The sequence below is a fragment of the Bacillus sp. AP8 genome (genome assembly GCF_000321185.1).
Lineage (GTDB): Bacteria > Bacillota > Bacilli > Bacillales > DSM-1321 > Bacillus_AD > Bacillus_AD massilioanorexius.
Genome location: NZ_CAPG01000003.1, coordinates 1 through 115,343, shown reverse-complemented (window position 1 = coordinate 115,343; position 115,343 = coordinate 1). Strand labels below are relative to the sequence as shown.

Here is a 115,343-nt window from a genome sequence, read left to right as displayed (position 1 = left end):
CTATATGCATTCTATAAATGCTTACACTTCTGAACTTTCACTAGGACATATGTTCAGTTTTTTCTCTATCTGAAAAGGTCCATTCCAAATATACAAGGACGATGATCTATTATTAAAGATATTTTGAAACACAACATGTCTAGACTTTGTTTTCTCAACTTTAATTCCTTCATTTTGAAGTTTATGAATCATGTCATCGATCATCATAGTCCCCTCCCTTACCCCATGAAAGTTTATTATCCCTATCTATTCCCTACATTATTGTTTTATTTTAATAATAAAGGATAAATGTGAAATAAATATGAAATATTAGATATTTTCAGCGAAAAGAACACTAGAAATTTCTTACAATACATTTTTATTTAATTCAAAATGTTGCTAATAATCTTAAAATTTACACCATACATATGGAATATCTAGAATTTTCTTAGATTTGTAAGTTTGACTGTATGTTCAAGATTTTCTATAATTATCTTAATCTTACTAAGTACATTGAGGTGATGTAGATGGGGCAGTTTTGAACATCAAAACAAATCACTTAATTACAAAAGGGCTATTTTTTAATCATATCCATTGATTGATAATCTAATATAGACGGGTGATTATGTTTTTTTGTAAAAAAATTCTGTATACATTGGCTCTGTTTTTTTCGATGTTGATTCATTTGAACTTCCGATACTTTTCTAATTATCGAAAGAAAATTTGAAGATTTCAAACAATAAATAAGGATGTTGGATTCTTTTAATCAACAGTATGATAAATCAAAGCCAATAAATGAAGTAAGATTTTAATAACTCGGGAGGTGACTCCTTTCTCGTTGTAAAGGCGGGATAAGGAAAATTATTTGGACATATTAAACTTGGTTATCTTGGCTCTGTTAATTGCTGCAACAGCATTTTTCGTAGCCTCAGAATTTGCCATAGTAAAAGTAAGAAGCACGAGGATTGATCAGCTCGTAGAAGAAGGAAAAACAGGTGCGTTATCAGCAAAATCCGTCGTAAGCCACTTAGATGAATATTTATCAGCTTGCCAACTCGGAATTACGGTTACTGCCTTAGGACTTGGTTGGATTGGAGAACCTACAATAGAAAGACTTTTCCATCCATTATTAGAAAAATTAAGTATTCCTGCATCCGCTACAAGCATTCTTTCATTTATCATCGCTTTTTCTTTAATGACTTTCATCCATGTTGTTGTTGGAGAATTAGCCCCTAAAACGATTGCAATTCAAAAAGCCGAAGCCATAACATTACTTTTTTCTAGACCATTAAAGATATTCTATAAAGTTATGTTCCCATTTATTTGGGTATTAAACGGATCAGCTAGAATCGTAACGGGAATTTTTGGATTTAAACCTGCTTCTGAACATGAACTGGCGCATACGGAGGAAGAATTACGAATTATCCTGTCCGATAGCTATAAAAACGGAGAAATTAACCAATCTGAGTTCAAATATGTAAATAAAATATTTGAATTCGATGATCGAATTGCAAAGGAAATAATGGTTCCACGCACAGAGGTTATCACATTATCAAAAGATGATTATCTTGAAGATGCGTTTAACATCGTCAAAGAAGAAAAATTCACGCGTTATCCGATCATTGATGGAGATAAAGACCGCGTTATTGGTATGGTGAATGTTAAAGACTTATTTACATTTATGTTATCTGAAGAAAACTACGACGAAAAAAACCTAGAGCCTTTAGTTAGACCTATTATTAGAATCATTGAAACCGTTCCAATTCATGACCTTTTGCTTAAGATGCAGAAAGAAAGAATTCATATGGCCATACTTATGGATGAATATGGCGGAACTTCAGGTCTAGTAACAGTTGAAGATATATTAGAGGAAATTGTCGGTGAAATTCGTGACGAGTTTGATTTAGATGAAGTAGCTGAAATAAGAAAAATTAATGACGATCATTATATCATTGATGCAAAAGTGTTAATCAGCCAAGTAAATGATTTATTTGGTCTAGATATTTCAGATGAAGACATTGATACAATTGGTGGTTGGATTTTAACCGAAAATTATGAAGCCAAACAGGGTGATGTCATTTCACTTGAAAACTTCAACTTTAAAATTATTGAAATGGAAGACCACCATATTAGTTATATAGAAGTTACCAAAGCTGTAACACCCATTTCACAGGAACCTTTAGTAGAAATGAATAGCAATAAAAACGCTATACCTCAAACAACTGAAATCGTTTCTTAATACTAAAAAAACTGCCACTGGCAGTTTTTTTTATTTTCTTCAAATAAAGCATGAAATAATAATCATTTGTTCATACTATATGAAACAACTGATTTTTTAACACTTTAATAAATACGGCTTTCCATTTAGGCTATATTCTAGATTCACATTGCCCTTTCTAGTTATGAATAACTATTATTTCAAACGCAAATGAAATTTAAAAAGTAAATCATAATGATATTTCTATAGAAAGTAGCAAACTCAATAAATGGGAAGAAATCCATGTGACTCCTCTAGGAGAAGCAAGATAAACATGGATATACATTGAAGAAAGAGCGAGAAGACTTAGTTCTCGTCAGAGGAAAGCGAACAAATTGCAGTCATTTTCAGCAATAAAATGTAACACAGCCCTCACATAAGGAGTGATTAACATGAAGTATATTGAAATTTGTCAGGATTGTAGAGGTAGAGGAAAAATACCATTTTTACAATTTTTCTCTAAAAGCTGCTCTCATTGCAAGGGTAAAGGGCGAAAGGTCACTAATATCCCAATAAATCATTTTAATCATAAAAGATGACAAGGCTGTCATCTTTTATAATTATTTGATTAGTATTATAATTACAACAACAGTGTAGACTTTTAGATACATATACTTAATATTACAAGTTGCTTTCTAGAGCTATTTTCTATAGATATTTAATAGCTTTTTTTCTTAATATTACGTTTAATAATTATCAAATTTGGCTACATGAACATAAAGACTATCAGGAGGTGAGCGAGAACTATAGTTATATTGATATAGTGTTTGTCTATAGTTCTCCAAAAATTGATAAGTGTAAACTTACTATTAGTTGTACTATTAATAGCTTTAACGGCATTTTTTGTTATTACGGAATTTGCCATTATAAAGGTTCGATCGACAAGGATTGACCAACTAGTTGCGGAAGGTAATTCAAGAGCAGTCAGTGTAAGAAAAATAATTTCTTCACTTGATGAATATTTATCAGCTTCACAACTAGGTATTACAGTTTGTTCATTAGGTTTAGGTTGGTTAGGTGAACCAACCATCCAAAAAATCTTAAATCCACTTTTACATAAAGCTGAAATACCAAGTTCTGTGTCTCATGCTATTTCATTTGTTATCGCCTTATTGCTCATGACATTTTTATCAGTAGTGTTTGGTGAATTAGCACCGAAAACAATGGCGATTCATAAAGCAGAAGCCGTTGCTTTATCCGTAGCAAAACCTATGATTATTTTTTATAAAATAGCTTATCCATTTATCAAATTATTAAATGGAAGCTCACAGTTTATTGTTCGTCTATTTGGATTTAAAGCTACACCAGAACATGAGCTTGCACATTCCGAAGAGGAACTTCGTATGATTTTATCTGAAAGTTACGAGAGCGGAGAAATTAATCAAACGGAATATAAGTATGTCGATCGTATCTTTGATTTTGACAATCGAATTGCAAAAGAAATTATGGTACCTAGAACAGAAATTGTTAGCATATCAAAAGATGATTCCTGGGAGGATGTTCTACACACTATTCAAACGGAAAGATATAGTAGATATCCTGTCATTGACGGGGATAAAGATTCCATAATAGGTGTTGTGCATTTGAAAGATTTAATGTCTGTAGCCATGCATGAAGATCGTTCTTCTCTTAATCTAATGGATTATGTACACCCTATCATATCAATTATTGAAACTGTACCTATTAAAAAGCTATTATTAAAAATGCAAAAAGAGCGAATTCATATGGCACTTTTATTCGATGAATATGGTGGAACATCAGGAATATTAACAGTTGAAGACATTTTAGAAGAAATTGTTGGTGATATTCAGGATGAATTTGATGTTGATGAAAAGCCGGAAATACAAATGATTAAGCCTGGTCATTATCTTGTCGATTCTAAATTGTTATTAGATGAACTTAACGATTTACTTCATACTGATTATTATGAAGAAGGAATCGATACAATCGGTGGTTGGATTTTAACACAACAATACGATATTAAACTAGGAGACTCTATTGAGAAGAATGGTTACATTTTTACCATAAAAGACATGGAAGATCGGCATATTCTTAGTATTGAAATTCATTCAAAAATCATCCCTCCTAGTATTGAAAAATAAACATAAATTGTATATTTCATATAATTATATATAACTAGCTATAGAGATTCCTAGCATATAAAAAGAGGGTGTTTAGCTTTAAATAGGCTAAACACCCTTTTTTCATCAAAAATATTATTCTAAACTAACAATAATCTATTAAAACAACTTCTGATTTTCACACCTTCGCTTATTCAAGTTTAGTAATAAAATAATGCTTCTTCTAAACAAAATCTCTACCTAAATTACTCAACCTTTATCTTTTCTCATAAAACCTCAAGTTAGAATCTATCCGTGTATTGCATAATAATAATAAAAATCCCTAAAATCCAAACATATACAGCAAACATGCGTAATGAATGCTTTTTTAGAAAACTAATCATCCACCTAACTGCAATATAACCGAATACTGCTGATGAGACAATTCCAACAATTAATGCAGATACAGCCATTTGTTCTTCACCACCTTTAAATAAATCAAAGACTTGAAGGATAATGGCACCTACAATGGCTGGAGTAGATAATAAAAAAGAAAAATAGGCTGCCGTCTCGCGATCAAGCTTTCTTATTAAAGCGGCTACTATCGTAAAGCCTGACCTAGATATAGCTGGAAAAATCGCAGCAGCTTGAAAAGTACCGATAAACAAAGCATCAGAGTATGTAATATCTTTCATTTTCTTTTGCCCTTGTTTTATACTTTCAGCAAACCATAAAAAGCAGCCTGTCACTAAAAATTCCCATCCAATTGTTATTCCTGTTTTTGAAATGTCATCAAAATAATCTTTAAATACAAAACCTACAATGACAGCTGGTATAGTCCCTATCGCTAGCAACCATGTAAGCTTACCGAATGGCTGTTTTATAATTTGTATAAATTCTTTTTTATAAAATACAAAAACAGCTAACAGCGTACCAATATGTAGCATTGTATCTAAGAGAAGGCCCGCTTCTTGAAGTTGAAACATATGCCTTCCCAAATATAAATGTCCTGTACTACTAATAGGCAAAAATTCTGTTAAGCCCTGAATAATACCCAAAATAAATGCTTCTATTTTCCCTAACATAAATCTCGTCCTTTTTCTTTAGTATTTAATGAAAATACAAAGTAAAGTACATAAGAAAATGAAGTTTATTGCTAAGGCTGTTTTCGCATAATTTGTTGACTGTAAAACAAGTAGTGAATATAGGCCCGAGTTGAATGCCGTTCCAGGATCTTTCTTTACACGAGACGAGCAGTGACCCACCTTACACTCTAATCGAGTTTTTTATGCTAGTTCTATTCACCAAACTTATTAAAAACAACGCTCTTTTCGAAAACAGCCCTTTCAAAAATAGACAGGGTTCATTAGAATAATTAACAGATCATTTCTCGAATAAGATGATCTGCTTTTCTTATGTCTAAATAGTACTATAGTTTTAAAGATATATATTTTGTTTCTAAATACTCTTCAATACCGTATTTACCACCTTCTCTACCTATACCACTCTCTTTCATTCCACCAAAAGGTGCTTGTGCAACTGATGGCAATGCATCATTTAAACCGACAATTCCATATTCTAAAGCTTCAGCTATTTTAACAGCTGTTGAAATATTTTGAGTAAATACATAGGCAGCTAATCCGTAAGGTGTATGATTTGCACGTTTAATCGCCTCATCTACTGTTTGGAATGTTGTAATTGGGGCAAGTGGTCCAAATGTTTCTTCTCTCATGCAAAGCATCTCATCGTTTACTTTTCCTATTACTACAGGATCCATAAATAATTGATTAGTAGCCCCTGCAGTCTCTGTTAATATTTCAGCACCTTTTTGTACTGCGTCCTCGATGTGCTCTTTGACTTTTTTAACTGCTGCTTCATCAATTAATGGTCCAATTGCTACATCTGGATTTAACCCATTTCCAACCTTTAAAGTTAACACAGCTGGAATCATTTTTTCTACAAACTTGTCATAAATTGATTCTTGTACAAAAACACGGTTTGTACAAATACATGTTTGTCCAGCATTACGGAACTTGGATTGAATAACAGATTCTACAGCCATATCAATATTAGCATCCTCCATTACAATAAAAGGAGCATGGCCACCCAATTCTAATGAGATCTTCTTCATTGTATCCGCACTATTTTTCATAAGTTGCTTTCCAATTTCAGTAGAGCCCGTAAAAGATACTTTTCGCACACGTTCATCCTTCATCCACGCCTCGGAGATTTCTTGTGCATTACCTGTAACTAAATTAATTGCTCCTCGATCGATACCAGCCTCATATGCTAATTCTACTAATCTAATAGCTGTTAATGGCGTTTGTTTAGCAGGTTTAATAATGGTTGTACAACCAGCTGCTAACGCAGGTGCAATTTTTCTTGTAATCATTGCAGCTGGAAAATTCCAAGGAGTAATAGCTGCTATCACTCCAACTGGCTGCTTGATAACAATAATTCTCTTACTTGGATCACTAGCAGGGATTGTATCACCATAAATTCTTTTCCCTTCTTCGGCATACCATTCTACAAAGCTGTTTGCATAGTTTATCTCACCTAGTGCTTCACTATATGGTTTCCCTTGCTCCTTAGTCATTGTTTCCGCCAATTCTTCCTTATGCTCCTCAATTAAAGCAAACCATTTTTTTAAGATCTGTGCCCGTTCATTAGCTGTTTTCTTTGACCAGACGGCCAATGCTTCAGAGGCAGCATCTACTGCCGCAGTAGCTTCCTTCTCCCCACCATTAGGTACTGAAGCAATTTTCTCATTTGTTGCAGGATTGATTACGGAGATTTCTCCATTTGCAAATACTCTTTCCCCATTAATTAACATTGCTTTCTTTTCCACCAAAATTCCTCCCCAAAAAAATCATCTTATATAATTTTAGCTAGTGAATGAAATATTCTTATACCGCAAATGATTGATAGCTACACTTTAGCTACTATGTTATTGCGAATTTTCCAAACTCTTATTGGAACTTATTCCCTTACCGTTAACATAATAATCCTATAATTTTTATGCCTATTACAATAATTCATTATACCACTAATCATTTTGCTAGCTTTTGACTATGTACATCCTAGTGAAATTCTTCATCATTATACTTATCCTATGATTACTCGTCCAAAATATTTACTAAATCCATTATTTTCATTTCCTATAGAAAATGAAAATAAGGAGCTCTCTCAAAAATGCTCAATCTCTTTTGAGAGGCTCCTTCCATTTACTTTCTACTTTAAAAAAGTTTTTAATTTTTATTCTTATTCAGTGAAACATATAAGTCAATTGGAGCGCTTAATGTGTATGAATCCTGTAGGAGCAACGAGACAAGTGGGACTTCACCATGCAACTATGGATGGTTACCGTCCGCCTCTCAGAAAGCGAGCATTCTATAGTGACATTTCACTCAGCCCATATTCACTAACTTATTCATAGGCAACAACAAAGTATCCCAAAACAGATTAGACAAATATCAGAATACCATCACTCATTGTAATGCTTTAATATGATTAATGATTTCTTCAAGAGGAACATCCTTTTCACCATGATAATACCTCGCTATTTTTCCTTCTTGATCTACTAAATAAAAATAAGTTCCATGACTAACTTGATCACTATTCGGTTCTTTTTCAACTAAGATTTTAAAACCTTCTTTTGCTATTTTTTCAATTTCTTGCTGAGAATAACCTGTAAGAAATGACCAATTAGATAGATCTTTAGAGAATTTCATACCATAATCTTTTAATTTTTTGGGAGTGTCTAAGTCTGGATCGACACTAAATGAAACAAACTTAACATCTAACTTTTCTTTTTCAGCCATTTGCTTTAATTTTGCCATATTTGATGTCATCGGTGGACAAACAGTTGAACAATTAGTAAAAATAAAATTCGCTATCCAAATTTTATTTTCCAAAGAATTTTTGGATACGGTTTCTCCATCCTGATTGGTATATGTAAAATTTGGTACCTCCCAATTCAGACGATTATCAATACCTTTTGAACACCCCATTACACTGCCTATAATTAGAATGATAAATAGAATCATTACCTTTCTCACTAACTTCAGCCCCTTTTATTCGAGTAGTTATCCCATTTAAACGTAAGCAATAACAGCTAACAGAACAAGGCTTTATTAGACAAATTCACCAAATATTTCTATAAAATTCACAAAAATGTAAATAATCATTTCGACCAATCAGATTATTTTTGTGCATTGAACCATTCCTGTTGAGCAAAATAAAGAAAAACATTTCGAATGCTATTAAGAAAAATAGTTCTAATCAGTTATACATGAGGAGGTGACTTGATAAGCCTTTTAAAAAGGAGATAACAGCTATGATGAATTTACTATACGTGGCTTTGTTAATTGCACTTACAGCATTTTTCGTTGCCTCTGAATTTGCAATTGTGAAAGTAAGAAGTACAAGAATTGATCAACTAATTGCCGAAGGACAAAATAGGGCTATTGCTGCCAAAAAAGTTATATCTGCCTTAGATGAATATTTGTCAGCCTGTCAACTTGGCATTACCTTAACTTCATTAGCACTTGGTTGGCTTGGCGAACCAACGATTGAACATTTATTAATGCCTATTTTATCTAAATTAACTCTTAACCCAGCCCTAATACAATTTATTTCATTTATTATCGCCTTTTCGCTCATTACATTTCTACACGTTGTCATCGGGGAACTTGCACCTAAAACGATTGCGATACAAAAAGCCGAAACCGTAACATTGTATTTCGCCAAGCCATTAATATGGTTTTATAAAATACTATATCCCTTCATTTGGCTACTAAATACTTCAGCAGCATTTGTTATAGGTATATTTGGTCTAAAGCCGGCATCTGAACACGAAATGGCTCACTCCGAGGAAGAATTACGAATTATTCTTTCAGAAAGCTTAAAAAGTGGTGAAATAAATCCATCTGAATATAAATATGTAAATAAAATTTTTGAATTTGATGAGCGAATAGCCAAAGAAATCATGGTACCAAGGACTGAAATGATTACTGTAAATAAAGAATCCACTTTACATGATGTAATGAAAATTGTCTTAAAACAAAGATATACAAGATACCCTGTGCTCGATGGTGATAAGGATAATATTATTGGATTGATCAATATGAAAGAAGTATTATCTAGTGTTATTATGAAAAATAAACGAATGGAAGAAACGATTGACGCCTATATTCATCCAGCTATAACTGTCATTGAAACCATACCTATTAATGAACTATTAATAACTTTACAAAAAAATCACTCTCATATGGCAATCTTATTTGATGAATATGGTGGAACTGCTGGGTTGGTTACTATTGAAGATATACTCGAAGAAATCGTCGGAGATATTCGAGATGAATTTGATCAAGATGAACTCCCAGATATTCGAAAAGTAAATGAAAATCATTATATTTTTGATGCAAAGGTTTTAATTGGGGATGTAAATGATTTATTAGGTATCGATTTATTAGAAGATGAAGTGGATACTATTGGTGGTTGGATGTTAACACAAAAATATGATCTTAAAAAAGGGGATGAAATTATAGAAGATGACTTTTTATTTCGAGTAAAAGAAATTGATGGACAACACATCTTATTTATTGAAGCATTAAAAATACATTCAAATGAGAATAGCCCCTCAGACAATGAAGAAGGGGCTATCTGAAAAGTGATGATTTATCACTTTTCAGATGCCCCTACTTTTATGTTGTCTAAGTGTCCAATTCTTTTTTGGACACCTTCTTCTTTTTATCATTCAGATTGTTTTATAGAGACTGGTGTATGACAAGCCTTTGATGAGCAATTTTTCTGTAAAGAACATGCCGCACATTTACCTGCTTTAGATTTTTTAATACTTTTCCACAGTGTATATCCAGCATAGCCAAAAATAGCACCACCAATTAGGATATTTAGAACCATTGCCATCTATATCACCTCATCATCCTATGAATAATCGTCCAACGCCATAAATGACTAACGCAACAATATAAGCTACAACAAAAGGATATAATGTTGCAAATAATGTCCATTTTGTTGACTGCGTCTCACGTTTTATTGCTCCCACAGTTGCTAAACATGGCATGTATAATAATACAAATGCCATAAACGTATAAGCTGATAACGGAGTGAAGGTACTAGACATTGTTACTGGTAAAGCCGTTTCACTTACACCATAGATAATAGCCATTGTTGACACAACAACTTCTTTTGCCAAAAATCCTGAAATCAGTGAAGCACCAGCTTCCCATGTTCCAAAACCAAGTGGAGCAAACAAAGTTCCTATTCCTCCACCAATAACCGCTAAAAAGCTATCATTAATATCTGGATTTAGCCCATTTGGTCCTACATATGATAGTCCCCATATAATAACCGAACCAGCAAAAATAATAGTTCCAGCTTTTCTTAAAAATCCTTTTCCTTTTTCCCAAGTCGAACGCCATAATGTTTTTAATTGTGGTACATGGTAAGCAGGTAATTCCACAAAAAAGACTGACTTTTCATTTTTTAATAAGGTTAATGATAAAATTTTTGTCACAATAAGTGCCATAATAATTCCTAGTACATATAAAGAGAATACTACTAACGATTGGTTTGACGCAAAGAATACACCTGCAAATAATGCATAAACCGGTAATCTGGCTGCGCAACTCATAAAAGGAGCAACCAAAATAGTTAATAAACGTTCTTTAGGCTGTTCAATAGTTCTCGCCGCCATTACTCCAGGTACATTACAACCAAAGCTAATAATCATGGGGATAAAAGCTTTTCCGTTCAATCCAAAAAACTCCATCAATCTATCCATTACAACTGCAATCCTCGCCATATAACCAGAATCCTCTAATAAAGAAATAAAAAAGAATAGAACAAAGATCTGCGGTATAAAGACAAGTACTCCACCGACGCCAGCAATAATTCCGTCACATATTAAATCAATAATTGCTTGTGAAGCACCGATAGCTACTAGACTCTGATGAACAACATCAGTAAATGGTCCACCTAGAAAACCATCTAGTAGGTCAGATAAAGGAGCACCTATCCAAGAAAATGTTGCTTGGAACATTAAGAACATTAAAGCCAAGAATATCGGAAATCCTAATATAGGATGCGTTAAGATTTTGTCTACTTGTTCTGTCCATTGTGGAGCTGAGTAATCAATTTCTAAAATTTGTTCTTGAAGATCCTCAATATAATTTCTTCTCTCTTCATAAAATACCTTGTTTAAAGTAGAGTCTAATTCTCTTTCGAGTGAATTCCTCGCAGCTTTCATTTCTCCATAGTATAATTCATTCTTAAAGAAATCCTCTACAGCTTCATTACCACTTAAAAACTGAATACTAATCCATCTTTTCTGACTAGCTTCAACATTGTTCATCAAAGCTTCAATCTGAGCAATCCCTTTTTCTAAAGAATCACTGTATGTCAAACTAAAAGCAGGAGAAGAATCATTCGATACATCTTTCAAAGCCATGTATACCCCATCCAACCCTTTACCTGTACGAGCAATGATTGGAGTAACTGGTACACCTAACGCTTCTACAAATTTATCTTGATCGATGATGATACCTTTTTTCTTAGCTACATCAATCATATTCAAACAAATAATAACCGGCTTACCTAGTTCTAAAAGCTGAACGGTCAAGTGCATATTTCTTTCAAAATTTGATGCATCTACTATATTTAAAATACCTTCAACTTGTTCTTCTAATAGAAAAGTAGAAACAACACTTTCATCCTTTGAAATTGGATTTAAATCGTAAATACCAGGTAAATCAATAATATCTTTATTTAATTTATTTACATGTCCTACCTTCTTTTCAACTGTAACCCCGCTCCAGTTCCCCACATATTCATAGGAATTGGTAAGCTTATTAAATAAAGATGTTTTACCTGTATTCGGATTGCCAATTAAAGCTATTCTATTCATGTCTATTCTACCTCGATGTTCATTAAATCTTTTTTCCTAAGACCTACCTGCTGACCTCTACATTCTAAAATGCACGCCCCTGAAAACAAGCCTTTTTGTTTAATGCACACTTGACATCCTTCACGAATACCAAAAGAGCATAGACGTTTTTGTAATAATGAATCTACTTTCGTAATATTCGTCACTTTAACTAGTTTCCCTGATTCAACTTTACTAAGTTTCATAGTTGTAAGCCTTCTTTCCGCCCATTGATAATGATTATCACTGTAGATAAATCGTAACATTTTTTACAATGTCAAGCAATATGCTTAACTAAAAAAACATAGTGAAAAACCTATGTTTCACAAAATGTTCAATCACTCTTATCGAAAATTTTTAATAGAATGATTGAACATTTATTTCGTAAAATTATTCAAAAAACCTTACTTTCAATTTATAATTCCTCAGTTTTGGTTTATGGAATTTTGACGTATAATATGACTAAGGGAGTTGAAATCATTGAAACCAGAACAAGAATCAATTTTTCAAAAAGAACTAGATGAAGAAACATTATTTTTAGTTACACAAACATTTAAAGCGTTATCTGACCCAACCAGATTACGAATTTTATATCTACTATTTCAAGGTGAATGTTCAGTTAACGAAATCGCTGAAAAATTATCACTCGTTCAATCCACTGTTTCACATCAATTACGCTTTTTAAAAAACCTAAGACTTGTTAAATTCCGTCGTGAAGGTACAACATTGTTCTATTCATATGACGATGACCATGTAATGAGCATCATTGCCCAAACGGTAGACCACGCGAACCATCATTAAAAGCAATTCTGGTTATTGTTTGGGCAATAAGCCCCTTCTCTTTCGATTTGTACAGTACTATGCTCTATATGGAATGAAATTTTCAGCAGATTCTGCGTTTGCTTAAGTACTTCATCATGGACTGCATCTTGATTTATTGTCATATGACATGTCAGCATGATCATATCCGATGTAATAGACCATATATGCAAGTCATGTACAGAAACTACGTTAGGAATTTGAATTATTTTCTCTTTTACCTCTTCAATATCAATCGAAAATGGTGTTCCTTCCATTAAAATGTGGTATGCATCTTTCAATACGCGTATACCACTAATAATGATGAGGATTGCAACAATAATACTCGCTATTGGATCTGCAATATTCCAATCAAAGAAATAAATAAGTATGGCAGCCGCTATAGCACCAACTGAACCCAACATATCTCCTAGTACATGTAAAAAGGCACTTTTGATATTTAAGTTTTCTTCCTTATTCCCTTTCATTAAGATCCATGCTGCTGCAATATTTACTAATAAACCAATAATTGAAATAGTTAACATTCCTAAGCTTTGAATTTCTGGAGGTTGATTAAATCTTTGAAAAGCCTCATAAAAGATATAAAGAGATATTAGTATTAAGGTAATTCCATTAAGTGCAGCAGCAATGATCTCAAAACGACGATATCCGTATGTTTTTTCCCTAGTTGCTTTTTTTGTGCCTAATATAAGCGCAAATAAACTTAATCCTAAAGCTGCCGAATCACTTAACATATGTCCAGCATCTGATAATAATGCTAAACTATTTGTTACTATGCCTCCTATAATTTCAACAACCATAAATAAAGTAATTAATAATAATGCCCCAAATAGAGCTTTTTTATTTGCTGAATGACTATGATTATGGCTATGTCCATGGTAACTATGACTTTTACCCATTATTATCTACCTCCTGATATATGTATATATGTACATATATTATCACTTTAAATTTTAATAAGTTCAAGTATTATTTCATATTGTGTAATAAAATTTCGTACATTATACAGATTCACAACGTAGGCTCCTTACAAGAAAAGAACATCGGCAAAATCGCCACCTCCTGTGGCAACGCCAACGTGACCTTCCTTCTAGGCCTCCACTCAGCATAAGGCAAGCTAGCTAGAAGGTTGCTCTTTCATCTTTTGGACGGATTAGCTTAGACCCCTCGAAGGGCTAGACTTCAACATTTCCAAAAACAAACAATCACAGGTCAAATAAAATAAAAAAAGGGTGTACCGCACGCCTAGCATGTGATTACCCTCTTTTATCCCCTGAATATCTTTACATTATGCCTAATAGTGTCATTTTAAAATTCACACGTTTATTATGGTGTATCGTTAGACTCCACGATTAGGAATCACTTTACTTAAATGCCATCGTCGCATGTACCGCTTTCTTCCAACCATCGTACAATGAGTTCATTTGCTCTTCCGTCATAGTAGGTTCAAATGATCGATCCACTTTCCATTGGGTAGCAATTTCCTCTTGATTACTCCAATATCCTACTGCAAGTCCAGCTAAATATGCAGCACCTAGTGCAGTTGTTTCATTCACAACAGGACGTTCTACAGTCACTCCTAAAATATCACTTTGGAATTCCATTAAGAAATTATTTTTAACAGCCCCACCATCTACTCTAAGGCGCTTAAGTTCAATGTCTGAATCCAGTTCCATTGCCGTTAAAACGTCTTTTGTTTGATATGCTAATGATTCTAATGTCGCACGAACAAAATGTTCTTTCGTTGTACCACGAGTTAAACCAAATACAGAACCACGTACATCAGAATCCCAATATGGTGTTCCTAATCCTACAAACGCAGGTACTACGTAGACACCATCTGTCGATTCAACTCTAGCCGCATATACTTCTGACTCTGCTGCATCACTAAACATTCTTAAACCATCTCGTAACCATTGAATAGCAGAACCAGCAACAAATATAGATCCTTCGAGTGCATATGTAACTTGTCCATCTATTCCCCAAGCTAATGTCGTTAACAAACCAAATTTAGATTTAACCGCTTTTGAACCAGTATTCATCAACATGAAACAACCTGTTCCATATGTGTTTTTCGCCATTCCTTCTTTAAAGCAGCCTTGACCAAATAACGCTGCTTGTTGGTCTCCTGCTGCTCCAGCAATAGGAACCTCATATCCAAAGAAATGATAAGGTGTAGTCATTGCATAAACTTCAGAAGAAGGACGAACCTCTGGTAGCATGCATACCGGTACATCTAAAAGTTCTAAAAGCTCTTCGTCCCACTTAAGATCATATATGTTAAACATTAATGTACGTGAAGCATTCGAATAATCTGTAACGTGAGCTTTCCCTCCAGATAACTTCCAAATTAACCAAGTATCAATTGTTCCAAATAACAGCTCGCCTTTTTCGGCTTTTTCACGCGCTCCTTCAACATGATCTAAAATCCATTTTACTTTTGTACCAGAGAAATAAGCATCAATTAGTAACCCTGTTTTATCTCGGAATAGTGCCTCATATCCTTTTGATTTTAATTCTTCACAAATTTCAGCAGTTTGACGAGATTGCCAAACAATAGCATTATAAATTGGAATTCCTGTATTCTTATCCCATACGACTGTCGTTTCACGTTGATTAGTAATTCCAATGCCAGCAATTTGTTCTGGTTTAACATCATTTTCAGATAACACCATCGCTATTACTGCTAATATAGATCCCCATATTTCATTTGCATTATGCTCTACCCAACCTGGCTGAGGAAATATTTGCGTAAACTCTTTTTGGGCTACATAAGCAACTTCACCTTTTTGATTAAATAAGATAGCACGTGAGCTAGTTGTTCCTTGGTCTAAAGATAAAATGAATTTTTCCATAATCTTCTCCTTACAATGTCATTAAAATGATACATTCTCTAATTTTTGTACACCTTTACTTTTCATTGTTTTGATTAGAAAAATCAACATGTCAACCCTTTCAATCTATTAAGCTGCTTTCTTCAAAGTTGTTGTTTCATGTTCAACCGCAACGGTATTTCCACCTGTAACAAACGCACCAATTATAACAAGAGCTACAGCTACTAATGAAATCCAGAGAGCTGGAGTAATATTTCCTAAAAATGCTGCCTGATGAACGGACGAACCCAATACACCACCGATAATTGGTCCAACTACTGGTATCCAAGAATAACCCCAATTTGATCGTCCTTTTCCTGGAATGGGAAGAAGTGCATGCATAATTCTTGGTCCTAAATCACGAGCAGGATTTAGAGCATAACCGGTTGCAGATCCTAAAGATAGTCCAAGCGCAACAATTAGGAACCCTATTAATAATGGATTTAATCCATCTGCTATATTATTTGTACCAATTGCAGCAATACAAAAAACAAGCATAAAAGTACCAACAATCTCACTTAACATATTTGAAAATGTATGAGGTATAGCTGGTCCAGTTGAAAACACGCCCAATTTTGTTCCAGTATCTTTCGTTGCACCCCAATGAGGTAAATAAGCCAAGTATACAATAGCTGCTCCTAGCATTGCTCCGATGAATTGGGCAATAATATAAGAAGGAACATCTCCCCACGCAAATTGTCCTGTTGAAGCTAATCCAATCGTTACAGCTGGGTTCAAATGCGCACCAGAAATATTACCCACTGCATATATACCAAATGCAACCGCAAATCCCCAACCAAAGGCAATATTTATCCAGCCTGCTCCTTTAGCAAAAGCCTTATGCAAATTCATGGCAGCACATACTCCTCCACCAAAAACAATAAGTATTGCTGTACCAACAATTTCTGCCCAAAATGGTGTCATTCTTGTACATCCTTCCTTCTATGTATTTTTAACGTCTCATTTCTTTGCTATTCTATTTGATTAATTTCCTATATAAAAATGCTTATTCTCACCCCCTTAAATGAATTTTCAAATGATGTAAGCGTTATCATTTTGTTATATTCTAATAAACCATCAAAAGTGATAAATAAAGAGTCATAAACTTATCAAGTTCATTATTTAGAAGTAGGCTTTTCCAACCATAATTCTTGTTTACTTGTCGTTACAGCAGTTGCTCCTGCAACAATGGCTGATCGAACTTCCTCCCTTGTCTCAATTAGACCGCCCGTTAATACTTCCTTATTCGCTCTCATTCGAATAGATTCAATGGCTTTTGGAATCACACCTGGTAATATTTCTATAAAATCTGGATCTGTTTTTTGAAAGAGTTTAATATTTTTTTCTATAGAACTACCATCAATTAAAAAAATTCGTTGAATCGAAATAACACCTTTTTGCTTTGCTTTCATAATGACATTTGATTTTGTAGATATGATTCCGTAAGGCTTGAATTCTTGGCAAATAAATTCTGTTCCGTATTCGTCTGCCTTTATTCCATTCACTTTATCAACATGTAAAATCATCTTTTTTTCATGCTGTCGAGCTACTTCATACAAGCTCTTCATTTGAGCAATATGGAAATCCATAAAAATGCCTACTTGATAATTGCTTTGTAAAAATTGATTAAATTCTTTTATGTTTCGAATGGCTGGTATAATCGTTTGATTTTTTATCGTATCCACCTGAATGGATCCTCCTTATCTATGAAAAGCTACTACACAAACAACATTAACTTTAATATCACTTTATCATTATATCTAAATAACATTATAAAAAATAACAAATATTTTTTATTATGATATATTTTAAAAAAAGCTCTGTTAATAAGTAAAGTATAGATGAAGTAAGAAAATACTAACTGCCATCTCTAAAATTATCTTAAGATTGCCATTTCACTATTTGAATGAAAACAACAATTAACGCGCATTATAAAACCAAAATTCATCTTTTCAATCAAACTACAAAATATCTCAATATAACAATTCCCTATGAATTCATCTTTAGCATAGGCTGTTTTCTAAAAGATTGTTGTTTTTAATTAAGTGCAGTGAATAAAAATCGGGAGCAGCGGGACAAAACGAGACTCCACAGGCACTATGTACCGAGGAGACTCACCACTCTCCCCGCAGAAAGCGAGCATCCTAGAATGACTCATTCAACTCAGCCTATATTCACTACTGCCTTAGCCAATATTGTTTAGCTAGACAGATAAAGTTTCTGATTGTTTTTCATATGCTTCAGCCATTACTTGAATAGGATGCTTTACTGTTCTCGTTGTTAATTGGTCCAATTGATTTTTACACATACCACACTCAGTAACAGTATAATCTGCTTCAACATCATGAATAGATTGAGCCATCTTATCACCAATTGCCATGGATGTTTCAAACTTTTCCTTTTTAAAACCAAACGTGCCACATTGTCCGCAGCAGCCAGCTGCAACATCCTGTATTTCATAATCAGGAATAAGTTCAAGAATATCCATAGCCGGACTTCCTATTCCTTGTGCTTTCATATGACATGGTGCAAAATATCCTGCTTTTTCTTCCATTTTGGCTAGATTCATATTTAAACGACCTTCTGATTTCAAAACTCGTAAATATTCATTTGCATCATACACATGCTTTGACAGTTCCTCCGCACCTTCTGATTTCAAAAAAGAAATATACTCTTTTTTCAAAGCTAATGTACAGCTTGTACATGTTACGACAACATCATAGCCTCTTCTTGTATAATCTAATAGAGATTCCACATTAAACATTGCATTTTTTAAAGCTTGTTTCATTTGACCATTTGTCAACATCGGAATGCCACAGCATTTTTGCTTTGGTGTAACAACCTCAATATTGTTATATTTCATTACCTTAACAAAAGCATCACCTACCTCAGGAGCATTATAATTGGCATAACATCCAACAAAATAGGCTACCTTTCTTTCTGTTTTAGCTTCAGTAAGTTTATGTTTTCTAGTAAAACTCCTAAATTTATAATCTGGAAACTGTCTTTCCGCTGGAATTGACATCGTCCACTCCATTACTTTTCGAACGGGTTTTATCTTCATACTAAGATTCGTAATTGGCGCAAATGTGGAAGCCATCTTACCAACAAGCTCAGCATTACTTAATACTAAATCTCTAAATTTTGTACCAGCAACATCAGCATGTAATGCTTTTGCATAGGCTGTTAAAGTAGAAACATGTACATTTTCAGGACAAGCCATATCACAATTCCCACACAATGTACAAAGCTCAATTCGCGAATCACTGATTGGTTCTTGATTCACCATTAAACGTTGTAACTCTGGACCTAAATGCTTTGGTCCACCAAATTCTAATGAGACATTAGATATTGGACAGTTAACCGTACATGCATTACATTTTAAACATTGATCAAAAGACGTTTCTAATTGACTGTACATACAATTTGTTCCTCCCCAACAAAATCACGAATGGAAAGAATAGAGAAATAGCTAGATACAATGGAATAAATTCCTCCGACAATTCCATTATTCGTAACCCTAATTCCTTGACTGCCTCCAACAGCGATAGCATTAGCTGGCATATCTTTATACTCCCCAAATTCATTTACAGGAAGAGCTAAAGCGCTTTCTTTATAACCATTAGTTGTAACAACTAATCCGCCGCCTAAAACACCGCCAGTTGCTATTACATAATGACTTGCTTGAATCTGATTTTTGGCATTGACATTTTGTACTTCTAAAGAATTTATCAAATTGTTTGATACTGTGCATCCTACTACTTTTGTATCTGCATAAAATCGAACTCCTAATTTGACGGCTTCTTTTCTCAATTTTTCATAGAGTCTTATCGCTGCTGCATTAGGAGGAAGTCCTGGTGCTTCAGATACTATTGTTTTAAGTTCATTTTGAAAATGATTTTTCACATCTTTCCATAAATCAATTCCTAAACAAGATGGAAATATCATGAAGTCTGCATTCGCCATATTTTTTTCTATAAGAGTGTTTTTAATTTGATTAATGACGTGTTGTCTTACATCTTTTTGTTCTAGTGTTCTTGCTACATCAATTTGAGTCATCGTACGCAATGTGTTTTTTCCTAATGAAACAGAAATGGCATTAATCTTTAAATCAGGACGATACTTCTGTAAATTTCCTTTAAGATAGGAAGGCTGGAAATCCATCAACTCTTTAAATCCTACAACTATTGCTCTCCCTTTCATTGGAACAGGTCTAATCGTATCAGGATATAATGCCGTCGTTTTCACATGCCCTGAGGCAGTTGCAATTTCAACGGGATGTGTTACTTTACCTAAATAATCACAATCTAGACGTCTAACCAACGTTTTAAACTTTTCGATTCCATTAATGCTATGCGTTTTAAAATTGGTGTTAAGCCCATGAAAAGTTGAGAACGAATCAAAATCCGCATCAGTGCCTGGTATTAAATCAAAAACACCTGTTGACTGAAGAATTTTTCCTAAACCATTGGAGACAACAGCAACTCGTTTGCCTTCTTCCCTAGCCCAAATAGCTGAAAGTAATCCTGATAATCCTTGACCTACTATGACTACATCATACATAGCTTTGATTCTCCTCTCTTATTGCTAGCGATACTTTATAAATGGATTCCATTAATTGAATTTGCTTTGCTGTTTCATGAGTTGCTACTACACCCATTCCTTTTTGGCGCTCTTTCAAACCATCCATCAATGCCCATTCAGCTTCTTTAGAAGTAGCTAATCCTTTTTCTACAGCAATAGCTGCCGCCCGATGATTACAAAATGTCCCTTGGCAAGGTCCCATTCCTAAACGAGTTCTTCGACGAAGATCATTTAAATTAAAATGTTTCCCTTGTTTCATATTCGCCTCAAGCTCTGCCCAAGTTACTTGCTCACATTCACAAATTACAGCCTTAGAAGTTGGATCCTTTTTTATCGCTTCTTCCATTTTTGCAGCTCTGTTCCCTGCCCAATGAAATAGCTTATTTTTCGTTGCAGGAGCCATATTCACTTCTTTAAAAAATTCCTTTGCCTCACGGTGTGAGACAATCCTTTCATGCGTAGTACAGCTTTCATTAACATTAAGCTTTTCACAAACGAGATCAACCGTTTTTTCTGCCATATAACGGAAGGTCGTTAGCTTACCTCCTGTTATCGTAATAAAGCCATCAAGTCCATCCCGTTTCTTATGGTCCAATAATCCAATTCCACGTGTTACATTTCTACCTGTAGAATCCTCAGACTCTCCTTCTTGATACAGAGGTCTACTTCCGCTAAATGCACGAATCATTCGCATCTCTTTTATCTTTGGTATTAATGCTTCACCTTCATTAAGCATTCCTAGTAATTCTTCCCTATTTAAAGAAAAATCGTTAGGATCATCAACATTAACACCTGTCGTACCAAAAATGGTTACATTATGTGCCGGAACAAAAATATCTGCATCTCCTGGTACACGTAATCGATTAATAACACGCTTATTAAAGCGTTGATTAAAGATTGTTAACATTCCTTTATTATTTATTAAATTCATAGGTACACCAGCTAGCTTAGATACTCTTGCACCCCAAGGACCTGCAGCGTTCACAACCAATTTACAATGTATCGTTTTTTCCTCTCCAGTGTAAGTATCACGAACAACAACTCCCGTGACAGCAGCTTGATTTGTATTTATAGCCACTACTTCGTGATATGTAAGAGCTTTAGCTCCATGTGCTACAGCATCAGCAACTACATCGATTACTAATGTAAAAACATCTACCGCTCCATCTGGAACATAATAAGCCGTTTGTATGTTTTTATTTAAAAAAGGTTCTTGTTTTAATGCCATTTCAACTGGAATCTCTTCTATCGGTATTCCAATTTTGTTACAGGCATTTACCCATCTACCTACAAAGGAGTCTTCATCTTCAGGAACTTTTACAAAAAGCCCCCCGACTTCTTCAACAGAACCAGGAACTGTCTTTTTTATAATTAAATTCTCTGTATAAGATTCAATTGCTGCTTCTTCATCTTTAACAGCATAACGAGCACCAGAATGGAGTAACCCGTGATTTCGTGATGACGTTCCAAAACCTAAATCCTTTTGTTCTACTAATATAGCAGGAATTCCCCGCAATGCTAAATCTCGTAAAACACCTGCTCCAGTAACCCCTCCACCTATTACTACTACATCTGTTTGATAAATATTTGTCATGATGATGCCCCCAAAGTCTCTTACTTCTTCAGTATTCTTTACATCGAGTAAAGTCGACCAATTTCATCTAATAAGCATAAAAAGAAGCCATAAAAACACTTAGGAAAAGACACAGCGAATGTGCTTCCTATCTGTTTTTACAGCTTCTCCAATTCTCCTAGCCGAATATATTAATTTGTTGTATTGAGAGTAACATAACGAAATAGATATTGTAAAGAAAGCGCTTACTATATTCTGAGATTTTTTTTCACAAACGAAAGCAAATGTCACATAACGTTCAAAAACAAATTTATTCGTAATGAAGGACATTCGTTTGAATGAAAAAAATAAGACAAGCCTTTAAAGTAATCATCATTATTTACCTCAATGGTTTGCCTTATTTCGACGTATTCATTAGCATTAAACCAATTGCTTTTATTTCAACTTCAATTAGAAGATACGATGAAATCATTATTTATTACAAGAAGTCGTGGCACTACGGATTTCCTCTTCCAATTCTTCTGTATATTTTTGTCTCTCTTCCTCATCCCAATTGTATTTATCATTCATATAGTTTACTACTTGTTCCTTCCATTCGTAGACCCAATCAATATTAAATAATATCGCTCCTGTTCTACGAAGAAAGAAATCTACTGGAGTGACGACTCTTTCCGCTTGGAGAGCATAGGCTATTTTGGCAAACACTTCTAGTGTCAAATCATATTCTTCTATTTCATGGCTGTTATTTCGCAAAATATCATATACCTTAGTGATATTAGAGCCATATAATTCAACTAATCCCTTAGCCTCATTTTCTGAAAGCCCAAGTTCCTTTCCTTTACTTACATTTTGATTAATAAAGGCTAAGAAATGATCAGATCCACCAACATCTCCTCCTGAGATTGGCAAATGCTTGGTTTTACATGTATCAAAAAGCTTGTAATGCTCTTCTTTGAATTGTTTAACAACAAGATCTACTATCGTTTCAGCCATTTTCCGATAACCTGTTAATTTGCCTCCAGCAATTGTAATTAGTCCTGATTGCGAAACCCATATTTCATCCTTGCGAGAAATTTCTGAAGGATCTTTTCCTTCTTCAAGTATTAAAGGACGAACACCAGCCCAACTTGATTCAATATCTTCTTCAGTAATATGAACATCTGGAAACATAAAATCTATCGCTTTCATGATATAATCTCGGTCTTCAGTCGTCACATTGGGATGTATCGGATCACTATTATAGAAAGTATCTGTTGTTCCAACATAAGCCTTACCGTCTCTAGGAATAGCAAATACCATTCTAGCATCCTCAGTATCAAAATACACAGCTTGTTTCAGTGGAAAACGTGATTGATCGATAACGATATGAACCCCTTTTGTTAACTGTAACGTTTTTCCTTTTTTAGAACCATCCATATGACGAAGACTATCTACCCAAGGCCCAGTGGCATTGATAATTTTCTTCGCTTTAATTTGATATCTTTCATTTGTTAATAAATCTTCCACTTCCACACCGACTACCTTTGATTTGTCATAGATAAAATCGGTCACTTTTGTATAATTTAGCATATCTGCTCCGAATTCCAGCGCTTTCTTTACAACTTCAATAGTAAGTCGTGCATCATCCGTTCTATACTCAACATAATAGCCTCCACCTTTTAAACCTTTCTTTTTTAAAAGAGGCTCCTTTTGCAATACTTTGTCTTTGGTTAACATACTACGTCGCTCTTTTTTCTTAACTCCAGCTAAAAAATCATAAACTCTTAGACCGACAGATGTACTATAAGGTCCAAAAGTACCACCTTCATACATCGGTAAAAGCATCCATTCAGGTTTAGTCACATGCGGACCATTTTCATAGACAATTTCCCTTTCTTTTCCTACCTCAGCAACCATCTTTACTTCTAATTGTTTTAAGTAGCGTAAACCTCCATGAACAAGCTTCGTTGAACGACTAGAAGTACCTGCAGCAAAATCCTGCATCTCACATAGTCCAACCTTCATACCTCTAGTTGTTGCATCGAGCGCAATTCCAGCCCCTGTTATACCCCCACCAATAACAAATAAATCATATTCAGTTGTACTCATTTCATTGAGTAAATCTTTTCGTTCAAAAATTGTAACCGTCATACTTTTCTCCTCCAATAAGAAAAATCTCCCCTCGATTTTTCTCCCATTTTTTTGGATACCTTTATCCAAATACGAAAAAACTTTAACACATACAATCCTTCCATTTTTTCTATAAAAGAAGGTAGCAATAAGTAGTTATCAATATTTGGATACAGTTATTTTAGTTAGTTTCTAAAATACCATTATTCTTTCAGTAGAAAAGAAAAAGAGACCACAAGATCACTTATCAATTTAGGATAAGTGTTCTCGTGGTCTCTCCATTTCTCCAACCGAACTATTAACTTGACTTGATTATAACATAGCGTTTATTTCGATGGTAATCATTTGCTTTATTTACGGTTTAAAAACCATTGCTGCTTCCACTGCTTTTTTCCAACCATTATACAATTTCGAACGATCTTCTTCATTCATTAATGTAGCAAATTCTTTATCTAGCTGCCACTTAGCCGAAATATTATCTTGACTTTCCCAGAATCCTACTGCTATCCCAGCTAAATAAGCTGCACCTAAAGCCGTTGTTTCATTAATAATTGGTCTTTCTACTGGAACACCTAGCATATCACTTTGAAATTGCATTAAGAAATTATTCTTTACTGCCCCTCCATCGACACGTAGTGTTTTTAATGAAATGCCTGAATCTGCTTCCATTGCACTTAAAACATCCTTTGTTTGATAAGCCAATGATTCTAACGTAGCACGAATAAAATGTTCCTTCGATGTGCCACGTGTGATTCCAAATACAGCACCTCGAACATCACTATCCCAATACGGGGTGCCTAAACCAACAAATGCTGGAACTACATATACTCCGTCTGTTGATTCTACTTTCTCAGCGTATGCTTCACTATCCTTTGCATCCTTTATCATTCTCATACCATCACGAATCCATTGGATAGCTGAACCCGCAACAAAAATACTACCTTCTAATGCATATTCAACTTTACCATTAATGCCCCATGCTATGGTTGTTAATAAACCATTCTCTGATTTTACAGCCTTTTCCCCTGTATTCATTAACATAAAACAGCCAGTTCCATAAGTATTCTTCGCCATGCCATCTTCAAAGCAAGCTTGCCCGAATAATGCGGCTTGTTGATCTCCTGCTGCTCCTGCTATAGGAACCTCGTGTCCGAAGAAATGATAACTTGCAGTATGAGCATAAATCTCAGATGATGGTCTAACTTCTGGAAGCATAACAACAGGAACATTCAATATTTCTAAGAGCTCTTTATCCCATTTTAAATCATAAATATTATACATGAGTGTTCTTGAGGCATTTGAGTAATCTGTAACATGAGCCTCTCCACCCGATAGCTTCCAAATTAACCAAGTATCTATTGTTCCAAAGAGGAGTTCACCTTTTTCAGCTCTTTCTCTTGCTCCATCAACATGATCTAATATCCACTTCACTTTCGTTCCAGAAAAATAAGCGTCTATTAATAATCCAGTCTTATCTCTAAATGTATCTTCATATCCACTATCTCTTAATTCTTTACAAATATCTTGTGTTTGGCGGGATTGCCATACAATTGCATTATAAATGGGTTTCCCAGTTTCCCTATCCCATACAACAGTCGTTTCTCTCTGATTGGTAATCCCAATTCCAGCAATTTGAGAAGGTTGAATTCCAGCCTCTGTTAATGCACTAGCAATAACAGCCAAAATACTTCCCCAAATTTCATTTGCATTGTGCTCTACCCAACCTGGCTTAGGAAAGTATTGCGTAAATTCTTTTTGAGCAATGTGAACAATATCTCCGTCTTTATTGAAAATAATAGCTCTAGAGCTTGTAGTACCTTGATCTAGTGAAAGAATATACTTATCCATTATGTTTCCTCCTCAATTCAATCATCATTTCTATTTTTAGTATAACTTGGTCAAGCTGAAAACTCATTGTCTACATTTGTCGCTTTACTTCCAAACAATCCAATTAACGCAAGAATGACAATACATACTGCCATAACAATCCAATACATTGTCTCTGTTTCCCCTTGGAAGACCATTTTATAAAATACTGCTGCAAGAGCACCACCAATGATTGGCCCAATTACAGGTACCCATGCGTATTTCCAGTTTGAATCTCCTTTTCCTGCTATCGGTAAGATAAAATGAGCTATTCTTGGTCCAAGATCACGAGCTGGATTAATCGCATAGCCTGTTGTACCTCCTAGTGACATCCCTATAGCTACAATTAATAACCCTACTGCCATAGGATTTAAACCTTCTGTAAATTTATTTGCACCAATAAATAGTAAACCAAGAATTAAAACAAATGTACCAATGACTTCGCTCATCACATTAGCAAAAGTGTATGGAATTGCTGGACTTGTTGAAAACACCCCTAGTTTTGTTGCTGGATCATTCGTTGCTTTCCAATGAGGTAAATAATGTAGCCAAACAATTACACCACCAATTACGCCACCAATTAATTGAGCAAGAATATAACTCGGTACTTCACTCCATGAAAAATCTCCTATGATTGCAAGTGAAACAGTTACGGCTGGATTAAGATGAGCACCGCTAACACTTCCAACAGCAAATACAGCAAGTGTAACCCCTAAACCCCAAGCTAGAGTTGTAACAATCCATCCTCCACCATTTGAAAAGGACTTCTTTAAACTAAGACCAGCTCCAACTCCGCAACCAAAAATAATTAAGATCATTGTACCAACTATTTCTCCTACAAATGCTGACATACTAAATCCCCTTTCTTTCGATTATTTAAAAACTTGGAGACAAAAAAAGAAGATACACGCAAATAAACTATAAAAAGTTCATTTGAGTGTATCTCCATTTCTCCATCTCAATTATTAACTTAGCCTTAGTATAGAAAAAAATGGAAGCGCTGTCAAATATTTTTTAAGATTTTCTCGTACGAACTATCAAAAATCTATAATAGAAGAATGATAATGTTCTCCAATAGAAAAATCTAGCGTTCGATGATTTGAATATCTAACATCTAGATAATTGTTGCTCCTACATATTTTTAATAATTCTGATAGTAATTCCAAAGATCAATTTTAGATGTTGTTATCGCTGTAGCACCCGCTTGTAAAGCATTTTCTGCTTCTTCAATCGTACGAATAAAGCCTCCCGCGAAAATTGGTATCTCTGTTCGTTCTTTAATCTCCTTAATAATCCAAGGCATAGCACCTGGTAATACTTCAATAAAATCAGGCTTTGTTCTTTCTATTAATTTCAAATTTTTTTCTAATGCTTGTGAATCAATTAAAAAAACGCGTTGTACTGCTAGAACACCTTTTTGTCTCGCCTTAATGATTACACTCGCTTTAGTTGAAATAATACCGGCTGGTTTAAACTCTTGACAAACGTATTCCGTAGCATGATCGTCATTTTTTAATCCTTGTATTAAATCCATATGAAAAAATAATTTCTTCCCATGCTCTTTTGCCATTAATTGAATATGTTTTAACTGAGACATATGAACATCTAAATACATCCCCATTTCATAATTGGATGCTAAAAATTTCTCAAAATCCTTCATATTACGTGAAGCAGGAAAAATTTTCTGCATGTAATAGCAGCCTCCTAATTTGCTTAATAAGATTATCACCTATAATATAGAAATAAGAACCAATCTTTGTTTTATCTATTCATTGTAAACTACTGTGCTTTTTTTGGGAATTTGAAACTTCTCTTGCATTCAAACGTAAATATTGTATAGTACTATTACAGGTGAAAATAGAAAAGCACAAACAATAAAGTTGGATATTTTCTTGTCTTACAAAATGACATTCTTTTGAAAGGAGGGATACAACAGTATGCTAGAATTTTTAGAGGTAAATGATCTTTCATCTTATATTCTCTTTGCTAGTATGTTTATCAAAATAGCTATTTTAATTGGTTTTTTCACTTACCTAAAAGTGTATTTATCGAATCGATCATCTTTTCGAATAGATCAATCACACTATCAAGAAATAGCGATTATGCATTCTCAAATACTTCCAAATGAAATCAATTCTTTTGGAAATTGGCTTGCACTTTATACACGAAGAAAAGAATCTCCTGATGAGGGCCCATCTCACCTCCTACTTGGAAAATTATTTATGAATAAATTTCAAGGAGGAACAAAATGGAGAAAAAATCAAATAAAGTTGTATCCACTGCTTTCAAAGGAATTACTATACTAATTGGAGTATTTATTGTTGGAATATTTTTTGGAGGAGACCACACATTAGCTGCAACGACTGCAGCAAGCGATTCATCTCCTGGCTTTTTTCAACACTATCTTATTGATCCATTTACATTTATTTTGAATACATTAGCAAATTGGTTTCAAGGAAGTTATGGATTATCGATTATAGCTGTAACACTTTTAATTCGCTTCTGCTTAATGCCACTCATGCTAAAATCTACAAAATCTCAGTATGTTATGCGTGATAAAATGACGGTTATGCAACCTGAAATGAAAGTCATTCAGGATAAGCTAAAAAAAGCGAAAAGCCCTGAAGAAAAAGCTAAAATTCAACAAGAAATGATGAAGTTGTATCAGAAACATGGTGTAAACCCAATGGCTTCTCTAGGAGGCTGCCTACCAGTATTAATTCAAATGCCGATTCTAATGGGTTTCTATTATGCAATACGAAATTCTCCAGAAATTTCAAGTCATTCTTTCCTTTGGTTTAATTTAGGTGAACCTGATATTATCCTTGCAGTAATAGCAGCTGCGGTTTATCTTGTTCAAGCTAAATTGTCTATGATTAATATGACTGAAGAACAGAAGAAACAAATGGCTATAATGGCTTATATTTCTCCTATCATGATGGGCGTGATCTCAATTTCTGCACCAGCGGCACTTCCTTTGTATTGGACAGTTGGTGGTAGTTTCCTAATACTACAAACATATATAAGTAAAAAACTTTATAGTGCCAAAAGTGGAAACCCACATTTAGTAGTGACCAAAGCCAACACCACTAAATAAAATAACAAACCCCTTCTGTAATCAGAAGGGGTTTTTAGTAGGAGAAAAAAATAAACGAAGGTTTTGGTCATCGACCTCCATTACCATAGTTGGTTATGAGTCACGAGTAAAAAAGTAATGAGTAAGTAGTCATTGGTTTGCTCTTTCTTATTACAAAATTTAACTATGAGTAAACTCAAAAAATACTCTCCTACCTACCTTGAATTGGAGTCTCACCAATTCAAGGCTTAGAAATATTTCTCACTGTCAAAATCTAATTCAATAGAATAGTTTTTACTGTTTATTAAGTTCGATAAACGATTAGCCTGACGGTCCAATTCGATCGCTTTTAAACGATACACTTCAGGATCAAACGTTGCCATTTTAACTATCGTAAAGTTATCTGTGTAAGAATAAGGATATTCTTCTTTAGTAGCTTCACCTAATTCTTTACACTTTCTAGCCTGCGCTCTAAGTTGTGTAGCTAGTTCAATGGCCTCTACTATAGGCATAGCTTGGCCATTAAAAACAATTTCATTTTCAATATTTGCTTTATACATTAATTTATCTAAAAGACGAAAATCTTTTCGAACTTCTTCTAACTCATTTTCAACATCATGTAATGTTCGAGATTGCTTTGGCATTTTCTCACCTTTTTCAATCTCAATGAATCCTACACGATCCATTTCAAATTCATATTCATGTATCTTTTTATTTAAAACACTTTTTAATTTTACTGCTTCAGCAAGAGACAGCTTAATCATCTTTTCATCTCCTCGTAAAATTTTCATGTATATGTATAAGCTTAAGAATGTATATTATCTCATATAAAAAGAAATTGTTCTATTCGTTTGACTGTTTTCGCATACTTATTGTGAACCAGGAGTGACTATAGCGCGTGTATCGCTAATTGTGACAACATTTTTTTATCAGAAGCAAAACAAAAAGTATATTTTACTCTTTCTTCCATGTAATATGAAGATTAGTTTGATACTATTATTTTTATACATTATAAGGAGGATTGACGATGAGAAATCTCTATACAGAATTAATATTTGGAATGATGCGCGCTGGTATTTTAGGTTTCGGTGGGGGACCTTCTGTCATTCCACTTATTAGACATGAAGCTGTGACTCGTTATAAGTGGCTCGATGACCATGAATTTGGGGAAACATTAGCGATAGCAAATACCTTACCCGGACCAATTGCTACTAAGATGGCAGCTTATTTAGGATATAAAACAAAGGGTTGGATTGGTGCCGTTATAAGTGTTATCGCTCACGTGTTACCGACATGCTTAGCGATGGTTTTTTTAGTTGCTTTTATTAATATTCTAAATGATTCTACAAGAATTCAAAGTATGATAGGAGCTGTTATTCCAGTTGTCGCTGTCATGCTTGGACAAATGGCATATGAATTTGGAGAAAAAGCTGTGAAAGGTCTAGGAAAGGTAATAGGAATTCTATTTTTCATTATAGCATTTGTCTTATTACAGTCTTTTTCACTAAATCCAGGCATTGTTATAGTCATTTTTCTATTATATGGTGCTTTTCATTTTAAAATAAAGGATCGACTTCATCACAATAAGAAGGAGAAAAACATATCATGATATTGACTATGACCATTTGGAATCTGTTTGTAGCATTTTTTATTGCAAATATCCTTGGATATGGTGGAGGTCCTGCCTCTATCCCACTTATGTATGATCAAATCGTGTCACAGTATGGTTGGTTAGACAATACAGAATTTTCTAATATGCTTGCATTAGGAAACGCCCTTCCTGGACCTATCGCTACAAAAATCGCAGCTTTTGTAGGATTTGAAGTTCATGGCTGGATTGGCTTTCTTGTTGCTCTTTTAGCCACCATCGCTCCATCAGCAATAGTACTTATATTATTAATTAAAGGTCTACAACGATTTAAGCAATCTCCTATTGTAAAAGGTATGTCTTTACTCGTTCAACCTGTTATCGCGATTATGATGCTTTTACTTACTTGGAATATGGCAAAAGATGCTGTTATATCTATAGGATACTTTCATTCACTAGTCCTTGCCTTAATTGCCTTTTTCACATTAGTAAAATATAAAATTCACCCTGCATTTGTTATTATATTGGCCTTTATTTATGGAGGCTTTATTATTCCTTATATATAAATCACATGATGATTACATACCAAAAGGTATTAAGAGGAAATTCTCTTAATACCTTTTCTCTTTATAATGGTACATGATGATTTAAATTGATGCACACTTTTGGTGACATTAAAAACAACCTATTGTTCAACTTCATCTTTTGGACTATTCTCTTCGTCCTTTGCAATCGCTGAAGCAATTTGATTCATTTCGCCTTTTATATTATGTTTTCCAGAATAATTATTAATCACATCAACAAGATTTAAACCTGTCGTTTCTTGAAGAGTTTCTTGAAGAGTTGACATAATACCAGTAACTGAACCTGTCATATTTTGAATACCATTACCATTTCCTGTATCAATAATCTTAATGCTTTCAACGCTTGCAAGTGGTGCAGCAACTTTTTCAGCATATTGTGGCAGGATATTTAAAATCATTTCTAATTTAGCAGCTTCTCCATACTTTTCGAAAGCTTTTGCTTTTTCCTCTTGAGCATTCGCTTCAGCAAGACCTATCTCTCTAATAACCATCGCTTCTGCTTTACCTCTTGCCTCGGATGCAGAAGCTTCTGCAAGTCCATCTAATTTTACTTTTTCTGCATGAGCTTTAGCTTGCGTTGTTACTTCGTATTGACGTGCTTCTGCCTCAAGTTGTGCTTTACGTTTTTGAGCTTCCGCTGATTTTTCTAAAGCATAAGCATCGGAATCGGCTTTTAAGTTAATATCAGCTTGATATTGACGTTGACGTCTTTCAGATTCTTTCTCTTGTAGCTCGATTTGTTTAACACGTTCAACAATTTCAATTTGCATTTCTTGCTCTTTTACTTGCTGAGCGATACGTGCTTTTTGTAAATCATAAGCCATATCTGCTTCAGCCTTAGCACTATCCTGTTCTTTCTTAAATTCAGACATCTTTAATTGGTTTTCTTTGCTTGCTTCAGCAACCTGAGTATCTCTTTCAAGCTCTGCCCTTTTTGCTTCCTGTTCATTTTTTGCCGTTTCAATACGACTTTCTCTTTTAGCAATTGACTCAGCAATTTCTGCTTCTTTTTGCACTTCTGCTATACGGTGTCGAGATTGATATTCTAAATATTTATCCACATCGATATAATCACGAACGTTAAATGATCGAATTTCAAAACCTAATTTATTTAAATCTGGCTCAGCTACATTTTTCACTTGTCTTGAGAAAGCTTCACGATCACTATAAGCATCTTCTACTGTCATCGATCCTAAAATAGCACGAAGATGCCCATCAAGAATGGACGTTATTTCTTCACTAACCGCATCATGACTTTTCCCCATGAAATTCTCAGATGCCGTTGCAATCATACTTAAATCACTACCAACTTTTACAACAGCATTACTTATTGCACCTAAACGAACTTTTTGCTTTGTATATACTTCATTTGCCTTTACCGTCAATGTATATGTAGTTAAAGTCATACGTTGTGACTGCTGAACAAATGGTAAAACCAATGTTCCACCACCGCTAACTACTTTTATTTTTCTGCCCTCTCCTAAATTACATACATTTTCACCTGATCCGAGCATACTTCCTGTCACAATTAATGCTTCTTCAGAACCGACCGTAACATATCGACTAATAATAAATGAAATCAAACCTAATAATAATACTGCTAAACCAATTAATAACCACAACGTCATCGACATTTATTTTCCCCCTGACACATCATAATCTAAATAATTAAAATCTTTATCATACTTTACGACATAGAAAATATTGTCCTTCACTTCAATAATTAAAGCGGAATCACCTTGAGAAATTTCTTTGTTGTTATAGCTTTTCGCTGTTCTTGAAACCATACCTAGTGCTGTCTTGACTGTAACTTCACCGATAGAATCGGCAGGAATACGAAGTGTTACTTCTCCAACTTCCCCTTTCATATTCTCAATTTTAAAAGCGGTTGAACTTTCCATTTTAGATAATGGTATGAAGACAAAAATATTTAATAATAGCGTTAACCCAAATGATAATAAAATAGCCAAAGCGATAACATAAACTGTTGTAAGTGTTGTGTAGGTTAATAGTAAATAACCTATTGCAGAAGCAACACCTGTAAAACATAGCATGGTAGTTAAATTAAACACATCACTATCTAAACCTAGAGATGAATCAAATAAGCCACCCAAAAACAAATTTAAAAACAGAATGGCAAGTGTAGCAATAAAGATATATAAAAATATCGAACTAAGAGCCATTTTTACCTCCCCTCTCATAATTATATTTCTTTATAATTAATATACGAACCTATCCAGAAAAAGTTTCATAATCATCAAAAATAATCCTAATAAACCATAATTATACAATAAAGAGTTGAGAAATAGATAAGCGTCTATCATTTTGTATTTTTATGATAATATAGTAATATCCTATATTTCGATAGAACTATAAAGGAGGTATTACCCATGGAGGAAAGCAAAGAGAAACGTTTAAAGATTGTCTGGCTTCCCATATTTTTAATATTATCGATATTAATTGGTGTCATTATAAATAAACTTGTTCTCACAATGGTTATTGGTATCATCATTGGAATAATACTAGATTTTACATTAACGAATAAAAAATCAGACTTATCAAAACAAAAGTAGCTTAAAAGAACTCAATAAAATAGAAAAAAGCACGTAAAATGACAATATTTACGGGCTTTTTTATGAGGTATTTAATTGATAGATACAATTTCTGTAGGTGTAAAAGCAGGATGCTCGCTTTCCACGGGGCGGATGGTGAGCCTTCTTGGCATATAGTACCTGTGGTGTCTCACCTATTATAACAATGATCTTTTAGAAAAAAAATCATTCTAATAAAGTGTGCGTTAATGATCATTGTTAATAACTAAAAGCAAATATTTATCCATACACAACTTAAAAATAAGAAAAAAAGCCTGTCTCAAAAGTTATAAAAAACGACTTTTGAAACAACCTTTCTTTCTTTTTTCACGAATAGAAAACTATTTTGATTACACGATGTTAAATAACACTTCTCCCATGAGTAGGACCAATATCATTATCAGTAAATTTCTAGCCACTTTCAAAGGAATATGCGGTAAAGCAATTAGACCTATTTGTGAGCCAATTGCAGAACCTATTGCCATCGCTATCGCATAATGCCATTGAATGAATCCAGTTTGATAAAAAACCAAAAATGCTCCAAAACAACTACCAAGAATTAAGACTCTAGTTAATTGAACAGCTTTTAAATAAGATTGAGTCTTGCCCAAAAAGTGTAGAATCCCAAAAGTAGAAGAACCTGGACCAAATCCACCATCGTACAAAGCAACAAAATAAGGTATAACAAAACTTGTTTTATGATCTAAATCAATATTTTCTTCTTTTTTAGAAATCCATTTTTTATTTTTAATCATTATGACAAATGCCATAAAGAGCAAAATGAGTGCAATTACATTCATATTCTTATCGGATATTCTCGTGGTAATCAGCGCGCCTGAAACACCACCCAAAAAGGCTATCGTAACATATAGTATCATGACTTTTAATTTTATTTGTCTATTTCTTAATAAATACGTAACACTTGTCAGAGCAGCAATCCCAGAAGAAAACTTATTAGTTGCAATACCGTTATGAATAGGAATTCCAAATAGCATCATGGCTGGTAAGGTAATTAATCCTCCCCCTCCTGCTAAAGTACCAATAAATGACGAAAAAATCCCTAAGAATACTAAAAGAAAAAACATTTCATTCACATATATTCTCCACCTTTTTGTATGAAAACAGCATTTTTGATTATTCCCTAATATGATTGAGTAGTTTAGTAGAGAATTATTACACTACTATCATACAGAATAATGGAAATATTTTCTCATTATATACTTTAAAAAATGTAAACTACCTACAGTTTATATTTACGCTTTTTCTGTAACCCATTGCTTCCATAGGAGTCTCACTTTTTCACTCTTTCAAATTTTTAATAAAAAACTGAAATTTATTAAAAAGGAAAGATAACTAAATATCCATGCTATACTATGTATACCATTTTATCTTTACTGTAACTTGTTCTCTTTTCCCTATTCCAACTGGAATAGGGATTTGTTTATTTTTTTGTCTGTGTTTCTTTTTGAAGATAATTGCTCTAATCCGTTTGTTTTCCTCCCATTTATGTTTTGTTAATATGTAATAACAACGGCTAAAGAGCGCTTTTTCCTATCAAGATAGGTCCATACAAAAAAAACAGACTCTCATAAAAGAGTCTGCTCATAATGTATGGTTACAACCATTAAGCTTTAACTACGTTAGAAGCTTGTGGTCCGCGTTGACCTTGTTCAACTTCGAAAGTTACACTTTGACCTTCTTCTAAAGTTTTGAAACCGTCGCCTTGAATAGCTGAGAAATGTACGAATACGTCTTCTCCGCCTTCACGCTCGATGAATCCAAAACCTTTGTCTGCGTTAAACCATTTTACTTTACCTTGTTCCATGTTTGTTTCCTCCTAGTGTGTTCTCCACACAATGTGTTACTATTCTTGCTCAAAACTTCATAAATGAAAAAGTAGTACTTTTTATCAATCGTGACGAACAAAAATAATCCACTGTTAGCATAGCATACATTAGTATACTTGGCAAATCGTTGGAAGTTTATTGATATTCTTCTATCTTTTGGTATGTTTTACATTCGGTAGTTTTTTATCAGGATGGCCTTTTCCGAAGTGCTGATGATTTTTTTTAGCTTTCTCTTTATTCTCACGCAGTTTTTCTACAAACTCATGCGTGTCACTCATCAAACATCCCCTCCTTTTACAAAATTTACTATTACTATAACCAGTAAACAAAGGATTCATGCATGAAATTTTTTTCTATTTATTCCTTATACCCTTTGAATTTCATTAAAAGTTTGATTAACTTTCTTATTTGTAACATAACTATGTAAAATCATTCCTATAACTACAATAAAAATTCCATTCCAAGATAATAAAGAAGGTACTGCAATTGATAAAAATAAAAGTTCTCCAGCTAAAGTAAATATGACTTCCATAGATTGCGTTGCTTCCACTGCAGCTAGCTTCGACATATCTCCTCTAACTAAATCTGTTGCTTTAAAAAAGAGAACTGTGGCAATTACCCCTGAAAAGATCGCAACGAGTAAAGCTTGAAAGCTTTGTTCCTTTGAAGGGAGGCCAGCCGTAAAGACACCATAAATCGAAAGCACAATCCAAAATGGCAAGCTGGCCAGAGTCATTCCTAAAACGCGCTGGTAAACATCCAAACGTCCTTTTGTTACATCCATCATTTTTCGATTACCAAGTGGATAAGCAAAGGAGGCGATTAATACTGGTAATATCCCTAACAATAGATTCCATAATGAAATTTCCTTCATATGTTCGATTTGCATAATAATAATCCCTAGTAATATGATCAAGGACATGAACAAACCTCTATATGGAATTTTCCCTCTCACTTCTATAGAACCATTTTTTGTAGTAATCGTCTCATAAAATAGAGGTGCTAGTAGTGTGCCAGAGATAATTGTAATTTGCCAAGTGCCTGCAATTAACCAGCCAGGAGCATATGCGGATGAAAAGCATAGAGGTGCATAGAATAGTCCAAACCCCACCACACTCCAAAGTAACCAAGAAGCTGGTTGTTCCTTCATTGCTTTAAATAAGCCATTTAAGTTCTTTCTTGCTGCCACAATGCATAGCAAAAAAGGAACCATAAAAAAATATCTTAGTGAAGCACTCCAAATCCAACTACCACCTGAAAGCTCCATAGATTGATTTAATACAAAAGTAACTGCAAAGAAGACTGCTGAGCAAATTCCTAATATGATTGGTTTCAAAAGTTACACCTCACTCTGTTAAAGTTAACAATTCACCTAAGCTAAGCCAGTTTTCTTCAACAAGGTGAGTAATTGTTTCAATGTTTTTATTTTTACATGCGGAAATAATTTGTTTATGCTGCTCAATAGATTTTTGAGCTTTCTCTGTTGTAAATTGTGAAATTTCTAAACGTAAAATTTTTGATACACTTCTTTCTAACGCGTATACAATTTCAGGGTTTCCTGCTACGTCTAAAAACACGTGATGAAAAGCATTATCTGCCTCTATAGCTTCCATGACATCATTATTGGCAATAGCTAGCTGAAAATCCCTATTACTCTCCTCTAATTTCGTTATATCCTCCTCACTTAAGCTATCCGCTGCAAGTCGAGCCGCCAATGAGTGTAGAGCTGCTACAACGGTAAATGCATGTTTAGCACTTTCAATACATAGTGGAGCAACACGTGTTACAGAACCTGGTATCGATTCAACTAATCCTTCATCCTCCAATCTCTTTAAAGCTTCTCTAACAGGTGTACGGCTAATCCCAAACCTCTCTGCTAATTCTTTATCATGTAAGCGTTCCTCTGGTTGCATCTCCATCGTTACAATTGATTTTTTTAATACTTGATATACTTCATCTCTTAATGACAAACGTTTTATAGGTTTAATAGTATTATTTTCCATAAAACCAATATATCGCATATTAAGTTTATACACAACAAATTTTCTAACTTTTCAATCTATTGATATCATCTAATTTGTTAAGCATGCTCTTTTCGCATACTTTGTTGCTAAGGAACAAGTATTGTCTTTTAGTCTAAGGTGCTCGCCTTCCGAGAGGCAGCGGTGAGCTTCAACCATATCCCTAATAATATCTGTGGGTCTTCACCTGTCCTGCAACTCTCACAGGAATCTCGTACCAGGCACTTTTTTAAACCCACAATCTTATAGAAAATAGTCCTTAAGAAAAAAGAGAATCATTTCTATAGCCGTTTCTGTTACGACTATTAAATGATCCTCTTTCGTGCTTATTTAAACTATGTCCAATTTATACTTTCTACAACTTTTATATCTTGTTCGACTGTTACAGAGTTAGACGCATATCGGTTATTTTCTATATTTTTAAATGCCGTGGCAAGCATTAACTTTAAACGATTTACTTGATTAATGGCAGTCTCACTCGCATCATAATCTATCGCTGTAATATTTGCATGTGGATACATCTCTTTTAATCCTTTCATCATACCACGCCCTGTCACATGATTAGGTAGACAGGCAAATGGTTGAACACACGCAATATTATCTACACCGTCTTCAATTAATTCCATCATCTCTGCTGTTAAAAACCATCCTTCTCCTGCTTGATTTGCTATTGATAAAAGCTTTCCAGCCTTATCAGCTAATTGATATATAGTCAGTGGTTCAGAAAATCTTTCACTTTTTCGTAATGCATCTTTTAAAGGCTTTCGGAAATATTCTAAGTAGCGAATAATACTATGCCTTACAGGAACAGAAAGCTTACTTTTTCCTAAATGTTTTCCTTTATAAATGCCGTCGTATGAACAATAAAGAAAGAAATCAAGAATATCAGGTAGTACAGCTTCTCCACCTTCTTGTTCAATCAACTCCACAATTTGATTATTCGCATTGGGATGAAATTTAACTAATATTTCTCCAACTACCCCAACTTTTGGTTTTCTTTTCGGAATTACTGGAAGTAAATCAAATTGTTCAACCATTTTCTCTAGATTCTTTTTATATTCTCTAAAGTTAAAATGAGCTACTGAATCTTTACAAATACTCAGCCAATAATTGAAAAAGATATTTGTACTTCCAGGAACTTTTTCATATGGGCGTATGCGATTTGTAATTCTCATTAAGGCATCTCCATAACAAGTGGCAGCAATCAACTTCTTAATCATTGAATAACTTAACTCAAATCCAGGATGCTTTTCAATTCCAAGTGCATTAAGAGAAATAACAGGTACCTGTTCCATACCAGAATCCTTCAATGCTTTTCTTAAAAGGGTAATATAATTTGTTGCTCTACATGCTCCACCTGTTTGAGACATGATGACGGCTGTTCGATTCACATCATATTTTCCACTTTTCAAAGCATGTACTAGCTGACCTGTGGTTAATATTGCTGGATAACATGCATCATTATTTACATATCTTAAACCTGTATCAACAGCTTCTTCTGTTACAGTCGGTAATAAATCAGCACGATATCCTTCACTTTTTAAGACAGATTCATACAATTCAAAATGAATAGGTGACATTTGTGGTATTAGAATTGTATATTCTTGTTTCATTTCTTGAGAAAATGAAACTATTTTCTTACTTTTACTTGGAATAATTGTCTTTCTATTTTGAGCAGTGCGTTCTTTCATGGCAGCTTGCAAAGACCGTATACGAATTCGAGCCGATCCTAAATTTTGGATTTCATCTATTTTAATAAGCGTGTACATTTTTTGATGTTTTTCTAAAATTTCTTGAACCAGATCAGATGTAATTGCATCCAATCCACATCCAAAAGAGGTTAATTGAACGAGCTCTAATTCATCTTGTAATGCTACTACTCGTGCTGCACGATATAGCCGAGAATGATATGTCCATTGATTGACAACATGCAAATCTTTCTCAGCTGATGCTAAATGAGCAATAGAATCCTCTGTGAGCACTGCCATATCATAATTCGTTATTAATTCCGGTATCCCATGGTTAATCTCAGGATCAATATGGTACGGTCTACCAGCAAGTACAATACCTTTTTTGCCTGTTTCTTTTAAGTATTGCAGAGTTTCCTCACCTTTTTTTTGAATGTCTTTCTTCACGTTCTTAGATTCTTGTAAAGCTCGTTCAACCGCAAGATAAATTTCCTTTTTAGAAATGGTATTAAATTGCTTAGCCAATTCCTTTTTCAATGCCTTTTCATTATCTAAAGTTAAAAATGGCTGAATAAATGAAATTCCTTTTTCTTTTAATCGATCCAAGTTTACTCGGATGACTTCCGGATAAGAAGTCACTACTGGACAATTAAAATGATTATTCGCTTCTTCCGCTTCTTTCTTTTCGAAAACAACTGATGGATAAAAAATAAAGTCCACTTCCATATCAATCAAACGCTCAATATGTCCATGAGTTAGTTTGGCTGGATAACAAACAGATTCTGATGGTATAGAATCCATTCCTTGTTCATACAATTTTTTACTAGAACGAGGTGATAACACTACCTCGAATCCTAATTCTGTAAAAAACGTATGCCAAAAAGGATAGTTTTCATACATATTTAGTACACGCGGTATACCAACTTTTCCTCTTGTAGCCTGTTCATTTTCAAGTGAATCATAGCCAAATATTCTTTCATATTTATAAGAATATAAATTAGGTATTTCTTTATTTTTCTTTTGTTTTCTCCCTCCACGTTCACAGCGATTTCCAGTTATGAAAAAGCGTTTATCTTTAAAACGATTAATCGTTAATGAGCAATTATTTCCACACAACCCACAACGACTGTGAGATATTTCACAAGAAAATGTATGAATTTCATCTTGAGAGATAATAGTACTTGGTATTTCATCTTTTTGTTCTTGCGCAATTAATGCGCAGCCGTAGGCGCCCATAATACCCGCAATATTTGGACGAATGACTTCTTTTCCAATTAACAATTCAAAGGCACGAAGAACAGCTTCATTATAGAACGTACCACCTTGAACAATGATATCTTCACCAAGCTCTTCCACATTACGAAGCTTCATTACTTTTTGAATAGCATTTTTAATAACGGAGTAAGAAAGTCCAGCAGAAAGATTAGGAAGAGTAACACCTTCTTTCTGTACCTGTTTAACCTTAGAATTCATAAATACTGTACATCTTGAACCTAAATCGACGGGCTGATCAGCAAGGAGTGCTTGCTTTGCAAATTCATCAATTGACAAATGAAGCGATTTAGCAAAGCTCTCTAGAAAAGATCCACATCCTGCAGAACAAGCTTCATTCAATAATAATTGATCGATCGCTCCATTTCTAATCTTGATACATTTCATATCTTGGCCGCCAATATCAAGAATGAAATCAACATTAGGTGCAAAAGTTGATGCTGCTTTATAGTGAGCAACGGTTTCAATCTCTCCAATATCAATATTTAGTGCTGCCTTCACTAAACCTTCACCATAGCCAGTAACAGCAGATTTAGCGATGAATACTTCTTCTGGTAAAACTTTATATAATTGCTCTAATCCTTCTAGAACTGATTGTAATGGATTGCCCTTATTACTTTCATAAAATGTATATAATAACTCCTGATTTTCTCCCATTAAAACAATTTTTGTAGTCGTTGATCCTGCATCAATCCCTAAGTAACTAGCTCCTTTGTATAAATTCAAGTCCTCTGTTTTTACAGTTGCTTGATCGTGGCGAGCGCGAAATTCCTTCAATTCTTGCTCATCACGAAATAAACATGGTAATTTCGTAATTTCCGTATTAGATATCGTTAGCGAGAATCCTTCAAATCGTTTACATAATTCAGCTAGGTTTAGCACTTCATTTTTCTTACTACACATTGCCGTTCCTATCGCGACATAATATTGGCTATTTGATGGAAAAATCACTTCGTTATTCGATAACTTTAATGTTTCAATAAAACGCAGGCGCAACTCTGATAAATAGGTTAAAGGTCCTCCTAAAAAAGCTACTTTTCCTTTAATAGGGCGACCACATGCTAGCCCACTAACCGTTTGAGTGACAACGCTTTGAAAAACAGAGGCTGCAATATCCTCTTTTCTAGCTCCTTCGTTCAAAAGTGGCTGTACATCCGTTTTCGCAAAAACACCACAGCGAGATGCAATTGGATAGATTTTTTGATAGGACATAGCAAGCTCATTTAATCCTTTAGCATCCGTCTGAATAAGGGCTGCAATTTGATCAATAAAAGCGCCAGTACCTCCAGCACATGCTGCATTCATTCGTTGTTCAATTCCATTTGAGAAATAGATGATTTTAGCATCTTCTCCACCAAGCTCAATAACCACATCTGTTTGTGGTATATTTTTTTCAACTGCCTCTGTACAAGCAATGACTTCTTGGATAAATGGAATGCGAACTTGTTTAGCCATTGAAATACCCGCTGAACCTGAAATACTCATTGTCACTTCAGCATTAGGATATAACGATACTAATTCCTTTAACATTTGATTCGTTGTATTTTTTACATCAGAAAAATGTCTTAAATACTGTTGATAAACAATATCTCCATCTTCATTCAATACAATAATCTTTGAAGTAGTAGACCCAACATCCAATCCTATATGTAATAACATGTAATGTCCCTCTCTCGAATTCACTATCCCTGATATTTTGAATCAAATTATTCATTCAGAGAAAAAAGCAAGTTACTTAAAAGCATACTTTACAAGAATAACATCTAGTCTTTCTCTTTAATTAAGGCTGTTTTCACATACTTTGTTAACTATGAACAAGTATTTGAATATAGGCTAAATTGAGTTCCGCTCCAGGATGCTCGCTTTCCGCAGAGCAGGCGGTGAGTATCTTACGCTCCATTCGACTTTTTATACTATATTTATTCAACGAAACTTATTTAAAAACAACAATCTTTTAGAAAACAGCCTTAATTAATGAAATAATCAATGGGATTTATTAGTTATTATTATAATTTTATATTATTTCAAAAAAATAAATATAAAAATTTTTTTACAAATAAACAAACTATTTCAATTCATACATAACTCAAAAAGAGTTAAACGTTATCAGCAATTTTCTCGTTCATTGAGCCTATAAAAGACTGTACGGCTTTTTCAAATAAATCGATTGATTAACAAAATTTGCTAGTTGGTTTAAATCCAAGTTCAGCAATTAGTATTTAAATTAAAAACACTTTTACATACACATTAGAACCCTTTCATGTAGAAAGGGTCTTATTAGCTGTTCTATATTTATTATACGTTTGGTCGTAATCCGTTCATCATAAAGTGAATGATCCTCTCTATCTCTAATTCTTCATCTACAATATAATTTTCAGGAAATAGTATAAAACGAGAAGAAAAGTAACCTCCTAAAAACGTTAGCATAAGTCTAATAATTGTTTCCACTGGTAAATCAACAAGTTGACCCCGCTCTTTAAAATGTTCAATTGCTTTCACAATATGATTAAAAACTTCACTTTTATAACCTAATTGAAATAATTCTTTTCGAAAGTCTTCACGATACAAGATTTCCTTTACAACAATTTTGAAAACCTCCTTATTCTCTTTTATAAAATGAAATCGATTATTTACTAACCCTTTCAAAAAACCTTCAAAACTAGTGTATTTTTCAAGAGGAATTTCACGAACAAATTCTTCCGCTAACGACGGAAATAAATCTTTTAAAAATGGTAATATAACCGAAAGTAATAGATTATCCTTCGTTCCATAATGTCTAAAAATAGTTGCTTCAGCCACACCAGAAGCTTTTGCTATTTCACTCGTTGAAGTATTTGCATACCCTTTTTCAGCAAACATTTTAATTGCATTTTCAACAATTCTTTGCTGCTTATCTGTTGTTTTTTTACTTAATTTTGTTTGAGATATAATACGATCTAAAATATTTTCAGATGACATAAAAGCACCACCTTATTGATCCTAATAAATTAGTTTATAATTTACGATATTTTTTCATGGCAAAGACATTGAGTACAATAAAGAGGATCGCAAAAATGAGTAGTACAAGTAAATCTACTGCAATATCACTAAAATTCCATCCTTTATACATTACCCCTTCAATTGCGTCCGCTGCATAATATAATGGCATAATTCGTCCGACCGCAACTAACCAATCTGCTACGCCATCTAATGAAAAAATTCCTGAGAAAAAAATTTGTGGAACAATCACTAACGGAATAAATTGCATCATTTGAAACTCTGAAGAAGCGAATGTCGATAACAGAATTCCAAGAGATAATGCAACAAATGCTACGATTAAATTAAGAAGTAATACGAGCCAAATAGAGCCCACTAACGTAATATCTAAAATATTTACTGCGAACAAAACAACGATAATAGTTTGAATCACAGCAAACATTCCATATCCAACTAAATATCCAGTAATGATTTCAGATCTACGTATAGGAGTCGACATTAACCTTTCCAAAGTTCCTATTGTACGTTCTCTTAATAAACCAATTCCAGAAATTAAAAATACAAATAAGAATACAAAAAAGGTAATTAACATTGGACTTAATATATCGAAAAATGCCGTATTTTTGTCCCCATATATATAGTCAACATGCAAATTTTCATCCTCTTGCTGAATTATAGACTGTTGCTTCATCTGAGAATACGCTGTAAACACTTGGTTCACTTTCATTTGTAAGGCTTTCGCTGTTGTCGGATCATCATTTTGCAGAGTTAATTTTATTTCTCCATTTTCAACTTGTAATAGGCCATCTAAATCTTTCTCAACAACGATAGTCTTTTTGGGATTATCATACTCTTTAACGTCAATATTTGCTTTTTCTAGTAATTGAACAATGTTCGTATCAAGATTACTTACTCCTAACTTCGGTTCAACTGTATCTCCATTAAATAAAAAATACATCAATGTTAAAACAAGCAGTGGCGCTAAAAATAATAACGCTAACGTTCTTTTGTCACGAAGCAGCTGTAAAGCAATACGTTTGATTAAGGCTGCTACTCTCATGCTTGCACACCTCCAGCCTGTAGGAATACATCTTCTAGATTATAAACAGAGTATTGTTCTTTTAATTCTTCTGGTGAGCCTTCAGTTATAATTCTTCCATGTCTAATCATTGCTAAACGATCACATTTTTCCGCTTCATCCATTACATGTGTTGTAATAATAATGGCTTTGCCTTCTTCCTTTTTTAAACGGATTAACTCTGTCCATATAGATTTTCTTAATTCTGGATCGATTCCAACCGTAGGTTCATCCAGTATAAGAAGTTTAGGATTTTGAATAAGTGCAATAGCTAAGGATAAACGACGTTTCATTCCCCCCGAATAGTTAGATACTTTTTTCTTTAGCTCATTGGTGAGATTAACAATACCAGCAGCATATTGAATCCGTTCTTTTTGCTCTTTTTTAGTTAATTTAAATAACGAAGCAAAAAATCGTAAATTTTCTTCACCTGACAATTCAGTATATAATGCATCGGACTGAGCCATATAACCGATATTTTGCAATACTTCTAAATTAGGCATCTGTTTATCTAAAACGGTGATGGAACCTAAATCCCCTACATCCATACCCACTAAAAGCTTAACTAAGGTGGTTTTCCCTGAACCAGAAGGACCTATTAATCCAAAAATTTGACCACTCTCAATCGTCATATTAATATCTTCTAACACTTGTCTCTTCCCGAAACTTTTACTAACATGATTCACTATAATTGATGAGCTCATCTTTTAACACCTCCGAATAAAGTAAGTAATCACTCACTTTTTATTATAAATTGGCTTAGATGTTAGTCAACCCAAAAACAGAATATTACAAAACGAATTCAATACTTCATCACATTTTCTAGAAAAAATCATTCGTATTCGAGAATTAAGTTGCTTTCAGGAGGAATAATTGGCAAACTGATAAATAAGAAAGCAACATCGGCTATCATAAAAACGATAAAGTATAATCCTCCAAAGTACTAGTAAAGACTTTTATTTTAGTCTTAAATGATATACTTTCTTAATTATTGTCACAAAATTCATAAACGATTCAATAGAAAAAACTTCAATGAAATGCGTAGGTGCTTATAATGATTGAAATAAAGACGTCCACACTAAGTGATGGAGAATTGAATAGAGGCGTATTTGCCACATGTGATATTCCAAAAGGAGTATTATTTCACCAAGCTCCGGTGATTCCTTATCCGAATGATGAGCATATTCACATTGAAAAAACGCTTTTAGCCGATTATGCTTTTGAATATGGAAAAAATCATACCGCAATTTTGTTAGGCTACGGTATGCTATTTAATCATTCCTATCAGCCAAATGCCAACTATGAAATCAATTTCGATAATCATACTTTTGATTTTTATGCGTACAAAGATATTAAAGCAGGGGAAGAAATTCTCATCAATTATAATGGGGATGTGGATATTGATGATCCACTATGGTTTAATCAAGACTAACCTACATTAATAGCTCTAAAATAAAAAAACAACACTTTTCTCTAAATAAGTGTTGTTTTTTTATCCGATTATTTAGCTTACTTCAAATGAAAGATACTTTAACAATCAGCTTTTTTTTCAATTGGTTTAACCCTACATACAAATAATAATAATAAAGCACCTACCATAGCTATTATAGCACCTACATATAAAGCAGTATCGTAATCACCAGACCAATCGATAATCAAACCTGTTAGGAAAGGTGCTAGTATTCCCGCAACAGATCCTAATGTAGTTACTACACCACTGATTGTACCGACACTTTTTTGAGACAACACTCTCGGTATGGTTAAAAAGCCTCCCATTGTAAGACATAAAAATCCATTAGAAGCTGAAATTAATAAAGCTACAGTCCCAATACTCGTTGCTTTCGAGCCTATTATTAATAAAACTCCGGAGATTAACAAACCTAATATAGGAATTAATTTTCTACCAATGTTATGCCCCAACTTATTGGAGGCAGCATCCGCTAAATAGCCTCCAATTGGATATGTAAAAATAGCCACAAGATATGGCAACATAGAATAGATAGCACTTTGGCTTAAATCTATACCTCTACCATTTACAAAATAGACAGGTAACCAAGTCAAAAATAAAAAGAAAAGATAGTTAGCACAAAAGTAAGCAAGTCCACACCCCCAAACGGATAGAGTTGAAAAAATTTCTTTTTTTGACAATACAATTCCTTCTATTGGCGTTTCTTCTTTATTATGATCTGCTCGAATATAATCCAATTCTTCTTTTCCGATTTTACAATCATGTTCTGGTTTATCTCTACCGAATTTCCACCAAACCAAACACCAAAGAGGACCGAGAAAAGCAAAAATATAAAATAAACTTTGCCAACCCCATGTTTGAATAATCCAAGTAGCGATTAACATTGTTACTCCAGTACCAAAAGGGATTCCTGCTAGAACCAACCCTGTAGCTATTCCTGATTCTTTTTTAGGTATCCAATTTGCTATTATTGAATAAATCGCTGGCATGGTCACACCTTCACCGAGACCCATAGAAGCTCTAATTAAGACCATTAATCCTAATGTAAAGCCAAATGGAGTAAGAAAAACAAAAATAGACCATGCTATAGCTCCCACTACCAAAACTTTACCGCCACCAAATTTATCAGACAACATGCCACCAGGAAATTGAGTAATTGTATAACCTATAAAAAATGCTGTAGATACCAGCCCAAACTCTGTTGCACTCCAATTAAAATGTTCCATCATAGAAGGACCTGCCATTGACATGATGGATCGATCCATATATAAAACAATCGTACATAATGCTAGTAGAAATACAATCGACCAACGTTTATTTCCAATTTTCGAATGCATAATTATCCTCCTCATAGTGTGACACACACATTCAATAAGCCCTTTCGAATAGAAGCTAAAAACCAATAGCCCCTATCGCAATTCATGCTCAATATTTCACATAAAAATCGTGATAATATTCCATTTGAAAACAATACTGACGATGTCCCACTATTCCTATTAGATTAGCATATTACTAATATTTAAACCTCTGACTAAAAAACATTTTGGCTATATATCTGACATTCTATCATTTTACCCAACTTTAATTTTCCTTAATTCCTTAGTTAATACAGGAACTATTTCCGTTAAATCTCCCACAATGCCATAATCTGCAACTTCAAAAATTGGAGCGTCAGGATCTTTGTTAATGGCTATAATCGTTTCAGAAGAGGAAATACCAGCTACATGCTGCATAGCACCAGAAATTCCACATGCAAAATATATTTTAGGCCCTACTGTTTTTCCAGTTTGACCAATTTGCAATTGCGGAGAAATCCATCCAGCATCCACACAAGCTCTTGATGCAGCAATAGTTCCACCAAATACTTCTGCTAATCTTTTGAGCATTTCGAAATTTTCTGGCCTACCTATTCCTCTACCTCCTGCTACAATGACTTCTGCATCCTCTAAGCAAACTCCTCTTTCTTCTGTTAACTTAACTATTTCTAATACCTTCGTTCTAATTTCTTCTTTTCGAGTATGAATATTCTCTTTAATAATATAAGGATTACATTTTTGAATTGGTATAGCTTTTTTAAAAACACCTGGACGTACAGTACCGATTTGTGGTCGTGACTTGTCACAAATAATCGTTCCCATTAAGTTTCCGCCATATGCTGGTCTTGTCCATGCAAGAATACCGTCCTCTTGCATTTCTATACTTGTACAATCTGCAGTTAGCCCTGTATGTAAGCGACATGCCACTCTAGATGCTAAATCTCTTCCATTATTAGTAGCACCCATTAAAATAGCTGTTGGTTTATACTTATTCACTAATGTAACCATTACATTTGTATATGCATCAGTAGTGTAATGTGTATATTCTTCTCCTTCAACAACAATTATTCCATCCGCACCATATCTACTAACTGTTTTTACTGTTTTATCCACATTCTGACCGATGATGATGGCAACGAGTTTTTCATTATGAACTGTCGCCAACGTCTTTCCTTTATTAAGCAACTCTAGCGCTACTTTTTTTACTTCACCCTCAAATGTTTCTATATATACCCATATATTCTTATACTCTGAAAGCTCCATCACCCAAAACCTCCTTATATAAGCTTAGCTTCGATTAACTTGGCGGCTAATATACGTACTGCTACATCTCCATGATTTTCATTTATAACAATGCCAGTACCTCTTTTTTCAGGTGTAAAGGATCGTTTAACCTTCGTCGGAGAACCTTTTAGTCCTATTTTTGCTTTATCAATTTCTGGCATATCAGCAAATGTTAATACTTCTATTTCTGCTTTATTTGCAGCCAATTTACTTTTAATCGTCGCTAATCTTGGGTTATTAATTGATCTAACCACTGTGCATACAGCAGGGAGCTTTGCTTCAACCAGCTCATATCCTTCATCAATTTCACGTTTTACCACTATTTTTTGCTCTTCACAGATATCAAGTTCTGTAACATAGGTTAATTGAGTTAATCCTAAATGTTCTGCAATAGCAGGTCCAACTTGTCCAGTATCCCCATCGATTGCCTGTTTTCCACATATAATTAAATCATATGTTCCTAAATGTTGAATTGCTGAACTCAATATATAACTTGTAGCGTACGTATCAGACCCTCCGAAACGTTTATCACTCACTAATACAGCTCTATCAGCACCTACAGATAAACATTCTTTCAATGCTAACTTGGCTTGTTCAGGCCCCATACTAATTACTGTAACCGTTCCACCATGTTTTTCTTTCAACTGTACTGCGGCCTCCACTGCATGTTTATCGAAAGGATTAACGATAGCTGGAACTCCAGTTCTAACGAGCGTATTCGTAACGGGATTAATTTTAATTTCAGTTGTATCTGGCACCTGTTTAACACAAACTAATATATTCATATCAATCCCCTCCTTTAATGAAATGTAGTAAGAGATTCTTCGAATGATTATAAATAGTTCATTCATTATTTAGGACTCATTCAAATTTTTTCTTCACATGACTCAGTTGAACAAGCACTCTATTTCATTACAATGTAAACATTTGTTATACCAATATTGTTATATGAATGTGTTATATTTGAAATAGTACGTTCATAAAGGAATGAGTTATATGATATTTTTAGCATTTATTGGTCTTCTTCTTTTTATTATTTTCATATTACTTTTTGGTAAAAAACGCATTGGTTGCTTCATATACATGATTTTAGGCTTTATTTTATGGAAAATGGGTGTACTAACCTTTGTTGCTACACTTCTAATGAATGTAATCAGATGGATATTTGTATTATTCTCACATTTAATAGAGAAATTGATTCATTCAGGAGATAACGCTGCTTCCTTCATAGCTATGTTCAATAAAATTAGCCATATTGTCATAACAAACATTCTCTAGAAAACCACACAAAAATAAGCTGTATGACTTTCATATAGCTTATTTTTGTAAAAGTCATTCTCCGTTTAATGAATATATATTTGTTTTTTTAACTTCTTTTTAATATCCTCACGCAAAATATATTTTTTCACCTTACAGCAAGATCCTGTTCTAGGAAGACGATCTACTAGTTCGACCCTTTCAGGATATTTAAATTTGGCAACATGCATTTTATCAAAAAATACTTTTACATCTTCTAAAGTAAAAGGTATGGCAGGATTATTGAGAACTACATAAGCACAAGCCCTTTCTCCTAATCTTGGATCTGGCATTGCTACAACAGCTACTTCATAAACATTGGGATGTTGTTGTAAAATATCTTCTACTTCAACACTACTAATGTTTTCTCCACCACGAATGATAATATCTTTTTTCCTACCGTTTATTCTAATGTATCCATCTTCGTCCATCGTACAAAGATCTCCACTATAGTACCAGCCTTCATCATCAAGAACCTTGTCTGTCATTTCTGGTTCTCTAAGATAGCCTACAAATACATTCGGTCCACGAGATGCTTCCTCTCCCTGAAACCCTGTAGGTACTGAATTTCTAGCTTCATCGACCACTTTAATCTCAATTCCTGGCAATGCTTTTCCATCCGTTTGAATAATCTTCTCACTAGTATCATTTGGTGATGTTGCCGTATGCGGCACACTTTCAGTAGAACCGTACACACCAATTACATTAAATCCAGCTTTGATACCTTGTTTTACCATATGTCTAGGAATTGGAGCACCACCACACATAAAAAATCGCAGCGAAGAAATATCATAATTTCCTTTTGGCAACGTACGTAATAGGTCATATACTATAGATGTGCTCCCAAAACCACATGTACATCTTTCGCGCTCAATTAACTCTAGACAAAGATGAGGTTTATAAATGTCTAACAGAACACATTTAGCCCCTAACATGAAGGCTGCAGTGACCCCATGGTGAAAACAAGATGCATGTGCTACCGGAACAGGCATTAAAATCACATCAAAATCATTAATATCTAAGTAATTAGTAAAGGTCCGTTCACTGGCAATAATATTATTATGAGTTAGCATAACTCCCTTTGGATGTCCCTCTGTACCAGATGTAAACAAAACGGCCGCTAAATCATCAGCGTTACTTCTAATTTCCTTGTTAAGAGCAGGATAATTTTGAATAATAGAAGCATATGTAATGCTTTCTTTTTCCTCTTTTATCTCTCTTCCTTTCTCTACGACTATTATTTCCTTCAAGCTAGTAACCTGTTTGGATAAAGACTTAATCATATTGGTATAATCGCATTTTCTAAACCAACAGGGAACAAATAGCATCTTCGATTGACATTTATTTAAAATATAAGTTAATTCCAATTCACGTGCATTCGGTAAAACAGGATTGATAACGGCTCCTGTTTTTAAACACGCCACATAAATAATCAAAAATTCTGCCCAATCTGGTAATTGAACCGAAATGAAATCTCCAGGTTCCACACCTTTTTGGATGAAGAAATGAGCTAATCGATTAGCAGCATCATCAATTTCAGAATATGTGTAGCTATCTCCCTGAAGATCAACTATTGCCACCTTCTCTGGAAATTTTAACAGGGACATTTTCCAATAATCGGCTAGAGTAGCATCACCCCAAAGTCCTTTTTTCCTGTATTCACGTTTCTGGAATTCACTGATCTTCATTCCTAAAGACATTTCACTACCTCCCTTGAAAATTTTCAAAAACGGAAGTATTATTTAGTTAAATACTCATTTTCCCATCTACTAATTACTAGATGGATCTTTAGATTTTAGAAATGAGAACACAAAAGGAGTACCAGTCCTTTTGTGTCATCTCATTATCAGAATGCTATCATTAGCTTGCTTTTATTTTTTTAATTTCTTCGATAAGAATCGGCACTATTTCAAACAAGTCTCCAACTACTCCATAGTCAGCTAATTCAAAGATCGGTGCATCAGGATCTTTATTTATAGCCACAATGACATCTGAAGAAGTAATACCCGCCAAATGCTGAGTTGCACCAGAAATACCGCAGGCAATATAAAGCTTTGGAGATATTCTCTTACCTGATTGACCAATTTGTAAAGAATATGGTACCCATCCTGCATCAATACACGCTCTAGTCGTTCCTATGGTACCTCCTAATACAGCTGCCAACTCTTTAATTAGTTCAACATTTTCAACCTTTCCTAAACCTCTACCTCCCCCAACAACAACATCAGCATCCTCTAATTTAATTCCTTCTCCTACAGATTGAATGACCTCTTTTACTTTCGTTCTAATTTGTTCAGTTGGTGTCTGAATAGCTTCGTTTATAACATTTGCCGTTCTTGAATCATCTGCTTCTGCTTTTTCATATGAACTAGATCGTACTGTACCAATTTGAGGGCGCGTCTCGGGAAATGAAACAACATTCATCAGTTTGCCACCATAAGTTGATCGAGTCCAAGCAATAGAACCATTCTCTCCTACTTCTACTGCTGTACAATCAGCTGCAGATCCAACTTGTAATCTAGCTGCTACTCTCGATGACAAATCTCTACCATTATTAGTAGCTCCTAGCAAAATAACAGAAGGCTTATATTTTTCTACTAATTTTACAATTGCATTTGTATAACTTTCCGTATTGTAATCTTTATATTCATCACCTTTAACTACTAATACTTCATCCGCTCCATGAGAAATAGCTGCTTTCACTGTCGCATCAACATGTTGTCCTATAGCAATTGCTACTATTTGTTCTCCATTTGCTTTCGCAAGTGCTTTTCCTTGATTAAGTAATTCTAAGCTAACTTTTTTCACTTCGTCATTTAGGCTTTCTAAAATGACCCATATATTTTTATAATCATGAATATTCATCTTTATCACTCCATTCCTATATGAGCTTAGCTGCAACTAGATTCTTCATTAATTCATGTGCGGAATCACTATCAGAATCGCCTTGAATCTTCATTCCAGCTTGTCTTTTTGGTGGTACATAAGATTTCATTATTTTTGTATATGAATTAGATCCAACCTTAGTTGAATCAATCTCTAAGTCTGTCGCTGTTAACACATCAAATTTCGCTTTATTTGCAGCCATTTTTGTCTTAATTGTCGCTAATCTAGGATCATTAATTGAATCTCCTACTGTACAAACAACAGGGAATTGCGCTTCTACTACTTCAATTCCTTCATCTAATTCACGATGAGCGATAATAAAATTTTCTCCTAGCTCAATTTTATTAACATAGGTAACCTGAGCTATATTTAATATTTCTGCAAGCTGTGGTCCTACTTGCCCTGCATCCGTATCCATTGCTTGATTTCCACAAATGATTAAATGAAAATCGCCTAATTTTTTAATAGCTGCCGCTAAAATGCTACTTGTCGAATAAGAATCTGAACCTTCAAATGCTGGATCATTAATTAATACACCTTTATCAGCACCAACCGATATACATTCTTTTAAGGCCGCTTTTGCCTTATCAGATCCCATTGTAATAACCGTTACACTACCACCATATTGCTCTTTCAATTGAACAGCTGCTTCAAGCGCATTTTTATCATAAGGACTTATGACAGCTGGGGTTCCATCTTTGACTGTACCCGTTTCCACATCAATTTTTATATCCTCGATATCAGGAACTTGTTTCACACACACTAGAATTTCCATCATTTCATTCCTCCATTCAAATAAATTTATTCATTAATCCTTTAACATTTGTCTAGCAATAGTAACTCTTTGTATTTGGTTAGTTCCTTCAAAAATTTGGAATACCTTTGAATCTCTCATTAATTTTTCGACCGGATACTCTCTACTTACTCCATATCCTCCAAAGATTTGAACAGCGTCAGTTGTAACTTTAACAACAGTATCTCCGCAGAATGTTTTTGTTACAGCTCCCTCTCCAACAACAGGTTTTCCTTCATCCATTAATCCCATAGACCACTGAACTAAATTACGAGCAGCTTCTGTTTGGATTTCCATATCTGCCAATATCATTTGGACAGCTTGGAAATCACCAATTGGTTTCCCAAATTGCTTTCTTTCTTTTGCATATTTAACAGCTTCATCGATGGCTGCTTGACAAATACCTACAGCTAAAGTACCTACAAACGCTCTAGAAACGTTTAATGTGTTCATCGCAATCTTGAAACCATCTCCTTCTTTCCCAAGCAGATGATCAGCAGGAATACGAACATTATCCAGGATAATATCTGTTGTATTAGATAAACGAAGACCCATTTTATTTTCATGAGGTCCAACTGAAAGTCCTTCGCGGTCTCTTTCTACGATAAATCCAGAAATACCACGGACACCTGCTCCTTTATCTGTTGAAGCAAAGACCACATACACACTTGCTACTCCACCGTTTGTTACAAAGCATTTTGTTCCATTTAAAATATATTCATCTCCATCTTTTACAGCTGTACATCTAACAGATCCTGCATCTGTTCCTGCATTTGGTTCAGATAAACAAAAGGCGCCAAATGCTCCAGGAACGATAATGTCTGAGAATAATTTTTTCTGCTCGTCATTTCCTGCATAAATAACAGATCTTAAAGCAACAAATGTTGTTACTAATGAAATAGCAAACCCTGCATCGACTTTAGCTAATTCTTCAAAAACAATAGCAGTTGTTTTAAAATCTAAACCTGAACCTCCGAATTCTTCAGGAATTTCCAAAACATGTAGTCCCATTTCAAAGGCTTTTTGTAAAATTTCCATTGGAAAGTCACCGGACTCATCATATTGCTTCACATAAGGCTTTAATTCTTTTTCAGCAAATTCCTTTACTAAATCTCTTAGCTCTATTTGTTGTTCCGTTAACATATGTTCCATTTTTTACTCCTCCTATTAATTCAATTTAAGGTTTAGACTACTAAAATACATCTCTATTTTTATTTCATTAACCTTCTCTAAAAATAACTCCCATGCCTTGCTCAGGATAATTCCATGAATATCCTTCAACACCTTTGTTTAATCGTTCACATACAAAACGACAATTCCCACATTCTAGACAGCCAACATGATCAAAACTCAAAATATTATTAGCTGTATCCCACTTATAACGTTCTGCTGGACAGCAGGTCGTGCAAGCACGATGTCCACAACTTTTACACGCTTCTTTATCTACAATAATGTGGGGATTATGATCATCACTATCGAAGCGGTTCTTTTCTAATCGAACATCAATCGATAACGTCTTCATAATGCTTTCCCCCCTTTAATAGCATCTTTTACTACACTGAAAATAGGTACTTTCCCCTTAATAGATTGCTTTACAACATTCATGACTGATGGAGTTGGATTGCTATCTACACTGTACAGATTTTTCATTAAACTGGTTGCCAAATCAGGGTAAGTAGTAAATAAATGTTGAGAATGACCAATATAATCATGTGAATTTTTAAACGTTTTTAAATCCTTCAAGACCAGTTCAAGCTTACTTTCATATCTATTCAAAAAGTTACTCGAGTAATCATTTGCTTCTATCGCTTCAATAGCAGTCTCAGCAGCAGCAATTCCTGATAAAATAGCGTAATCCATACCTCGAACGGTAAATCCTCTATTTACAACCAATCCTGCTGCATCTCCAGTTATCATAAATCCATTTTTACAGAGCGGCGGAATTGAATGTATCCCACCTTCAGGAATAACATGAGCAGAATATTCGATAAGTTCACCACCTTCAATATACCGAGAAATGGCTGGGTGCATTTTAAACTCCTCTGCAATATCAGCTAATGGTAATTTTGACTTTTTCCATCCATTAGAATCGACTACAAGACCAACAGAAATGCTGTCTTCATTCGTGTACAAAAATGCTCCTCCACTTATACCTTTCGTACAATCACCAGCACATAACAAGGCAGTACCTTTACCACTTTCCGTATTGAAACGTTCATTAATAATATCCTCAGACAATTGATAAACATATTTGACACCAACAGCCATATCTTTTACGTCGGGTGTTTTAATCAAACCTGCTCGTTCTGCAACAATAGCATTTACACCTTCTGCACTTATGACAAGATCAGCTTCGATTTCTTCTTCTCCCGTCTTTATACCACACACTTTACCGTCTCTTATAATTAACCCATCGACCGTTGTACCTGGAATAATCATAGCTCCTTCTTCTTCTGCCTTTGCAGCAAGCCAAGGATCGAATTTAGCTCTCAACACTGAGTATGATTGTTGATTCATTGAAGGAAACAATGAGTCAATAGACATACTGTTTTCCGCAGTCATCATCATCATCATTTCTCGGGTAATCTCTCGTTCTAATGGTGCTTCGCGCCATTCATTCGGCATCAATTGTTCAAGAGCATGTGTATAGAGACGGCCACCAGTCATATTCTTCGATCCTGGTTCACTTCCTCTTTCAACTACCATAACCTCTACTCCTGCTTTCGCAAGACGGTATGCAGCTGAGGATCCAGCAACACCAGCACCAATTATGATCACCTGAAATTTATCTTCAGCCACAGTAATCGCTCTCCTTTAAATAATTGCCTTATTCGCTCTCATATTTGCAATATCTTCTTTTGAATAACCAAGCTGAGCTAATATTTCTTCAGTATGGAATCCTAGTGGTTTAGATTTTACTAAATCTGGATTACCCACACTATTAAATCTAACAGGCGATGTAGGAAATACTACTTCATCTCCAGAAGGGTATGGTACCTTCCTAATAACATCATTTGCCCATGCTTGTTCATCATGAACAACTTCATCCATCGTATATCCTTTTTCAATCGCTACATCGTTTTCTTTAAATAATTTCATAACCTCATCAAGGGTCATTTTAGCTAATTCTTTTTCTAAAATTTCAATAATCTCTTTATTTTTCTTACGATTATTCACTTCTTCAATCGTATTAAAATCTTCATTATCTATTAAATCTTCTCTACCTATCATTTTCATAATTTTCGAAAAATGCTTATTGTATTCAGGAGCGCAGAAGAGGAACCATCTCTTATCCTTTGTTTCATATGTATTATTAAATGGATTTGCCACTTCTTTTCTGCTCTTCGGATAGATGTTACCTGGGAATTGTGAAGAAACAACGGCCACATTCAACATGAACAAAGCGGTATGATGAAGACTAGCTGTCACTTTATCACCCAATCCTGTTTTTTCTCGCCCAACCAAGGCAGCACATATTCCTGATACTAAGCACATAGTTGCTTGAAAATCACCATATGCATTCGGTTCAAGTAGAGGCGATTCACCTCGTTCAGTCATTGCTGTTAAGGCACCACTTCGACAAACATAAGCAGTAGCATCAAAGCCCGCAGTATCTTTTTCAGGACCTTTCTCTCCATATCCTAGAATTTGTGCAAAGACAAGCTTCGGAAATCTTTTGCTCAGCTCTTCATAAGAAAACCCTAACTTCTCAAGAGCTTTTGTTCTATAGCTTGTCACTAGAACATCAGCAGACTCCAATAATTTATATGTTGCTTCTTTACCTTCTTCTGTTTTTAAATTCAAACATACAAATTTTTTATTGAAATTACCTATATCAAAGGCAGGATTCTCTTCTTTGCTATAAGGCATGTTAAATACTCCACCTTGTGTTCTAGCAGGATCTCCCATCGGTGGTTCAATTTTAATAACTTCCGCTCCCCATTCCCCCAAAATTCTAGGAACTGTTGGAGCTGCATAGAACCCTGTTAATTCAACTACTTTTATCCCTTCTAATGGCTTCATAATTTATGACCCTCCTTTTTTTTTGTAAAGGCTCATTATTAAAAACCCCTTCCAAATATGTAATCTATTATTCTAGTAAAGACTATAAGGAAGGGATTTCTTCTAGTCTTTATACTGTCTTAACTTCGTTTTTTGATTTAATTGGTTTAACTTTTCCTACTACTAATAAGACAAGTGCTCCTATAATCGACAATGCAGCCCCTAAAAACATAGCTGTTTCGTACTTACCAGATGCATCAATTACAAAACCAGTTAAAACTGGGGCAAGTATTCCTGCACATGTTCCAATAACACCATATAATCCGACGATCATACCAGCATTTTTCGGAGCAAGAATAATTGGTATAGAGAAAAATCCACCTTGTGTAAGAGTTAAAGCACCCATTGAAATACACAATAATAGAACGGCTGTAAATAGGCTGTCTGTTCTAGTTGCGAACATTAAAGCAACACCACCAGCAATCAACCCTAAAACCGGAAATAATTTCCGACCAATATTTTGTCCGAATCTTTTCGCTGCCCAGTCAGCTAATATTCCACCAAGTGGATAAGTAAATACTGCTACTATATACGGATACATTGTTGCGTATCCAGATTCAGATAAGGATAAGTTACGTCCTTCAGCAAAATAAGTAGGTAACCATGTAAGCAGTAAATAAAAGACGTAATTATAACAAAAGTAACTAATTGTCGCGCCCCAGACTGATACACTTCCGTAAACCTCTTTTGAAGTTAATAATGTACCTGCTACTTCTTTTGCCCCTTGACCAGCCTTAATATAATCTACTTCTTCCTTACTAATAGTAGGATGTAATTCTGGCTTATCTTTACCGAATTTCCACCAAATTAAGCACCAAATTGGGCCAAGAATAGCAAATAAATAAAAGATTGTTTGCCAATTAAAGTTCTCTATTAAATACACTCCAAGTGGCATTGTAATTGCAACACCAAGTGGAACACCAATAAGAGTAAAACCTTGTGCTTTACCTGATTCCTGACTTGGTACCCATTTCGAAACCATAGAAGATGCGGAAGGTAATGTTACACCTTGACCAGCCCCCACCAATGCTCGTACGAGAATGAATAGACCTAGTGAACCAGCCAAAGGACTAAGTAAGGTAAATAAAGACCAAACGAGCGTACCGATTACGATAACTTTACCTGCACCAAATTTATCAGCTAGAAAACCAGCAGGTAACATAGTTATTGCATATCCTATAAAAAACGCTGTTGATACTAAACCAAATTGTGTTGCACTCCAACCATAATGATCCATTATAGTAGAACCAGCTATGGATACACTTGATCTTCCAAGGTACATAAATGTGTAGGCTAATACTAGAATAAAAACAATGAACCATCTTTTATTACCAGTTTTTACACTATTAACAGATCCTACTTTTGCATTATTCATAACTTACTGTTCCTCCTTATATCAGAATTTTTTAGAGCAAGACTGCCTCACAAAAAACGTAAATATGAAATATGATTTGCTTTCATTTCTCAACATTGTCTTCATTTGCAATTTGTATATTCCCAAAGCTATCCGACTACGGAAAACGTTGACCTAAGTCCTTTCATCCATGTGCTGTTAATAATAAAAGCTAAATCTCCTTTCTTAACCTATGAAATAAGAGCAACCTCGTTCTGTTATCAGAATAAGACAAATTCATTCAGATAACTAATTCCTATTTCAAAAACAATTACGATAATTCATAGGAATTGTGAATATATTCACACTCATTCTCATATCACATATAAGGAATAAACATTTATATAGTAAGTGATATAAGTCTTTCTCAAATAAATTATTAGAATGTAAAACATGCAAGAAAAAATATCCGACTCAAAAACTTCATAATTTTTTCTCTTGTGATGGAATATTGTGAATAGATTCACTAATTGGATTTTTTATGAACAAAAGCTCACAGATATAGACACATTATGATTAAAGACCTATACTTGTTTGGAAATGATCTTTTAAGTAAATTTCTGAAGATTTGGAGTGAATCACACATGAATCTTTATCAACTCTATTATTTTAGAACTCTTGCCAAGTTGGAACATTACACGAAAGCTGCTGAAGAGCTTTCTATGACTCAACCAAGTTTAAGTAATGCCATTTCTACTTTAGAATCAGAATTAGAAGTCCGATTATTCGAAAAGCACGGTCGCAATATTAAATTAACGAAATATGGAAAAATGTTCTTACCTTATGTAGAGAATTCTATAAAGGAGCTCGAAGCTGGGGCTAAAAAGATGAATGAAGTTCGAAGCCATAGTGAAGGACTAATAAGCTTAGGATACATTTACACCCTCAGCTCTTATTTTATTCCCAACCTCATTAATAGTTACATGCAAGAATACCCTAATAAGGACATAAAATTTGCTTTTGAAGAAGGTCGTACGCGAGAATTTTGCAGTGCAAGTTTAGTTAAAGACTTAAAAGATGAAAAATGTGATTTAATTTTTATCTCGTTAATTCCAAGTGATCCAGAAGTTGAATTTATTTGTATCGGTGAGCAAAACTTAGTTGCGCTTCTACCTAATGATTGTCCTCTAGCAAGACATGAAACAATTGATTTAAAAGACATAGCACCTTATTCTCTTATTCAATACACAGGGAGAATTGGATTAAAACGAGAAATTGAAAGCCTTTTCAAAGAAATTAATATGATTCCAAAAGTTCAATGTGAAGTAGCAGATGATCTTTCAATGGCAGGGTTAGTAGCAGCTAATGTCGGGATTGCGATAGTACCAGATAATCCAGCTTTTCGAAATTATAATATTACAGTACGACCTATTAGTAATCCATCCTATAAAAGAAAAATTTATCTTGGTTACATGAAGCATAGATTTGTATCCGAATCCGTTTTAAGTTTTAAAGATTATGTTATAAAAACGTTAAACGAATCCAACACACCGAACTCAATAGAGTTAGGGTTAACAAACATTAACCACAATCAACAAAATGAAAAACAATTAGTACACTCATAAACCCATTTTTCTGTCTACAACTTAATAATTTATACTTTTTCTAGTTAGTTAATTATTCTTAGCAGTCAAAGATTTAGATGTACTTGAAACCTAAGTACATCTAAATCTTTGACTGCTATTTCTTTTGCATTCTACTAAATCTATAAATTCAAAGAATTGATTGGTACTTCGAATGCTTTCAGAGACTTTACGCGAGTTTTGATGAAAGTATGATGTATACCTTCCTTTAGAATTCCCCTATTTTATCAAGGGTTTTACATCATATTTAATCTTTTACTATTAAAATATCAGACAGATTTCAAACTCTCTATTTTCCATTTTATAGGAAGATTATTAAAGATTCATAGGTATCTCCTATAAATCACGACAAATGGGTAACAATTACGAATTATTCATTAAATCAGACACTTGCTATACTTTAACCGTAAAGAAGATTAGGTACCTAAATTTCAAAATAGATTCAGGAGGAGAAAAGATGAGTAAATTAACACCAGAACAATTTGAAGCTTATAAAAAACAAATTCGTGAACTAGTAGAAGGTCGTTACGATGAAATGCAAAATGACATCGAGGTTACAAATAAGTTCCCACAAGAGTTTTACGATTTAAACATCAAAAATGATTTATATCGTGCTCCGCTGCCTTCAGAATACGGTGGTTGGGACTTAAGTGAAACACAAATATTAGAGCTTCAAGAAGAATTCAGCCGTGGCCCAGGTGGAATGCGTATGCACTTACACTATGCAATGGACCTAAACTGGCGTCCTCTTTACGATTACGGTTCAGAAGAATTAAAAGCAGAATATATGCCTTTATTCCAAGATAAAACAATCTTCACTAACTGGGCTGTAACAGAGGAAAAAGGTGGTACTGGTGCTGATATTCAAACAACAGCTGTTAAAGATGGTGATGATTACATCATTAACGGTGAAAAATTCTTAATCTCTCATACAGACTGCAGTAATTGGTCTTATATTACTTGTGTAACAAATCCAGATGCAGATAAAGATCATCGTTTATCAACTTTCATGGTTTCTGCTGACACTCCAGGTTATGAATTAACTCCAATGCCACATATGATGGGCTGCCGTGGGTCAGGTCATACAGGATTAAAATTTACAAACATGAGAGTTAACAAAAAGTTCCTTCTAGGTAAAGAAGGTCAAGGCCTTGAAATCGCCATTCATTCCTTATCTGTTTCTCGTGTACATATTGCTGCTAGTAACCTAGGTATGGCACAACGTATGCTTGAAATTACTTTAAAACGTGCTCATGATCGTGTGACTTTCGGAAAACCAATTATTCAACGCCAAGCAATTCGAATGAAAATTGCTGATATGGCTACTTATGTTCACGCTTTACGTACAATGGTTCGTGACTTTGCTAAAGATTACGAGAAAGATCCTAAAGGAGAATATATTGAAGAAAAAGCAGCTATGTGTAAACTATTCAGTATCCAAGTTACTAAACTTGTAAGTGACGAAATGCTAGAAATCTTCGGTGGTATTGGATACTTTGAAGATTGTGAATACGGTCCTGTTGAACGTCTATACCGTGACTGTCGTGCAATGTGGTTAGAAGAAGGTACTCCAACTGTACAACGTATTACTATTGCTCGAAATACAGTTAAGCATGGTGGAGTTTTACAATACGAGGATTAATCCAGAGAATTCTGAGATTTCAAAAAGACATCGGCTTAATGGTCGATGTCTCTTTATTTACATATTTATGTTAATTATCCCCACATACAAACAAGGAGGGAAATACATTGATCGAACAAGAATTCAGTCCACTAAGAAGCAGAGCAACTAGGAAGCCTTGGCCACAATGTCCCGATGTCGTCATTTATCGTTGTAGTCATTGTGGAAAACTATATCAATTACTGGACTACGATAAACCCGTTGAAGAGCCAGTTTGTTGTGAAACACCTATGAAAATATTAAATCCAATACCTTTAAAAGAAGTCTCATCGGATATTAATATAGACTATCAAATTGTTGGTGGACATAATCAAAATGCCGTGCAAGTGTTTTGGGAAGAAAACAGGATTGAGGATAAGCCAGAGTGGATATTACTTAAAACCTATACAGGGGGATACATCAAATATATGACTCCTAAGAAGTTACCTCCCATGGTATTCCCATTATCAGATGAGGATGCCTATGTTTATTGTGACGAAAAAGTTTGTTTACAGTGCGTCTTTCGTTGTAAACGTGGATTTATGATCTATGTATACATTAAATCAATAGGTTTGATAGAAGTCCCTTTAGATAAGATGAATGCTAATTATTAAGTATATTAGGAGTACTCCTTACTAGTTAAACAATAAGGACTGATATAAAATGGATATACGATTTTTTCTATACTATTATAAAACGAAAAATTTAAATAAATGAAACAAAGAAAGAGGGTATCCAATAAAATCATACCATTTGGAACACCCTCTATTCATTTCTATATGTTCCATACTAGTTTCAAAATAAAGAAAAACAATGTTATCCGTTTCTTTATGAACTCTTTGTCATATCTGTTTGCTTAACAAAAGCTAAAATCACAATTGTACTAATAATACATAATGTTCCAAACCAATCTTCGAAACCAAAAGAGACTTTTAACCAAATAACCGAAAGCAATGTAGCGGATAGTGGTTCGACACATGCTAGTAAACTTGTTTCTGTTGCACTAATATACTTTAAACTGTCTAAATAACAATAGAAAGCAATAAGTGTACCAAAAATCACAATAAATATAACTGCAAAAAAAGCATTCATAGACCACTGTCCTTGAAAATCCCATGGAGGATGAATGAAACTAAAACTTATTCCTCCTATTAGCATTCCCCATCCTATCACAAGTGAAGAACCATATTTAGCTAGAAGTTTACTTGGATGTAAGGTATAAAAGGCTAATGAAAAAGCTGATGTAAGACCCCAGAACAAAGCGATGCCGGATATAGATAGGCTCTGTATATTCCCATGTGTTACTAGCATGAATGTTCCAAATAATGCTAAAAACACGGCTATTATTTCTTTTTTACTTGGTATCCTTCTCCATTTCAAAGCAAAATAACAGCTGATTAGCATCGGTGCAATGTATTGTAAAACCGTCGCAGTAGCTGCATTAGAATGCTTAATCGCTGCAAAATAAGTATATTGAACAGCCAACATACCTAAAATACTAAATATAAGTAATGATACTACATCTTTTTGATTTTTCCATACAATCCAAATGTTTAATTTTTCTTTCTTGCTCGCAAAAATTAATAATAAAAGACCTGATATTAATAATCGTACAACCACTAGCCACTCAGGATTAAACCCACTGTTTTGAAATAAATATTGAGCAACTGTTCCTGAAATACCCCATAAAGAAGCTGCACTAAGAACTAATATTATTCCTTTTGTTTTTGAATATGACACAGTAACACTCTCAGAACTCATATGCTCTCCTTGCTATTCTGCAATTCTAATTTAAGACTGTTTTGTTGTTTTCAAATAAATTCGTGAATAAAAATAACATAAAAGGATCGATTGGAGCGCAAAGTACAGGACTCCTATGGAAGCAGTGGGAGACAGGTAAAACCCCACAAAAGTTCGCCTCCGCCCCTGTAAAAAACAAGATCCTCGGAGCTGAATTACTTCAACCGATTCATAGTAAATCAACATTTATTAAAAATGTAAAACGTATATCCGTAGCATCATTTACTAAAAAATAACTGCGTATAGATTTAGTATTCACATGTAATATACCATATATTTACGTAAACACAAATATTTTATCGGAATTTTCAATCAATTAAACAACAACTCAATTCTTTTATGTAACCATTCAAATAGATTCGACACGATTTCTTCAAAGTATTATAATATCTATTTGAATAAGAGAGGTGTTCATCGTGCAAAACAGCAAAAAGAATATAGGTTTACCGCTAGTCATATCCATTATTGCTATTTCATTTTCAGCTATCTTTGTTAAATGGTCGGACGCTCCAGCATCCATTTTAAGTATGTATCGAATGTGGTTGGCAAGTATTTTAATGCTACCGATTATCTGGATCAAACGAGAAGAGTTTAAAAAAATTACGAAAAAAGATTTTATTTTCTTATTTTTTTCTGGAATCTTTTTAGCTTTTCACTTTTTACTTTGGTTTGGCTCTTTAAAGCTAACGACTGTTGCTAGTTCCACAATTATTCTTGCTCTGCAACCGATTGTATCATTAATAGGAGGTTACTTCTTGTTTAAAGAAAGAACCACATTATCAGCATTACTCACAATGGGTATTGCCATAATTGGTGCAATGATGATTGGCTGGGGAGATTTAGGATTAAGTAAAGATGCAATAATTGGTGATTTACTATCCTTTTTCAGTGTAATTGCTGTTGTTGGGTACTTATTAATTGGGCAAAGTATTATAAAAAAAGTATCTCATTGGATTTATAGTTTTTGTGTATTTTTATTCGCTGCAATTGTCTTATCAATCTATAATATTTTTGCAGGAATTTCCTTTACAGGATATGAAGCACGTGAATGGGGAATCTTTTTCTTGTTAGCCATTGTTCCAACAATTTCTCATGTTATCAATAACTGGTTATTAAACTATGTAAATGCTACTACTATTTCTATGAGTATATTAGGAGAACCAGTAGGTGCCTCATTATTGGCAGTTATATTATTAGGAGAACAACTCGTAGGCTGGCAAATTGCTGGAGGATTGTTTGTACTAGTTGGTGTCTTTTTATTCTTATTCCAACAACAAAAACAAGTGGATCATCATAATATCGTAAAAAAGAAAGAATCTTGCGCGTAGTTATACCCATTTTCACTCCAGACAACAAGAACATACGCTCTTTATTATGAAGATAAATATCCTTTCCTTTTTAGGGAATACTAGCATTATACATTCGTATAAATAAAACAATGGATATAGTGAAGGAGAACATATGATAAACAAAATTGGTAAAATAACGATTTACGTGAACGATCAAGCGGCGGCTAAATCTTTTTGGACCGAAAAAATGAACTTTGTAGTTAAGTTCGAACAACAAATGGGGCCAAATATGACATGGTTAGAAGTAGGGCCAAGTGAAAGTGAGTTTACAACATTCGTATTATACGATAGAAACTTAATGAAACAGCATAATCCATCTCAAAATGTCGAGCATCCATCAGTGATATTAAGCACAAATAATATCGAAAGTGCATACGCAGAAATGAAGGAAAAAGGCATTGAAGTAGATGAAATAATGAAAATGCCATACGGATCAATGTTTTCATTTAAGGACCATGAAGGTAATTCCTATTTATTACGTCAAGATTGATATACCAATTTAACTGTGTGATAAGATACTTTTTATAAAAAATGATTTTTTTCTAATCACAGAAAAAAAACAGGTCAATTTGTACAAATTGGCCTGTTTTTTATGTTGACTGTTTTCTTATAAATTTTTTTTCATAAGTTCGCTGAATCAAATCAACATAAAAGGATCGTTAATAGGTTCGAGACTTCTGTGAGAGCAGAATCAACCTATATGAACTACTAGTTCAATGACCATAAAATTTGTGAAAACAAGCCTTTATATTCCCAAAGAGCTACTATAGATGAGTATAAGCATCTTTTTATGTTAGGATAGTGATATACAAAGAAGGAGGAACTATCAATGACTTTTAACCCTATAATTGTTGCCGTGATAGTCGGCATCGTCTACGGAGCAATTAGGACAAGCACACAAGCTCAAAAAGACGAAAAGAAAAAGAAATCCAATCCTTATTTAGAAAGTATTATTGTCAGTCTTGTCGTATATTTAGCGGTGAGTACAATTAATTCGCTATAAAACACTTTCCTTAAAGATTCCATTCCAATAAAAAACGGCATATATTATGTGATATACCTAATTATGCCGTTTATTTCTTATTGATTCTGAATTAAGTAGTCTTTTAAGAAAGCAACGAAACTTTGTAAATCCTCACTTGTTGTAAAACCTGCTTGAGCGGACTCTGCATTTCCTCCACCCTTCCCATTAAACTTGGATAGATGGGCCTTAAAAAGTTGACCACAAGCAATCGATTCTTTTGTACCATTATTCTTTAATATCACTTTGTTTTCCGCAGTTGATGCTAATAATACGATGAACTCATCTTCCTCAGCCAATTTTGAAGCTAATCTTAGTAAATCTTTCAAAGCCTTATCTTCAAAAACATGTGCCACTATCTTTCCTTTTGTTTGTTGGAGCAGCTCATTAATTTGATAACTTTCTAGCTTTTCATTTAAACTTTCTAATTGTTTTTCCATATCTTGTTGATCTTGATCCCATTTATCAACGCGGTCTAAAATGGTATTTCTCCCAGTGTTAAATCTCGCAGAAAGTCTACTCAATATTTGCAGTGCACTATTATAATCTTCTTGGGCCCTATAACCACATTTAAAAAAGAGTCTAACCATTCCTTTTTGTTTTTCCACTTTGATAATTTTAATCATACCTATTTCTCCTGTTTGTGAAACATGTGTCCCACCACAGGCATTATATTCAATGTCTTCTATTTCAACAATTCGAATATTTTCTGTAACCTTTGGCTTTTTTACTAAAGTAATTTCTTTTAATTGCTCATTTGTTATAAAGTAGCTTGTAATTTTTCGATTCATAAAGACTTGTTTGTTCACTTCATCTTCGATCCACTTTACCTGTTCTGGATTGATGTCAGGTATGTCTATATCAATACTGGCATATTCTTTCCCAAGGTGAAAACTAACCGTACGTGCATTTAGTAATGTCAGGCATACTGCAGACAATAAATGTTGTCCACTATGTTGCTGCATATGATCAAATCTTCTCTTCCAATCTATCAGACATCGTACTTTATCACCCTCAGGCAACACTTCAACCTTATGTAATACTTCTGCATCTTCATTGAAGACATCCAACACAGGAATTCCATTAATGGTTCCTTCATCACTTGGCTGTCCTCCTCCTTCTGGATAAAAAGCACTTTCTTCGAGAACAACAAAATATTCATTTTCTCTTTCAAATTTTTTTATACATTTTGTTTCCCATTCTATTAAGTAAGAAGAGTCATAATATAATTTCTTCGTCATATAAACTTCCTCTCTAACATTGGTTGTGTAAGTCCTGGCTATTACTAGTAATATTACGGCTAACTAGAACATCAGTCAAATAACGCAAAAAACAGCTTGAATAATCCCCCACCTTTTTCAAATGATTAAAAAAGATGCCAGCAATCATTGTAAATATCCAATAATCCCTGACATCTTTCAATCTATTATTCTACTTCAAAATATATTTTTTCTAAACCAACAAATGGAACTTTAGAATTACCTAATTTAACATTTGTGAACATTAACAAAGTATTGTCTACTTCATTATAAAACATTTTATTTATTGTTCCATATGTGTTGAATTGATCGATTGGTTCCATTGTTAAATAATCATAAGCCTGAATATAATTCTTTTTATTTGCTGTATAGAACTCTCCATTGACAGTATCAAAGGCAATAGAACTATATCCTTTATCCAATTGGCCATAGTATTTCATGTCTGCACTTGGTGTTAACGATGAACGAAAAATATGTCCTGAACCATTAAATATATATTTTCCATCAGGTGTTAACGTTAAATCCGTACTGATATCGTAATCACCATGGTAAGGTGATCTTTGTTCAGCACTTAAAGCACCATCCGTTATAGAATAGGACCCCATCGTAATTGGTGAGCCTGACGTATTTATACGATAAATTCTTTTTTGTGATGGATGCATCTCAATAATATTTTTCTGATAAATACTTTGAGAGCTTAATAGTTTTCCAGTTGAACTATCAAAGCTTTCAATTCTTGAATGTTGACCTGAACCTGAAGAGATATAAACAATTCCATTATCATCTGCTACAATATCATATGGATCAAGATCAATATTAATAAGCTTTTCTTGTTTCATAGTATTAACATTAATCACAGCAAAGGCGCCTTCTTGCTCTTCATCCCACCAACTAGAATTATGCTTTCCTTTTAGTTGAGTCACATAAATTTTATTATTCGCATAAGCAATGCTTTCAGCTGGGAGTGTTAATTCTACTGATTCTATATCATACGTATCATAATTAAGTACTACTACTTCGTTTGTGCTAGCATCTAATAAATAAATAAGCGGTTTTGTTGGATGAAAAGCATAATCAATGATATCCAGATCAAAAAGTGCTTCTAAATATGAATCCGCCACACCTGGATTTTTAGGTTGAAATGCAGGCTCTATTATTCGTGCCATAAATGCTGAAAATTGACCTCTATCAATTGGAAGTGATGGCTTAAATGTACCATCAGAATATCCAACCGTAATGTTATTTGCAGCGAAAGAGGAAATAAAACTATACGCAGCAGAAGAAGGTGAAACATCTACAAAACCTTTTGGATAGATGCCTCTTAGTTCGTATGCTCTAACGAGAATTATAGCCATCTCTGCACGTGTTAATTTTCCCCTAGGATCAAATTTATTATTTCCTTTTCCAGAAATAATTCCAAGTTCAACAGCCTTAGCTACATCCTCATAGCCATTATCCCCAGGCTTAATATCCACAAAATTTGGATTTGGTACTTTTTCAAGCTGTGGCTTCATTTCACGCATAATCATTTGAACTGCCTGAATTCGTTGAATTGGAACATTTGGACGAAAAGTACCATCTTTATAACCATAAATAATTTCTTTACTAGTTAAAAATTCAATCTCTTTTTTAAAGCTTGTCACATCTTTAAAAGACGTATTTGTTGCTGCTTCACTCGATGAATATGGAAAAAATAGACTTAAGACAAGTAACATAATCATACATTTACTAATTAATTTCGACACTACTAACTTCCTTTCTATATTGAGACTGCACTATATTATATAAGAATTTAACAAATATTTAAAAACTTTACATTATTTAATTAATAAAATAATATATTCCAAAAATGGTGATCTCTTATTTCGTATAGATTGACATCGTTTTTAAAATAGAAAATTTTAATTTTTTGTAATATTTTCGCGCATTATTAAATAGCAAGCTTATGAACTGTTTAGTATAATAATAGTGACTAGTGTTTGTTTCGAAATTTACGAAGATGAATGGTAGAAAATACTAAATTTTCCGTAAAGAGTAGAAAGGAGCAAACAGCATGAAAGACATAATTAACGATTTAATTGCAGAACAAGTAGTAGTCGATTCACTTGTGAATTCTTTAACAGAAGAACAATGGCATATGGATATCCCTGTGGAAATGTGGAATCTAAAAGACGCAATTCTTCATATTGCTTTCTTTGATTATGCAGCCAATAAACTGATGTGTGGGGGCGCGGATGATTTAATGGCAATTTCTCCAGAATCAGGTGAAGACAAATATGTTCGAGCTACAGCATTCCATCATTTAACAGGTGCGGAAGCATTAGCTTGGTGGCGAGAAGAACGAACTCGTATGACAGCAACCTTTTTTGATAAAAACCCTAAAGATAGAATTCCTTGGGCACCAGGTTTACCAATGTCCGCAAAATCACTTGTTTCAGCAAGATTAATGGAGCTTTGGGCACATTCAGTTGATATCTACGATGCACTTGGAATCGAACCTGTAGTAGAAGATCGAATAGCTCATACTTTATTTTTATCATGGCAAGCACGACCAAATGCTTATCGTATCAATGATTTAGAATTACCAGACACTCCAATGTATTTAGAACTCGTATTGCCTTCAGGAAAGATTTGGGCGAAAGGTGATCCAAGTGCAGAAAACTACATTAAAGGTAGCGCTAAAGAATGGGCATTAGTTGCCATTCGTCGTAGAAACTGGATGGATACAGATTTAGAAGTTGTCGGAGAAGAAGCACGTCGTTATGCTTCCGTTGTACAAACTTACGCAGGGTGGGCTGATCCAGCACCCGAAGCAAAAAGACAACGATAATAGAAATCATCATAACGTTGACCACTGGCTATACCAGTGGTCTTTTTACATATCATATATAAACAAAAGCGCAAACATCTTGAAAATAAGAAATATCAACTAAAATCACCACGTCCTGTGACACCAACTACATCTTGTTAACCTCCAACCAGCATAAGAAAAGCTAGTTAGAAGGTCGCTCTTTATCTTTACGGATTCGCTAGAGCATAGAGGAGCTAGACACTGAAGATAAATTTCAATATGTTTGATGTAACAAAGAAAAGCTATTCCTTTATAGTTGATTTCATAACCATAAAGAAATAGCTTATTCTTATGCATTATTCATTTGCGAATCAAGTATGATCTAAATACTCTCTTTGGACAATAACGCCTTTATCATACAAGTTTTGAATTTCTTCTTTAGACAATCCCAGTTCCTCTAGAATATCATCATTATCCATCCCTATATTTGGAGCTCCTCTCCAAATTTGACCTGGGAAATTCTTTAATTTTGGTACTATATTAACACCCTTTATTGTTTCTCCGTTTCCTGCTTCCCATTCTGTAAATACTTCTCTCGCAAGGTATTGTGGGTTTGTCATACAATCCTCATAGCTCATAATTCTAGAACAAGGAACTCCCGCATCTAAGAAAGCCTGCTCAGCTTCCTCAGCGGTATGTTTTTCACAGAAAGCTTTAATGTTTGCTTCAAGCTTTTGACCTGCTGAACTATCTAACTCCAATAAAGATACACCAGCTGGAACCTCATCACTTCCATACGTCATACCCATTAAAGGCAATCCCTTTTGTAAAACACCACTACCTAAATACAATAAATAAATTTCTTTTTGATCCATACAAGTGAAGGTTCCATATCCTGCAACAAAGTTGCTATGGCTACCCTCCTTAATAAACTTTTGACCAAATCTAGTATAATCTATAGGATAACGAGACTGTGTTCGCATAAGTAACTCAAATTGAGCAACATCGATACTTTCACCTTTTCCTGTTTCCCTACTTTTCATAACAGCAGCTACAGAAACCCCAAAAGCAAAGAAAGCTGCTACATAATCTGCCGTTAATGGATTTGTAGGCATAGAGGGCATACCAGGAAAACCATTCATATCCATATATCCACCAAAAGCTTGTGCAATAGGATCATAGCTTGGACGCTTTATATAACTCGGGTCTCCCGTTTGACCAAATCCTGAAATATGAACGATAACAAGGCGAGGATTCCTTTCCCAAAGAACTTCATCACTTAATCCCCAACGTTCATATTGTCCGCCTTTAGAAGCCTCAATAAATACATCCGTTTCTTCCATCATTTTTAGAAAAATTTCTTTTCCTTCTTCATTTGCAATGTTCATGGAAATGTTTCTCATATTTTTACGATCTTGCTGCCAACAGCTTCCTGTCATACTGCGACTCATACACGGAACTGATGGATTTTCTATCCAAATGACATCTGCACCATAATCAGCGTATAGCTCAGCTGCAAATGGTCCTGCAATAGATACAGAGCTATGAACAACCTTGATACCTGAAAGTAATCCAAACTGTGGTATATCTGCTCTCTTTACCATCCTAATTCCTCCTGAATGAAGTGGAAACCTTTATTTATATTCTTTTAGAATCGCTCTACCTGCAATATGAATCATTACTTCGTCTGTGCCTCCACCAATTCTAAAGACACGGTTATCTACCCATAGACGTGATATACGACAATCTGTTGTGTATCCAATGCCTCCCATAATTTGCATCGCATCATCAATTACTTCATTTGCTGCTTGAGCACAATATAATTTAGCTAGAGCAGATGAGATTTGAACAGGTTTTTTATTATCCACTTCCCAAGCAGTTTTATAAACCATGTTTCTCATATTTTCTATTTTCATTTTCATAAATGTGATTTTCTCTTGAATCAATTGATTTGCTCCAATAGGCTTACCGAATTGAACCCTTTGATTAGCATAACGAGCAGCATCTTCAAAAGCACATTCAGCTGCTCCTAATAATGAAGCAGCAATTAATAATCTTTCTACTTCAAAATTAATCATTAATTGCATAAATCCGTTGCCTTCAACACCAACTAAGTCTTTTTCCTCAACTTCTACATCTTCTAGGTACACTTCACAAGTATCAAGCATATGCCAACCAATTTTTCCTAGTTTTTCAATTTTAATTCCAGATGCATCCATAGGTACCCACCACATAGAGAAAGCATTACGTTTATCTGCATCACCAACTTCATCGGCATTTCGTGCCATACAAAGCATATAAGGTGATCTTGCCGCATTACTCATGAATGTCTTATGTCCATTTAAATAAACTTTTCCATTTTTACGTTTAAAAGTCGTTGCAATGGCACTACTATCTGAACCTGCTTGTGGTTCAGTAAACCCTAGTACAAAGGCAACTTTACCTTCTTTTATAGCATCCATCGTTTGTTTCTGTTGCTCTTCGGATCCAAACTCTAGCATATCGGCAATAGACAATGCTTGTCCAAAGACAAAGTGTGGACCGCCATTTTTTGTAATTTCCTCAGCTATTAACATCATTGTTTGAATATCAATTGGTGTACCACCATGTTCTTCAGGGACCCCTAATAAATTAAAACCATTTTCCGCTAGTGCTTGTTCAAATCTAGTAGGATAGCTGCCTTTTTCATAGCATTCCTTCATATATTCTTCTGTACAATCTCTTGCCATAATCTCTCTTAAACTTTCTAATAACAATTCTTGTTCTTCAGTAATATTGAAATCCATCTCTACCACTCCTAAAATATTTATTATAAAATAATCTTTTAAATTTTAATTTTCATAATTTCTAATGCGCACAAAGCTTTTCTCTATATTTTTGTATTAATTTATACTTCTGTATTTTCCCCGCATCATTCATTGGAAATTGATTTATGAAGTCCAAATACAACGGTTTTTTATAACTTGATATATAGGCTTTACAATGATTTTGTAGTTCCTCAAGTGTTAATGTGCATCCATTTCGTAATTGAACTACAGTCATAACAGCCTCACCCAATTTTTCGTCAGGTACACCAAACACAATACAATTTTCAACACTAGGATGTGAACGAATGGTTTTAACTACTTCTTGTGCAAAAACATTTTCTCCACCAGATTTAATCATGTCTTTTTTACGAGACATTAAATAGTAGTATCCATTTTCATCTTTTTTCATCATATCTCCCGTACGCACCCAGCCACCATCAATCATAATCTCCTTATTTATCTCTGGATGATTATAATAACCAATCATTGTTGTTGGACCTTTTACAACACATTCTCCTACTTCACCAATAGGTACTTCTTCATTTTTATCATCTATTATTTTCATTTCTAAAAACGGCATTGGCTTCCCAATACTATTCATTTCAGGTAGATCCTTCTCAGCCATTTCTAATGTCAGAATGAGACTAGATCCTGTTCCACTTTCCGTTTGTCCCCAGCCATAATTCATTTGACAATTAGGAAATCCTTTATAGATTCTTTGCGTAATCTCAGAGCATGTAATACCTGCCGCACTTTGTACCAATCTTACTGAGCTTACATCATATTTTGAAAAGTTTGGCGCATTCAACAAACGTAAATATGTGCTTGGAGGTAACAATAATAAATACGTTACTTTTTCTTCTTCAATTAAAGACAAAATATCTTCTTCTCGAAATTTATCACATATGATTAAAGTAGCTCCCGTTCCTATGACTGATACAAACCAACTATGTCCTCCATGATGCTCTAAAGGACACTGAATTAATACAATTTCATCAGGATTAGCGGCCATTTTACTAGACATCATGACACTCATTATTTCAGCTATATCATTATGATGTGTTCTCATTACTCCCTTTGGAACGCCTGTAGTTCCTCCAGTAAATTGAATACGTGAAAGGGCATTTTCATTTTGGAATAACAACGGTTCTTCCTCACTATTCATTTCAGCAATAGATTCCAAATTCCAATAATGCTGACTTGAATTCCCTGAACAGATAAAAAATTTCAACTTTGGAAGTTCTAATTTTATAGCATCAACTTTGGATATAAATTGATCTGAAAAAATCAATGCTTTACAATCTCCTGCATTAACTAAATAAGAAATTTCCCTAGGAACTAAGCGAAAATTCAAAGGAACTGCTATGGCACCAATTTTTTGTATAGCAAAATATATTTCTATTAATTGATTAGAATTGGGTAACAAATATCCAACCTTATCCCCGACTCCTATTCCAAAGTCTAAGAGACCCCTAGCAATCTGATTGACTTTACTATTTAATTCACTATAGGTAATCCTTTTGCCCTTATAAATAATCGCTGTCTTCTGTGGATAACGATTTGCATTTAATATCAAAAGTTCAGCTATATTTTTATATGGCATCCTAAATTCTCCCTTCACAGTATTTAAAGAGTCCTTCTCGATATTTGTTATTTTAGTTAACATTAACCTCCGTCTGCTCGGCTATAAAACAATGCTTCTTGCTATATGCTCGCGTGATGAATGTTAATAAAACAACAATTCCGTAAGAAATTAAACAAATAATCCATGCTAGTCGATAGGAATTTGTTAAATCATAAATATACCCAACACCTATTGGGGTTAGAGCACCAAATGCTCCATTTGCCACTGTAATCCAGGAATAAATTTGACTGTACTCTCTTGTTCCAAAGGTACTTCTTACAGCCAGTGGAGGAATAATAACAATTGATGCATAAGCAATTCCAAACAAGCTAGTACCAATAAAAAACATGACCACACTTTGTTCAGACAGCAACAGAATCATTATTCCAAGAAAGCCTAAACAACACGCAGTAATAGACGTTCTTTCATACCCAATTTTATCCGTTAAAGCACCAAGCGCAATTTTACCAATGATACCTCCGATCATAATGCAGGAAACACCTGTAGCTCCTACTGTCGCAGATAACCCTTCAGAAACGGCAAAGCCTGGTACTTGCTGAAGCATAGAAGCACACATAACAAGTAATCCTGAAAAAATAAAAATCATATAAAAAGGGACACTTTTAAAAGCTTGTTTCGCGGTCATTCCATACTCTTGTACAACTTTGTTATCTTTTACATCATCTTCTTCACCATATGGTTTCAAACCCATATCAGAAGGTTTATATCTTAGTACCAAAATCACTAAAGGCAATGAAAGGATAAGAGAAAAGGTTCCAAGTGCAATCCGAGTAAATCTCCAGCCATATTCAGTAATTAACGCACTACCAATTGGATTAGTAAATGCAGCTACTAAACTTGCTCCCGCAACTACAATCCCCAATACAGTACCTACATTTTTCTTAAACCAATTGTTTATAAGCAAAGGAATTGGGATATACATTAAACTTGCATAACAAATTCCTAAAACAACGCCGGCTATATACCAATGAGTTAATGAATTAAAATAAGCACTTAAAGCATAGGTTGCTCCCATTACAAAGCAAGGCACACCAATGGCAATTTTTATATTTATTTTTGGAAGAATATATCCCACAAATGGCAGTGTGACAGTCATTACGATTTGAATAATTGTTAAATAAAGATTCATCTTCGCTAACGGCCAGCCCATTTCTTCACTAACAGGTTTCAAGTATATTCCAGCCGTATTTGCTACTATCCCCATTACGCACGCATTAACAGCACAGCAACAAGCAAAAATCCACCAAGCATAATGAATTTTTCGTTTTTTAGGATTTTGTATTTTGTTATTCATCTATCCCACTCCAGTCTATAAAACCATTGTGTATTTTTTCACATAGGTAGATAAAAATGATTATTTTTTATTGAATTTAGCTGCTGTTTCTTTATATGCTACAGTTTGAGTGCAAAATGGCGAAGCAGTTGACTCTGCTTCTAATACCGAATCAAGCATAGTACTCATTGTAGCATTTGTTATATTCTTTATAAGCTGAATCGATGTGTTAGATAAAGCCGCTATTTCTTGAGCAAACGCTAAAGTTCCTTGTTCCAATTCCTCTGCTGGAAATACCTTGTTTGCAATCCCTAGTTTATAAGCTTCCTCTGCCTCAACAAAACGTCCTGTAAACATTAACTCTTTTGCACGATAAGGTCCCATTAACTGTGGTAAAAACATCATTGTTCCCATCTCTGGGATAATTCCAACCTTAACAAAATTAGCAGTGAATTTTACACGATCCGAGACATAAATCATATCACAAGCCAATGCTAATGCCATCCCCCCACCAACAGCATAACCATCTACCATTGCAATGACGGGCTTTGAAATATCTTGGATTGTACGTATGGTTCGATTGTATTTTTTTAATGTAAAGCGTGTTTCTTCTATAGTAAATCCTTCTGGACCAGCCTGTTTTAAATCTCCTCCAGCTGTAAAATTCTCTCCTTCACCCTTTAAAATAATAACCTTTACATCAGGATTAGCATCAAGAGCATTTAATTGATCTGATAACATATCCATCATGACGCGATCAATCGCATTTTTTCTTTGTGGCTTATTAATGACTAAAAAAGCAATCCCTTTCTCTCTTATATCCGTATAAATTACGTCTTTCACAAATATGCCCTCCTCGTTTTATTGCCCGACCATTTATTAACGAACACTAAATCTTGATACCTGCAATATATCCCGCTTTTGTTGCATCTGCCATTCGAGAAGGCTTGATACAGTCACCAACCACATGTATTTCCTCCACTTTACCTTTTAAGGCATTTGCTAAATCTAGATTTTGTTCAAAACCTAATGTAACAGCTACTGTATCAGCTGGTGTAAAGAACTCTTTCCCATCAGCTCTTTCAGCAATGACACCTTTTTTCGTAATTTTTTTTACTTTAGTTAATGGTTCTAAAGCAACATGGGGTGACTTTTTAAAAGCTGAAGTGATATGAAAACGATCACTGCCTCCAACGTCCCAACCAATTTTCTTTCTTTCTTCAAAAATTGTTAACTCTCTATTGTGCTCCATCATTTCTTTACCTAGTTCACAACCTGGTAATCCTCCACCAATGACAGCAATACGTTTACGAAGTGGCCATGGAGAAATACTCATTGCTGTACGTGCTAATTTAGGCGTATATATAAATTTCAGAAATATAGATGCACTATTCCACATTATCTTATTGAAAACACCTGGTTTTTTAGGAGGCTTTCCATTCAGCATTTCTAAAAAGTCATGTGATTGAACAACATTACTCCCTTTACTTCCAGGTACATCCAGGCCAACTGGATGACCTCCCACAGCAACAACAACAGCATCTGGTTTTACTTGTTCAACTAAGGCTGGAGTTACCGTCGTGTTTAATTTCACTTTAATTTCTGGATGCTTTTTCAAAAATGTTTTATAGTAATCGTTTAATCGTTCATAAGTAGGACTAAAAATAGCACTCATGACTAGACAGCCACCAATTCTTGGTCCTCTTTCATAAATGGTAACATTATGACCTCTTTTAGCAGCTGTTGTTGCTGCGGATAAACCTCCTGGACCACTACCGATAACCATGACATTTTTCACCTTATTCGCTTTTTGAAGTGGTTGATCAAGCTCTGGACCTAAACGAGGATTTACCCCACAGTATTCTAAGGCTTTACCTTGGCTGACTACATCATCCAAACAACGGCAACAGCAGATACATTTATTAATATCTTCAGGTCTACCTTGACACACTTTCTTAGCAAAATCAGGATCCGCAATGTTATATCTTAGTCCAGCAATAATGTCTGCTCGATGATTTTTCAATATTAATTCCATTACATCTGGATCTGTTTCACGATAACCTGTGGCAACTGGAATATCCGTTACCGTTTTAATTTTTTCAGACACCCAAGACCAATGACCATCAGGAATTTCTTTAGTAGTTAAAGGTACAGATGACTCATGCCAACCAATAGCTAAATTGTGCATATCAGCACCAGCTTTTTCAATAATTGGTGCCACTTTTAATGATTCTTCAATGCCATGTCCTTCTGTAATTCCCTTTACATATTCAAGTGGAGACCATCGAACTAGGACAGGAAAATCAGGGCCACAAGCTGTTTTGATAGCTTGGATTACTTCTACTGTTAAGCGACATCTATTTTCTAGGCTACCACCATACTCATCCGTACGATTATTCGTTGCTGGTGAAATAAAACGATTCAATATGCCTCCGACACCAGCCATAACCTCTACTCCATCCCAACCCGCTTTTTGTAAGGTTAATGAACATTGAACCATTTGCTTTTTAAAAATTTCAATATGCTCCTTCGACATTGTCGTAAAAGGATGCATTCCTTTTAAGATAACTGTTTCAGACGGTCCCCATGGCTTTTCTTCATCCTCATCGTTTGGTTTCCAATCATGGACTGCCCAAGGTTGACCAATTAAAATACCACCATGTTTTTGAACAATATTAGCCATTTGTTTTAAACCTTCTACATGTTGGTCATTATATGCAAATGGTAATGGATGACCCTTTTCAGGTTTACGATGAAAGAATGCAACAGTTTGACAAATAAGAGCCATATCACCCGCTGCTCTCTCTTCTAAATAATTCAACATACGCTTAGTAGGCGCACCTTCATCGGTTACATAACCATGACCAGGAGACATTGAAGTAGTCATCATTCGATTTTTCAATGTTAGTTTTCCAACTTTTATTGGAGAACTTAATGTTGGAAACTGTGTCATAGATCCTTCCTCCTTAACGATTTTACATGTAAATTTCTTGTAAAAAATCGTTTCATTATATTGAAGTGTTGATACTTCATAAAAAGTATTTCGTTTCTAACGAGTAAAATAAAAATTGGGGGAAATTTATTTTACTCGCACAAATGACAAGTGTTTATATTCCGAAATATTTACAAAGGTTTGTACTCATTTCACTATTTATTTCTGAATGACTTATTAACCTAAACGAAACTCAATACCATAGCTACCTACTGGATAATCCCATTTTGAAACAACTTTTCCTTTACTTAAAACACGGCATGTTCCACATTCTAAACAGCCAGCATAATCAAAAGTTAAGGTTCCATTATCGTCCAACTTATATAATCCAGCTGGACATGCTTTCACTAATTTCATCATCTCTGCTTTATTTTTAAAATTATGATTTATTTCAATATGCGCATTTTCCTCATCAACATGAAACTTATTAACGGCCAATTTTTCTTCAATGCTCATATAATGACTCATAGTGCTCTCACCCCTTTAAAACCATCTTTTAGAATGGTCATAAGCCCAATTTTTTTTGCAGGACTCATCGCTTTCGAGAGTAAAGTTCTTGGTTCACTTCCATCAACAATAAACATATCTGCCATAATATCATCGAGCATTTCTGGATATTCGTTAAAAATACGATGATTTTCCATAAAAGCAGGAAATTTACTAAACTGTTTAAGATCTTTCATAACAAAACTTTTTTCTAAGGCTGTTTGATAGGCTGATAGTGTTTTAGTGCTAAAATCATTGCATTCTTTCGCCATTAAAATAGTTTCAGCTGCTATTTTTCCAGATTCTATAGCCAAATCCATCCCTCTAACCATGTAGCCAATATTAATGACTAAATTTGCTGCATCACCAACAACGACTACACCATCCTTATATAAAGTAGGGATCATATTGTAGCCAGCTTCTGGAACTAAGTGTCCTGAATACTCAATGATTTTTCCATCTTTAATCAATGGTTTAATAACTGGATGCTGTTTAAAATCCTCAATCATTTCAGGAATACTCTTCTCGGAATGATCAATATCACCAACCGTTGTGACAATTCCTAATGAAATACTATCTTTATTGGTATATAAAAATCCGCCACCAATGTTACCTGCACTACAAGACCCCGCAAATAACCAAGCTAAACCTTCATCCTCTGTAAGATTAAAACGATCTTGAATAACCTGTTCATCTAATTGGATAACTTCTTTTGCACCTACTGCTACTTCATGGGGCTGTAATTCCTTTTTCATGCCCAACTTTTGTGACAATAATGAATTAACACCATCTGCCAATACGACTACATCTGCTTCCATCTCATCTTCTCCGGCAATAACACCGCAGACTTTACCATCTCGAACAATTAAATCATCTACTCGAATGTCATAAATGAACATGGCTCCTTCATTTTCAGCTTCTTCAGCTAACCAACGATCGAATTTTCCTCTTAAAACAACATAGGAATCTTTTCCTTGTTTACCTAATTTCCCACTACTATAATCCATAGTTACTGCACTTTCGTCCGTTAACATACTAATACGTTCTTTTGTCACTTTTCTCTCTATTGGGGCATTTTCAGCGAAATTTGGAATGATTTTCTCTAAACTATGACTGTAGAGTCTTCCACCTGTCATATTTTTCGATCCACTAAAGCTGCCTCGTTCAATTACAACAACTTCCCGACCAGCTTTTGCTAGAATGTAAGCTGTAATAGATCCAGCTAGACCGCCACCGACGATAATAGCATCAAATTTGTCTTCACTCATCTGACTCACCACGCTATTTTCAAAATATCAATCTAGTTTTTAGCTAATTTAATTAATTCAGGTACTACTTTATAAATATCTCCGACAATTCCATAGTCTGCATAATTGAAAATAGGAGCATTTTTATCTTTATTAACCGCTATAATCGTTTTCGCTCCATTTACTCCAACCATATGTTGAACTTGTCCTGAAATTCCTAAAGCAAAATAAATATCCGGTTTAATCATCGCTCCTGATACACCAATATATCTTCCAGTTGCCATCCAGTTTTCTCCTTCGGCAATTGGACGAGTACATCCAACTTCAGCTCCTACAGTAGAAGCTAATTCTTCAATCATAGCTAAATCCTCTTGTTTCGCTAGCCCACGACCAACTGAAACGACACGTTTTGCCACACCTAAATCAACGCTCTCTCCTTCTTTTGGCCGGACCTCAACACAAGTTACTTTATTTTCTACGGTTACATTGTCAACAGTAAGAAATTCCCCAACAGTTTCAGCATGACTAACTTCAAAAACGCCAGAACCTACTAAAGAAATCACTATGTCTGTAACAGGCTTTTCAGTTCGAACAGCTGATCCACCAAAAACTAAACGTTGTATTGTTAAGTTAGCTTCATTTTCGATTTCAAAAGCTACTGCATCAGGCACTACTCCTGCACTTAAAATGATTCCTAATCTTCCAGCAATCAACTTTCCACTTTTAGTAGCTTTCATTAAAACTAAATTTGGTTTTTCATTACGAATAATGTCCGCAATCGCTATCGTATAATCTTCAATAATTGCCGAACTAACTTTTTCACCTAACCAATATGTTTTAGCACCATAGCTACAAATACGTTCTGCTTCTTCTTTAGATCCAATTGCAATTGCAACTGTTTGGACTCCTAATAGATTTGCACCTGCACATAACTCAGAATAAGATGTTAGATCTTCACTGAAAACCAATACTTTATTTAATAAGCTCATGTCATTTCCCCCTAACAATTACAATACTTTTCTTATATTTTTGAACAATTCCGCAACGGAATCAGCATCATCACCTTCGATAATGACATGCTGACGATCCACTTGTTTTGGTGCTAATGTACTTACAGTTTCAACATATTTACTTGTAGCATCTAAATTCAGATCTTCTAGTTGCCATTTTGTACTAGGTTTTTTACCTGCTCCTAAAATATCCTTCATACTTGGAACACGAGTTACATTAATATCAGTCGTTACTGAAAGAACAGCTGGTAAAGTCACTTCCAATACCTCTACTTCATTTTCTAAAGTTCTTTCTACAATTACTTTATCTCCAGCAGGAGTGATTTTACTTATTCCATTTAAAGTTGTCATGCTCAACATTTCACCTAATTGGACACCAACTTGTTGAGCGTAAACATCAGAAGAACCTTCACCACAAAGAATTAAATCAACATGATCCATTTTCTTTACAGCCGCCGCCAATGTTTTAGCTGTTAAATATGTATCAGCCTTTTCAAAACTATCATCACTTACTAAATAAAGTTCTTGAGGTCCACGTGATAAAATAGCTTTCTTTAGTTTTGTATTTTCAACTTGACTCGTTCCAACTGTTAATGCAGATATTTTTCCGCCTTCGCTTTCAACAAGTTGAACTCCTGCTTCGACAGCATTTAAATCATACTGTCCAATCTTCAATTCAGCTTTATCAAAAGATAAAGTTTGGTCGTCTAACACTTTGATATCCTGTTCTTCTGGAACAATTTTATAGCATACTACTACATCCATATTTTCCACTCCATTCTTTAAACTTTTTCTTAAAAACCCATGACAAAAACGTGTAATGGACCTCAGTCAATGAAGATTTTTCTATAAGTGCAAATACTTTTGCCCCTCACTTATATAAAAAGCAAATAGCGTGCCAAGAAGATACTTTCTTTTTAAAAAAATTTATAAAAATAATCTAGAAAGAAATTTTTGAGAAAGCTAGCACAGTAGAGGTAAATAAATGTTAACCATGAGGCAAGTTTATAGTAGGGATACTAGTTCCGATTTCAAAGGAAACCATCTATTATCTAAAAAAATACGTTTAACACGAAGTATTTTGTACTATGTACATTTCACTTTGTATCACTCACAATGAAACAAATGTGTAACATGTAGAGCAACTTGTTCAAAAAAAAGTGTAACTTTATAAATAAAGTTACACTTTTTTTCGATTATTTATTAACAGCAAATGTTTTCATTTCGATTTGGTATTTTTCTAACTTGCGATATAAAGTATTTCGAGCCATTCCTAATTCTTTGGCCACTTGAGAAATATTCCCACGATGTTTTTCTAAGCATTTACAAATTCTCTCTCTTTCTGTACTCGGAGGTTCAACTTGACAGCTCGGTAGCACATCTTTACTCCCTATTTGTTCTTTAATGTAATCAGGCAACAAATCTATTGTAATAGGTTCGCCTATTGATAATATGAGAATTTTTTCTATAATATTTTTCAATTCACGGACATTCCCCGGCCAATCATAATGTCGTAATGCATCGATCACTTCCTCAGATAAAAGTTGATGAGGAATTTTCAGCTGTTCCGATAAATTCCCATTAAAATATTCTGCTAGTAATGCAATGTCACAACCTCTATCTTTTAATAATGGCAGTTGAATCTCGATAACACTCAAGCGATAATATAAATCAGATCGAAAAGCTCCCTCTTGAATCACCTTTCTCATATTCTGATTAGTAGCCGCAATAATTCGGACATCACATTTTTGGCTTTTATTAGAGCCAATTCGTGTAATCGTTTGCTCTTGAATAACTCGTAATAAACTTACCTGCATATCAAGGGGCATTTCACCGATTTCATCTAAAAATAAAGTACCTTCATGGGCATATTCAAATTTCCCAATTGCACCGCCTGCTTTTGCTCCAGTAAACGCTCCACTTTCATAGCCAAATAATTCACTAGCAAATAATTCTTTCGGTATCGCACCACAATTTATCGCAACGAACTTTCCTTTTCTACCACTTAAGCGATGAATTGCCTTAGCTACAACTTCTTTACCTGTACCTGTTTCACCTAGAAGCAAGACATTTGTATTATATGTAGCTACTTTTTTTACAATTTTATCAACATTTGTCCACGCAGGACTTTTTCCAATATAATCTACAAATTGCTCGTTATTTCTTGCAACAGGCTCTGATTTTTTTTCTTCTGTCATTGAAGGTATTTCAAACACTAATACATTATGAATTAGACTATTTGGAAGTTGTATTTTTTTATTATATTGTAAGAGAAGTCTATTATTTTTAAGCGTTTTTGAACGCTTGAATCCTATTGTTAATTGATTAGATAGATTATTTTGTCCATCTAGTAAATACGATAAATCCTTTCTATCCATTAAATAGTCCCCAAAAGATTGTGTTCCGTAAGCCCATTCATCATATTGAGAAACAATGTTCCTTCCAACCTTATTTGTTATTAAAACTCTTCCACTATCATCTAAGACCACAATTGCTTGATTGCTTTTCTCAATGAGCCTTTCAAATCGTTTTGCTATTAACATAAGCTTCATATTTTTATTATCTTTTTGTAAAAAATCAGAAATGATTTCAGCAGCTTCTACACAACAATCCAATGCATAATCAGGAAGGGAAACAAAAGGATTTGTTATCGTTAAAACGCCAATCATTTCTCCATTCACTTGTATAGGAGCACTTACACCAGAATATCCTTGGGCAACCATTCGATAATTTTCATAACCCTCTGCTCTATATGGCTTCTTTTCTATTAATGATATAGTAACTGAACCACTTCCTGTTACCGCTTCATCTACATACGTTCCAAAGGTTCGGGGATAAAGCTCTAACGGTGTTAATAGTTCAAAAATAAATCCATTCTGATCACAAATCGTAATATTACTATTAAACATTGCAAGTAAATATCCTAATACCGGATTTGCCATTTTCAAAAAGTATTCATATTCAGTTCTCTTCTGTTTAAGTAGATCCTTCGAAGGCTTTGGAAAACTAACAGACCATGGATCTAATCCACTTTCCTTACATCTTACCCATGATCGTGCAATTTCTGGCCTAATTTTATCTTTTAGAAGTGTTCCTTGACCAACAAATGTCTTCCACGCTGATAAAACTTCTTCTGAATTATACTCCATCACTACATCTCCTCTTTCATTAAGAGATTCGAATTAATAATTTTTCCGCTTATTTTGCCCAGCGATACCTAACGCTTTTCTATATTTTGCTACCGTTCTACGAGAAATAGTAATTCCTTTTCTATTAAGAATTTCTGTTATTTCAAGATCACTTAAAGGCTGTAACGTATTTTCTTCGTGAATCATTTTTTGAATCATTAACTTTACTTGTGTAGCAGTTGTATTTTCCTCTGACTTTTTCGTAACATTTGAATTGAAAAAATATTTCAAAGGAAACATTCCCCATGGCGTTTGTATGTACTTTCCTTGTACCGCTCTACTTATCGTTGAGACATGTACTTCCAATGCATCTGCTGCTTGCTGCATCATTAAAGGCTTTAGTTCAGATGGACCACATTCAAAAAATGAATATTGTTCATTAAGAAGGAAAAAGGCTAATTTTTTTAGGGTTTCATAACGCATTTCTAAACATTTCATTAAGTTTCTCGCTTCATTATGTTTACCACGAATATAATCTTTCTCACCAATTTTTATTTCTTTATTATGTAACAAATGCAAATATTGTTGATTAATATTAACAACTTGTCTAGTATCGTTATTAACAATAATGGTGAACTCAGATCCACTTTTCCTTACTAAAACATCTGGAATAATGTAGTTAGTAATCATACTTTTTTCAAACATATTTCCTGGTCTTGGATTCAAAGTACGTATATAATCTAGAATTCTCTGAAGCTCATCTTTTTTTAATCCATATTTTTTAGACAGTTTAGACATTCTTTTATCCGCTAAATCTTCTAAGTCATTTTGTATGATCTCGATTACGATATGATAATTTGGAACAAAAGCATCGATTTGTAAAATGAGGCATTCCTCGATATTTTTTGCACCGACTCCAAGTGGAGAAAAAGATTGAATCGTTTTTAATAATCGTTGTACTACAGGAAGACTCTCACTAAATTGAAAGGCAATTTCTCGTAAATCTCCAACGAAATAACCATCATCATTAATGTTTCCAATAATCTCCTCACCAATAACCTCTTCTTCATGTGAAAGATTGCACATTAATAATTGCAAATGAAGAAAGCCGTGTAGAGTTTCACTCTCATGCACATTTCCTTGATAACCTTCTCCTGCTGCTAAATTTTCCATCAAATTATTTTTTTTCTGATTACTAGTAGACCTTAAAAATTCCGTTCCTTCATTTTCGACTGCGTTTTTTTTAGATTCTGATAAATCTAATTCTATTAAAGGATTGTCTAAAATGATATTCTCTAAAAATTCATCCATTTCGGTTACAGGTAAAGCTAATACTTGCAATCCTTGAATAGCTTTCGGACATACTTTTTGCTGTTGTTTCGGCGTCAAAAGCAATTGATTTGCCATGTTTACCTCCCACTTCGAACATGTGATTCATTCGATTAGATTCAATACTGAAAAAAATAATAACCAAATGGAATACAACTTGTACATCTCACAAAAATAAAATTCATACTGGCGAAAAGTAAATTTTTCTAAAAAATACGGTCTGAATGAACAAACTGTTACTCTATTGTGACATATTGTTCAATTACATAAACATATTTTTCAGATATTATCTGATATAAATCTAATAAAATTTAATATACAAAATGAATATCCTATTACTTATTTCCCATTATATATCTCCTTTTCATTATTGCTATCAAAAATATACTATTTCACAAAAATGTTTAAAAGTCATTTTTCATATAAACCATCCTCAAATTCATCTGTATCTTTCATCGCAACCATTTAATATCCCATCCACCCAATATAGTTTGGCACGTCATTTGCTTATTATTTATTGTGATGAAAGATATACCCTCATCATAAATAAAGTTATACGAAATGAACGAGAGTATATTCTTTCGTAGAACAAAAAGCAAGGAGGAAATTCAATGAAAAGTACAGAAATCCCAGTTTTCGGAAACCTTAGAAATCTAAAAGTCATAAATGCTGCTTCTGTTATTGCAGGGCCATTCATTTGTGGTCTATTTGCTGAACAAGGTGCAAATGTGATTCAACTTGAAAGCGTTCTAGCAGATGACATGTTCCGAAATTTCGGTGATGCATGGTCAGTTGAAAGAAGAAATCAACGTATGGCTTCTTTAAACATTCCAACTCCAGAAGGAAAAGAAATACTACTACGAATGGTTAAGTGGGCTGACGTCATCGTCGAATCTTCTAAAGGAGGCACCTGGGAAAAATGGGGAATTACAGATGAACTATTATGGGAAGCAAATCCTGCACTAGTTATTGTACATATTTCCGGTTTTGGTCTAACAGGTGACCCAGATTATATATCTCGTCCTTCATTTGATAGTATTGGACAAGCCTTTAGTGGATTTATGAGCATAAATGGTATGCCAGATCCAAATCCACCATACGTAACAAAACCTTTTACTGGCGATTTTATTACTGGATTATTTGGTGCGTGGGCTACATTGGCAGCCGTTATTCATGCAAAAGAAACAGGAAAAGGCGAAAGTATTGATGTTGCGCAATTTGAAGCAATGGCTAGATTACAAGGAAATTATCTATCTGATGGGTTAAACAAAGGCATTCAATATCCAAGAATGGGTAATTTAGATGTCCTTGGTGCATGTAATGGTACTGAAAGATGTAAAGATGGCTGGGTATTTATTGCTGTTGGAGGGGCAGGACCTGTAAGTAAATTAATTAAACTATTAGGTTTTGAAGATGATCCAGACTTCCAAGGAACAATACAAGGAATTTATCGACAAGATAAAGAAAGAGCTGCTAAGTTCGTACCAGCATTAGAAGCATTTTGTGCAGCCAGAACAGTCGATGAAGTCGATAAAATCATGGCTGAATTAAAAGTTCCTTGTAGTAAGATTATGACTTATGAAATGATGCTTGAACACCCTCACTATCAAGCTCGTGAAACGATTACCGAATGGTACGACGAAGTAACAGATCGAGTTATCAAGGGGATTAACATGATACCTAAATTTAAAAATAATCCTGGTCAAATATTCCGTAGCGGTACGAAATATGGAGTAGATACTGAAGACGTTATGCATGAATTTGGTTATTCTGACGCTGAAATTGAAGCATTTTACGAAAAAGGCATTATAAAAAAAGCAAAATAGTCTCATAACACTATTTATTCTAATAAAGCTTCTCATTTTATTTATATATATATCAAGTAGTCTAAACATATTTTAAGGAGTGTATGATGATGCATTATAGTTGGAAAATATTAATCGCATGTATAGGATTTTATGCAGTCACTACCGGTGTATTATGTAATACAGCTGGTATATTCTTAACTCCAGTAATGGATGAAATGGGTTGGAGTAGAACTGATGCTTCTATGTATCTCACAATCTTTCCTTTAGTAGCAGCCGTATTACAACCTATCGTTGGTAAGGTTTTTCAAAAATCTAATCCTAAAATAATCTTAACTATTTCTGTACTAGTCTTTGGATTAGCTTATATGGCTACTTCTCAAGCACAAACTGTTCTAGCTTGGAACTTATTCGGTGTAGTATACGGGATTACAGCCGCTTTCTTTATGTATATTCCAGTTCCTTGGTTGATTAATAATTGGTTTACAAAAAAAGCTGGGTTCGCTTTAGGTATCTCAGGTGCAGCATTAAGTCTTATTGCAGCATTTGCAAGTCCTATAGGAAATGCTCTTATTGCTGAATATGGCTGGAGACCTACACGATTAATTTTTGGAATTGTTGTTCTAGTTATCGCTGTTCCATTAACTCTAATTTTTGTTAAAAAATCTCCTGCTGAAATCGGACTAAAACCTTATGGATATGAAGAAAATAATAAATCAAATACACAAGAAGCAGAAACTACAGGACTTACACTTGGTAGAGCAATAAAAACACCTGCATTTTATTTAATTTTACTTTTGGCCGGAATCTTCTGTCTATGCGCTTCATTCTTTCAACAAATACCAAGCTTTGCAGCCACTGGTGAGCTAGGAGCTGCTGCAGGAGCAATGGCTGTCTCTATTATAATGGTTGGTGGTATACTTGGAAAAATCATTTTAGGATGGATTAATGATACATTTAACACTCTAGTAATGAGTGTAGTCAGCGCTCTTTGCGGTGCTATTGGTATTGCATTAGCCTTTTTCGCAGGTAGCAATGTTATGATATTCTACATCGGTATGGCAATCTTCGGTGGCGGATACTCTGGACTAACATTAGTTTGTCCAATGGTTACAAAAGGAGCTTTTGGTGCAAAAGATTATAGCCAAATCTATTCATATATTACAACTGGTATTTTCTTATTCAGTGCTGCAGCACCATTATTATATGCTCGTATTTATGATTCAACTCAATCTTTTGATCTTAGTTTCATCATCGTAATTGTTGCCTATATTGTAGCAGCAATCCTTGTTCCAATTATTTTATCTATGGGTAAAAAATTGCAACAACAAAACTAACATACAAAAAATGAACAATGAATAAACTTAGTTAGTGTAATAATCTGTATAAATCATAAATAAACAGTTTATTAGGCGTATGATTGTTCAAATGTTCACAATTAATAAAAAACCTATTAAATCTTTTTTTAAGTTTTAATAGGTTTTTTATTCTTTATTAAATAGATGCTACTAATTAAACATTAAATTCATATAGCCTGAAATATCACTTTTTATCTCATTTTGTAAAAACTTGATACAACCAAGTGGCACTGGATCTCTATTTTTTATAAAAGCAGTTGTAATGGTCATATATTTTTTATTCTCTTTTTGTGCTACCGCATTAGCCAATAATATGAGCGCTTCCTGACTCATTCCAAAGCCTTCTTGTATCCATAGTTCGTTCTCATAAATCCAAATAAATCCATACGCTATATACTTATTTTGTCGTTTTAAGCTATATATTTTACCTTCTGTCGCTTGAAACATAGCTTTTTGTAGTAACCAATATTCTTTAGTTCTAAGTATATAACTCATTTGCTCGTTCATGTTCATTTCATATAAACGAATAACTTCTTCTAAATTTTTAACTGTCACCTCTTCAACAACTGCATTGATAGCCATTGACTCTACTTCCATTTTCATTACTGAAGTTGTAAATTTTGGTTCATATCCATATTTACGATACAGATTAAAAAGCCACTTCTCTTGAGGAATTAATACGGAAGCAATATCTCCTTTTTCTCTACCTAAATGACAAGCATACTCCAAAATCTTTTCCATATATCCTTTTTTCCGATGATTTGGATGAGTACATACACCAAATAAATAATGAACAGGATAGACAAACTGATTCATTTTTAACTTTAAAGGATACATCTGAAGCATGGCCACAATCTTATCATTCTCCAAATATAAAAGAGTATTTTCTATTTTAAAATACTCTTTAAAAAACCATCTATTAAATAAAGGATCCTCTGGAAAACACATTTCAAATAAGCTTTGAATAACCTTTCGATCTTCTGGTATAGCAAAACGAATAGGCATGACTTTATTCATCTCCATTTTTCAATGTTGCTCTATATTTAGTACCCAAAAAGGCAGGATGATAAGAATTTTTAGCTTTTCTTAATCCATCTATTCCCAAATCTTCTTCTCTGTTTATCCACATAACATCTTGACAATTGGCTATAGCAAATTGTTGATTAATCATTTGGTAGGCTCCTCTAATATTCGAATCTGCTTTTTCAACTTGAATGACAATCATGTTTTTAGAGGTTCGTGCTCCAAGAGTAAACGCAATTATACTTTCATCTAAACGAAGTGCACCTCCAATAATATCTAACTCTTTCATATTTTCTAAAGCAAATGTAACTGCTTTATTTTCACTATAAAATATAGGATGGTTATTGCTTGCATTTTCTAGACACCATTTTTCATGAAAAGCGATGATTTCTTCCATATTAAATGCACTAACTGATTCATATTTCCATCGATTTTGATACATTTTCATAAAGCGATTAATTTGGTTTTTTTTACTATGATATTTATTTCCTTTAAGAGAAATCAAATCTTGACTTCTATAAATATAATCACTTAAATCTCTTAATTCTTCTATTATAAACTGATTCGGAAAATGAGTTTCTAGCCATTTTTTTTGCTCATAAGAAATAGAAGTAAAAATTAAGAAAATACCTCTTTCCAATGCATCTCTTTGGATGTATGAAATGGAACGACTCAAATCTCCTGATCCAATAGGTAACATGTATACAGGAGTTTGATCAAGTATAGAATTCATTTTTACAAATAAAAAATCCTCCTTAATACAATACTCTGTATTACATTGTTCACTCCAAATAAAAACATCTACTATACAATAATCACTTAAATAGTTTTTTGTTTTTTTAAAATAATTATCAAGTACAGATTTATCTTGAAGCGAGATAGATTTAAACGCCAACATAATAAATATAAAACTCCTTAGCTGTATAATTTCAAGATTCGTCATTTCAATTATTACTGTGTTTTCTATCCTTTTATTATACAATAAATCGATATCTATCTTACTCAACATTAAGATTATTCAATATTTTGCCTCATCATTACATATTATTTAAAAATAATATATAAAGAACAAATTCTTTTAGTAATAGAAAGCTTTTGATTTTACATTTTTCTATTTATGTATGGCTTTCTCTCCCTATCATAAGCGATTTCCACAAGAGTCCCCTATTTTCATACTCAAACATGAATTTCACATCAAACACAATGTTTAAGAAACATGAATTTCCAACAATTAATCATGAAATCGCAGCATCTGGTAATAATAAAGTCATCGTTTCCGTATGACATCCTAACTATTTTAAGTTTTTTAATAAGATAAGGGGGAAATTATTATTACAACTTCAAAGTTCTTGAAATTATTAAATCTTGCTCTAATCGGCGGTTTTATGTATGCCTTAATTGAGATATTATGGCGAGGGTATACGCATTGGTCAATGGCCGTTGTAGGTGGTCTTTGCTTTATAGTACTAGGCATGCATAAACATTTTTTCTCAGAAAATATGCCCTTATTAGCTCAAGCTATTATCGGTACTTTTTTTGTTACGTTTATTGAGCTAATTTCTGGATTAATTCTTAATGCATGGCTCGGATTATCCGTTTGGGACTATAGTCATGTTCCATTTAATTTTCTCGGCCAAATATGCTTACCTTATATGTTTCTATGGCTACCATTATCCATGCTAGCGATTATACTTTACGATTGGTTAAGATATTGGTTATTCAATGAACAAAAACCTACCTATAAATTAATTTAAACACCTTACTTGCGTACAGTAGTATTTGCTCACTACTCTCAGCATAAAATGTTCTTTTTAAATAACCACTCGGTTGGAGAAAACTGTCTGAGCATTGGAGCTAATATTTTCGAAAACAAACTTTCCACCTAAAATTAGTGATAAATAGGTCGGCTGAATGAAGCGTAACGTGCGAGACTCCTGCGGGAGCAGCAGGATAGATGAGACTCCACAGTCGCTATGTGCTCCGAGGAGGCTCAACGCCCGCTCCGCAGAAAGCGAGTATCCTGAAGCGTAATTCAACCTATACTCACCTTCTTCATAAGCAACAAAGTTTGCAAAAACAGCCCTTTCCTACACAAATAAAAAAACGCTCACTGTGAGGTTCACTAAAAAGTTTTCCTCACAGGAGCATCCTAATAAGATGTTATTAATAAAAGTTATATAGTTAGTGACAAGCGCTCTTTTATCGTTTCCATTACACCATTTTCATTATTCGACTTGGCTTCAAATCTAGCTACTTCTTTTATCTTTTCATGGGCATTCGCCATAGCATAACTATTATATGCAGATTTCATCATTTCTAAATCATTTAAATAATCACCAAATACCATTGTTTGATCAGGAGATATATTCAAGTACTCTTGAATTTTCTCCATAGCAACTCCCTTGTTTGAGCCGCTATTCATTATATCCAACCAAATAAAGCCACCAACTGTAACTTGTAATTGCTGTTGGTATTCTTTGAAATAAGGCATAGAATGATGCTCCGCGCCTTTAAAGTCAAGAAGAGCAATCTTCAAGATATCGTCTTCCACTGTAAGTAAATCCTCGACAAATTCTCTTCTAGCATAATATTTTTCTACTTCACTTAAAACTTTTGGTTCAGTAGTTTCAATATAGGCAGATTTTTTTCCACATACAACTATATTAACATCAGGAATTGTTCGAGCAAGCTTCACAATTTCGAAAGCAGTCTCACGATTTAAAGAATTTGAGAATAATTCCTTTCCTTTGTATACAACATACGTACCGTTTTCTGCAATGAATAGCATTTCTTCTTTTATATCATTAAATCTTTCTACAAGATTATAATATTGACGGCCGCTTGCAGCTCCAAAAATAATACCTTGTTCATTCAGCTTCTTATAAATAGGATAAAAATCCTTTGGAAATTGATTTTGATCGTCTAAAAATGTTCCATCCATATCAGTTGCAATTAATTTAATCATCCGATGTCTCTCCTATCGATATATCTGCTATTTTACCAATTATTGTAATAGATGTGCCATTTAATATTATATCATTAACAAATGGGCTGACCACAATAGATAATAAATGGAAGACAGTTAAAATACTATTCATCATATTGTAGAGCGCTTATCCCATACATATGCGGTTCTTTTTTGTAACAAAATAATAGCATCAGCTATTTGCTTAATCCCCTCTTCCATTTGAGAACATTTTACTTGAGAGATACTTAAACGAAGTAAAGTATCTCTTTTATACACAGGTAGAAACATTCTGGCAGTATCATCTACATAAATATGTTTGTTTGATAATACTTCTACCATTTTTCTCGCCTTTACTTTTTGAGGAAGAAATATGGTTAAGTAAAATCCAGAGGTTGGCTTCGAGTATTCTGTACCTGGGGGTAAATACTTTTCGTTTAAAGGGTTAATTTATACAAAAACAGGAAGACCTCTATACATTTACATATCTAAATGATATAATTGTGATATCAGATTGATATATCGGAGGCGATTGTAATGAGAGAAAAACAAGCTCTTAAAGTAAATGGTTACTTTGGAATTATTGTCGTGTTAGCACTTTTTGGTCTTGCTGTATTCTTATTAATGAATGTAGGAACTACTGGTGCCGCTTTAGTTCTACCAATTGTAATTGTCATAATTGCCGCTTTAATCCTGTCTGGACTAACAATTGTCCAACCCAATGAAGCGAAGGTTCTAACATTTTTTGGGACGTACACTGGTGTAATTAGAGATCAAGGATTATGGATTTCCATTCCTTTAACATTGAAATCAAGTGTGTCTCTTCGAGTGATTAACTTCAATAGCGAAAAACTAAAAGTAAATGATTTAGAAGGGAATCCTATTGAAATCGCAGCTGTTGTTGTATATAAAGTAGCAGATAGTGCTAAAGCAACTTTTGATGTAGAAGATTACGAAGAATTTGTTCAAATTCAGAGTGAAACTGGCATTCGTCATATTGCAAGTCAATATGCATATGATCATTTTGAAAAGGATACCGAAATGTCACTAAGAAAAAACAGCGACGAAATTGCTGATTTCTTAGCTCAGGATCTTCAGCATCGTTTAGCTGTAGCTGGTGTGGATGTTATCGAAGCTCGTATTATGCACCTTGCCTATTCTTCAGAAATCGCATCTGCCATGTTGCAAAGACAACAAGCTCAAGCTGTATTATCTGCACGCAAGGTTATTGTAGATGGAGCTGTCGGTATGGTTAAGAGTGCGATTGAACAATTAGCGGATGAAAATATTATCGATTTAGACGAAGATAAAAAAGCTCAAATGGTCAACAACTTAATGGTTGCTATTGTTTCTGATAAAGGAACACAACCTGTTATCAATACAGGAAGTATTCATTAGGATTTAATTACATGGCTAAAAGAAAAGCGTATCCGCTAAGAATCGATCCTAAACTTTACGACGCTCTCGAAAAATGGGCAGAAGATGAACTAAGAAGCGTTAATGCTCAAATTGAAATTCTATTAAAAGATGCAGTAAAAAAGGCTGGAAGATTAAAAAAGGATACTGAGTAACCCCTTTTGGATACCCATTTCTTCTTCGCAACCAAACCATATTAAGAAAAGTGAGTGAACAGAGGTTTACTCGCTTTTTTCATTTGAAAGCCAGAAAAAATATATTTAAACATGTAATATTTGATTGGTTGCATAAATTAACAAAGAAGGATTGTGACATTTACCTTCAAAAATATGACTCAGAATGACTCAGTTTTATCGAACTTTTTTCGTAAGGATGAACCCTATGAACATACATCAAATCATTCCATATATCGAAAATCATACAACTCTATATAAAATGCTAAAGTATTGTCCATATGAAATCTTAAAACAATGGAAATCGAAAAATTCACAAGTGGTTCCATTATCTATTCCCAAGGAGAAATATATAATAGCGTAAGCATTATAGTTGAAGGAAAAGTTAATATTTTTGTGATCGCTGAAAATGGGAAAAAAATAGGTTCAAACTGTCTATGAAATAGGAGATATGGTTGGTGAAATTGAAATTTTCAATCAAGTACCTTTTATGAGTAGTGTTGAAGCATTGACAGGTGTAACCGTTATAACGATCAACCGAGAATGGTTTTTAGCTTGGTTAAAATTAGACCATAATTTCAATGCACATTTCATCAAAAAATCTGTAGAGATTTCTTATCATATTACAAAAAAAGATGAATTTAATAAACTGTATTCGATACATGACCTTATTTGTAAACATCTAATTGAAAAAAGTTCTAAAGGAAAAAAGTTCTAAAGGAAAAAAACTCCTGAAGGAATTTTAGTAACTATCGATACGCATAAGCTTAGTGAAGAATTCGCAGTCACACAACCCAAGTGATAATTCCTTTTGTAGATAGCTTTGTCGTTGGAGTCACATCTTCTTCACCTTTATTTTTAATCCAATAGTATCAGCCAAATATGTTAAATAACGACTAGACTGTACGTAATGTTTATTCTTAATTTAATTAATCTGTTCATTTGTATGGACGGCTTACGAGAATGGAAACAAAATTATTATAAAAATACATATACAAGCTTAACAAATTCTTAAATCTGCCCAATACAGTTTTGCTTTTATAAAACGTCTGGTTAAAAATCAACTACAACGTATAACAGTACTTTATAAAAAATGATTATTCGAATAAAAATGTCCTCCTTATGTCATTCTAAAAAAGAAGAAATGATAAAAGGAGGATTTTTTTGAAACCTTTAACTGCAAAGGAAGTCGAGTACATCGTTGACTCGATGTCTAATGAAGATTTACTTATCAAACAATGTGTATCTGCAGCTGCCCAATCCAAGAACATCGCTGTACAACAAATATGTGTACAATTATTAGTACAGCATAAAAAGCATTATCAAGATTTACTTACTCTTTTACAACAACATACAGCAATTGCACCAAAAACGGTTCAAGAAGCTAATCAAATGGAACAGATGCAGAAATTACAAACTGCACAAAATCAAAATCAGCAAATTATGGCGAAACTACAACAAGCCAATCAAGGCTTTCAACACCCATTAAATTAAGGAGGCACACATATGGCTCAACAAAATCCAATCCTTTCAGATGAAGATTTACTTTATACCATTTTAGCCGACTTAAAACGTACTTGTAGAGAGTATACAACGGCTACGACAGAATCTAACTGTCCTGTTGTTCGTCAACAATTTCAATCCCTTTCACAAAGTAGTTTAGTGCTCCAAGGGAAATTATATGATTTTATGTCTCAGCAAGGTATGTACAGTACCTCCTCACCAGCACTTGCTTCAGACATTACCAAACAAATAACTGAATATGGACAAACGCAAACACAAACTAATCAACTAATCCAACAAAATATACATCATTAACAAAGCTATATGATAAAAGAAAAAAAACGATAGTCAATCCTATCGTTTTTTTCTTTTATCATGGAAGTCTATTCTATATTCAATTAACCAGCAATCTCTATACTCACCTTCATGTAATTCATGTTTCGGCATTAGCTTTATCTTTTGATAACCACATTTCACATAACAACGAATCGCTCTTTTATTCCATGACTGGGGTCCATAACAACCGTACTAGCTTGTTTGTCATGAAACAAATAATCCGTCATAGCTGAAACTAGTAGTTGGCCAATCCCTCTATCCCAATATTTCACTTCTCCAATAAATTGATCAATCCCAAAAATAATATCAGCTTTGTTCAAATATCCGTATACTTTTCTCGTTTCAAAATCTAAAGGATAATACTGAATATATCCTATTTCAATATTTTCATATTCTATCAAGCATTTTACGGTATCAGTCTCATTTTCAAAAAATACGTTGTACACTTTTTCTAAATTAAACGGATTATCTCTGCCTTCCTGAAAGGTGCATCCTTCTTCTCTAATAGCCTCACCTTTAACTTTTCTTTTTGAAATAACATCTTTTTCTCTCCTAGAAAGCCTTCTAATATCAACAGTTGTATTCACAATAAACTTTACTCAGCCTTCATAATAACAAATATAGAAATTTCAAGAATGATAGGAATACATCATCCAAAAGCCGATATCCTCAAATCCTAATCTTTTATATATCATTCCCGCTTCAGAATTATCATAAAATAAACAAAGTTCTTTACCTTCATTTAATAATAGATTGCAAAGCTTAATCATGCACTGTGTAGCATACCCTTTTTTCTTATAGTTTTCTAGTGTAGCTACTCCAACTACCATAGCAGACAATGTATTTTCAGCCGAAGTTGATGCTGTTGAAACCATTTTATCATCTTCTCTTATAAAGAAAGATCTTGATACACCCCGCTCCAATCCGCGTCGCTTGGAATCCACGGTTATCATTGAATCACTGAATTCAGGAATTGAATTTAATAATGCTACTAGTTCTTCTGCATCATGTGGCATTGCTTGTTGTACGTCAGTTGTTTCACTAGAATTCACACTTTTATGTAATTCTGTACATTTTGCATAATAGGTTTGTCTTTTTCTTTTTAAAGTGTTTTTTATGTAAGGCTCCATTTTTTCAGTAATATTCTTTAATCCTGACATCATTGAGAAGTTAGGATCGTTCATCATAATTTCAGAAAATCCTTTTGCATCAAATGTTATCGTTGAGCTGTATGGTATATAGTTTTGTTCATATTTTAGTAGGACAGCAATTAATTCACCTTGATCATTAAAATCTCCCCAGATTTTTTGAAACTCCTGTTCGTACCCATATGCCTCTATATCACCTATTATAAATAGGTTTTCAGCAGCTTGTTTTTTTAATAATTGAAAGCAAACGTCATGATCCTTTTCTGTTAATCTTCTTATCACAATATTCTCCCCCTTAGCTTTTCATATATTTAATATTGTTTAAGCCTATTTTCTAAAAGACTGTTACTTTTCCATATATTCGATAAATAAAATCAGTGTATAAAAAGTTCGGTTGAATGAAGCGTAAGGTGCGAGCCTCCTACGGGAGCAGCAGCATAGGTGAGCCCCGTGGAAAGCGAGCATCCTGAAGTGTAATTCAACCTATACTCACTCCTTGTTCATAAGCAACAAAGTATGTGAAAACAGCCTTGTTTAATAATTTCATTGAAAAAATCATTTCATACTCGATTTAATTAGATCATTTTTTTATAAGAGGTAATTGATAATTGATCTGATATTTTTGTAACTTGTGTCTTTCGAAATCCATTCCTTTCGTATAAATGTATAGCTGGAAAATTCTTCGAACCAGTTGAAACAATAATAGATTCAGCATTTTCTATAACATTCTCTACGTGTTCTAATAACATCATCGCAATACCTTTTCTAAAATGGCTCGGATGAATCATTAAGCGATGTATATCTATTAACTTATTTTCTACTTTTATGGATATTGTCCCACAAAGCTCTTCATGTTCATAATAACCATAAAAATCCTCTCCACATTTCTGTAGAGTTTCAATCGTATCTTGTAAGGGCGGAATATCATAACAATCTATGAGCTTTGCCTCCATTTGATAGGATGGTATTTGAATATGCCATACCTCTCTTGCAATCTTATTATTTGTGATGTCAATTTTTCTTATCATAATGATTTTTCCCTTTTTATTGTTTAGGTGAATCTAAAAGTGGCTCATACATCATAATAGCAGTATTTTCTGTAATGAATTCATCGTCAATCTCCACTTTTTGTTTATTATATACTTTTCTGTGTATAATGTTGTGTCTAATATATCCGCCAAAGATTGCGGGATGAATGGCATGCTGTTTCTCATAAACTTTATATGTATGAAGTTGTTCCTCAGTAGCTCTCCATTCGCCAATTAAATGTGTAGCAGAAAGAGAAAGAGATAATTGGTAGGTAACATTCGTACGATTGGTAATCTGCAAATCAATATAATTATATGAACAGGTTGCTCCACTTCCAAATGGCTGAGTTCGGTTGCTATCAGGAAATACATCATAACTATGACGATACCGCTCAGTTACGATTAACGGTGTATGAAGTGTCATCCAATAGATTAGATTAGATAATTGACATAAACCTCCACCGACTCCAGGTTTAAAAGTTCCTGAATGAAGTACCATTCCATCTACATATCCTTTTTTCCTAGTCGTTTTCCCTATACATTTCCAATAAGAAAAAGTCTCTCCTGGTTTAATAATCAAACCATCAATCCGCTTGATAGCAAGTTTTAAATTAATAATTTTATTGTGTTGATACCACATATCAACATTTTTCAATTTCCGTAACAATAATGTTTGATGTGTGTAAATGGAGTAAGGTAGTCTATCATTTTGTTTTTGAGAGGCATATGTTTTTCGATTAGTGTACCATTCTATGTATCTTTTACATCGATAAAAAGTAATACCCAACATGAGTCGCAACTTTGTTCTTTTTTTAGGCTTTTTCTGTTGAACCGAAATCATTCTAGATCCTCCAATCATATCATCAATCTTTTTCTCCAAATTGCTTTTGTATAAGCCATTCGAAATCCTACTCTTTCCATATTATTTTGACTCACTGAAGCAAATTTCGCTTGTCCAATCGCTATCTTCACATTAGAATCTAATGCTGTTAGCAATCTTTTTTGGATTAATGCCGTATGAATGCCTTTATTTCGAAAAGCCAGAATGGTTGTGGCCGCAGCAAGAGTAGCAATTTCATTCTTAATAAATAAAACACCAATACCAGCTGGTGTATGATTGATACTTGCTAAAAAGAACGACCAATTGGGCGTATCATATAAGATTTCATTGTTTCTAGCTATCCCATTTTGGATAGTAACAGGCATATCAAATCCTTCTGTATATATTTCAGAAAAAAGATTAAATTCATTTCTATCCAGCCTTCGAATAGTAATATTTGAATCGAAATATTCTATCTTTTCTAAAATAGAATGAAATAAAGTCGTATGAAAGTCACATTGATAGTAGCCTTCATTTGAGAGAACTTCCATTATTTGAGGAGAAGTTAATGAGGGTATCACTTCAAAAGTTACATCTATATTTCTTTACCTATAAAAAGCAATAATGTCAGAAATGTACTTCTCATCACCATGTTGCAAACCTTTAACTACATTGAAGGCCGGACCAGGAATATTTTTCGCAGAAAACGCCACAGCATGACCAAATCTCCTCATTTCAACATCCATTGGATTTCCTATTTGCTCTTCCATCCGTTTTAATCTTGAATTCAACACGTCTATTTCAGATTGGTTGATTCTACCGACTAATTCATTATTCAATGGTAGGTACATTCTCAGCGCTCCTTATTCATTCCGACTAGTTATATCCAATCATATTCAAGAAAATTATGTAAAATCCTTCTTCTCGTAAAGAAAGATAGAGTGTTCAATACTCCCCTTTTTCCCCCTGTTATAGTTGTTTTCGTTAAAACTCCATTCGTATTTTTAAAACAAGATCCATTTATAAAAGAAAAACAATAACAAAATGAATAAAGGCTGTCTCAACAGTGTTACCCATCACTTTTGAGACAGCCCTCATATTTTTTATCAAATACAAACTACTTATTTTTTCTTTTTCCATCACCTTGCTCTTCATCCTCCACAATCACTTTTTGCTCTTCGTGGAATTCAGTTACTGTTTGACCAGTTATATGATCAAACGGAGTGTAAAAAGCCGTAATATTTTTCTTTTTAACGAACATTTTATAAAAACCAATTAGAACAATAATAACGATAGTAAGCGGTAAACCATAAGCAACCGCAATCATCGGGTCCATATCATTTGCCCCTTTCCTGATTTTAAAAGACTTACTAAGTTATGTACGAACCCTCAAAAATGGTTTCATTTGTAAGTTCTTGAAAAGCTTTTTGTCATATGAATGAATTCAAGCTTTCACTTTATCACAAATCCAACTTACAACAGTTTGATAAAATGCTTCTTCATGTGGTACAAAATGACTTCGATTTACTCTACCATTCATTAACTCCTTTTTGCCATCCATGTTTATTTTATAACCTTCTATATGGATCTCTTCTTTTTTTCCATACCAAAGATTATAAAAATAAAGCAATGGGACCCGAACTATTCCTGAAACCTCTTCTGTTTGTAAGGTAAAATCCTCTAAACCAATAGAGCTATTGTATAAAAAAACATGAGCAATTTCTTTATCGATAAAATCTTCTTTTTTTACACAATAATTTATAATGCCTAGTTTGACTAACTCACAAAGAGTCGTTTCAACTCCCAACTCTTCTTGAATTTCTCTAATCCCATCATTAGTTGTTTCATGTGCTAATATATGGCCAGCTGCAGTGATATCTAGTAAATTGGGATAATCTTTTTTCACATCGCTTCGTAGCTGAATATAAATATAGTTTGTATTATTTTCTTTACTAATAAACCAGCAATGAAATGTTTCATGCCAATAGCCAAGTTTATGTACGTCCTCTCGAGTAGCGATCCCAATAGGTTTATGATAATCATTAAATATTCGAAGCATCTCATTTTCCATTTTAAATTTCTTCCTTTTATGTCCCTATTATTTTTCCAAAATTCTATAAACACAATTTTATCTCGATATAGCTATTATAATATGCTCTACAAACTTTAATAGAGAAACTTATAAAAAAACTATCGATATGCGAAAACCAACTTAGGACTCTCTACTTGGAATTCTTTCATTACATACGCTTATAAAACAGCAATATGCGTAACTAGCTCAAAAAAATCAGTCAACAAGTATTTGCAAAACACTTGTTGACTGACTTTTTCTATAAAACATTGAAATTCATATAATAGAAACGAATTAAACATAACGGAATCCACTAAAATTTGTTTAATGACCCCCAAGGTACGCATTTTTAATATCTTCACTAGCTGTTAACTCTTCTGCATTACCTGAAAGGACAATTCTACCTGTTTCAACAACGTAAGCACGATCCGCAATAGAAAGTGCTAAATTTGCATTTTGTTCTACTAATAAAACTGTTGTCCCCGATTCATTAATCTCTTTAATGATTTGAAATATTTGTTTTACTAGTAACGGAGCTAGCCCCATTGAAGGTTCATCCAATAACAACAACTTTGGCTTTGCCATTAATGCACGACCCATAGCAAGCATTTGCTGTTCCCCGCCAGATAAAGTACCTGAAAGCTGTTTTTGTCTTTCTAGTAATCTTGGGAAAAGTTCGTAAACTCTTTGTAACTCCTGTTTAATTCCCGCTTTATCTTTTCTTAAATATGCTCCTAGCTGAAGATTCTCTTCAACAGACATATTAGCAAAAACTCTTCTTCCCTCAGGAACATGAGAAATTCCTAACTTAACAATTGATTGAGCTGCTTTTCCACCAATTGGTTGACCCTCATAATCGATTACACCTTGCTTTGGATTTAAGAGACCTGAAATTGTTTTAAGTAATGTACTTTTTCCTGCACCATTCGCGCCAATTAATGTAACAATCTCTCCTTCATTAATTTCAAGGGATACACCTTTAAGCGCTTGTATATTACCGTAGTAGACATTGATGTCCTGTACCTTTAACATTATGATGAAACCTCCTCGCCAAGATATGCTTCGATGACTTTTGGATTATTACGAATTTCTTCTGGCTTACCATGAGCAATTAATTGGCCATGATCCAGCACATAAATTCGTTCACAAACACCCATTACAAGCGGCATATCATGTTCGATTAGAAGAACAGTTAAATTAAACTTTTCTCTAATAAATGAAATTAACTTCATTAATTCCTGCGTTTCTTGTGGATTCATCCCAGCAGCAGGTTCATCTAGAAGTAATAGGTTTGGATTTGCTGCTAAAGCACGAGCAATTTCTAACCGACGTTGTTGACCATAAGGTAAATTCTTTGCTAATTCATCTTTGTAAATATCTAAGTTAAAAATCTTCAAAAATTCAATGGCTTGTTCCTCCATCTCCTTCTCACCTTTAAAAAAGCTTGGTAGACGTAAAATAGAACTTACAATCGAATGCTTTGCCAATGAATGATACGCTACTTTTACGTTATCGATAACTGACATATCACCAAACAATCGGATATTTTGAAATGTACGACTAATTCCCATTTGATTAATTCTATAAGGAGGACGTTTTCTTAAATTTTTTCCATCTAAAGAGATACTTCCCTCCGTTGGCACATAAACACCTGTTAAAAGATTGAAAAATGTAGTTTTTCCCGCTCCATTAGGACCGATCAAACCAACTAACTCACCTTGAAACAATTCTACATTTACAGCAGATACAGCTTTTAAACCTCCAAATTGAATCCCAACAGAATCTACCTTAAGCAATGGTTTCGTTTTTGTCATGTTTGTGTCCTCCTTTTCGCTTAAAGAAGCTTGTAAATTCTTTAGTACCCATCAAGCCTTGAGGACGATAAATCATCATAATCATTAAAATTAAACTATAAATAATCATCCTTGTCTCTGGGAAATCTGCAAGGAAGGTTGTAACTAATGTCAATAGAACCGCTGCTAAAACAGCCCCTGATAAACTACCAAGTCCGCCGAGTACTACTAAAATTAAAATGTCAAAGGATTTTAAGAAACCAAAATTCGTCGGTAAGATGATATAAAAATTATGAGAAAATAATGCACCTGCAACACCTGCAAAAAAAGCGCCAATAGCAAATGCTACAACTTTATAATAAGTCGTATTAATTCCCATAGAATCGGCCGCAGTCTCATCTTCACGAACCGAAATGCATGCCCGTCCATGAGTCGAGCTTGTAAAGTTTCTTACAACTACTATCGTTAATAAAACGATTCCAAACACCCATGGCCAAGTAGTTAAATGGGAAACTGTCATCCCACTTGCTCCACCAACATAATCGATATTTAAGAAAAAGATACGTACAATTTCACCAAATCCAAGTGTAGCAATTGCCAAGTAATCTCCTTTAAGACGCAAGCTTGGTATACCAATTAATAATCCCGCTAGAGCTGCTACAATTCCTCCAACAAGTAATGCTACAGGAAAAGGAAGTGCTAATTTCATTGTCATAATAGCCGACACATACGCTCCAACAGATAAAAAACCTGCATGTCCGATAGAGAATTGCCCCGTTATTCCAATGATTAAATGAAGGCTCACCGCCAAAATAATATTAATACCAATCGTAATAATCATATTTGAGTAAAATGAATTTAATGTTCCACCATTAATCAAGACTTGAATAACCGCAAAAAGGATAAAGGAAAGCAAGATTGAGAGCCAAAATCCTTTTGCTTTTTTAAATGACATCATAACTTTGTCTCTCCCTTACACTTTTTCTTTTTTGTTTTTCCCTAGTAATCCTTGTGGTTTAAATATTAGAATTAAAATAAGAACAATAAACGCTACTCCATCTCTCCATAATGAGAAACCAGCTGCACTTACTAAAGCTTCAATAACTCCAAGTATTAAGCCACCAACCATCGCACCAGGAATAATACCGATACCGCCAAGTACAGCAGCAACGAAAGCTTTTAAACCAGGTAGTACACCCATTAATGGTTCAATCTTAATATAGTACAAACCAAAGATTACTCCTGCTGCACCAGCCAATGCAGATCCTATCGCAAATGTAGCTGAAATAGTATTGTTTACATTAATCCCCATTAATCTAGCTGCATCTGCATCAAAAGAAACAGCACGCATTGCTTTTCCAATCTTTGTTTTGTGCACGACAATTTGTAAAATGATCATTAATAATATTGAAACACCAAATATTAATAAGGACTGACTATTAACTGTAATACCAAATAAATCTAAATTAGTAGACGGCAGTACATCATTTGGATATGCTTCAGGTTGTGCACCACGAATATAAATAAAACCATATTCAATAAATAATGACATACCTATCGCTGTTATTAATGCCGCAATTCTTGTTGCATTACGAAGAGGTTTATAGGCGATTCTTTCAATTAATACACCGAACACTGCACACACTGTCATTGAAAGTAAGAGTGCAGGAAAAAAAGATAAATCTAATATCGTAATAGAGTAAAAGCCAACGAAAGCTCCGACCATAAAGACATCACCATGGGCAAAGTTAATCAACTTAACAATTCCATAAACCATCGTATAGCCGAGTGCAATGAGGGCATAAATACTACCTAGTGAAAGCCCGTTAATGAGCTGTTGAATCAATTCCATGTTCTAGTCTCCTTGATTTTATAATTCAACTCACTTCATAAGAAAAGCGAATGCGCCTTGTTTAGTGACATTTGGATTGGGTCTATTTGTAAGAGATATAGTAAACTCGGAAGGAAATAACGTTCATTATGTCCAGCTTTATCGAGAAACCTCAACGATTAATCTACTTTACCTAGAAATCAAAATCGCTAAATCGTAAGCAAGGCTTTTAATAAGTGATTCGAGGTAAAAAGAGTTGTGGTATCAGGGTTACTTCAGACATTGTAACCCTGCCCGAACTTTTAACCGATTAAGCAATTTCCTCGATGACTTATCGTAAGGAGGAGAGGGGAGTCTACTAATCGTTTGGTGTCATAACGAATAAGTTCTAATTTTCTTCATTCATTTCCAAACTTAAAAACCCAAAATAGGAGGCTAGTTTCGCCCCCTATTTATTCTTAAAAATTATTGTGGTTCAACTTTTGTTTTAAATTGTTGTGCACCATCTACATATTCTAGAATTGTAGCGGATTTAATTGGGTGGTGATATTCGTCTAAAGAGTAGCTTCCTGAAACTAAGTCTAAACCATTAGTAGCTTCTAATTCTTTTTGGATTTTCTCAGAATCTGCTGAACCAGCACGTTTAATAGCATCTGCTAATAGATACGCAGTGTCATAACCAAGAGCGTTAAATGCATCAGGAGATTTTCCTTTGTATTTCTCACCAAAAGCTTTTACGAATGTTTGAATTCTTTCACTTGGATCACCTGAAGAATAGTGATTAGTAATAAACGTATTATTCAAAGCTTCTTTGCCAGCAATCTCTACTAGTTTAGGAGAATCCCAACCGTCAGCTCCCATTAATGGAACATCAATACCTGCTTCACGAGCTTGCTTAATGATTAATCCCACTTCTTCATAATAAGCAGGAATAAAGATGAAATCTGGTTTTTTAGATTTAATTCTTGTTAAAGTTGCACGGAAATCAGTATCTTTCGCCACAAATGCTTCTTCAGAAACAATAGTTCCGCCATTATCTTTGAATTTCTCAATGAATGATTTAGCTAACCCTTTTGAATAGTCACTAGCACTATCAATATAAACGGCTGCTTTTTTAACTTTTAATTCAGTAGCTGCAAAGTTTGCTGCTACTGTCCCTTGGAATGGATCAATAAAGCTCGTTCTGAAAATAAATTCATTTAATTTTCCATCTTTATATGTAATATCTGGGCTTGTTCCACTTGGAGATATTACAGGTACTTTGTTCTCTTCTGCAATTTGAACTTGAGCAAGTGTATCTCCACTTGTTGCAGCTCCAATAATCGCTGTAACCTTATCTTGAGAAATCAGTTTTAATGCACCAGCAGTGGCTTCAGCAGATTCCGATTTATTATCGAATTCGACTAGTTCAAGCTTTTTACCATCGATTCCTCTTTATTAATCTCTTCAAAGGCAAGATTCACACCTTCACGAATTGATTGACCATATGAAGCTACACCACCTGATAATTCAAGGTTTGCTCCAATTTTAATAACTTTATCATCTTTACCACCCGAATCACTGCTGCTACCTTTATCCGATCCACCACATCCAGCTAATGCACCAGCAACCAAAGATAAAGATAAAACCATGCCTGCTATCTTTTTCTTATTCATGTTAACCCTCCCATTATTTGTTTTGTCTAAAAAGTCTGACTTTTTTAAATATTATAAAATAACATTTATTAGGAATATATTACATTACAATCGGACTAAAGTCTATAAGATATTTCATATTTTTTACAAAAAAATTCAATATATTACATAAATAATATTTAATGGATATGCATATGATAGAAACCCACTTAACTTAAGGTAAATGAAGAGAAAAATCGTTAAAAAATTTAAATATATTATTATATCAAAAACCACATACAGATATCGAAAGCGTTTACATATTTACACATAAAAAACCCTCAGGTACTAACTTACCTGAGGATTGAATCAATAATATAAAATATTAGAATACTATTCAGTTATCATTTCACGTTTGCTATTGAACGTTAGAACATATCCTATAATGGCTCCCACAATAGCCGGAACAAGCCAACCTAGTCCTACAGAATATAACGGTAATAATGAAAATAAATCATTAATTGCTTGGATTCCTAACCCAGCTGCGTTTAATCCATCAAATAGACTGACAATAAATGTGAAAGATAAACTTAAAATGTATACCAAAGGCTGACCTTTAAAAAATCGATGTAAGAAAGTTAGGAATATTAAGCAGATTGCTAATGGATAAATAGCTGTTAACACTGGAACAGATATCGCAATTAATTGGCTTAACCCTACATTCGATACAATGGCACTAAAGACAGACAGCACGATTGCAAAAGTCTTATAAGACACGCTAGGAATAATCTCATTAAAATAAGATGCACAAGCCGTTACTAATCCAATACTAGTTGTTAAACATGCGGCAATAACCGTCATACCAAGGATTAGACTACCATATGAGCCGAAATAATGACCTGAAGTTGCTGCAAGAATAGCTCCTCCATTGTCTAATAAACCAATTTTACTTACACTTGCTGCCCCTAGATAAGAAAGTCCACCATAAATGATAGCCAATAGTAGAGCTGCAATCATAGCTGACTTAAAACAGCTTTTTAAAACTTCACTCTTCGTTCTTGCACCTTTTTCTTTTACAGCATTAATAACAATGATACCAAACACAAATGAAGCTAATGTATCCATTGTTAAATAACCTTCTTGAAATCCTTTAAAGAATGAGGAATCCATATATTTCTCACTTGGAGTACCAAAATCACCCATTGGATTAATAATGGCAGTTCCAATAAGAATAGCAATAAAAATTAATAAGATCGGCGTTAAAACTTTCCCTACTATATCTACAATTTTTCCCGGTTTCAATGAAAAGATTAATGTAACAAGAAAGAATACAATCGAAAAAATCATTAATGGTACAAAACTATCATTTTCTCCTAATAAAGGTTTAATCCCAACCTCAAAAGAAACGCTACCCGTTCTAGGAATAGCAAATAATGGTCCAATCGCTAAATATAATACAGTTGTGAATACAAGTCCAAACATTGGATGTACTCGGTTAGCCATCGTATATAAATCCTTTTGACCTGAAAAGCCAATAGCTAGTACACCTAATAAAGGAAGACCTACGCCTGTTACAATAAACCCTGCAGTTGCTCCCCATACTTGTGTACCTGACATTTGTCCCATTAATACCGGGAAAATTAAATTACCTGCCCCGAAAAACAAGGCAAAAAGCATAAAACCTATTGCTATAGTTGATGAGAAATTGCTCTTTTGATGTCTCAATTTAAAATCCTCCTGAATATTACTACGATACTTCTTCGTAAGCTGTATGATTATGTCTAATACATAATATCACAAAATATTATTTTTTGAAAATATTCTGAACTTTTATACTATTTACCATACTTATTTTTCTTAATTCAGCAACTCACCCTCCATATGTCTTACTTATAAAACATTTTTTCAATATATAACAAGACCATCCATTCTCATATAAATGGATACATGATTAATAGTAGTGTTGAAATATAATCAATTCAAGAACGAAAAAATACTAAATTAAACAATAATTAACAATTATTAAACAAATTGAATTCAGCAAGTGCTAGTGTATCACTTGCTGAACGACTTGACCATTTATATACTAGATTCTCTAAATATCTCTTTACATTTTACCTTCCACAATCGTCATGAATTCGTCCAGTGTAGTTGAATACTTTATATAAATTCTAGGCAATACATATTGTTTATCTACTTTTTCTCCAACCAAATAGTATTCAGGAATTGTAGTTAACCCGAATGAATAATACTTCTTTGTATCTGAAATTACATTTTCATTAAAACTACCATATGGATAGGCTAGTGCAATTACTGGTTTTCCTGTTATTTGCTGAATCGACATTTTTGAATCTTTCAATTCATAACTTACATGTCCAATCTTTGTAAGATCCGGGTGTGTCACCGTGTGTGATTGAACAGAAATCACACCTGATTTTGCTAGCATTTTCAAATCTGATTTAGATAAACGATTTCTTTGCCCAATAAATTCTGAAATCACAAAAAAGGTAGCCACTGGTGTGAACTGTTCACTTTTTAATTTTTGAAGAATGATATAGGCATTAAGATTATTCTTGTATCCATCATCAAACGTCAAAAAAATAGGTTTCTTTACTTTATCAATTTCTGTCCAATGCTCAAAGGTCAACAATGTAAAGCCATGTTCTCGTAAATACATGATTTGCTTTTCAAAATTATTAGGAGTGACATACAATTCTTTCGAACCATGACCGCTGAATTCATCAATAGAGTGATACACTAGAATTGGAACTTTCTTTACCCCATATGCATGATTAGGAAGAAACACCAAAAGAAAACCGAAATAAATTATTGTAAACCATTTCATATAAATCCTCACAAATAATAACTTTTCTATCTATTGTTCCAAAATCATTTCATTCTATGTTAATTATAGTCCATCACAAGTCGGAAACTATTACCCCCTACTTTTTCTAACTAAAAAAGGGCTGTATAAAAGTGATCTTTTATCTCTTTTATTACGACCCTTAAGCGATATTTTATCAGCAACTCTTGTATTCATAATAACTCACGCAACGCTTTTTCATCACATATTTGTATTCGACGCCCTGATAATGCAATATATCCTTCCTTTTGGAATGAAGATAATTTTCTACTTAATGTTTCTCTTGTAGTTCCTAATAGCGATGCGATATCTTTTTTACTCATTGGAAACTCAAAAATTTCATCCTTTGCACATTCTCCTTGTTTTAAAATAAAGGACGCTAATCTTTGACCTACATCTTGATTACTAATCTGACTTAGCTGATACTCTGCTTTCTCTAATCTCTCACTTAAATGTTGTAAAATCTTTATAAGTAAGTTTGGGGTATGACTCATAATCTTAATGAATTGTTCTCCTTCAAGCAAACAAATTTCTGTTTGTTCAAGCGCTTCAGCATTATTCATTATATTCGTATTCCTAAATAAAGATAATTCACCGAAAAAATCCCCCGTCTGTAATATACGAATGACTTTTTCGTGTCCATCTTCAGAAATGTGTGTAATTTTGACCTTTCCTGTATGTACAACAAATAGATTCTTCTTATGTTCCCCTGCCAAAAAGATGGGTTCACCTTTGTGAAAAATTTTATGCGTAACAATCCTTGCTAGTTCTTTCATCTCTTCCTCATTTACATTACGAAATATAGGCACAATAGATAGACAATCATGTTTATTACAATTCACTTCAATCGTACCCTCCTATATCTAATACGTTGTCATTACTATAAAAATTCTTTACCCATTTAACAGAACGTAACTATTCAACTTCTATAAACATTATTTTATGTCTCACCTATTCTTTCATAATGTATCCATTCATCTAACACATTTATACTTCTTGTATTTCACCATCTATAATCGTCATCTTTATTTTTGTATCTAATAATTCATCAGGATGCTGAATCGATAAAAGATCTTTTGAAAAAACCGTCATATCTGCTAATTTCCCTATAGAAATTGTTCCTTTACTAGCTTCTTCATTTGTTGCATACGCTCCACCAATCGTAAAGATTTTCAAAGCCTCCTCTATAGTAAGTCTCTCCACTTCGTTCCACACTTGTTGTGGGTTCCCAATTGTGTTTCTTGAAACCGCAGCATGAATACCTAATAATGGATCAACAGGCTCGACGGGAGCATCTGATCCCCCAGCACACAATACACCTGCCGAAAGCAATGTTTTAAATGGATATAAATATGGCTCTCTATTCTTACCAATACGATCTATTACCCATGGATAATCACTTACCACAAATCTCGGCTGAATATCTACAATTATACTTGACTTAGCCAATTTACTTATTAGTTCACCATTCAACACCGATGCGTGGATAATTCGATCACGTTGTTTCACAGGAGGAAATTGATTTAATACATTTAATACATTTTCTAATGCGTGATCCCCAATTGTATGTACAGCTATTGGCATTTCAGCTGCTCGTATTTCCTTAACCATTTCATAAAAACTAGCTTGATCTTGAATCGCTTCACCATACTGTGTTAGGTCATCGGTGTAAGGCTCTGAAAGAAGTGCTGTTCTTCTTCCTAATGCTCCATCAGCAAACATTTTTATTCCACCAATTTGCAATTTCTCATTTCCATACCCAATCCCCATTTTTCTTTCTCGTAACCTCGATAGAAACGGATAATCTATTAATAGATTACATCGCAATCCTTTATTTTCTTGATTTATTAGCTCATCGTACATTTGATACGTTTGATCAAATCCCCCTAAGTACAAAGGATCATTCGTATGAACACTAGTTAAACCTCTCTTAATTGCATATTTCATCGCTTGTTCCAACCCTTGCTTCAATTCTTGATAGCTTCTATCAGGAATTTGATTGGAAACTAATTGAGATGCTGACTCTAATAGTAAACCAGTTGGTTGCTTTGTACTTTCATCAAGAACAATACTACCGCCATGTGAGATAGAGATTTTAGAATGATACCCTATTTGTTCAAGCGCTTTACTATTTATTAAAAAAGCATGATAACATATTCGCTTTAAAAAAATTGGGCAATGAGGAGCTACATAATCCAATTCTTTAATAGTAGGAATATTACCATCCGTGAATAAATTCTCATCCCATCCCATTCCAATTAACCATTGACCTTTAGGTATCGAATTGGCTCTTTCTTTTATTCTTTCTAACATCTCGTTCTTTGACTTTACACCTGTTAAATCTAACTCTAAAAAACGTAGAGCAACTCCAGATAAATGGAGATGACTATCCGTTAACCCTGGCGTCATTGTATTTCCTTGTAAATCAACGATATTTGTATCCACACTTCCCCAGTTTAAAACCATATTACGATGGGAACCAAGATCGACAATTCTTCCGTTCTCTACTACTACTGCTTCGACTAATGGAGCCGATTCATCAAGAGTATAGATTTTTCCATTCGTAAAAATCTTTTTATTCATTCCATCATCCCCCAAACACTGTGAAAATAATAGTTTTATACTTGATTTATCTTTCTTATTCTACTTTCATTATAAAGAGTCATTCATTACATAACCAATATTTTCAAACAATATCATATGTTTAGATGAAAACATGACGGGAAATCTCTTAATTTACTCATACTCATTCAGTAAAATTTCCAAGAGGTAAAACTTTTTCACTTGCTATGGACCTACAGTATCTGAAAGTTGTATCTAGAGTTCAACTGGATAATTTTTCAAACACAAAAAAAGCAGCCGAAATTAGCTGTTTTTTTCAGATTATATACAAGTAAGAATCTTGATTATTTTCCTAATAAGTCTAGAATTAATTGAACTTCAACTTTCGTACCATTGAACATAGAATCTTCAACAATTTTAAATTTTGGATGGTGATTAAAATAGCCACATTCATCTTCTTCAGTTCCTCCTCCAAGGAACATGAAGCAGCCTGGAACAACTTGTGTGTACGCAGAAAAATCTTCACTCCCCATCAGCATTGGAGAGGCGTAAACAAGCTCGTCTCCAAGCACTTTTGTTGCAGAAGCTTTCACTTTCTCTGCCAATTCAGGCGTATTATAAAGGGCTGCATAACCTTTAACATAATTTAATTCGTACGTTGCACCATGAGCAGCAGCTACATTTTCGATGATTTTTTTTACTCGATTTTCCATTATATCCCTAACTTCTTCTGAAATAGTTCGAATAGAACAGCTAAGTCGTGCAGTATCAGCAATAATATTTGGTGCTAGTCCACTTTGGAACTCACCAACACTCAGAACCGCCATATCACTTGGTTTTACATTGCGAGCTACAACCGTTTGAAGAGCCATAACAATTTCACTATCTACCACAATAGGGTCAATAGCTAACTCCGGTGTTGAAGCATGTGAACCTTTACCTTGAATTTTTAAGAAAAATCCATCTGCTACTGTTGTTGCATACCCACTTGCAATTCCAAGTGACCCCTTTTTCATAGTTGGGAAAATATGAATGCCATATATTTCATCCACATCCTCTAATACTCCCGCTTTCACTAATTCTTGAGCTCCACCAGGCACTTGTTCTTCTGCATGTTGGAAAATAAATTTCACTGTACCTTAGATTTCATCTTTCATTTCTGTTAATACTTTAGCAGCACCAAGTAGCATTGCTACATGTGTATCATGTCCACAAGCATGCATAAGTCCTTCTTTTGTTGATTTAAAGTCAACGTCTGCTTCTTCATTAATTGGTAACGCATCCATATCTGCACGTAAAGCAACAGTTTTTCCTTCACCTGCACCACCGATTAATTTAGCAACCACGCTCGTTTCTGTTGGTCGAGTTAATTCAAAAATTGAGAAGTTTCATATTCTTTAAAAGACATTTCAGGATTACGATGTAAATGTCTTCTCCATTCAACAATTTTTTTAGTAGGTATTTTTTCTATCCACTCTTTCATTGTAAGTCCCCCTAAAAAATATTTTTTCTATCTTTAACCATTTCACACATAACTACGACACGAACAGAATAAAAAACCATTATTCAAACTTTACAATCCATATAGATTAATACTTTTTTAAATACATTCACCATTTTAATTACATATATTTGTATTCTATTTGGTACCGTTAATAGAATATCTTATCGACAATTCAAGTATACCAAGAAACCAAAAAACTAAAAATAGTTTTTTGGTGTTATTTTTGTGAAATAATCACCTAATCGATTTTGTTTTATTGTAAAATAAACATCTATTTATTTGACTTTTCTATTTAATAGCTTTGCACTATAGGAAACTTGTCTATCACAGGAAAATATTATAGTTTCACTTCACCAAACTAAATGTTATGTTAAAATAATTATGGTACTAAGTTTATTAATTGGAGGGGAAAATATGTCTTGCGGATGTTCAAGCTTAAAGGATGGAAAGGCGATTGTTGATCACGTAAAAAGAAAAGGTAAAGAAAATGTTACTCCAAAAATAGCACATCAAATTAACTGCACATGTGGTGAAACTTTTACTTTTAAAACAGTCATTATGAACTGTCCAAAGTGTGAAATGACTTACGCTGTTACTCCATGTAGCTCTGATGATAGAAGTAAAATTAAGCCAGCCGGCATTAAATATGCTTAAATATGAAAATATAAGCCAAAAACACAGGTCCTATACGGTAACTGTGCTAGTTATATAATCTCAATATCATTTTTTATAAAGGGCTGTTGTTGCCAATACAAAAGTATGGTTATAGGATGATTTCTGCCCCATGATGCTATCTTTTTACTGGGCTTTAATCACTGAATCAATTTAAAACAACAATCTTTTTAAAAGAGGCTTTATAAAAAAAGA

At 34.0% G+C, this 115,343-nt stretch carries 106 protein-coding genes and 2 pseudogenes; 29 read left to right on the top strand and 79 right to left on the bottom strand.

Annotated elements, in window-relative coordinates; genetic code table 11:
• Positions 1-21 precede the first annotated feature (21 nt).
• The gene (locus BN349_RS00695; protein WP_148335415.1) at positions 22-207 is read right to left on the bottom strand and encodes a hypothetical protein; all 186 of its coding nucleotides are present in this window, start codon (positions 205-207) and stop codon (positions 22-24) included.
• 637 nt (positions 208-844) lie between these two features.
• Between BN349_RS00695 and BN349_RS00690 the strand changes: the two genes are divergently transcribed.
• Positions 845-2,218, top strand: a complete 1,374-nt coding sequence (locus BN349_RS00690; protein WP_019240340.1) for a hemolysin family protein — start codon at positions 845-847, stop codon at positions 2,216-2,218.
• 806 nt (positions 2,219-3,024) lie between these two features.
• Positions 3,025-4,338, top strand: a complete 1,314-nt coding sequence (locus BN349_RS00680; protein ID WP_034293203.1) for a hemolysin family protein — start codon at positions 3,025-3,027, stop codon at positions 4,336-4,338.
• A gap of 260 nt (positions 4,339-4,598) precedes the next feature.
• Here the strand turns inward: BN349_RS00680 and BN349_RS00675 are convergent, their stop codons facing one another.
• The 3 genes from BN349_RS00675 to BN349_RS00665 form a co-directional block, all read right to left on the bottom strand.
• A complete protein-coding gene (locus BN349_RS00675; RefSeq protein ID WP_019240337.1) occupies positions 4,599-5,381 on the bottom strand; it encodes an undecaprenyl-diphosphate phosphatase in 783 nt (260 codons plus the stop codon).
• Positions 5,382-5,725: 344 nt separating this feature from the next.
• The gene (locus BN349_RS00670; RefSeq protein ID WP_051024172.1) at positions 5,726-7,129 is read right to left on the bottom strand and encodes an NAD-dependent succinate-semialdehyde dehydrogenase; all 1,404 of its coding nucleotides are present in this window, start codon (positions 7,127-7,129) and stop codon (positions 5,726-5,728) included.
• A gap of 655 nt (positions 7,130-7,784) precedes the next feature.
• Entirely contained in the window at positions 7,785-8,354 is a 570-nt protein-coding gene (locus BN349_RS00665) for an SCO family protein (protein ID WP_019240335.1), read from the bottom strand.
• 278 nt (positions 8,355-8,632) lie between these two features.
• Between BN349_RS00665 and BN349_RS00660 the strand changes: the two genes are divergently transcribed.
• Complete coding sequence (locus BN349_RS00660; RefSeq protein WP_019240334.1) at positions 8,633-9,964, top strand: hemolysin family protein; 1,332 nt, start codon at positions 8,633-8,635, stop codon at positions 9,962-9,964.
• An 86-nt stretch (positions 9,965-10,050) separates the two neighbouring features.
• Here the strand turns inward: BN349_RS00660 and BN349_RS25165 are convergent, their stop codons facing one another.
• Genes BN349_RS25165 through BN349_RS00645 form a run of 3 tightly spaced genes read right to left on the bottom strand, consistent with a single transcriptional unit; the run spans position 10,051 to position 12,447 of the window.
• Positions 10,051-10,218: a FeoB-associated Cys-rich membrane protein gene (locus BN349_RS25165; RefSeq protein ID WP_081591144.1), complete on the bottom strand. Its 168-nt coding sequence runs from the start codon at positions 10,216-10,218 to the stop codon at positions 10,051-10,053.
• Positions 10,219-10,237: 19 nt separating this feature from the next.
• Entirely contained in the window at positions 10,238-12,223 is a 1,986-nt protein-coding gene (feoB, locus tag BN349_RS00650) for a ferrous iron transport protein B (protein ID WP_019240332.1), read from the bottom strand.
• Between the two features lie 2 nt (positions 12,224-12,225).
• Entirely contained in the window at positions 12,226-12,447 is a 222-nt protein-coding gene (locus tag BN349_RS00645; protein ID WP_019240331.1) for a FeoA family protein, read from the bottom strand.
• A gap of 274 nt (positions 12,448-12,721) precedes the next feature.
• Between BN349_RS00645 and BN349_RS00640 the strand changes: the two genes are divergently transcribed.
• A complete protein-coding gene (locus tag BN349_RS00640; protein WP_019240330.1) occupies positions 12,722-13,042 on the top strand; it encodes an ArsR/SmtB family transcription factor in 321 nt (106 codons plus the stop codon).
• Here the strand turns inward: BN349_RS00640 and BN349_RS00635 are convergent.
• The 11 genes from BN349_RS00635 to BN349_RS00585 form a co-directional block, all read right to left on the bottom strand.
• Entirely contained in the window at positions 13,039-13,959 is a 921-nt protein-coding gene (locus BN349_RS00635) for a cation diffusion facilitator family transporter (RefSeq protein WP_019240329.1), read from the bottom strand. The genes BN349_RS00640 and BN349_RS00635 overlap by 4 nt on opposite strands.
• A 465-nt stretch (positions 13,960-14,424) precedes the next feature.
• Positions 14,425-15,915 carry a glycerol kinase GlpK gene (gene glpK, locus BN349_RS00630; RefSeq protein WP_019240328.1) on the bottom strand — a complete coding sequence of 497 codons (1,491 nt, stop codon included), beginning with the start codon at positions 15,913-15,915 and terminating at the stop codon, positions 14,425-14,427.
• Between the two features lie 108 nt (positions 15,916-16,023).
• Positions 16,024-16,857, bottom strand: coding sequence for an MIP/aquaporin family protein (locus BN349_RS00625; protein WP_019240327.1), 834 nt, complete (start codon positions 16,855-16,857; stop codon positions 16,024-16,026).
• 194 nt (positions 16,858-17,051) lie between these two features.
• Positions 17,052-17,618, bottom strand: coding sequence for a glycerol-3-phosphate responsive antiterminator (locus tag BN349_RS00620; protein WP_019240326.1), 567 nt, complete (start codon positions 17,616-17,618; stop codon positions 17,052-17,054).
• 518 nt (positions 17,619-18,136) lie between these two features.
• Positions 18,137-19,354, bottom strand: a complete 1,218-nt coding sequence (locus BN349_RS00615; protein ID WP_019240325.1) for an anaerobic glycerol-3-phosphate dehydrogenase subunit C — start codon at positions 19,352-19,354, stop codon at positions 18,137-18,139.
• The gene (locus BN349_RS22980; RefSeq protein WP_019240324.1) at positions 19,339-20,496 is read right to left on the bottom strand and encodes an FAD-binding protein; all 1,158 of its coding nucleotides are present in this window, start codon (positions 20,494-20,496) and stop codon (positions 19,339-19,341) included. The genes BN349_RS00615 and BN349_RS22980 overlap by 16 nt, the downstream gene beginning before the upstream one ends.
• On the bottom strand, positions 20,489-22,111 hold the full coding sequence (glpA, locus tag BN349_RS00605) for an anaerobic glycerol-3-phosphate dehydrogenase subunit GlpA (protein ID WP_019240323.1): 1,623 nt from the start codon (positions 22,109-22,111) through the stop codon (positions 20,489-20,491). Before glpA ends, BN349_RS22980 begins: the two co-directional genes overlap by 8 nt.
• 450 nt (positions 22,112-22,561) lie before the next feature.
• Positions 22,562-24,220, bottom strand: a complete 1,659-nt coding sequence (locus BN349_RS00600) for a glycerol-3-phosphate dehydrogenase/oxidase (protein ID WP_019240322.1) — start codon at positions 24,218-24,220, stop codon at positions 22,562-22,564.
• Between the two features lie 333 nt (positions 24,221-24,553).
• Entirely contained in the window at positions 24,554-26,047 is a 1,494-nt protein-coding gene (gene glpK / locus BN349_RS00595; RefSeq protein WP_019240321.1) for a glycerol kinase GlpK, read from the bottom strand.
• A gap of 50 nt (positions 26,048-26,097) precedes the next feature.
• Positions 26,098-26,916 (bottom strand): MIP/aquaporin family protein, encoded by an 819-nt coding sequence (locus tag BN349_RS00590; RefSeq protein WP_019240320.1) that lies wholly within the window; start codon positions 26,914-26,916, stop codon positions 26,098-26,100.
• Positions 26,917-27,206: 290 nt separating this feature from the next.
• Positions 27,207-27,755 (bottom strand): glycerol-3-phosphate responsive antiterminator, encoded by a 549-nt coding sequence (locus BN349_RS00585; RefSeq protein ID WP_019240319.1) that lies wholly within the window; start codon positions 27,753-27,755, stop codon positions 27,207-27,209.
• 247 nt (positions 27,756-28,002) lie between these two features.
• Here BN349_RS00585 and BN349_RS00580 point away from each other — a divergent pair, with 247 nt between their 5' ends.
• Together BN349_RS00580 and yidC are read left to right on the top strand one after the other, a co-directional pair.
• On the top strand, positions 28,003-28,371 hold the full coding sequence (locus BN349_RS00580; RefSeq protein WP_019240318.1) for a hypothetical protein: 369 nt from the start codon (positions 28,003-28,005) through the stop codon (positions 28,369-28,371).
• Positions 28,314-29,162: a membrane protein insertase YidC gene (gene yidC, locus BN349_RS00575; protein ID WP_019240317.1), complete on the top strand. Its 849-nt coding sequence runs from the start codon at positions 28,314-28,316 to the stop codon at positions 29,160-29,162. Before BN349_RS00580 ends, yidC begins: the two co-directional genes overlap by 58 nt.
• Before the next feature lie 227 nt (positions 29,163-29,389).
• Here the strand turns inward: yidC and BN349_RS00570 are convergent, their stop codons facing one another.
• A complete protein-coding gene (locus BN349_RS00570; RefSeq protein ID WP_019240316.1) occupies positions 29,390-29,905 on the bottom strand; it encodes a hypothetical protein in 516 nt (171 codons plus the stop codon).
• Between the two features lie 263 nt (positions 29,906-30,168).
• Between BN349_RS00570 and BN349_RS00565 the strand changes: the two genes are divergently transcribed.
• Both BN349_RS00565 and BN349_RS00560 read left to right on the top strand, forming a co-directional pair.
• The gene (locus BN349_RS00565) at positions 30,169-30,750 is read left to right on the top strand and encodes a chromate transporter (protein WP_019240315.1); all 582 of its coding nucleotides are present in this window, start codon (positions 30,169-30,171) and stop codon (positions 30,748-30,750) included.
• Complete coding sequence (locus BN349_RS00560) at positions 30,747-31,295, top strand: chromate transporter (protein WP_019240314.1); 549 nt, start codon at positions 30,747-30,749, stop codon at positions 31,293-31,295. Before BN349_RS00565 ends, BN349_RS00560 begins: the two co-directional genes overlap by 4 nt.
• Positions 31,296-31,414: 119 nt before the next feature.
• Here the strand turns inward: BN349_RS00560 and BN349_RS00555 are convergent, their stop codons facing one another.
• Together BN349_RS00555 and BN349_RS24640 are read right to left on the bottom strand one after the other, a co-directional pair.
• Positions 31,415-32,947 carry a flotillin family protein gene (locus BN349_RS00555; RefSeq protein ID WP_019240313.1) on the bottom strand — a complete coding sequence of 511 codons (1,533 nt, stop codon included), beginning with the start codon at positions 32,945-32,947 and terminating at the stop codon, positions 31,415-31,417.
• Entirely contained in the window at positions 32,948-33,496 is a 549-nt protein-coding gene (locus tag BN349_RS24640; protein WP_019240312.1) for a hypothetical protein, read from the bottom strand.
• 207 nt (positions 33,497-33,703) lie between these two features.
• On the opposite strand from BN349_RS24640, the gene BN349_RS00545 reads away from it, so the two are divergent.
• Positions 33,704-33,886 (top strand): hypothetical protein, encoded by a 183-nt coding sequence (locus BN349_RS00545; protein WP_019240311.1) that lies wholly within the window; start codon positions 33,704-33,706, stop codon positions 33,884-33,886.
• Positions 33,887-34,254: 368 nt separating this feature from the next.
• On the opposite strand, the gene BN349_RS00540 is transcribed toward BN349_RS00545, so the two are convergent.
• From BN349_RS00540 to BN349_RS00500, 9 genes are all read right to left on the bottom strand, one after another.
• Positions 34,255-34,998: a TSUP family transporter gene (locus BN349_RS00540; protein ID WP_019240310.1), complete on the bottom strand. Its 744-nt coding sequence runs from the start codon at positions 34,996-34,998 to the stop codon at positions 34,255-34,257.
• A gap of 530 nt (positions 34,999-35,528) precedes the next feature.
• Positions 35,529-35,729: a cold-shock protein gene (locus tag BN349_RS00535; protein ID WP_019240309.1), complete on the bottom strand. Its 201-nt coding sequence runs from the start codon at positions 35,727-35,729 to the stop codon at positions 35,529-35,531.
• A gap of 171 nt (positions 35,730-35,900) precedes the next feature.
• On the bottom strand, positions 35,901-36,029 hold the full coding sequence (locus BN349_RS25160; RefSeq protein ID WP_019240308.1) for a DUF4023 domain-containing protein: 129 nt from the start codon (positions 36,027-36,029) through the stop codon (positions 35,901-35,903).
• Positions 36,030-36,115: 86 nt separating this feature from the next.
• Positions 36,116-37,087: a DMT family transporter gene (locus BN349_RS00525; protein WP_019240307.1), complete on the bottom strand. Its 972-nt coding sequence runs from the start codon at positions 37,085-37,087 to the stop codon at positions 36,116-36,118.
• A 10-nt stretch (positions 37,088-37,097) separates the two neighbouring features.
• Positions 37,098-37,754, bottom strand: coding sequence for a GntR family transcriptional regulator (locus BN349_RS00520; RefSeq protein WP_026089101.1), 657 nt, complete (start codon positions 37,752-37,754; stop codon positions 37,098-37,100).
• Between the two features lie 353 nt (positions 37,755-38,107).
• Positions 38,108-42,391 (bottom strand): 2-hydroxyacyl-CoA dehydratase, encoded by a 4,284-nt coding sequence (locus tag BN349_RS00515; RefSeq protein ID WP_019240305.1) that lies wholly within the window; start codon positions 42,389-42,391, stop codon positions 38,108-38,110.
• Between the two features lie 636 nt (positions 42,392-43,027).
• The gene (locus BN349_RS00510) at positions 43,028-43,690 is read right to left on the bottom strand and encodes a TetR/AcrR family transcriptional regulator (protein ID WP_019240304.1); all 663 of its coding nucleotides are present in this window, start codon (positions 43,688-43,690) and stop codon (positions 43,028-43,030) included.
• Between the two features lie 34 nt (positions 43,691-43,724).
• Positions 43,725-44,768, bottom strand: a complete 1,044-nt coding sequence (locus BN349_RS00505; protein WP_019240303.1) for an ABC transporter permease — start codon at positions 44,766-44,768, stop codon at positions 43,725-43,727.
• Positions 44,765-45,490 carry an ABC transporter ATP-binding protein gene (locus tag BN349_RS00500; protein ID WP_019240302.1) on the bottom strand — a complete coding sequence of 242 codons (726 nt, stop codon included), beginning with the start codon at positions 45,488-45,490 and terminating at the stop codon, positions 44,765-44,767. Before BN349_RS00500 ends, BN349_RS00505 begins: the two co-directional genes overlap by 4 nt.
• Positions 45,491-45,840: 350 nt before the next feature.
• Between BN349_RS00500 and BN349_RS00495 the strand changes: the two genes are divergently transcribed.
• Complete coding sequence (locus tag BN349_RS00495) at positions 45,841-46,218, top strand: SET domain-containing protein (protein ID WP_019240301.1); 378 nt, start codon at positions 45,841-45,843, stop codon at positions 46,216-46,218.
• Positions 46,219-46,316: 98 nt separating this feature from the next.
• Here the strand turns inward: BN349_RS00495 and BN349_RS00490 are convergent, their stop codons facing one another.
• From BN349_RS00490 to BN349_RS00480, 3 genes are all read right to left on the bottom strand, one after another.
• Positions 46,317-47,591 carry an MFS transporter gene (locus BN349_RS00490; protein ID WP_019240300.1) on the bottom strand — a complete coding sequence of 425 codons (1,275 nt, stop codon included), beginning with the start codon at positions 47,589-47,591 and terminating at the stop codon, positions 46,317-46,319.
• A gap of 234 nt (positions 47,592-47,825) precedes the next feature.
• Positions 47,826-48,833 (bottom strand): electron transfer flavoprotein subunit alpha/FixB family protein, encoded by a 1,008-nt coding sequence (locus BN349_RS00485; RefSeq protein WP_019240299.1) that lies wholly within the window; start codon positions 48,831-48,833, stop codon positions 47,826-47,828.
• Positions 48,834-48,847: 14 nt separating this feature from the next.
• Positions 48,848-49,639 carry an electron transfer flavoprotein subunit beta/FixA family protein gene (locus tag BN349_RS00480; protein WP_019240298.1) on the bottom strand — a complete coding sequence of 264 codons (792 nt, stop codon included), beginning with the start codon at positions 49,637-49,639 and terminating at the stop codon, positions 48,848-48,850.
• A gap of 211 nt (positions 49,640-49,850) precedes the next feature.
• Here BN349_RS00480 and BN349_RS00475 point away from each other — a divergent pair, with 211 nt between their 5' ends.
• Positions 49,851-50,132 (top strand): hypothetical protein, encoded by a 282-nt coding sequence (locus BN349_RS00475; RefSeq protein WP_019240297.1) that lies wholly within the window; start codon positions 49,851-49,853, stop codon positions 50,130-50,132.
• Positions 50,133-50,197: 65 nt separating this feature from the next.
• Here BN349_RS00475 and fadK read toward each other — a convergent pair whose 3' ends face one another.
• The 8 genes from fadK to BN349_RS00435 form a co-directional block, all read right to left on the bottom strand.
• Complete coding sequence (fadK, locus tag BN349_RS00470; protein ID WP_019240296.1) at positions 50,198-51,850, bottom strand: medium-chain fatty-acid--CoA ligase; 1,653 nt, start codon at positions 51,848-51,850, stop codon at positions 50,198-50,200.
• 160 nt (positions 51,851-52,010) lie between these two features.
• Positions 52,011-53,015: an electron transfer flavoprotein subunit alpha/FixB family protein gene (locus BN349_RS00465; RefSeq protein ID WP_019240295.1), complete on the bottom strand. Its 1,005-nt coding sequence runs from the start codon at positions 53,013-53,015 to the stop codon at positions 52,011-52,013.
• Between the two features lie 16 nt (positions 53,016-53,031).
• On the bottom strand, positions 53,032-53,814 hold the full coding sequence (locus BN349_RS00460; RefSeq protein WP_232423493.1) for an electron transfer flavoprotein subunit beta/FixA family protein: 783 nt from the start codon (positions 53,812-53,814) through the stop codon (positions 53,032-53,034).
• A 30-nt stretch (positions 53,815-53,844) separates the two neighbouring features.
• Positions 53,845-54,981, bottom strand: a complete 1,137-nt coding sequence (locus tag BN349_RS00455) for an acyl-CoA dehydrogenase family protein (protein WP_019240293.1) — start codon at positions 54,979-54,981, stop codon at positions 53,845-53,847.
• 67 nt (positions 54,982-55,048) lie between these two features.
• A complete protein-coding gene (locus BN349_RS00450; RefSeq protein ID WP_019240292.1) occupies positions 55,049-55,351 on the bottom strand; it encodes a ferredoxin family protein in 303 nt (100 codons plus the stop codon).
• Positions 55,348-56,628, bottom strand: a complete 1,281-nt coding sequence (locus BN349_RS00445; protein WP_019240291.1) for an FAD-dependent oxidoreductase — start codon at positions 56,626-56,628, stop codon at positions 55,348-55,350. Before BN349_RS00445 ends, BN349_RS00450 begins: the two co-directional genes overlap by 4 nt.
• Before the next feature lie 15 nt (positions 56,629-56,643).
• Entirely contained in the window at positions 56,644-57,852 is a 1,209-nt protein-coding gene (locus BN349_RS00440) for a CaiB/BaiF CoA transferase family protein (protein ID WP_019240290.1), read from the bottom strand.
• 109 nt (positions 57,853-57,961) lie between these two features.
• The gene (locus BN349_RS00435; RefSeq protein WP_019240289.1) at positions 57,962-59,266 is read right to left on the bottom strand and encodes an MFS transporter; all 1,305 of its coding nucleotides are present in this window, start codon (positions 59,264-59,266) and stop codon (positions 57,962-57,964) included.
• Between the two features lie 602 nt (positions 59,267-59,868).
• On the opposite strand from BN349_RS00435, the gene BN349_RS00430 reads away from it, so the two are divergent.
• The 3 genes from BN349_RS00430 (at position 59,869) to BN349_RS00420 (ending at position 63,141) form a co-directional block, all read left to right on the top strand.
• The gene (locus BN349_RS00430) at positions 59,869-60,849 is read left to right on the top strand and encodes a LysR family transcriptional regulator (RefSeq protein WP_019240288.1); all 981 of its coding nucleotides are present in this window, start codon (positions 59,869-59,871) and stop codon (positions 60,847-60,849) included.
• Positions 60,850-61,324: 475 nt separating this feature from the next.
• A complete protein-coding gene (locus BN349_RS00425; protein ID WP_019240287.1) occupies positions 61,325-62,509 on the top strand; it encodes an acyl-CoA dehydrogenase family protein in 1,185 nt (394 codons plus the stop codon).
• Between the two features lie 107 nt (positions 62,510-62,616).
• Positions 62,617-63,141, top strand: coding sequence for a hypothetical protein (locus BN349_RS00420; protein WP_019240286.1), 525 nt, complete (start codon positions 62,617-62,619; stop codon positions 63,139-63,141).
• A gap of 214 nt (positions 63,142-63,355) precedes the next feature.
• Here BN349_RS00420 and BN349_RS00415 read toward each other — a convergent pair whose 3' ends face one another.
• Complete coding sequence (locus BN349_RS00415) at positions 63,356-64,288, bottom strand: DMT family transporter (RefSeq protein WP_019240285.1); 933 nt, start codon at positions 64,286-64,288, stop codon at positions 63,356-63,358.
• Positions 64,289-64,743: 455 nt separating this feature from the next.
• Between BN349_RS00415 and BN349_RS00405 the strand changes: the two genes are divergently transcribed.
• From BN349_RS00405 to BN349_RS25680, 3 genes are all read left to right on the top strand, one after another.
• Positions 64,744-65,655, top strand: coding sequence for a DMT family transporter (locus tag BN349_RS00405; RefSeq protein ID WP_019240283.1), 912 nt, complete (start codon positions 64,744-64,746; stop codon positions 65,653-65,655).
• 133 nt (positions 65,656-65,788) lie between these two features.
• Complete coding sequence (locus BN349_RS00400; protein WP_019240282.1) at positions 65,789-66,166, top strand: VOC family protein; 378 nt, start codon at positions 65,789-65,791, stop codon at positions 66,164-66,166.
• 339 nt (positions 66,167-66,505) lie between these two features.
• Positions 66,506-66,679: a hypothetical protein gene (locus tag BN349_RS25680; RefSeq protein WP_019240281.1), complete on the top strand. Its 174-nt coding sequence runs from the start codon at positions 66,506-66,508 to the stop codon at positions 66,677-66,679.
• A 77-nt stretch (positions 66,680-66,756) separates the two neighbouring features.
• On the opposite strand, the gene BN349_RS22970 is transcribed toward BN349_RS25680, so the two are convergent.
• Entirely contained in the window at positions 66,757-67,938 is a 1,182-nt protein-coding gene (locus tag BN349_RS22970) for an alanyl-tRNA editing protein (RefSeq protein WP_019240280.1), read from the bottom strand.
• A 185-nt stretch (positions 67,939-68,123) separates the two neighbouring features.
• Positions 68,124-69,701 (bottom strand): S-layer homology domain-containing protein, encoded by a 1,578-nt coding sequence (locus tag BN349_RS24635; protein WP_019240279.1) that lies wholly within the window; start codon positions 69,699-69,701, stop codon positions 68,124-68,126.
• 308 nt (positions 69,702-70,009) lie between these two features.
• Between BN349_RS24635 and BN349_RS00380 the strand changes: the two genes are divergently transcribed.
• Positions 70,010-70,786 carry a TIGR03084 family metal-binding protein gene (locus BN349_RS00380; protein ID WP_019240278.1) on the top strand — a complete coding sequence of 259 codons (777 nt, stop codon included), beginning with the start codon at positions 70,010-70,012 and terminating at the stop codon, positions 70,784-70,786.
• A 332-nt stretch (positions 70,787-71,118) separates the two neighbouring features.
• On the opposite strand, the gene caiB is transcribed toward BN349_RS00380, so the two are convergent.
• The 12 genes from caiB to rpoN all read right to left on the bottom strand — a co-directional run bounded on the left by caiB (position 71,119) and on the right by rpoN (position 86,742).
• Entirely contained in the window at positions 71,119-72,351 is a 1,233-nt protein-coding gene (caiB, locus tag BN349_RS00375) for an L-carnitine CoA-transferase (RefSeq protein WP_019240277.1), read from the bottom strand.
• A gap of 30 nt (positions 72,352-72,381) precedes the next feature.
• Entirely contained in the window at positions 72,382-73,533 is a 1,152-nt protein-coding gene (locus tag BN349_RS00370) for an acyl-CoA dehydrogenase (RefSeq protein ID WP_019240276.1), read from the bottom strand.
• A gap of 61 nt (positions 73,534-73,594) precedes the next feature.
• A complete protein-coding gene (locus BN349_RS00365; protein WP_026089100.1) occupies positions 73,595-75,157 on the bottom strand; it encodes a class I adenylate-forming enzyme family protein in 1,563 nt (520 codons plus the stop codon).
• A gap of 52 nt (positions 75,158-75,209) precedes the next feature.
• A complete protein-coding gene (locus BN349_RS00360) occupies positions 75,210-76,493 on the bottom strand; it encodes an MFS transporter (protein ID WP_019240274.1) in 1,284 nt (427 codons plus the stop codon).
• A gap of 60 nt (positions 76,494-76,553) precedes the next feature.
• A complete protein-coding gene (locus BN349_RS00355) occupies positions 76,554-77,315 on the bottom strand; it encodes an enoyl-CoA hydratase/isomerase family protein (protein WP_019240273.1) in 762 nt (253 codons plus the stop codon).
• Positions 77,316-77,361: 46 nt separating this feature from the next.
• Positions 77,362-79,425 (bottom strand): oxidoreductase, encoded by a 2,064-nt coding sequence (locus tag BN349_RS00350; RefSeq protein ID WP_019240272.1) that lies wholly within the window; start codon positions 79,423-79,425, stop codon positions 77,362-77,364.
• Between the two features lie 216 nt (positions 79,426-79,641).
• Positions 79,642-79,932, bottom strand: coding sequence for a ferredoxin family protein (locus BN349_RS00345; protein WP_019240271.1), 291 nt, complete (start codon positions 79,930-79,932; stop codon positions 79,642-79,644).
• Positions 79,929-81,218 carry an FAD-dependent oxidoreductase gene (locus tag BN349_RS00340; protein ID WP_019240270.1) on the bottom strand — a complete coding sequence of 430 codons (1,290 nt, stop codon included), beginning with the start codon at positions 81,216-81,218 and terminating at the stop codon, positions 79,929-79,931. Before BN349_RS00340 ends, BN349_RS00345 begins: the two co-directional genes overlap by 4 nt.
• A gap of 32 nt (positions 81,219-81,250) precedes the next feature.
• Positions 81,251-82,186 carry an electron transfer flavoprotein subunit alpha gene (locus BN349_RS00335; protein ID WP_019240269.1) on the bottom strand — a complete coding sequence of 312 codons (936 nt, stop codon included), beginning with the start codon at positions 82,184-82,186 and terminating at the stop codon, positions 81,251-81,253.
• Positions 82,187-82,204: 18 nt separating this feature from the next.
• Positions 82,205-82,972: an electron transfer flavoprotein gene (locus BN349_RS00330; RefSeq protein WP_019240268.1), complete on the bottom strand. Its 768-nt coding sequence runs from the start codon at positions 82,970-82,972 to the stop codon at positions 82,205-82,207.
• 431 nt (positions 82,973-83,403) lie between these two features.
• Positions 83,404-85,356, bottom strand: coding sequence for a sigma-54 interaction domain-containing protein (locus BN349_RS00325; RefSeq protein ID WP_019240267.1), 1,953 nt, complete (start codon positions 85,354-85,356; stop codon positions 83,404-83,406).
• A gap of 33 nt (positions 85,357-85,389) precedes the next feature.
• The gene (rpoN, locus tag BN349_RS00320; protein WP_019240266.1) at positions 85,390-86,742 is read right to left on the bottom strand and encodes an RNA polymerase factor sigma-54; all 1,353 of its coding nucleotides are present in this window, start codon (positions 86,740-86,742) and stop codon (positions 85,390-85,392) included.
• Between the two features lie 533 nt (positions 86,743-87,275).
• Between rpoN and BN349_RS00315 the strand changes: the two genes are divergently transcribed.
• Entirely contained in the window at positions 87,276-88,490 is a 1,215-nt protein-coding gene (locus BN349_RS00315; protein WP_019240265.1) for a CoA transferase, read from the top strand.
• An 89-nt stretch (positions 88,491-88,579) separates the two neighbouring features.
• A complete protein-coding gene (locus tag BN349_RS00310; RefSeq protein WP_019240264.1) occupies positions 88,580-89,806 on the top strand; it encodes an MFS transporter in 1,227 nt (408 codons plus the stop codon).
• 171 nt (positions 89,807-89,977) lie between these two features.
• Here the strand turns inward: BN349_RS00310 and BN349_RS00305 are convergent, their stop codons facing one another.
• The gene (locus BN349_RS00305) at positions 89,978-90,832 is read right to left on the bottom strand and encodes a GNAT family N-acetyltransferase (protein WP_019240263.1); all 855 of its coding nucleotides are present in this window, start codon (positions 90,830-90,832) and stop codon (positions 89,978-89,980) included.
• Positions 90,833-90,836: 4 nt separating this feature from the next.
• Positions 90,837-91,748, bottom strand: coding sequence for a DUF2156 domain-containing protein (locus BN349_RS00300; RefSeq protein WP_019240262.1), 912 nt, complete (start codon positions 91,746-91,748; stop codon positions 90,837-90,839).
• Positions 91,749-92,235: 487 nt separating this feature from the next.
• On the opposite strand from BN349_RS00300, the gene BN349_RS00295 reads away from it, so the two are divergent.
• The gene (locus BN349_RS00295; RefSeq protein ID WP_081591143.1) at positions 92,236-92,604 is read left to right on the top strand and encodes a putative ABC transporter permease; all 369 of its coding nucleotides are present in this window, start codon (positions 92,236-92,238) and stop codon (positions 92,602-92,604) included.
• A 419-nt stretch (positions 92,605-93,023) separates the two neighbouring features.
• Here the strand turns inward: BN349_RS00295 and BN349_RS00290 are convergent, their stop codons facing one another.
• From BN349_RS00290 to BN349_RS00285, 3 genes are read right to left on the bottom strand one after another with little or no spacing between them, the layout of a single operon-like run.
• Positions 93,024-93,815: a Cof-type HAD-IIB family hydrolase gene (locus tag BN349_RS00290; protein WP_019240260.1), complete on the bottom strand. Its 792-nt coding sequence runs from the start codon at positions 93,813-93,815 to the stop codon at positions 93,024-93,026.
• Positions 93,808-93,951, bottom strand: a complete 144-nt coding sequence (locus BN349_RS25675; protein WP_157381006.1) for a hypothetical protein — start codon at positions 93,949-93,951, stop codon at positions 93,808-93,810. The genes BN349_RS00290 and BN349_RS25675 overlap by 8 nt, the downstream gene beginning before the upstream one ends.
• Complete coding sequence (locus BN349_RS00285) at positions 93,948-94,157, bottom strand: hypothetical protein (protein WP_019240259.1); 210 nt, start codon at positions 94,155-94,157, stop codon at positions 93,948-93,950. Before BN349_RS00285 ends, BN349_RS25675 begins: the two co-directional genes overlap by 4 nt.
• Positions 94,158-94,352: 195 nt before the next feature.
• On the opposite strand from BN349_RS00285, the gene BN349_RS00280 reads away from it, so the two are divergent.
• From BN349_RS00280 to BN349_RS00260, 7 genes are all read left to right on the top strand, one after another.
• A complete protein-coding gene (locus tag BN349_RS00280; RefSeq protein WP_019240258.1) occupies positions 94,353-95,213 on the top strand; it encodes an SPFH domain-containing protein in 861 nt (286 codons plus the stop codon).
• An 11-nt stretch (positions 95,214-95,224) separates the two neighbouring features.
• On the top strand, positions 95,225-95,386 hold the full coding sequence (locus tag BN349_RS26065; RefSeq protein ID WP_019240257.1) for a hypothetical protein: 162 nt from the start codon (positions 95,225-95,227) through the stop codon (positions 95,384-95,386).
• A gap of 226 nt (positions 95,387-95,612) precedes the next feature.
• Positions 95,613-95,768 (top strand): hypothetical protein, encoded by a 156-nt coding sequence (locus BN349_RS25670; RefSeq protein WP_019240256.1) that lies wholly within the window; start codon positions 95,613-95,615, stop codon positions 95,766-95,768.
• Complete coding sequence (locus BN349_RS26800) at positions 95,702-95,845, top strand: cyclic nucleotide-binding domain-containing protein (protein ID WP_425457763.1); 144 nt, start codon at positions 95,702-95,704, stop codon at positions 95,843-95,845. Before BN349_RS25670 ends, BN349_RS26800 begins: the two co-directional genes overlap by 67 nt.
• Before the next feature lie 10 nt (positions 95,846-95,855).
• Positions 95,856-96,122, top strand: coding sequence for a hypothetical protein (locus tag BN349_RS24630; RefSeq protein WP_019240255.1), 267 nt, complete (start codon positions 95,856-95,858; stop codon positions 96,120-96,122).
• 446 nt (positions 96,123-96,568) lie between these two features.
• Entirely contained in the window at positions 96,569-96,898 is a 330-nt protein-coding gene (locus BN349_RS26200) for a hypothetical protein (RefSeq protein WP_019240254.1), read from the top strand.
• A gap of 12 nt (positions 96,899-96,910) precedes the next feature.
• Positions 96,911-97,222 carry a spore coat protein gene (locus tag BN349_RS00260; protein WP_019240253.1) on the top strand — a complete coding sequence of 104 codons (312 nt, stop codon included), beginning with the start codon at positions 96,911-96,913 and terminating at the stop codon, positions 97,220-97,222.
• Positions 97,223-97,380: 158 nt separating this feature from the next.
• On the opposite strand, the gene BN349_RS22950 is transcribed toward BN349_RS00260, so the two are convergent.
• From BN349_RS22950 to BN349_RS22930, 18 genes and pseudogenes are all read right to left on the bottom strand, one after another.
• On the bottom strand, positions 97,381-97,830 hold the full coding sequence (locus tag BN349_RS22950; RefSeq protein WP_425457762.1) for a GNAT family N-acetyltransferase: 450 nt from the start codon (positions 97,828-97,830) through the stop codon (positions 97,381-97,383).
• A gap of 42 nt (positions 97,831-97,872) precedes the next feature.
• On the bottom strand, positions 97,873-98,673 hold the full coding sequence (locus BN349_RS00250; RefSeq protein WP_019240252.1) for a GNAT family N-acetyltransferase: 801 nt from the start codon (positions 98,671-98,673) through the stop codon (positions 97,873-97,875).
• Positions 98,674-98,966: 293 nt separating this feature from the next.
• The gene (locus tag BN349_RS00245) at positions 98,967-99,419 is read right to left on the bottom strand and encodes a GNAT family N-acetyltransferase (RefSeq protein WP_019240251.1); all 453 of its coding nucleotides are present in this window, start codon (positions 99,417-99,419) and stop codon (positions 98,967-98,969) included.
• 16 nt (positions 99,420-99,435) lie between these two features.
• Positions 99,436-100,257: a VanW family protein gene (locus BN349_RS00240; RefSeq protein ID WP_026089099.1), complete on the bottom strand. Its 822-nt coding sequence runs from the start codon at positions 100,255-100,257 to the stop codon at positions 99,436-99,438.
• A gap of 17 nt (positions 100,258-100,274) precedes the next feature.
• Positions 100,275-100,625: a hypothetical protein gene (locus BN349_RS26195; RefSeq protein WP_232423492.1), complete on the bottom strand. Its 351-nt coding sequence runs from the start codon at positions 100,623-100,625 to the stop codon at positions 100,275-100,277.
• A gap of 219 nt (positions 100,626-100,844) precedes the next feature.
• Positions 100,845-101,090, bottom strand: coding sequence for a hypothetical protein (locus BN349_RS26190; protein WP_019240248.1), 246 nt, complete (start codon positions 101,088-101,090; stop codon positions 100,845-100,847).
• Positions 101,091-101,356: 266 nt separating this feature from the next.
• On the bottom strand, positions 101,357-101,575 hold the full coding sequence (locus BN349_RS00225; protein WP_019240246.1) for a DUF3951 domain-containing protein: 219 nt from the start codon (positions 101,573-101,575) through the stop codon (positions 101,357-101,359).
• A gap of 108 nt (positions 101,576-101,683) precedes the next feature.
• Positions 101,684-102,310 carry an NUDIX hydrolase gene (locus tag BN349_RS00220; RefSeq protein WP_019240245.1) on the bottom strand — a complete coding sequence of 209 codons (627 nt, stop codon included), beginning with the start codon at positions 102,308-102,310 and terminating at the stop codon, positions 101,684-101,686.
• Between the two features lie 324 nt (positions 102,311-102,634).
• Complete coding sequence (locus BN349_RS00215) at positions 102,635-103,342, bottom strand: ABC transporter ATP-binding protein (protein ID WP_019240244.1); 708 nt, start codon at positions 103,340-103,342, stop codon at positions 102,635-102,637.
• A complete protein-coding gene (locus BN349_RS00210; protein ID WP_019240243.1) occupies positions 103,342-104,124 on the bottom strand; it encodes an ABC transporter ATP-binding protein in 783 nt (260 codons plus the stop codon). The genes BN349_RS00215 and BN349_RS00210 overlap by 1 nt, the downstream gene beginning before the upstream one ends.
• Positions 104,099-105,061, bottom strand: a complete 963-nt coding sequence (locus tag BN349_RS00205) for a branched-chain amino acid ABC transporter permease (RefSeq protein WP_019240242.1) — start codon at positions 105,059-105,061, stop codon at positions 104,099-104,101. The genes BN349_RS00210 and BN349_RS00205 overlap by 26 nt, the downstream gene beginning before the upstream one ends.
• A 15-nt stretch (positions 105,062-105,076) precedes the next feature.
• A complete protein-coding gene (locus tag BN349_RS00200) occupies positions 105,077-105,955 on the bottom strand; it encodes a branched-chain amino acid ABC transporter permease (protein WP_019240241.1) in 879 nt (292 codons plus the stop codon).
• Between the two features lie 444 nt (positions 105,956-106,399).
• Positions 106,400-107,589 (bottom strand): annotated as a pseudogene (locus tag BN349_RS22940) (ABC transporter substrate-binding protein).
• A gap of 351 nt (positions 107,590-107,940) precedes the next feature.
• Positions 107,941-109,272 (bottom strand): branched-chain amino acid transport system II carrier protein, encoded by a 1,332-nt coding sequence (gene brnQ, locus BN349_RS00190; protein ID WP_019240240.1) that lies wholly within the window; start codon positions 109,270-109,272, stop codon positions 107,941-107,943.
• 382 nt (positions 109,273-109,654) lie between these two features.
• Positions 109,655-110,392: a polysaccharide deacetylase family protein gene (locus BN349_RS22935; protein WP_019240239.1), complete on the bottom strand. Its 738-nt coding sequence runs from the start codon at positions 110,390-110,392 to the stop codon at positions 109,655-109,657.
• Between the two features lie 191 nt (positions 110,393-110,583).
• Positions 110,584-111,252, bottom strand: coding sequence for a Crp/Fnr family transcriptional regulator (locus BN349_RS00180; protein WP_019240238.1), 669 nt, complete (start codon positions 111,250-111,252; stop codon positions 110,584-110,586).
• Between the two features lie 145 nt (positions 111,253-111,397).
• Positions 111,398-112,993: an amidohydrolase gene (locus BN349_RS00175; RefSeq protein WP_019240237.1), complete on the bottom strand. Its 1,596-nt coding sequence runs from the start codon at positions 112,991-112,993 to the stop codon at positions 111,398-111,400.
• Between the two features lie 323 nt (positions 112,994-113,316).
• Positions 113,317-114,258: pseudogene (locus BN349_RS22930) on the bottom strand (amidohydrolase).
• A gap of 632 nt (positions 114,259-114,890) precedes the next feature.
• On the opposite strand from BN349_RS22930, the gene BN349_RS00165 reads away from it, so the two are divergent.
• Positions 114,891-115,130, top strand: coding sequence for a hypothetical protein (locus tag BN349_RS00165; RefSeq protein ID WP_019240233.1), 240 nt, complete (start codon positions 114,891-114,893; stop codon positions 115,128-115,130).
• The last annotated feature ends 213 nt before the right edge of the window (positions 115,131-115,343 follow it).

Coding starts and splice junctions, on each gene's coding strand:
- BN349_RS00370 (WP_019240276.1), bottom strand. CDS start 73,533: ATGGATTTCAATATTACTGAAGAACAAGAATTGTTATTAGAAAGTTTA.
- BN349_RS25670 (WP_019240256.1), top strand. CDS start 95,613: ATGAACATACATCAAATCATTCCATATATCGAAAATCATACAACTCTA.
- BN349_RS00515 (WP_019240305.1), bottom strand. CDS start 42,391: ATGTTATTACATATAGGATTGGATGTTGGGTCTACTACTTCAAAGATT.
- BN349_RS00695 (WP_148335415.1), bottom strand. CDS start 207: ATGATGATCGATGACATGATTCATAAACTTCAAAATGAAGGAATTAAA.
- BN349_RS00335 (WP_019240269.1), bottom strand. CDS start 82,186: ATGAGCTTATTAAATAAAGTATTGGTTTTCAGTGAAGATCTAACATCT.
- feoB (WP_019240332.1), bottom strand. CDS start 12,223: ATGAATAGAATAGCTTTAATTGGCAATCCGAATACAGGTAAAACATCT.
- BN349_RS00200 (WP_019240241.1), bottom strand. CDS start 105,955: ATGGAATTGATTCAACAGCTCATTAACGGGCTTTCACTAGGTAGTATT.
- BN349_RS00290 (WP_019240260.1), bottom strand. CDS start 93,815: ATGATTAAATTAATTGCAACTGATATGGATGGAACATTTTTAGACGAT.
- BN349_RS00425 (WP_019240287.1), top strand. CDS start 61,325: ATGAGTAAATTAACACCAGAACAATTTGAAGCTTATAAAAAACAAATT.
- BN349_RS00625 (WP_019240327.1), bottom strand. CDS start 16,857: ATGACACCATTTTGGGCAGAAATTGTTGGTACAGCAATACTTATTGTT.
- BN349_RS00380 (WP_019240278.1), top strand. CDS start 70,010: ATGAAAGACATAATTAACGATTTAATTGCAGAACAAGTAGTAGTCGAT.
- BN349_RS00615 (WP_019240325.1), bottom strand. CDS start 19,354: ATGTACAGTCAATTAGAAACGTCTTTTGATCAATGTTTAAAATGTAAT.
- BN349_RS22980 (WP_019240324.1), bottom strand. CDS start 20,496: ATGTATGATGTAGTCATAGTAGGTCAAGGATTATCAGGATTACTTTCA.
- BN349_RS00175 (WP_019240237.1), bottom strand. CDS start 112,993: ATGAATAAAAAGATTTTTACGAATGGAAAAATCTATACTCTTGATGAA.
- BN349_RS00415 (WP_019240285.1), bottom strand. CDS start 64,288: ATGAGTTCTGAGAGTGTTACTGTGTCATATTCAAAAACAAAAGGAATA.
- BN349_RS00400 (WP_019240282.1), top strand. CDS start 65,789: ATGATAAACAAAATTGGTAAAATAACGATTTACGTGAACGATCAAGCG.
- glpA (WP_019240323.1), bottom strand. CDS start 22,111: ATGACAAATATTTATCAAACAGATGTAGTAGTAATAGGTGGAGGGGTT.
- BN349_RS00485 (WP_019240299.1), bottom strand. CDS start 48,833: ATGGAGCTTTCAGAGTATAAGAATATATGGGTATATATAGAAACATTT.
- BN349_RS00365 (WP_026089100.1), bottom strand. CDS start 75,157: ATGCCATATAAAAATATAGCTGAACTTTTGATATTAAATGCAAATCGT.
- BN349_RS00310 (WP_019240264.1), top strand. CDS start 88,580: ATGCATTATAGTTGGAAAATATTAATCGCATGTATAGGATTTTATGCA.
- BN349_RS26190 (WP_019240248.1), bottom strand. CDS start 101,090: ATGTACCTACCATTGAATAATGAATTAGTCGGTAGAATCAACCAATCT.
- glpK (WP_019240321.1), bottom strand. CDS start 26,047: ATGGATAAGTATATTCTTTCACTAGATCAAGGTACTACAAGCTCTAGA.
- BN349_RS22935 (WP_019240239.1), bottom strand. CDS start 110,392: ATGAAATGGTTTACAATAATTTATTTCGGTTTTCTTTTGGTGTTTCTT.
- BN349_RS00260 (WP_019240253.1), top strand. CDS start 96,911: ATGGCTCAACAAAATCCAATCCTTTCAGATGAAGATTTACTTTATACC.
- BN349_RS00435 (WP_019240289.1), bottom strand. CDS start 59,266: ATGAATAATGCAAAAGTAGGATCTGTTAATAGTGTAAAAACTGGTAAT.
- BN349_RS00495 (WP_019240301.1), top strand. CDS start 45,841: ATGATTGAAATAAAGACGTCCACACTAAGTGATGGAGAATTGAATAGA.
- fadK (WP_019240296.1), bottom strand. CDS start 51,850: ATGTCTTTAGGAATGAAGATCAGTGAATTCCAGAAACGTGAATACAGG.
- BN349_RS00450 (WP_019240292.1), bottom strand. CDS start 55,351: ATGAAGACGTTATCGATTGATGTTCGATTAGAAAAGAACCGCTTCGAT.
- rpoN (WP_019240266.1), bottom strand. CDS start 86,742: ATGGCAAATCAATTGCTTTTGACGCCGAAACAACAGCAAAAAGTATGT.
- BN349_RS00545 (WP_019240311.1), top strand. CDS start 33,704: ATGGAGGAAAGCAAAGAGAAACGTTTAAAGATTGTCTGGCTTCCCATA.
- BN349_RS00590 (WP_019240320.1), bottom strand. CDS start 26,916: ATGTCAGCATTTGTAGGAGAAATAGTTGGTACAATGATCTTAATTATT.
- BN349_RS00465 (WP_019240295.1), bottom strand. CDS start 53,015: ATGAATATTCATGATTATAAAAATATATGGGTCATTTTAGAAAGCCTA.
- BN349_RS22970 (WP_019240280.1), bottom strand. CDS start 67,938: ATGACGAAGAAATTATATTATGACTCTTCTTACTTAATAGAATGGGAA.
- BN349_RS00280 (WP_019240258.1), top strand. CDS start 94,353: ATGAGAGAAAAACAAGCTCTTAAAGTAAATGGTTACTTTGGAATTATT.
- BN349_RS00350 (WP_019240272.1), bottom strand. CDS start 79,425: ATGACACAGTTTCCAACATTAAGTTCTCCAATAAAAGTTGGAAAACTA.
- BN349_RS00560 (WP_019240314.1), top strand. CDS start 30,747: ATGATATTGACTATGACCATTTGGAATCTGTTTGTAGCATTTTTTATT.
- BN349_RS00535 (WP_019240309.1), bottom strand. CDS start 35,729: ATGGAACAAGGTAAAGTAAAATGGTTTAACGCAGACAAAGGTTTTGGA.
- BN349_RS00285 (WP_019240259.1), bottom strand. CDS start 94,157: ATGGTAGAAGTATTATCAAACAAACATATTTATGTAGATGATACTGCC.
- BN349_RS00430 (WP_019240288.1), top strand. CDS start 59,869: ATGAATCTTTATCAACTCTATTATTTTAGAACTCTTGCCAAGTTGGAA.
- BN349_RS00475 (WP_019240297.1), top strand. CDS start 49,851: ATGATATTTTTAGCATTTATTGGTCTTCTTCTTTTTATTATTTTCATA.
- BN349_RS00245 (WP_019240251.1), bottom strand. CDS start 99,419: ATGATAAGAAAAATTGACATCACAAATAATAAGATTGCAAGAGAGGTA.
- BN349_RS00440 (WP_019240290.1), bottom strand. CDS start 57,852: ATGAAGCCATTAGAAGGGATAAAAGTAGTTGAATTAACAGGGTTCTAT.
- BN349_RS00480 (WP_019240298.1), bottom strand. CDS start 49,639: ATGAATATATTAGTTTGTGTTAAACAGGTGCCAGATACAACTGAAATT.
- BN349_RS00340 (WP_019240270.1), bottom strand. CDS start 81,218: ATGAGTGAAGACAAATTTGATGCTATTATCGTCGGTGGCGGTCTAGCT.
- BN349_RS00215 (WP_019240244.1), bottom strand. CDS start 103,342: ATGTTAAAGGTACAGGACATCAATGTCTACTACGGTAATATACAAGCG.
- BN349_RS00520 (WP_026089101.1), bottom strand. CDS start 37,754: ATGGAAAATAATACTATTAAACCTATAAAACGTTTGTCATTAAGAGAT.
- BN349_RS00455 (WP_019240293.1), bottom strand. CDS start 54,981: ATGGAACATATGTTAACGGAACAACAAATAGAGCTAAGAGATTTAGTA.
- BN349_RS24630 (WP_019240255.1), top strand. CDS start 95,856: ATGGTTGGTGAAATTGAAATTTTCAATCAAGTACCTTTTATGAGTAGT.
- yidC (WP_019240317.1), top strand. CDS start 28,314: ATGGAGAAAAAATCAAATAAAGTTGTATCCACTGCTTTCAAAGGAATT.
- BN349_RS00585 (WP_019240319.1), bottom strand. CDS start 27,755: ATGCAGAAAATTTTTCCTGCTTCACGTAATATGAAGGATTTTGAGAAA.
- BN349_RS00555 (WP_019240313.1), bottom strand. CDS start 32,947: ATGTCGATGACGTTGTGGTTATTAATTGGTTTAGCAGTATTATTATTA.
- glpK (WP_019240328.1), bottom strand. CDS start 15,915: ATGGAAAAATTCATTTTATCTTTAGACCAAGGAACAACTAGCTCACGT.
- BN349_RS26800 (WP_425457763.1), top strand. CDS start 95,702: ATGGAAATCGAAAAATTCACAAGTGGTTCCATTATCTATTCCCAAGGA.
- BN349_RS00580 (WP_019240318.1), top strand. CDS start 28,003: ATGCTAGAATTTTTAGAGGTAAATGATCTTTCATCTTATATTCTCTTT.
- BN349_RS25680 (WP_019240281.1), top strand. CDS start 66,506: ATGACTTTTAACCCTATAATTGTTGCCGTGATAGTCGGCATCGTCTAC.
- BN349_RS00205 (WP_019240242.1), bottom strand. CDS start 105,061: ATGATGTCATTTAAAAAAGCAAAAGGATTTTGGCTCTCAATCTTGCTT.
- BN349_RS00315 (WP_019240265.1), top strand. CDS start 87,276: ATGAAAAGTACAGAAATCCCAGTTTTCGGAAACCTTAGAAATCTAAAA.
- BN349_RS00570 (WP_019240316.1), bottom strand. CDS start 29,905: ATGATTAAGCTGTCTCTTGCTGAAGCAGTAAAATTAAAAAGTGTTTTA.
- BN349_RS00360 (WP_019240274.1), bottom strand. CDS start 76,493: ATGAATAACAAAATACAAAATCCTAAAAAACGAAAAATTCATTATGCT.
- BN349_RS00490 (WP_019240300.1), bottom strand. CDS start 47,591: ATGCATTCGAAAATTGGAAATAAACGTTGGTCGATTGTATTTCTACTA.
- caiB (WP_019240277.1), bottom strand. CDS start 72,351: ATGGTAAAGAGAGCAGATATACCACAGTTTGGATTACTTTCAGGTATC.
- BN349_RS00600 (WP_019240322.1), bottom strand. CDS start 24,220: ATGACGGTTACAATTTTTGAACGAAAAGATTTACTCAATGAAATGAGT.
- BN349_RS00675 (WP_019240337.1), bottom strand. CDS start 5,381: ATGTTAGGGAAAATAGAAGCATTTATTTTGGGTATTATTCAGGGCTTA.
- BN349_RS00345 (WP_019240271.1), bottom strand. CDS start 79,932: ATGAGTCATTATATGAGCATTGAAGAAAAATTGGCCGTTAATAAGTTT.
- BN349_RS00330 (WP_019240268.1), bottom strand. CDS start 82,972: ATGGATGTAGTAGTATGCTATAAAATTGTTCCAGAAGAACAGGATATC.
- BN349_RS00220 (WP_019240245.1), bottom strand. CDS start 102,310: ATGGAAAATGAGATGCTTCGAATATTTAATGATTATCATAAACCTATT.
- BN349_RS00295 (WP_081591143.1), top strand. CDS start 92,236: ATGTATGCCTTAATTGAGATATTATGGCGAGGGTATACGCATTGGTCA.
- BN349_RS00500 (WP_019240302.1), bottom strand. CDS start 45,490: ATGAGCTCATCAATTATAGTGAATCATGTTAGTAAAAGTTTCGGGAAG.
- BN349_RS25165 (WP_081591144.1), bottom strand. CDS start 10,218: ATGGTTCTAAATATCCTAATTGGTGGTGCTATTTTTGGCTATGCTGGA.
- BN349_RS26195 (WP_232423492.1), bottom strand. CDS start 100,625: ATGCCTGTTACTATCCAAAATGGGATAGCTAGAAACAATGAAATCTTA.
- BN349_RS00225 (WP_019240246.1), bottom strand. CDS start 101,575: ATGGACCCGATGATTGCGGTTGCTTATGGTTTACCGCTTACTATCGTT.
- BN349_RS00305 (WP_019240263.1), bottom strand. CDS start 90,832: ATGCCTATTCGTTTTGCTATACCAGAAGATCGAAAGGTTATTCAAAGC.
- BN349_RS00460 (WP_232423493.1), bottom strand. CDS start 53,814: ATGATGGAAATTCTAGTGTGTGTGAAACAAGTTCCTGATATCGAGGAT.
- BN349_RS00510 (WP_019240304.1), bottom strand. CDS start 43,690: ATGTCATCTGAAAATATTTTAGATCGTATTATATCTCAAACAAAATTA.
- BN349_RS26065 (WP_019240257.1), top strand. CDS start 95,225: ATGGCTAAAAGAAAAGCGTATCCGCTAAGAATCGATCCTAAACTTTAC.
- BN349_RS25675 (WP_157381006.1), bottom strand. CDS start 93,951: ATGATGAATAGTATTTTAACTGTCTTCCATTTATTATCTATTGTGGTC.
- BN349_RS00165 (WP_019240233.1), top strand. CDS start 114,891: ATGTCTTGCGGATGTTCAAGCTTAAAGGATGGAAAGGCGATTGTTGAT.
- BN349_RS00565 (WP_019240315.1), top strand. CDS start 30,169: ATGAGAAATCTCTATACAGAATTAATATTTGGAATGATGCGCGCTGGT.
- BN349_RS00645 (WP_019240331.1), bottom strand. CDS start 12,447: ATGAAACTTAGTAAAGTTGAATCAGGGAAACTAGTTAAAGTGACGAAT.
- BN349_RS00300 (WP_019240262.1), bottom strand. CDS start 91,748: ATGTTGGCGTTTAAATCTATCTCGCTTCAAGATAAATCTGTACTTGAT.
- BN349_RS24640 (WP_019240312.1), bottom strand. CDS start 33,496: ATGGCTCTTAGTTCGATATTTTTATATATCTTTATTGCTACACTTGCC.
- BN349_RS25160 (WP_019240308.1), bottom strand. CDS start 36,029: ATGAGTGACACGCATGAGTTTGTAGAAAAACTGCGTGAGAATAAAGAG.
- BN349_RS00210 (WP_019240243.1), bottom strand. CDS start 104,124: ATGACAAAAACGAAACCATTGCTTAAGGTAGATTCTGTTGGGATTCAA.
- BN349_RS00660 (WP_019240334.1), top strand. CDS start 8,633: ATGATGAATTTACTATACGTGGCTTTGTTAATTGCACTTACAGCATTT.
- BN349_RS00325 (WP_019240267.1), bottom strand. CDS start 85,356: ATGGAGTATAATTCAGAAGAAGTTTTATCAGCGTGGAAGACATTTGTT.
- BN349_RS00635 (WP_019240329.1), bottom strand. CDS start 13,959: ATGGGTAAAAGTCATAGTTACCATGGACATAGCCATAATCATAGTCAT.
- BN349_RS00670 (WP_051024172.1), bottom strand. CDS start 7,129: ATGTTAATTAATGGGGAAAGAGTATTTGCAAATGGAGAAATCTCCGTA.
- BN349_RS00505 (WP_019240303.1), bottom strand. CDS start 44,768: ATGAGAGTAGCAGCCTTAATCAAACGTATTGCTTTACAGCTGCTTCGT.